This window comes from Mesorhizobium sp. M0615 (assembly GCF_040320805.1).
Taxonomy (GTDB): domain Bacteria; phylum Pseudomonadota; class Alphaproteobacteria; order Rhizobiales; family Rhizobiaceae; genus Mesorhizobium.
The window spans coordinates 1-111574 of the sequence record NZ_JAMYQI010000013.1; the positions used below are offsets into that span (position 1 = coordinate 1).

A 111574-nucleotide genomic window follows, 5' to 3' on the forward strand; every position below is an offset into this window, starting at 1 on the left:
CCAGGCTGGTGTTGTTCTGGGGCTTTCGCTGCCGGAGCTGCTGGGGGGGTTCGGGGCGCTCCTGGTGGGTGGGCGCGCCCTCCTCGCCGACCGTCGGCGCTCCCCCCACCCCGTCTCGCATCTCCGCTTCGCTCCGACCGCGAGCCGACCCTCCCCACAAGGGGGAGGGTGGCCGCCCAGCCGTCGGTTGTCGCAGATCAGCGGAATGTACTAAGTGTCGGTCCATGGACACCGGCCTGAAGAAATACATCGCCATACGCTACAACATCGCCGCTGGCTTCAAGCCAAGCCAGTGGGACGGAAAGGGCCGCGCCAATCTCGACCCGGTCTGGCTGGTCGAGCGCCTGGCGTTGTTCGACACCTATTGCGCGTCGTCGCTCGAAGGCCAGTCGCTGAAGGATTTTACCGTCCTTTTGGCGTTCGATGCCGATACGCACGAGAACTATATTCGCACCGTGTGCAGCTGCGTGGCCGGTGTCGACGTCAGGCCGATCCTTGTCGAGGCCGGCGAGGATTACAATGATCGCTTCAATGCCTTCGTCCAGGCCGATACCGATGCCGACTATGTTTCGCTCACGCGGCTCGACAGCGACGACGCGCTGGCGCCGACCTTCATGGAGCGCGTCGAGCACTACGCGCGCCGGGAGATCGAAAAGCGTGTGGTGGACCTGCAGCCGCTCTACATTGCCTTTCCGGACGGCCAGAATTTCGACACGGCAAGCGGACGCTACACGCACCACGACTATGTCACGTCGGCGTTCGGCACGCTGGTCGAAAGGAGATCGCCGGCGATGAGCGGCGTCTACAGCGAGCACCACGCAAAAATGGCGACGCGCTTCAACACCGTCGTGGCGGCATCGAAGGGCGCGCAATGGTGCATCGTCATCCATGACAACAACGCCGCCAACGTGTTGAGGGGGAAGCCGGTCTCGGGGCCCTCCTTCACGGTGGGCCGACCGGGTGTCGAACCCAAGGTGCCAGCGCGAAGGCAAAGCGCGCCACGACAGGCGACGCAGCCCCGCATGGCGCCGCGGACCGCAGGCAACTTCATCCGGTTTCTGCTCGGACGACCGATGGCTCTGCGGAAGTAGCGGGCGCTTTACCCTCCCCCTTGTGGGGAGGGTCGATCCGCGAAGCGGAGCGGGGTGGGGGTCCTCGCCGACCGTCGGCGCGCAGCCCCCCCCCCCGGGGGGGCGGGGCCGCCCGGGGGCGGGGGGGGGGGGGGGCCTCCTCGCCAACCGTCGGCGCGCACCCCCACCCCGGCTCGCCATCTCCGCTTCGCTCCGATCGCGAGCCGACCCTCCCCACAAGGGGGAGGGTGAAGTAGCTCAGCTTGCCAGCCGGCTCACCATCTCGTGCTGCGCATAAGCGCGCCCAAAACGGTTGGCGAGAAACGCATCCAGCGCGACGTCTTCCTGCTTGACGAAACCGGTCGCCGGCAAGGTGCCGTCGGCCAGCATGTCGAGCACGGCGCAGATGCCGGACGCGGTGGTGATCTGGATTGCGCTGCGCACCTGGTTGCCGATGCGCTGCGAATAGATCTTGTTGGCGTAGGTTTCCTGCAGCAGGCGGCCATTGCGGCGGCCCGAGACGGTGACGAAGACGATGACCACGTCCTGCAGCGTTGCCGGCAGGGCGCTCTCGAAGATATCCTTCAGCACGTCGCGGCGGTGGCGCAGGCCGAGATCGTTAAGCAGCGCCTTCATGATCGCGGCATGGCCGGGATAACGGATGGTGCGGTAGTTCAGCGTGCGCACCTTGCCCTTCAGCGTCTCTGCCAGGGTGCCGAGCCCGCCGGAGGTGTTGAAGGCCTCATAGGTGACGCCGTCGAGCGAGAACTCTTCGCGCTCCTCCAGCGGCGGCACCTCGATCAGCTCGCCCTCGACGATCGCCTCGCAGGGTTCGCAATATTCGTTGATGACGCCGTCGGTGCTCCAGGTCAGATTGTAGTTCAGCGCATTGGACGGGTATTGCGGCAGCGCGCCGACGCGCATGCGAACGCTTTCCAGCGTGTCGAAGCGGCTGGCGAGATCGTTGGCGACGATCGAGATGAAGCCCGGCGCAAGGCCGCATTGCGGAATGAAGGCGCTGTTGCCCGACTTGGCCAGCTCCTTGACGCGGCGGGTGGAGACGACGTCCTCGGTCAAATCGAGATAGTGTACGCCGGTGGCGGCCGCGGCCTCGGCGATGCGAGTGGTCAAATGGAAGGGGGCGGCGCTCAGCACGGCGAAGGCGCCGGCAAGGGCTGCCTCGAGTGCGCCCGGCGCTGCGATATCGAGCTCCAGCCCCTCGACGCCGGCGGGAAGTTCGGCCGCGGCAAGCTGCGCCGCCGCGCGGTCGACAACGGTGACGTGGTAGTCGCCGCTGTCGGCGAGCATGCCTGCAATGGTGGAGCCGATCTTGCCGGCGCCGACGACGATGATTTTCTTCATGACCTTGCCCCTCGTTAAAACTCTTTGGCCCAGACCGCCGCGCGGTGGACGCGATGCCTTCAAGAATCGCAGCTTGCCTGTCGAAAGGAAGCGTGGGATCGTTCGAAATGAACCCTGCAATTGAACGATACGCCGACGAGGTTCGTCGAAATGCTCAGTGACGCCGAACAAAAACTGCTTTCCCTGCTGCGCGCCAATGCCCGCGCGTCGACCACTGAGCTGGCGCGCCAGCTCGGCGTTTCGCGCACGACGGTGCAGAGCCGGATCGAGCGGCTGGAACAGCGCGGCATCATCACCGGCTATGGCGTGCGGATGGCGCCGGACTACGAGCAGGGGCTTGTGCGGGCGCATGTGCTGCTCACCGTCACGCCCAAGCTCGCCGACAAGGTGGTGCGGGCGCTGCAGGCGCTGCCGCCGGTACGGACGCTGCACTCGGTGAGCGGCAATTTCGACATGATCGTCATCGTCGACGCGCCGTCGATCAGGGATCTGGATGCGTTGCTGGACGAGATCGGGGCGATGGACGGGGTCGAGCGGACGTGGTCGTCGATTATTTTGTCGACACGGATCGATCGGTAGGTGGAACGCATGAGCCGCTAATCTCCCCGTACGGGGGAGATGGCCGGCAGGCCAGAGGGGGTCGGTTCGACTGGGCTCGGCCTACCTGCCGCTGCAGAAGGAGGTTAGCGCTCCACGCGAGGCGACCCCCTCTGTCGCCTTCGGCGACATCTCCCCCTCAAGGGGGGAGATTAGCTGCTAAGCCCGCCGCCTTTCCGGCCCGCTATCCAGCCACGCCACATCCTCCGCCGACAGCTTGATATCCAGCGCCTTCAAACTGTCCTCCAACTCGTCCAGCGTGCGCGGGCCGATCAACGGCACCGACGGAAAGGGCTGCGCCAGCACATAGGCGAGCGCGATGTGGATCGGGCTTTTGCCGAGCCGCTGCGCCAGCTCGATGGCACGGTCGCGCCGGCCAAAATTCTTCTCCGAATACCAGACCCGCACCAGCTCCTCATTGTCCTGCTTGTCGCGGCCGGCGCGGTCGGTGAAGAAGCCGCGGCCCTGGCTCGACCAGGCGAAGTTGGGCATCTGCCTTTTCGTCAGCCAGGATTTCCAGTCGTCGGTGGACGAGGTGATGCAGCCGGCCCAGATCGGCTCCAGCATCTCGGCCAGCGAGAAATTGTTGGAGAGCACGCCGGGCTTCTGCTTGCCGGTGCGCTCGGCATAAGCAATCGCCTCGTCCATGCGCGCCATCGTCCAGTTCGAGCCGCCGAACGGGCCACGGATGCGGCCGGCCTTGACCTCGGCGTCCATCGCATCGACGAATTCGCCGACCGGCACATCCGGGTTGTCGCGGTGCATGAAATAGAGGTCGACATGGTCGGTCTGCAGCCGGTCCAACGACTGGGCGAGCTGCTTGCTGATGACGTCGGGATAGCAGAGCGGCGAGTGGGCGCCCTTGGCGATGATCACCGACTGCTCGCGCACGCCGCGATTCCTGAGCCACTGGCCAAGCAGCGTTTCGGTGTAGCCGGCGCCGTAGACATAGCCGGTATCGAACAGATTGCCGCCGGTCTCGAAGAAGGCGTCGAGCAGGATTGCGCCCGACGAGAAGGTGCGGAAATCCTCGAAGCCGAGCGCCACCACGGAGGCCGGCTTCGACAGGCCCGGAATCTTGCGCTTGCCAATGGCCGTGCCGCCGGTGCGCAGCGGCCGGCCCGAAATGGTGTTGGTTCGCTTAGCCGGCTTTTCGATCTCATATTCGAGCCCGACGGCGGCGCGCCATCTGTCGAGGACGCGCAGCGTGCCGAGGCTGTCGGCCCAGCTCATGCCCGGCCAGGCGAACTCCTGTTTGCCGGCCAGGATCGCCTCGCCGGCGGCGTCGACCTCGAAGCAATAGAGATGGCGGGTTTCGTTGACGCTGATGGTATCGCGCGTGTCGTCGGCGAGGATTACATTGATCCGGCCAGGGCCGCCATCGCGGTTGCCGCCGCCGGCGAACCAGAAATCCGGCACTTCGATGCGGCCCTTGGTGCCGAGGATGCGCAGCACATTGTCCTGTTTGAGCGAGATGCTGCAGGATACCTCGGCGACGATGCCACCGGGAAAATGCAGCAGCGCCGAGGCCCATTCGTCGACGCCGGACTTGCCGAGATGGGCGGTGCCGACAACCTTGTCCGGCTCGGCGAAGGGTTTTCCAGTCGCAGCCCCGGCAATCAGCCGCACCATCGAGACGGGATAGCCGCCGACATCGAGGATGCCGCCGCCGGCGAGATCGTTGGCGTAGAGCCGGTGCTCGGGCATGAAGCCCGGCATGGCGAAGCCGAAGCTCGACTTCATCAGCCTGACATCGCCGATGACGCCCGACTTGATGAGTTCCACCAGCTTCGCCGTCTGCGGGTGCAGCCGGTACATGAACGCTTCGCCGAGGAAGGTGCCGGCCTTGCGCGCAGCATGGATCATGGCGTCGGCCTCGAAGGCGGTCAGCGCCAGCGGCTTTTCGCACAGCACATGCTTGCCGGCTTCCGCCGCCTTGATTGCCCATTCGGCATGGCCGGGATGCGGGATGGCGATATAGACGGCATCGACCTCGGGGTCGGCGAGCAGCGCGTCGTAACCGTCGAGGATGCGGGCGCCGGGAAACGTCTCGGCCAAGCCTGCCTTGCCGGGATTGCGGGCGCCGAGCGCCACGATCGTGCCGGTGCGCGAGCCTGCCACGCCGCGGGCGAACGCTTTGGCGATGTCGCCGGGCCCGAGTATCCCCCAGCGGATGGGCGCGGTTGAAGTCATGGTCATTCTCCTTGCAAGGCTGGAAGCGCTCAGCGCAGCCGCTGGCCATTTTCATCGAACAGATAGGATTTGCGGATGGACACGGTGATCTCCTGGGTGTCGGGGACCTTTGCCGCGTCGCGCTGGATCACCAGGTCTTCGCCATGGGCGGTCCTGGCATAGATGAAGCTGGTGCCGCCGAGATGCTCGACCACGTCGATGCCGACGGTGAGGTCGGCGTCGCCTTCGCCGCCATTGCCGAAATGTTCGGGCCGCACGCCGACAATGACCTTGGCTCCTGTTTGCGGCACGGCGCCGGTCAACGGTTGCATAATGCGGGTCTTTTCCTCGCCCACCAGCTCGACGGTGACGCTGCTCGTGTTGCGCCCGACGACGCGGCCCTTGATGAAATTCATCTTCGGCGAGCCGACAAAGCCGGCGACGAACTGGTTGTCGGGATTGTCGTAGAGATCGAGCGGCCGACCGATCTGCTCGACATGGCCGCCGCGCAGCACCACGATCCGGTCGGCGAGCGTCATCGCTTCGGTCTGGTCGTGGGTGACATAGATCATCGTCGTACCGAGCTCCTTGTGCAGGCGCGAGATCTCGACCCGCATCTGGACGCGCAGCTCGGCGTCGAGATTGCTCAGCGGCTCGTCGAACAGGAAGACTTGCGGTTCGCGCACGATGGCGCGGCCGATGGCGACGCGCTGGCGCTGACCGCCGGACAATTGCCTCGGCCGCCGCGCCATCAACTCTGTGATGCGCAGGATTTCGGAGGCCCGCTTCACCCGCCGCTCGGTGTCCTCCTTGGGGTTGCCGGTCATCCTGAGGCCAAAGCTCAGATTCTGCTCCACGCTCATGTGCGGGTAGAGCGCGTAGGACTGGAACACCATGGCGATGCCGCGCTCGGCCGGCTCGACATCGTTCATCACCTTGCCGCCAATGGCGATCTCGCCGCCGCTGATATCCTCCAGCCCGGCGATCATCCTGAGCAGCGTCGATTTTCCACAACCCGACGGGCCGACAAAGACGACGAACTCGCCATCGGCGATATCGATGTTGGCGCCATGGATGATCTCATAGACGCCGAAGCGTTTTACGACATTGGTGAGGGTGACTGCCGCCATATCGCTGTTGTCCCTACTTGACGGCACCGGCGGCGATGCCGGCGATGAAATGGCGCTGCAGCAAAACGAAGACGACCAGCATCGGCACGGTCAGCATGACGGCGCCGGCCATGATGCCGCCCCATGAGACCTTGGTCAGGCCGATCAGCGTGCCGAGCGCCACCGGTGCGGTCATCGCGCCGGGCTGGCTGTTGATCAAAAGCGGCCAGAGATAATTGTTCCACGAGGCTAAGAACAGGATGATGGCGAGTGCGGCCAGCATCGGCCGCGCCAGCGGCAAAGCGACGAACAGGAAGATGCGCCATTCCTTGACGCCTTCGACACGTGCCGCGTCGAAGAGGTCGGCCGGCATCATCGAGAAAGCCTGGCGCATGAACAGCACGCCCAGCGAATTGAACAAAGGCGGGACGATCAACGCAATCCAGGTGTTGGCGAGCTGGAAGTCGCGCGCCACCATGATGAATTGCGGGATCAGCACCACCGCATAGGGCAGCGTGATGGTGCCGAGGATGATCGCCACCACCGCGCCCTTGCCGAAGAACTGATAGCGGGCGAGCGCCCAGCCGGCCATCGAGGTCAGCAGCACCGAGAAGAAGGTGTAGGTCACCGCAACCGCCACCGAAATGCCGATGGCGCCGACGAAATTGGTGTCGCGCTGCAGGTTGTTGAAATTGTCGACGAAATTGCCGTGCGGCAGAAGCTCGATGCCGGGGCTGAAAATGCCGTTGTCGGGCATGGTCGAAAACACCACCATCATCCACAGCGGAAACAGCCAGATCACCGCCAGCGGCGTCAGGACCAGATGCAGCAGGACGCTGCGGCCGAGCCGTCGTTGCGACAGCGAACTCATTTCGGCTCTCTTGTCAGCCACAGCTGCACCAGCGTGATGGCGATGGCCAGCCCCGCCATGGTGTAGGCGACGGCCGAGGCGTAGCCGAAATTGAGCGAACGGAAGCCCTGGCGGTAAAGCAAGAGGCCGAGCGTCTCGGTGCCGCCGCCGGGACCGCCGCGCTCGGTGATCAGGAACGGTTCGGTGAAAAGCTGCATGGTGCCGATGATCGACAGCACGGCGCAAAACACGATGACCGGCTTGAGCAGCGGCAGCGTTATGTAGAAGAACTGCTTGAGCTTGCTGACGCGGTCGAGCGTCGCTGCTTCATAGACGTCCTCGGGGATCGACTGCAGGCCGGCGAGCAGGATGATGGCGTTGTAGCCGGCCCAGCGCCAGGTTACCGCGATCATGATCAGCGCCATGGCCGGTGTGACGTTGGAGAACCAGTCGATCTTGGCCAGGCCGACGCCGGCGAGGAGCTTGTTGATGATGCCGAAATCCAGGTTGAACATCAGCCGGAACACGGCGGAATAGGCGACCTCGCCGACCACCACCGGAGCGAAGAAGGCAAAGCGGTAGAGGCCACGTGCTTTCAGCAGCGGCGAGTTCAGCAGCACCGCCATGATGATCGCCAGCGAGATCATCACCGGCACCTGGATGACGAGGATGAGCAGCGTGTTTTTCAGCGCGTTGAAGAAAGCGGGGTCGCCGATCAGGCGGCCCCAGTTGAACGTCGGCGCAAAGCGCCAGGGCACCGTGCGCGTCGCCTGGAAGGAAATCATGAACGAGGAGATGATCGGCCACACCCAGAAGATGGCAAAGATCAGAAGGTAGGGCGTAAGGAAGCGATAGGCCGTGGCGTTCTGGTAGCGCATGGTTTCCTCCTCCTTCCTCTTTCCCGGTTGATATCCGGCGTGTTGTTAGCCGGCGGACGCCGCCGGCAATTGGCGAACTGTTGGGCGAGAGCGTCCCTTTCCCCGCCACTATACGGGGAGAGGATGCCGGCAGGCAGGTGAGGGGCAGCGCCAACAGTCCGGCAAATTGCCCTATATCTGGCCCGCCAGCATCACCGCCTTGGTCACTTGATCGGCAGTCCCGTCGCCGAAGCGATCTGGCTGGCGGCGTCGTCGAGGGCGGCCTTGGCATCGGGATAGCCGCCGCCGAGATATTTGGTCTGCACGGCGCGCATGATGATTTCGGCGTCGCTCTGGAACGGCGTGCCGCGGCTCGGCACCACCTTGGGCAGCGTGGCGAGAATGTCCTTCCACACCGCCTGGCCGCCCCAATAGGGCAGGCCTTGCGAGACGTAGGGGTCGTCGAGGGCCGAGATCAGTGACGGCACCAGGCCGAAATCCCTGAGCATGGTAATCTGGCCTTCATTGGTCTCGAGCGTGTATTTCAGATAGGCGTAGGCGGCCTCCTTGTTCTTCGAGGCTGAGGTGATGGCGAGCGACGAGCCGCCGAGATTGGCCGCGCGGGGGCCGTCGGCGGTCAGGCTCGGCATTAGGTAGACACCCCATTTGCCGTTTTCGCCGGCGGATTCGGTGCGGATGGTGCCCTCATACCAGCCGCCATAGACCTGGGTGGCGACGGTGCCGGCGGTGTTGTTGGTGATCTTGGTGCCCCAGTCGGCCGACGAGATGATGCCGGCGTCCTTCATGTCCTTGATCTTGGCCAGCGTGTCGACGCATTTCGGCTGGTTGACGGTGATCGACTGCCCATCGGCGGCGAAATAGCCGCAGCCCTGTTCGTTGGAAATCATGCGGAAGAATTCGGTGTCGCCGTTGAAATCGGCATTGGTCATGGTGACGCCGGGATTGGCGGCCTGGACCTTCTTGCCGGCGGCGATGAAATCGTCCCAGGTCTTGATCGAGGCTGGATCGACGCCGGCCTTCTCGTAGAAGTCGCGGCGGTAGAAGGCGGCGACTGGGCCGGAATCCCACGGCATGGCATAGGCCTTGTCGCCGACCTCCAATTCGGTGCGCTTGAAATCCGGGAATTTCTTCTGGTCGTCGGCGGTGTAGCCCAGCGTGTGCAAATCGACGAAGCAATCGGGGAACTGGCTCCAGTAGTTCTCGGCCTCGCCGTTTTCGATCGAGACGATATCGGGCAGGCCGACGCCGCCGGCCGCACAGCCGGCGATCGACTTGTCATAGGTCGGCTGGTTGCCGAGATCCTGAACGGTGACCTTGACGTCGGGATACTGCTTGTTGAAGCCGGCCACCGTGGCCTTCAGCGACGAAGCCGCGATATTCCAGCTCCAGATCGTGATTTCGCCGGACTGCGCCAAAGCTGGGGCTGAGCCCAGGCCAAGCGCCAGCGCGGCACAGATCAGTGTCGTGCGCATTGAAATCCTCCCATTTCATTTGCTCTCTCTTCGCGAGCATGGCTAGACTAGGCGGCGCGGAAGGCTTGTCCCTGACAACGGGAATAAAAGATGGGCGGAAAGTAAGATGCCGGAACGGCCGTTTTACCAGCCTGGCGCCAGCAGCGTCGAAGGCCTGCCGATGGCTTTGCAGATGTTTCACAACCATCCGCTGGTGATGCTGAAGCCGCATTGGCATGCCCAGGTCGAGGTCAATTTCATCGTCCGCGGCAGCGTGCACTACCGCATGAACGAGCACGAGATCGCGCTCACGGCGGGCGACATGTGCCTGTTCTGGGGCGGGCTGCCGCACCAGATGGACGATCTCTCCGACGACGCCATCTATGCCGGCGCGCATCTGCCGCTGGTGCATTTCTTCCGCCTGCACCTGCCGACGGATGTCCGCCACCGGCTGATGACCGGCGCCACGCTGGTGACATCGGCGACCGACCAGGCCGACCATCACAATTTCGAACGCTGGAACCGCTATTTCCGCTCGGGCGATCCGGCGATAACCGAGCACGCCGTGAACGAGCTGCTGCTGCGGTTGGAGCGGGTGCGCTTCGAGCCCTACCGGCTGGTGCCGGAAACCGCCATCGGCCAGGAACCCGGCGGCCCGTTCGACCAGCAATCGCTGCGCAATGTCGGGCGCATGTGCGACTTCATCGCCGAGAATTTCCTCTACGACATAGACTGCGTCGACATTGCCGCTGCCGCCGACATCCACCCCAAATACGCCATGAGCATTTTCAAGAAATCGACAGGCATGACGCTCAACGAATATATGAATCTGCTGCGGCTGAGCTACGCGCAGGCGCTGCTGATGCATGAAGACGCCAATGTGCTGCGCGTCGCCATGGATTCAGGCTTTGGCTCGCTCAGCGCCTTCAACAAATCCTTCCGCAAGCTGGCAGGGATGTCGCCCTCGGATTTTCGCCGGGGTGCGGTGGGCCGATAGGTTCGACGGTCATCTTGATCAACCCGCAGCCGTTCCGGGTTGAAACATGTGCAAGGCTAATCGCGACCGCCTTTGTCGGATGCGATCATCAACTTGGAGAAAGTTGTCAGCGACTTCGCGTTTCATGAGCGCCTTCCCCCACTCCGTCGCTGCTTCGCAGCGCCACCTCTCCCCCGTCGATCGGGGGAGAGGTGTCGAGCGAAGCTCGACGGAGTGGGGTCGACCTGGCTCTGGCGTTGTCATTTCAAGCCGGGACCGGTGCCCTCCGCCCGAGGAAACCCGACAATTACCGCCAGCCCAGGCCGGCGATCCTCCAGCGCAATCGTTGCACCATGCAGGTCGGCGATGGCCCGCACCAGGCTGAGGCCAAGGCCGCTGCCGGGCGTGGTGCGGCTGGAGTCGAGCCGGTAGAGCCGCTGGAACACTTTTTCGCGCTCCTGCGCCGGGATGCCGGGGCCATTGTCGGCGACCTCAGCCAGAATGCGGTCGCCTTGCCGCCGCACCGATAGAAGGATCGCCGTGCCATCGGGGCAATGCCGCAGCGCGTTCTCAACCAGATTGGCAAACAATTGCGTCAGCAGGTCGCGATCGCCGTGAACCAGGCATGGCGTGCCGTGAACGATCGTGGCCGACAGCGACTTGCCGTCATCCTCGGCGACACCGGCATAAATTTCGGCAATGGCATCGATGACGCCGTTGAGGTCGAGATCGACAAAGCGCGCCTTGCGGGCGCCGGCCTCGATCTGGGCAATACGCAACAGCGCATCGAAAGTCTCGTTGATCTGCAGGCTTTCCCCTCGTGCCTCCGCCAGCTCATTGGCAACTGCCTCACCCCGCGCCGTCCTGTCGGCGGCAGCCTCCAAAATCATCTGCAGCCGGTTGAGCGGCGTCTTCAGATCATGCGCGATGTCGGCGCTGACCTGGCGCATGCCGTCGACCAGGGCCGCCAGCCGCTCCAGCGCGGCGTTGACCTGGCGCGAGACGCCGTCAATGTCGTCGCCATTGCCGAGCAGTGGAATGCGGGCGTCGAGCCGGCCGTTGGAGACATCGTCCATGGTGGCGGCTATGCCGTCGAGGCGGCGCTGCACGCGCGACGCCAGCAGGGCGCCGCCGGCCACCCCAAGGCCGGAAATGATCAGGGTGGCCCAACCGAAGCTCATCAGCACGATGTTTTCCAACTCCCTTATCTCAGACAGCGAGAAGGCGACGGTCAGGCTGTTCGGCCCGACCGAACCGGACCAGGCGCGGTACATGGTACCGGGCGTCACATCGGGCAGGGACGCTGCAAAATCGGAAAAGCCATCCGGAAGGTCGGCGGCAGTGAAATTCCCGGCCAGATGATTGCCGGCGGGATCGGTGAGCGAGAACAGCTGTTCCTTGCTCGGGCTGAGCGCGGCGTGGCTGTCGACTGCCGAAACCAGATCCTCCCGGTCGTTTCCGGCATAGGTCACCGCCACGACCGAATAGGTCTCCTTGACCGACTGGTCGAGCTGCTCGGCAAGATCCGCGCTCATCAGCTGGTAGACGATGGCGCCTGACAGGATGAAGGCGAGCACGAACAGCAAGGCGAAGGTCAGGGCCAGCCGAAACGGCGTGCTGCGCAGCAGGCGAGAGCCTGTCTCAGTCATAGTGCGTTTCAGTCATGGCAAGCTTCAGTCATGGCAAGTTTCTGTCATGCCGCGCCTCAGTCGTGAACACTGTAGCCAGTGTTGCGCACGGTGTGGATCAACGTGGTTTCGAACGGCCTGTCGATCTTGGCGCGCAGCCGGCTGATATGGGTTTCGACGACGCTGGTCTTGGGGTCGAAGTGAAAATCCCAGACGCGTTCCAGAAGCATGGTGCGGGTGATGACGCGGCCCTCGCCGCGCATCAGCACTTCGAGCAGGCTGAATTCGCGCGGCTGCAGGTCGATCGCCTGGCCCTGCCTGGTGACGCGGCGCTGGATCAGGTCCATTTCGAGGTCTGCGATGCGCAGCGTCGTCTTCAGCTCCTGCACCGCAGGGCGACGGCCGAGCGCGTTGATGCGGGCGAGCAGTTCGGAAAAGGCGAATGGCTTGACGAGATAGTCGTCGCCGCCGGCCTCAAGCCCTTCAACCCTGTCGTCGACGCCGCCGACCGAGGTCAGAAAGATCGCCGGCGTGCGCACGCCCGCCGCCCGCACCGCCTTGATCATCGACAGGCCGTCGAGGCCGGGCAGCATGCGGTCGACGACGATCACGTCATAGGCGTCGCGTGTCGCGGCAAACAGCGCGTCATGCCCGTCGCGCAGCAGATCGCAGACATGCCCGGCTTCGCTCAGGCCCTTGACGACATAGTCTGCGGTCCTGGGGTCATCCTCAACAAGGAGAAGTCGCATCTCTGTTCCGGTCTGTTGCCGAGGCTTTGCCAGAGCGGCATGCTAGCACCGGCGGCGGTCCGTTCCTAGAATATCCGCCGGCGCCTGGTCGCTCGTGGTCGTTGCACATGTCCATAAGTGTCATCCGACCGGATCGCGCGCAGGGACAAGCATCCTGCGCAGCACGGCGTCTTTCAGAATAAAATGATGGAAGAGTGCCGCACCGGCATGAATGCAGATCAGAACGATGAATACCGGCTTTGCCCAAGTATGGACATCGCCCATCCAGCTCCAAACATAAAAGGCCAGAAGCCCGGAAACAGGAGCGGCAACGAGAAGGCCATAGAACAGCGCATGCGTTGTGCGTGAGGCGAAAGCCATCCATTTCGGCATTGTGGATTGCGGCTTGGGCGCACCGATGAAGAGGCGGACGGCCAGTCGCACGAACACCAGCAACAGGATCGCCAGGCCTACCCAGTAATGGGCGGACCCCATGGTCTGCCCGTAGGACGACAGTTGGCGTCTGTCCGCTGCCGCATCGACATAGATTGTCATGTTTTCGCCGAACAGGAGCTGGAACAGGACAAGCGCCGCTATCATCCAATGCAGGCTAATTTGGAGGCCGCTATAACCGGATTTCCTGGAGTTCATTCTTCCGTCCATGAGGTGAGCGCGATAGCTGCCCAGGGCGACCCACGGCAGGGATCCATTGACGTTTTGGCGCGTTCTCGTCGCGTCAAGCGGGCGTGCAGGTGCTTGCATCTACTCCGATTCAAGCAGGATTTTGTCGGCCTCGCCGGTGCCCTTCTTCAGACTCATATAGAGAACGAGGGCGACGATGCAGCCCAGGAAGATCATGCTGGTGAAGGTGGTGCCGAAGCCGAGGCCGCCATATTCGACCGGCTGCGACAGCAGGTCGCCGAACGAGGCGCCAAGCGGCCGCGTCAGGATGTAGGCCAGCCAGAAGGCGAGGATGGCGTCGAGGCCGAAGGCGAAATAGCCGAGGGCGATGAAGACGATGACCGCGCCGAACAAGAAGCCAGTCGTGAGATAGCCAATGTCGAACGTCTCGGCGACAAGGTCGCCGGCCGCGGTGCCGAGCGAAAAGGTGAACAGGATCGCCAGCCAGTAGAAGATCTCGCGCCTGGTGGTGACGATCGTATGGATGGAGAGCGTTCTTTCGCTGGCGTACCAGACCGCGAATGTCGCGGCGAGCAAGACCGTGAAGGCGATCGTGGTGGTTTGCAGACGGACGCCCAAATTGTCGACCAGATTGTCGGTGATCAGGGTGCCGACGACGCTGATCAGCACCACCGCCAGCCAATAGGCCCATGGCACATAACGCTTCTGCGCGAATTGCAGCGCCAGCGCGACGACAAGGATGCCGGTCATGATCAGCGAGGTGACGGTCAGTCCGAAGCCAAGATTGACGGCCAGATAGTCGGCCGCCGTCTCGCCCATGGTGACCGCCAAAAGCTTGATTAGCCAGAATTCGACGGTGACATCGGGGACCCTGTTGGGTGATGCCAGTGCGGCGGGTGCAGTGCTTGCAGACAAGAGCATGATGGGATCCTTGTCGTTTCGGCGGGGACGGGCCTATTCCCCGGTACGTGCGGCGAGGCTTGGCCTTACTTCCCCATGATCTTCATGGCCTGAGCGAAGAAGTCGTCGGCGCGCTTGTCGTCGTCGGCATTGCAGCGCTCGACGCCTTTGGCCTCGAGATCGGATACTTTGGTCTTGTCCGCGGCGCTCAGCGCCGCCAAGGCTTCCGCCGCGCGCAGGTCCTTCAGAGCGTCTTCGCAAAGCGTCGCAGCGGAAGCGGCTGAAAAAACCGGGTTGGCGATGGCAATGGCGCAGAGCGAGAAAGCGAGGGCTAGCTTTTTCATGCTGGTGTTCCTGTCTTGCGCCGGTATCCAGGCGGTGATGAAACGATGTCCGGCAGGTCGGCCGGCACAAGGACTATGGGCAGGCGACCTCGCCGCAATCTGTCCGCCCGCTTACAAATTCGTAAGAATGGCTGAAATTCCTGCCGGTTGCCTCGCCATCGCCGCACGGAAGCGCTAGTGGGTGGCGAGACACCGGCGCTATGAGCCCTGCCGGGGTGCAGGAACTATGATGAGCTACGCTCCCCCCAAGCCGGCAGCTAAGGCGTTCGACCAGCACAAGCGCCTGCTCGTCATACAAGTGGCGGCAGCCCTCACCGTCATGCTGTTGCTGTTCACCAAGCCCTTTCTCGTCGAAGGCTCGGACGGGCACGAATACATTGAGGCGCTGGGCATCGGCTTCGTGCTGGTCTGCTTCCTTGGCCGTCTGTGGAGCATTCTCTATGTCGGCGGCAGGAAGAACGACGAGCTGGTCACCATCGGCCCGTTCTCGATGAGCCGGAACCCGCTCTACTTCTTTTCCACGGTCGGCGCGGCGGGCGTCGGGTTGATGTACGGCTCGGTGCTGGTGGCGGCGGCGCTGGCTCTGGTGAGCTACCTGGTGTTCCGGGTGACGGCGCGCAAGGAAGCCGAGTTCCTGTTTGGAAAGTTCGGCCCCGCCTACAGCGTCTATGCCGAACGCACGCCGCCTTTCTGGCCGAACCCGCTGCTGTTTCACGATCAAGCCGAACGCCGGTTCTCGACAAAGGCGTTGCGGCGGACATTCACGGACGGGCTCTATTTCCTGGCGCTGTTCCCGGCCATCGAGACGATTGAGCAGTTGCGGATCAGCGGCATGCTGCCGGTGTTTTTCACCCTCTACTGACCGGAGCGCCGTGCCGCGCGGCGCACGCTGTAGAGCAGGATGACGAGGCAGCCGGGCAGAAGCAGGACGCCGCCGGCAAGCGGCGGCAACGCCAGCAGCTTCACTGCCGCGGCAATCGCTACGATCAACAGCAGCGCCAGCGTCGCAAGGCTGCCGTCGTCGATGAACATCCCGACGAGCTCCTTTAGAATGAGGCGGACGACGTTCATCGAGCAACTCCTTGTGCAGCCTTGGGGTAGCTGGCGCGCAACCAGCGCACCATGGCGAAGCACGCGACGGCGATGATTGCGAAGATGGCCAGCAGCGCCAGATCGGCGCCCGGCCAGTCGGTACCCAGGCCTTCGCCGGTCCAGAAAATGCCGAAGCTTGTCAACATCAGGCCGACGGCGAATTTGAGCGCGTTTTCCGGCACCCGCGCCAGCGGCCTGTGCACCGCAAGGCCGATGATCGTTACCAGGACGAAAGCCGCCAACGCGCCAAGGCTGGCATAGAAGGTCTGTGCATGCGCGGCGCCGACGGCAATGACGATGAACACCACCTCGACACCTTCGAGCAGCACCGCCTTGAAGGCCGCGAGCCCGGCCAGATAATCGGCGCGGCGGTCATTGGCCTGCTGCTGCAAAGCGGCGGTTTCCTTTGAAAAGGCCGCGTCCTCCTCATGCAGGGCGATGACGCCGACACTGCGCAAAATGGCCTTTCTCAACCAGCGCATGCCAAACAGGACCAGGAGCACGCCGACGACGAACTGCAGCACCGCAATGGGAATCAGCGCCAGCAGCGGTCCGAAGGCCAGCACCAGAGCCGCCAGCACCGCCAGCGCCAGCGCCGCGCCTGTCAGCGCTGGCCGCCAGCTGCGGGTGACGCCTACCGCCAGCACGATGGTGAAGGCCTCGACCACTTCGACGAAGGAGGCAAGGAACGAGGCGGTCACGGTGGAAAGTATGGGCGTCAGGCCGTTCATGAAGGTTTCCTGTCTGCGGGAATCACTAGCCTGAGAAGGATACAGCGCTCCGGCGGAAGGGAGAACGCGCCGGCATCGTCGCCATGGTCTATCTGTTGCGTCAACATCGGTGGCCCGGTCGCCGGCGTCGCTACGAGCTGCTCGGCGTCGGCGACAATTTCAAGCCGATCGTGCTAGGCCTTGTCATTGTGCTCGCCGTCATTCTGGATGCCTATCGGGAAAAGCTGTTGAGGGTGATCCGATAAAGCGCGTCGCGCTTTTTGGTTTTTGTTTTATGGATGTCATTTTCCCAGATCCGCCGGACACTCCGGGCGACATGCACTAGGGGACAAGAAATGACGACGATTGCCGATGTCGCGCGCCATGCCGGAGTGTCGGTCGCAACCGTCTCGCATGTGATGAACCGCACGCGCCATGTCGAGCCTGAGACGGCCGAGCGCGTCCATTCGGCCATCGCCGCCTTGCGCTACAGTCCGAACACGCTGGCGCGCAGCCTGAGGCGCGGCGAGACCAAGACCATCGGCCTGCTGCTGCCGGACAATTCCAACCCGTTCTTCGCCGGCGTGGCGCGCCAGATCGAGGATGCCGGCTTCCTTGCCGGCTATACGGTGATCCTGTGCAACTCCGACGGCAGCGCCGAGAAGGAGGAGCGCTATCTCCAGGTGCTGATGGCCAAGCAGATCGACGGGCTGATCTTCGCCGGCTCGTCGGATCATGCGCGGGTGTTCTCCAGCCTTCTGCCCGGCGTCCCGGCGGTGCTAATCGACCGCGAGATCCATTCGGTCAATGTCGATTCCGTGCTGGTCGATCACGATTATGGCGGCTATCTCGCCGGCCGCTATCTGGCCGGGCTCGGCCACGAGAAGATCGGCGTCATCGGCGGCCCGAGCGATTCCAGCTCCAGCCCCGCCCGCCTGCGCGGCTTCGCCAGGGCGCTGCAGGAAGCCGGCCTCGACCTGCCGCCGGCCTCGGTGGTGGATTCCGACTATCACTTCGCCGGCGGCCGCACGGCGATGGAGCGGCTGATGGCGCAGGCGCCGGGGATCACGGCGCTGTTTGCCTGTAACGATCTGATGGCCATGGGGGCGCTGACAGTGCTGCGCGGGCGCGGATTGCGGGTCCCCGGCGACATGTCGATGATCGGCTTCGACGACATACCCTATGCCGTCACCACCTGGCCGCCACTGACGACGATCGCACAGCCGGTCGAGAAGATCGGCACGCGGGCGGTCAGCCTGCTGCTCGAGCGGGTTGCCGAGCCGGCGGCGCATTCGCGCCGCGAAGTGCTCACCCCGGTGCTCGTCGAACGGGAGAGCTGCGCGCCGTTGCGCGGCTGAAGCCCCTCAGGCGGCTGCCGGCTGCAGCGCTGCCCTGAGCAGCATGCCGAAGAGGTCGCGCGGCTCGTCGGGATCGGCGAGCAGGTCGAGCTCCTCGTAGAGGCCGGTGGCCTGAAGCTGGTCTCTGATATAGCGCAGTGCGGAAAAATCCTCGGTGGCGAAGCCGACGGAATCGAACAAGGTGATCTGTTCCGCCGTCTTGCGGCCTTCCGCCTTGCCGGTCATCACCTGCCACAACTCGGTCACCGGATGGTCGGCGTGGAGCTGCTGGATTTCGCCCTCGATGCGCGTCTGCGGCGAGAACTCGACGAAGATGTCGGAGCGCAAAAGGATGTCGCGGTGCAGTTCCGTCTTGCCGGGGCAGTCGCCGCCGACCGCGTTGATGTGCACGCCGGAACCGACCATGTTGTCGGTCAGAATGGTGGCGGACAGCTTGTCGGCGGTCACCGTGGTGATGATGTCGACTCCTTCCACAGCATCCTGGCCGGTGGCGCAGATGGTGATGTCAAAGCCTTTGCCGGCGAGGTTGCGGGCGCATTTTTCCGAAGCGGAACGGTCGATGTCATAGAGCCGCAACCGGTCGATGCCGAGCAGCGCTTTGAAGGCGACAGCCTGGAATTCGGACTGGGCGCCATTGCCGATGATGGCCATTGAGCGCGCGCCCCTGGGCGCCAGATATTTGGCGGCGACGGCGGAGGTGGCCGCGGTGCGCAGCGCCGTCAGGATCGTCATTTCGGTGAGCAGCATCGGATAGCCGGAACCGACATCGGCGAGCACGCCGAAGGCGGTGACGGTCTGGCGCCCCTCGCGCATGTTCTTGGGATGGCCGTTGACATATTTGAAGCCGTATAGCCGGCCGTCGCTGGTCGGCATCAGTTCGATGACGCCGTCATGGCTGTGCGAGGCGATGCGCGGCGTCTTGTCGAACAGCTCCCAGCGGCGAAAATCCTCCTCGATATAGGCGGCGAGTTCGGTGAGGAACCGCTCGACGCCGATGGTCAGCACCAGCTTCATCATGCGGTCGACGCTGACGAAAGGGACGATGGCAAGGCGGGAAGGCTGGGTCATGCAATGCTTCCGGAATGGCTGCGGGTCGGGCGGTCCATGATCCGGCGGCCCATCAGGCTGGCGGCGAGGTCGACCATCAGCGTGGCGGTGCGGCCGCGCTCGTCGAGGAACGGGTTGAGCTCGACCAGATCAAGGCTGGAGACCAGGCCGCTGTCGGACAGCATCTCCATCACCAGGTGCGCCTCGCGGAAGGTGGCGCCGCCGGGCACGGTGGTGCCGACGGCCGGCGCGATGGAGGGGTCGAGGAAGTCGACGTCGAGGCTGACATGCAGCAGGCCGTTTTCCTTTTCGACGATGGCCAGGAAGGCGCGCAGCAAAGGTGCGACGCCGTGCTCGTCAATGGTGCGCATGTCGTGCACGGTAACCCCCGCTTCGCTCAGCGCCCGGCGCTCCGCCGGATCGACGCTGCGCAGGCCCATGACGCAGATGTGGGCAGGGTCGACGGCGACAGGCAGGTCCGGGAAATAACCGTTGAAGCCCGGCCGGCCGCTGGCATAGGCGAGCGGCACGCCGTGCAGATTGCCGCTGACGGTGGTATCGAGCGTGTGGAAATCGGGATGTGCGTCGAGCCACAGCACGAAGAGCGGCCGGCCGCGTTCCGCGGCGCGGAGGGCTATGCCCGACACCGTGCCGGCCGATATCGCGTGGTCGCCGCCAAGGAAGATCGGCATGGCGTTCCGCGAAGCCGCATAGGCGGTCTCGGCTATCGCCGCCGTCCAGGCGGAAATCTCCGGTAGGGCCTTCAGCGCGAGATTGCCATGGACGATTGCGCGCACGGCGGCCGGTTGCACCGCGCCCCAGTCCTCGACCTCGTGGCCAAGTTCCGACAGCACCGAGACAAGCCCGGCCGTGCGCAGCGCGCTTGGCCCCATCTCGCATCCCATCCTGCCGGCGCCGTCCTGCACCGGCGCGCCAACGATCCTGCAGCGCATGGTTCTTGTTGTCCTTGTAAATTGATTGGGCGGTTGATGCGTGGAATGAACCATCCCGGCCCGGCAGTATGAACAGGCGAAATTGGCATTTCGAGAAGAATGATTTATCATTCCGAGAAGTCAGCTTGATCAAAACGGACAATAGTCATGGACGCACTCGACGAAAGGCTGGTCACGCTGCTCAGGCATGATGCCCGGCGCAGCATCTCCGATCTCGCGGTCGATCTCGGGGTGTCGCGCGCCACGGTCAGGGCGCGCATGGAGCGGCTGGAAAAAACGGGCGAGATCATCGGCTACACGGTGGTGCTGCGCGCCGACGCGGTCGACCAGCGGATGCGCGGCGTGATGATGATCGAGATCGAGGGCCATGCCGCCGACCGCGTGGTCCGGGCGCTCGGCGGCCTCGCCGAGGTTTCGACCATTCACACCACCAATGGCCGCTGGGACCTGGTGGTCGAACTCGGAACGGCGTCGCTCACCGATTTCGACGCGGTGCTTAGGCGGATACGGCTCATCCCGGGGATAACCGGCAGCGAGACAAGTCTGCTGCTGGCGACGCCGCGCACCACAAGGGCAAGGTTGGCGTAGCCGTCGTTCCGGCCGGCGTGTTCACGCAAAGCTTTGTGACGGATCTGGCGAATGGGTCGCCTGCCTGCGAAATCTCATTGAGGGCGGAGCTATCCTCCACGTGACGGAGGAAGTCGGCATGACGCGAGATTGCACCAGCTTCAACGGTGCAAGGACCGGATGCTTGCCACAGGCCAAGGCTGATGGCAGGATAAAAGGCCGCAACGTGCGGCCTCTGGCGGCCGTTGTGTTTCGATGGATTATGAAGCATTTTCCCAAGGTGCGGGTTCTCCTCACAATGTGCGGCAGCCTCGTTTCGCCTTGGTCGCCCTTGATTTTTCGCAATGTGCGCTTTGCCTGCCTCAGGCCGCAGGGCATTTAATTCCACGGGGTCAAGCCTCATGACAGAGATTTGTGCTCGGGCCGTCTATCGTCGGCGAAGACAAGGCATGGCGCCACAATCAGCGCCCCTGGCATTCGTGACCTGGTGAAGAATGCCGTTGCGTACCTCTCGCCCCCATGTTTCAAAACAGGTCGATAGACCCGCGAGAATAGTTTCGAAGCCTGCGGGGTTGCCCACGGTCCGGCGAGAATTCTAAAAGACGTTCACAATGACACAGCACGCAAAAGACGCACGAATTCTCATGTACAGCCACGACACGTTCGGGCTCGGCCATTTGCAGCGTTGCCGAACGATCGCGCATTCGCTGGTCGGGGATTTCCGCGGACTTCAGGTGCTAATCATTTCGGGCGCCACCATCGCGGGCGCCTTCGACTACCGCGCCCGCGTCGACTTCGTGAAGATCCCCAGCGTCATCAAGCTGCGCAACGGCGAATACACCTCGCTGGAAAAGGACATCGATCTGCATGAGACGCTAAGGATGCGGCAGTCGATCATCCGCCACACGGCCGAGAGCTTCCGGCCGGATATCTTCATCGTCGACAAGGAACCGCTGGGGCTGCGCGGTGAGATCGAGGATACGCTGTCCTACCTCAAGACGCGGGGCACCACGCTCGTGCTTGGCCTGCGCGAGGTGATGGACGCGCCGCATTTGCTCGAAGCGGAGTGGGCACGCAGGGATGTGATGCGCAAGATTGGCCTGTTCTACGACAAGGTCTGGGTCTATGGCCCGCCGGATTTCTACGATCCGTTGACCGGCCTGGACGTGCCGCCGGCGGTCAGGGCAAAGATGAAGTTCGTCGGTTTCCTGCAACGGAGCCTGCAGCAGAACCAATTGCCCGGCCACCGGCCCGAGGGCGACTATATCCTGGTTACCACCGGTGGCGGTGGTGACGGCGCCGACCTGATCCACAACGTCATCGAGGCCTATCAGCAGGATCCGCGATTGCAGCACAGGGCGCTGATCGTGCTTGGGCCCTACATGCCGGCGCGCAAGCGCAACAAGCTGGTCAGGAAAGGGGCCAAGATCCCCTATGTCAAGATCATCGAATTCGACAACCGCATGGAAGAGCTGATTGCCGGCGCCAAGGCGGTGGTGGCGATGGGCGGTTACAACACCTATTGCGAGATATTGTCTTTCGACAAGCCGGCGCTGATCGTGCCGCGCGTCACGCCGCGCGAGGAACAGCTGATCCGGGCACGGCGCGCAGCCGAACTCGGCCTCATCGAGATGCTTTTGCCTGAGGAAGCCGAGGATGCCCAGCGGTTTGCCGATGCGCTGCAGGTTTTGCCGGGCCGGCCCCGCCCATCGCAGAGCAATGCGCATCTGACTCTGGAAGGGCTGCCTCATATTTCCGAAATCGTCGCGGAACTGCTCGACCGGCGGGCCGGCCATCACCTTTCGGTCATTGAAGGCATGAACTGAGTTGCAACACCGCAAGATCGTCGTGGTTCTGAAGGGCTACCCGCGGCTGTCGGAAACCTTCATCGCGCAGGAGCTGCTCGGTCTGGAGCGTGCGGGGTTCGACCTGATACTTTTCGCGCTCAGGCGGCCGACCGACGCAAAACGTCATCCCGTGCACGATGAGATCAAGGCCCCCGTCCACTATCTACCGGAATATCTGCACAGAGAGCCGCTGCGCGTGCTTCGGTCGCTGTTTGCCTGTCTGCCGCGGCCTGGCTTCTGGCGCGCGCTCAAATCGCTGGCTGCCGATATCCGCCGCGACTTTACCCGCAATCGCGCGCGCCGCTTCGGGCAAGCGCTCGTGTTGGCCGCCGAATGGCCGCAAGACGCGGGATGGCTGCATGCCCATTTCGCGCACACGCCGGCATCTGTGACGCGCTATGCCAGCCAGCTTCGTGGCTTGCCCTGGAGCTGCTCAGCCCATGCCAAGGACATCTGGACGTCGGCGGACTGGGATCTGGCCGGCAAGCTTTCCTCGGCTCGCTGGACGGTCACGTGCACGAAAACCGGCTTCGACCATCTGAAAAAACTCGCCAACGGCAGTTCGTCCGTGCATCTGAGCTATCATGGGCTCGACCTTGACCGCTTCGGCAGTTTCGGCGAGGCGCGAAAACAGCATGACGGCTCGGCGCCGGCCGAACCGGTCATGATCTTGAGCGTCGGACGCGCCGTTGAAAAGAAGGGCTATGATACGTTGCTCGAGGCTCTTGCCCTCTTGCCTGGCGATCTGGCGTGGCGTTTCGAGCATATCGGTGGCGGCGAGGAACTGAAACGGCTGAAAGCGCTGGCGCAAAGGCTCGGACTGGATGGCCGCGTCTCCTGGAAAGGCGCGCTGGCGCAGGAGGAGGTGCTCGAGCACTACCGCAGCGCCGACATCTTCGCTTTGGCCTGCAGGATCACCGCGGATGGCGACAGGGACGGCCTGCCGAATGTTCTGGTGGAGGCGGCCAGCCAGCGGCTTGCCTGCGTGTCGACCGATATTTCCGGCGTGCCGGAGCTTTTATCGTCGGATGAAACCGGGCTGCTGATTCCCTCGGAAAACCCGACTGCCCTGGCACAGGCGCTGGAGCGCCTGATCCGCGATCCCGTCCTGCGCGCCCGCCTCGGCGACGCCGCGGAGCGGCGCGTGCGAAGCAATTTCGACCATGTGGCAGGCATTGGACAGCTCAAGGAACTGTTCGAGCGGGAGTGGCGGGCCGCCGAATGAAGCGGCTGCGCGCTTTCTTCTATGTTCAGCACCTGCTCGGCATCGGCCATCTCGCGCGCGCCAGCCGCATTGCGGCGGCTCTGCTCGATGACGGGTTCGACGTCACCGTCGTGACCGGCGGAGCGCCGATCGCGGGATTTCCGGGATCGGGTGTAAAATCCGTGACCCTGCCGCCTGTCACCTCCGGTGACGAAGGATTTTCCGGACTTGTCGACCTGCAGGGCAAAGCCATCGACGATGATTTCAAGAGGCGGCGCTCAGAGATGCTGCTGCAGGCTTTCCGGGATTACAGGCCCGACATCGTCATTATCGAGGCGTTTCCCTTTGGACGCCGGCAGATGCGTTTCGAACTCCTGCCGCTGATCGAGGCCATCGAAACGACATCGCCCAGACCGCTGCTGGCGACGTCCGTCCGCGACATCCTTCAGGAGCGCGTCAAGCCGAGCCGAAACGAGGAAACCGTCGATCTCGTCAACAGGCATTTCGATCTTGTCATGGTCCATGGCGATCCGGCTTTCGCAACCATCGATAAGACATTTCCGCTGGCTGGGGCGATCAGGGCCGAGGTCGCCTACACCGGGCTCGTTGCGGCGCCGCCGGCGCCCGCGGCCTCCGAGCGCTTCGACGTTCTGGTGTCGGTTGGCGGCGGGGCGGCCGGAAAGAGCCTTGTCAGATCCACCATCGCGGCGGCGCGCAATCCCGACAACGCCTGGACATGGTGTTTGATCACCGGCCCAAACCTGCCGAAGGACGAGTTTGACGCGATCACACGCGATGCCACCCCACGCCTGTCCATCTTCCGGTTCCGCGAGGATTTCGCCAGCCTGCTGACCGGCGCCCGCCTGTCGGTCTCGCAGGCGGGTTACAACACGGTCTGCGATGTCATGCGCGCGGGGTGTCGCTCGCTGCTCGTTCCATTTGCAGCCGGCGGGGAAACCGAGCAGACGCGTCGCGCGCTGATGCTCGAAGAGCTCGGTCTTGCAACGGTGCTGACGGAAGAGGAGCTGACGCCTGAAGGTCTGGCGCAAGCGATCGAACAGGCGCTTGCGGGACGGCCGCCAGCCGCGCATCGCCTCGATCTGGAAGGGGCGCGGCGCTCGGCGCAAATCCTGCGCGAGCGCTTCAAACAGTTCCAATCAGCATGAAGCGCGTATATTTTTTTGTCGGCAGTTCACCGGAGAACCTGATCTGCCGCAGCGCCGCCATGGCTTCGAAGGCTGCAAGTGACGCCACGCAGTTGATGTGCGTCGGCTCGCTGAAATAATCGTTCGATTGCAGCAGGACATTCGTGCCCTGCGGAAGCAGGGCAAGCCAGGCGCTTAGGTCGGCTATGTGTTCGCAGCTCGTATTGACCACCAGGTCGGGCCCGCCGGCGGCATAGTCGAGTGCGTACATATCTGCCGTCAGCGCTTGAAACCGGTCGCCGGCTTGCCGGTTGAGTGTCCGGGCGACCGCGCCGACTTCGGGATCGATGTCGATGCTGTCGATCGCCGCGATGTCGAAGCGGGCGTCGTTGAAAAGCATCGCCGGCAATACGCCGTACCATCCACCCAGAACCCATATGCGCTCGAACCGGCCGCCGCAGCTTTCGAACAGCCTGTCGAGCGCCCACATCTTGCAGGCGACCTGCTTGTGGTTGAAGGCATTGGCGATATCGGCCTGCGGATGCTTGGCGATGACGCGCGCCAGCCCGGTCACGAGAGGGTGGTCGAGATAGGCGGCAATTCCCCGCGTGAGGTCCAGGGCTTGCTCATGCCCATCCATGCCGGCATTGCGTGGTTGCGTGACATCCATCATATTCGTCTTCTATGTTGGGATTTCGGGCGACACAACGCAATCTTGCCTCATGCAAGGCTGTTCGACTTGCGGACGCGATTGTGCCGCAAGCCGTTTCGCCATTGCCCCGAGGAGGCCGATTGCATTTGTCCGGACCATCGGCCTCCATCCGGCTGGCGCGCAGCTGTCGCTTCGAGGTCTTCGGTGGCGGCGAAGACATGGCCGATACACCATTCGCCAGCAGGTGCCTTTACATTCCGCATCCTTCAAACTGACAATCGCATATGGAAACCAGCCTAGCCCGCTATATCTGGACGCACACCAGGAAGCAGCAGCTCTGGATATTGATGATCGTCGTGCTTTCGATGGTCCCGTATTTCATGTCGTTCGACCTGCCGAAGCTGATCGTCAACGGCCCGATCCAGGGCAAGGGGTTCGAGCAACCGGGCGCGACCCTGCCATTCATGAGGTTGCACTATAACCTGCCGTTCATCGGCGAGGTGCAGTTCTTCTCCGGTTTTCAGCTCGACCGCACGTCGACGCTGCTTGCGCTCAGCCTTGTTTTCCTCTTGCTGGTCGTCATCAACGGCTTGTTCAAGCTCTATATCAACACTTACAAGGGGCGGCTCGGCGAACGCATGCTGCGGCGTATCCGCTTCGACCTGGTCGATCGTGTGCTGCGGTTTCCGCCGATTTACTTCAAGCGGGTGAAATCCGCCGAAGTGGCGACCATGGTGAAGGACGAGGTGGAGCCGCTGGGCGGCTTCATCGGCGATGCCTTCCTGCAGCCGGTGCTGCTCGGCGGCCAGGCGCTGACGGCCATGCTGTTCATCATGGTGCAGAACGTCTGGCTCGGAATGATAGCGGTCGTGATCGTCGCAATCCAGATCGTGCTTATCCCGCGGATGCGGCGGCGGCTGCTCGTCCTCGGGCGCCAGCGGCAGTTGACGGCGCGCGCGCTTTCAGGCCGGGTTGGCGAAATCGTCGACGGCATCGGCGCGGTTCACGTCCACGATACGTCGAACTACGAGCGCGCCGACATAGCAGCCCGGCTCGGGCTCATCTTCAAAATCCGCTTCGATCTTTACCAATGGAAATTCATGGTAAAGTTCCTCAACAATTTTCTCGCGCAGCTCACGCCCTTTCTGTTTTACATGATCGGTGGCTATCTGGTCATTCAGGGGCGGTTGGATGTCGGCCAGCTCGTGGCCGTGATCGGCGCTTACAAGGACTTGCCCGGACCGATGAAGGAACTGATCGACTGGGATCAGGACCGGCAGGATGTCCAGGTCAAATATCAGCAGGTCGTCGAACAGTTCACCGTCGAGAATATCATCGCGCCGGAAATCGGAGCACTGACGATCGACGATCCCGATCCGATGACCAAGCCGCTGTCGGCGATCAGCCTGTCCATAGCAGACGATGGCGGCGCAATGCTCCTCAATCGCATCTCGCTCGAGGTCAAGCCGGGTGAGACGGTGGCGCTGGTCAGCACCGCAACAGGGGGAGCGGAGGCGCTTGCGGAAGCCTTTGCGCGGCTGACCTGGCCGGATAGCGGAAGGATCGTTTCGGGCTCCGATGACTTGCTCGATCTCCCCGAAGCCGTGACCGGCCGGCGCATATCCTACGCTTCGTCGGATGTTTTCCTGTTCCAGGCAAGCCTGCGCGACAATTTGCTCTACGGGTTGAAGCATGCGCCGCTGACATCGGTGACATATGACGGCGCCGCGGCGGACCAGCACCGTTGGAACATCGACGAGGCGCGCCGGTCGGGCAATCCGGATCTCGATATCCGCAGCGACTGGATCAACTATGCCTCCGCCGGCGCCACCGGCCCGCACGACCTCTTCGAAGCCGTGCGCCGGGTGCTCGACGCGGTTCTTCTGTCGCGCGACATTCTGGATCTTGGCTTGCGCTCTTCGGCCGACCTCAAGCGCCACACGAAGCTTGCCGGGCGGATCGTCGAATTGCGTGCGGCGCTGCGAACCCGGTTGGAGGAAGAAGGCCTGAGCGCGCTGGTGGTTCCTTTCGAACCGGGCGCCTACAACAAGGAAGCGACGATCGGCCAGAACCTGCTCTTCGGCGCCGCGGCCGGCCCCGAACTGGCTCACAAGGCACTGGCGTCCAATCCCTATTTTGCTTCCGTGCTGAAGCAAGCCGGCCTCGATCGCACGCTCTACGAAATGGGTATGGAGATCGCCGAACAGGCGATCGAGCTGTTTGCCGACCTCCCGCCCGAACACCAGTTCTTCCAGCAGCTCGCCTTCATGAGCGCCGAGGAGATACCCGCCTACGAAACCTTGCTGCAACGGCTCAAGAATCGCCCCTACGATGCGGTTTCGGAGAACGACCGCGCCATGATGGTCACGTTGAGCTTTGCCTATATCGAGCCCCGGCATCGCTTCGGCCTGCTGACCGACGAGTTGATGAGCAAGATCATCGCTGCACGCAACCAGTTCTATGAAAACCTGCCGGCCGAGCTGCAGAAAGCTGTCGAACGGTTTGACCCGGCCAAATATATCGCCGCAGCCACCGTCATGGACAATGTCCTGTTCGGGCGTGTCGGCAACAACCATCCCGACGCGCCGGACCGCATTCGCTCCATCGTCTATGATATTCTTGACGAACTGGGGCTTTATGCCGAGCTTCTGGATGTCGGCCTGGACTTCAACGTCGGCGCCGCCGGCAGGCGGCTGACCGGCGGACAGCGACAGAAGCTCGATGTTGCCCGCGCCTTGCTCAAGCGTCCCGATTTCCTCATTCTCAATCGGCCGCTGTCGGCGCTCGACCAGCGCGTGCAGGACAAAGTGTTGCGGAATGTGCTCGACGAAGCCAGACGCGACGGCCATTCGCCGGCAATTGTGTGGGTGGTGACGAATCCGGCAATGGCGGCGATGTTCGATCGGGTTGTGGTCTTTGACTCAGGCCAATTGGTGGAAGACGGAACACACGAGACACTCTTGGCGGGAAACGGTATCTTCAAGGAACTTGTGTCATAGTCTGGCAAACGCGAATTCAGGAAGGTTTGCGACAATGCTGCTCAAGGATGAAGTTGGAATGCTGCAACGCGTTCCCTTGTTCTCTGGCATCGAGCCGACAAAGCTCAAGCTGCTCGCGTTCACGTCCGATCGCGTGAACTACAGTGCCGGCCAGATTCTTTTCCGGCAGGGCGACGAGGCAGACGCCGCCTATGTCATCCTTTCGGGCAGCGCGGATATTCTGGTCGATTCCGACAATGGGCCGATCAAAGTTGCCGAATTGCTGCCAAATTCGATCGTTGGCGAGATTGCCATATTGTGCAACAGCTCCCGTACTGCCACCGTCAAAGCGGCAAGTGAGCTGGAGGCCTTGAGAATCCGCAAGGACCATTTCCTGAGGCTTATGAAGGAGTTTCCCGAAATGACCATCGAGATATTGCGGGTTCTTGCCGATAGGCTAAGCAGTACGACCGCGGACCTGATCGACGCACGAACGGCCGAGAGCGATTCACAGTTGCACTGAAGCGGCGAGCCGCTCTGTTTCTTTGTTTTGATGCAGTTTCCGGAACCGTGTCACACCTTTCCTGGAACGACTCTGGCAGCAGTTGGTTGGCTACGATGGGCGAAAGGGTGCATGGACGACGATTTCTTCCTTGTCAGGTTTTGGGGCGTGCGCGGCAGCATTGCGGTGTCGGGGCCAGAATTTGCTCGCTATGGCGGCAACACGATCTGCATCGAGATGCAATGCGGCAAGCATACGCTTCTGTTCGACGCGGGCTCCGGCCTGCGGCCTGCCGGCAGGACGCTTCGAGCGTCGGGCGTCACCGATTTCGACCTGTTTTTTACCCATTGCCATTACGATCACATCATCGGGCTGCCGGCTTTCAAGCCTATTTATGAACGAGGCATCAAAGTTACGCTTTGGTCCGGGCATCTCGCTGGACGCATGACGACGCGGCAGATGGTCGATGAATTCATTCGGCCGCCATGGTTTCCGGTGACACTCGGTGTCTGCAAGGCGAGCCTCGACTGCCGCGATTTCGCATCCGGAGACCTGCTTCGGCCACGCGAAGGAGTTGTTGTACGAACCGGTAGTCTTACCCATCCGGGCGGCTGCATCGGCTACCGGGTCGAATGGGGGGGCCGCGTCGTGGCGGTCATCACAGACACCGAGCACGAGCCGGGCAAACTCGACCAGGCGGTGCTCGGCCTGATCAGAGATGCCGACCTCGTCATTTACGACTGCACCTACACCGAGGAGGAAATGGAGCGCTACCGCGGCAACGGGCACTCGACATGGCAACAGGGCGTCAAGCTCTGCGAGGCGGCCGGCGCGCGCGGGCTTGCGCTGTTTCACCACGATCCGGCACGCACCGACGATGAGCTGGACGAGATGGAGAAACTGGCCAAGGACAGGTTTGCCGGCGCTTTTGCGGCGCGGGATGGCCAGACGCTCACATTCCCAACTTCAGTGAACAAAAAGCGCTGAGCTATTTTCCGGCGCTGCGTTCGGTCAATGTGCTGATCGGAAGCCATGCGCAGGCTTCGGTCCGCGCGGTGATCGTGAACAGCCGTTCGAGGAAAAGCCATGCCGATTCATCATGGACGAGATGGTGGGTGAGCAGGCCGACCGGTTCGCCGCCGTCGAATGCACGCTGCAATTGCGCGACGATGGCCTGAACCAACAGACCAGGATCGCGGCAGCCGCGCGTGCCATGCCAATCCATGATGTCGACATTGCTGTTGATGACCGCCAGGGAAGCCGGCCTTGGCGGCCCGAACACCGACAATGCCGCAAATCCTATCGATCCGAGGTCGGGTACCAGGCCGGCGTCGATCCGGTTCCAGGGCGGCACCAGCATCGGAACCGCACGTGCGCCGTGCAGGCCGGTTACACGCGACAGCCCGCCGGCCAGCTCATCCAGCACCACCTCGCGTGGCCGATGCGCGCCGAGCTCCTGCTTTTTTTGACCCTCGGGCGCATGATTTCGGTGCGCCCAGCCATGAATGGCAACCGTGGCATGCGGCGCGGCGTCAAGCCGGACGACAAGCTTCCCGTCGGTCTGGGCCGGAATGACGGCCAGAGTGACCGGAACCGCGAAGTCACCGGTGAGGTCGAGCAACCGATCGAGCGCCGGCGTCGGATCCACGGCGTCGTCGTCGCGCAGCCAGAACTCTGCCTTGCGGCCCCACCGTTGCCGATGCGCCAGCTCGTCCACCAGAGGCTGCCAAATCGGGTCGGACGTCATGACAACGGGATCATCTTGAGAAGTTCCGCCAGACGGGCCTTTGCAGCACCGAGAGAGCGTTCTTCGAGAACGAAACGTCTGGCCTCTGCAGCCATGATGGTTCTTTCGTCATTATTGGCCAGAAGCCTTGCGATGGCCGAAGCGAACGCCCCCACATCGCCCGGCGGGGTGAGAAACCCGGTCTGGCCATGCCGCACGACCTCCGGCACGCCGGCAATGTCCTGAGCCACCACCGGAAGGCCGGCGGCCTGTGCTTCAAGATAGGCAATGCCATAGGCCTCGCCGTAACCCGGCCAGACGTAGATTCCCCCGCGATAAAGGACATCCGGCACGGCGGCAGGCTCGATGGCGCCAAGCCATTCGATACGGTCGGCGGGCAAGCCGGCGAATTGCGCCTTTACCTCGTCACGGGCAGGTCCGTCCCCGACGACCGATAGCGTCCAGGGGAGATGGCCGATCAACCCGAGCGCCTGCGCCAGCATGCGATAGCTCAAGACCTTGTCGCCCGGGCGCATCATGGCGACGGTCACGAGGCGCGTCGGATAATCCAGTACCGGCATTTCGTGGAATGCCGATGTGTCGATGAAGGGTGAAAGCATACCGAGAGCGGCGTGGGGGACAGCATCCGCCAGCCCCTGGCGATCCCTTTGCGTGAAGCAGATGTTCAGCGCCGCCTGTTCGATGGCTCGCGCGACCAATGCCTGGCTATCGGCCCACGAACCGGCGTTGCGCCGTTCGGAATAGGAGGCTTCGGCCGTCACATAGGGGACGGCAAAGGCCAACGCCAGCTCGGGCCCGATCAGGTCGGGCGCCTTGTAGTAGGGATGATAGGAGAACCAGAGATCGGGCTTGCCGTCACGGTCCCAAAGCCTTGTCAGTCGCGCGGCTTCGTCCCGGGCCTCGATCATGAGCGCATCGAAACTTTTCGGTTCCGGCTGGCGTAGATAGAAGCGCAACTCCGATGCCAGTTCGACGCTATGCCCGCCATGCTGCAGCGCCTGGACCAGCATCCGTGCCATCTGGCGGTCGCCGGAGACAACGGGATGATTGGGCGACTTCAGCGGGGCGTAGAAGGCAATTCGCATCGCGCGATCCTATCATCGCAAAGCCTGCCCAAGTCAATTTCGAGGCGTGATCGACTTCACCTTCAAGCGCTGGAATGTGCTATCTGATGCTTATGGAAACAGCTGTCGCGTCCGACCCGTTCGTCGCTTCTTTGCCGGTCTTCGCAAAGTTCGAAAGCGTTGCCGATATCGACAACTATCGGCCTCTCCCCGATGGCTGGGCGCTGGCCACCGCCGACATCGTCGGCTCGACCAAGGCGATCGAGGCCGGGCGCTACAAAACCGTCAATATGGCCGGCGCCAGCGTCATTTCGGCGCTGCTCAACGCGCTGGGACGGCAAGATCTTCCCTTCGTCTTCGGCGGCGACGGCGCGCTCGTGGCGTTTCCCGGCTCGGCGCTGGAGATCGCCCGTAACGCGCTGGCTTCTGTCCAGAGATGGGTGGCGGACGAACTGGACCTGACCTTGCGTGCCGCAATCGTGCCGATAAAGGACATAAGAGGGCAAGGCCTCGACGTTCGCGTGGCGAGGTTCCAGGCCTCCGAAGCAGCCTTCTATGCCATGTTCGCCGGCGGCGGCGGCAGTTGGGCGGAAGCCGAAATGAAAGCCGGGCGCTACCGCGTCGACCCCGCCCCGGCCGGCGCGCGGCCGGATCTGACCGGCCTCTCCTGCCGCTGGAACCCGATCGAAGCCCGGCATGGCGAAATTGTCTCGATCATAGCCGTGCCGGGGGCATCGCGCGACTTGCGTGGTTTCCAGTTTCTGGCTTCCGACATCATCGCCCTTGCCGGCAGGCAGGAGCGCGATGGCCACCCGGTGCCGGTGGACGGTCCGGCCTATAGTCTCTTGCCCGCCGGTCTCGATGTCGAGGCACGGGCCACGGCGCCGCCGGGGCGGCGGTGGCTGGCCAAGCTGTGGGTGATCTTCCTGATGACGCTTACGGCCTTCACCGACAAATTGGGCTGGACGATCGGCGGTTTCGACCCGAAGGTCTACAAACGCCAGGTGGCCAGCAATTCGGATTTCCGCAAGTTCGACGACGGCTTGAAAATGACCATCGACGTCGACGCGGATGTGTTGCAGCGGATCGATAACCGGCTGAAACAAGCGGAAGAGGCCGGCATCTGCAACTATGGCCTGCACCGCCAGAAGTCGGCCTTGATGACATGCCTCGTCATCTCGCCGCTGCAGCGCGATCATGTTCACTTCATCGATGGCGCCGCCGGCGGCTATGCAATGGCTGCCGCAAGCCTGAAGGCGAAGGCGCCGGTCTGATACGGCTTGGGGAATCGATTTTCCGCAATTCGCCGGGGCCATGGTTCTTGAGACCCGGCGAGCCCAACGGTGCCTGAGCCGACCAATTATTTGCGCGATGTCAGGATCGGGATTGCACTTCGCCGGCAGCCTCGCCACATAGTGTTGCAGGTGATTTGTGCGGTCGACGTCTGCTTGCTTCCTGCAAGGACAGTCATTCGGGATATTCTTCGCCGGCTTCTGCCCCCGAAGCCGGCTTCATTGACTTCGAGAATTTTGCGGATCAAAGGAGATGGCTCGTCTTCGACGGGTTTCGAGATAGCATGAGCACAGCGCAAGCAGAAATTTCCAACATTCTCATGGATAAGGTTGCCGATTGGCTGACCCAGTCGGCGCTGGCGGGCGACGACCTGGAAACATTGGTCAAGGGTTTTTGTGAACGGCTGGCTGCTGCCGGCCTGCCGCTGAAGCGGGTGCATTTGAGCTTTTCGATGCTGCATCCGCTTTATGACGCGCTCGGTTTCACCTGGATTCGCGGCCAAGGCCTGGAAGTGGAAGGCTTCCGGAGTGAGGACGGCGTCCATTCCGACAGATTCCTGACCAGCCCATACTACCATCTGCTCAGCAACAAGCTCGATCATCTGCGGCGCCGGCTCGACCCGTCGGTGCGGTCGGAGTTTCCTGTTTTCGATGAGCTCAGGCTTATGGGCGTCACCGATTACATGGCTTTCGTCCATCCCTTCAACGGCGATACAAGTCAGGGCATGTTGGGGTCCTGGTCCACCGACAGTGCTTCAGGCTTCAGCGACAGCATGATTTCGGCGCTGCTGCGGATCCAGAACCATCTCGCTATAGCAAGCAAGATGGCGGTGCTCACCAAGCTCGCCGACAACATGATGACCACGTATCTCGGCGGTGACGCCGGCAGGCGCGTGCTGGACGGCCAGATCAAGCGCGGCGAGGGCGACACAATCCGGGCCGCGCTGGTGATGGGCGATATGCGCGGGTCGACAAGGCTCGCCGAAACCTCCGGCCGCGAAGTCTATATCGATACGCTGAACCAGTTTTTCGATGCCATCGCAGCACCTTTCAATCGCAAAGGCGGGCAGATCATGAGTTTCCTGGGGGATGGATTCATTGCCGTCTACCCCTGCGAAAGGCACCGGGCGCAGTCAGAGATCGCCTGCCAGGCTGCTCTTGCGGCTGCGCACAAGGCCAGCATGCGCATGATGGAGCTCAATCTGCGCAGAAAAGAGCAAGGACTGGGCGATATAAAATTTGGTATCGGCCTGCATGTCGGCAATGTGATGTTCGGCAATGTCGGGCTTACCGACCGACTCACATTCTCGGTCTTCGGCTCGGCTGTAAACGAGGTCCAGCGTCTCCAGACCCTGACCAAGAAATATCCGCACAGCGTTCTCGCCAGCAAGGACTTCGCCGGTTATTGCGGGGCCAACAGCTGGCTGACGCTCGGCGAGGAGGAACTGGCGGGCAGCAAGCAGAAGCTGACGGTGCTTTCACCCGATCTGTCGGGTGCTCTCGCACTCGATGAAGACGCTGCGCTGCAGCCGTTTCACGATCGGATATCGGACGCCGAGCAGGTCATGCTACTTCATCGCGATGCCGCGCGGCTGTCGGCGGGCGACCGGAGGAAGCTCCAGTAGTCACCACCATCCGATCTGGACGCCCTGGTATGCTGTCCGGCCGCCGGTCGCCGGGGAATTCGTTTCGAATCCAAGTTGCTCTGCGCTGACAATGCGCTAGTCTTGCTTTTTGGGGCCGGTCGGGAGGCGCCAGATTGGGGCTGGTGTGGGAATGGATGCAGGCGTTGATCTGCTGCGGATCGAGGATGTTGGCATCTCTTTTGCCATTGTCGGGGGACCGTTGCATGCCGTCAGGCGGGCAAATCTTCGCGTCCTGCCCGGCAAGGTCACCGCGCTTGTCGGTGAGTCCGGTTCCGGAAAATCGGTTCTCAGCCAGGCCGTGATGGGCATCTTGCCGAACACGGCCCATGTTCGCGGCCGTATCCTGTTTTCCGATCCCAAAAAGCCCGGCACGACGCAGGATATCCTGCAGATGCCGCGAGACGGACCCGAAATCCGGGCGTTGAGAGGCAGCCGCATCGGCAAGATCTTTCAGGAGCCGATGACATCGCTGTCGCCGCTGCACACGATCGGCAACCAGGTCAGCGAATCCCTGCAGATTCATACGCACATGGACCGGACGGAGCGCAAGGCACGGACCGAGGAAATGCTCGGCCTCGTCGGGTTTCCCAATCCCAAGCGCGCCTACGACATGTATCCGTTCGAACTTTCGGGAGGATTGCGGCAACGCGCCATGATCGCCATGGCGCTTATCTGCCGGCCCGCTCTGTTGATCGCCGATGAGCCGACAACGGCGTTGGACGTCACCATCCAGGCGCAAATCCTGCAATTGCTTCGTGGACTCCAGACCAAGCTCAACATGGCAATGCTGCTGATCACACACGACCTCGGCGTGGTTGCCAATGTCGCCGACGAGGTGGTGGTCATGTACCATGGCGAGATCATGGAAGCGGGCCCTGTGGAGGCAATATTCCGCCGGCCAGGCCACCCTTACCTGAAGGGCCTGATGGCAGCCGTCCCGCATTTCGACCTGAAACCTGGCGAAAGGCTGAAGGCGCTCCGCGAGGTGCCGGTGAATGTCGGGACCCTGCTGGGCAAGCAGACAGCGCCGGAAGCGAAGGGGCCGGACGACATTCTGCTGTCGGTCAGGGATCTGAAAAAGGTCTACACCATCCGCAACTCCGGATGGTTCGGCGGGAGCCATCAGACCTCAGTTCGCGCCGTGGACGGCGTCAGCTTCGACATCAGGCGAGGTGAGTGCCTGGGCCTGGTTGGCGAAAGCGGCTGCGGCAAAACCACCGTCAGCAAGATCCTGATGCGGGCCGTCACCCCTACCGGCGGCTCCGTGATCTTCAACGGCCGCGACGGACCGATCGACGTCCTGGAAGCCGAGGGAGACGCCCTGCGCTTGCTGCGGGCGAAACTCCAGATGGTTTTCCAGGATCCGGTCTCGTCGCTCTCGCCTCGCATGACCGTGGAAAACATCTTGAGCGAGCCGCTGGAAATCCATCAACGTGGCAATGCCGCGTCCCGGCTAGCCACAGTCAAGAGCCTGATGCAGGCAATCGGGCTCGATCCGCGCTTCATCCAGCGTTATCCCCACAGCTTCTCCGGCGGGCAGCGTCAGCGTATCGGCATTGCGCGCGCCTTGGCGCTGGGGCCTGAACTGCTGATCTGCGACGAGCCGGTTTCGGCGCTCGATGTCTCCGTGCAGGCGCAGATCCTGAACCTTCTGAAGGACCTGCAGAAGGAACTGGGCCTGACCTACCTGTTCATATCCCACAATCTGGCGGTGGTGGACTACATGGCGGACCGCATCGCGGTGATGTGCGGCGGGCGTATCGTCGAGCTTGCACCGCGCGAAATTCTGCTCAGGAAACCGATCCACCCCTACACGCGCTCGCTGCTCGCCGCAGTCCCCTTCCCCGATCTCGACCGGCCGATGGATTTCAAGACGCTGAAGCTCGGCGGCGCTTCCGACACCAGCGCATGGGGCCCGCAATTCCGCGACGAGGGCGAAGAGGATATGCTGTCGCCGCTCGATCTCGGCGGCGGCCATCTCGTGCTGGCCCGACGTTCGGCCGATGTCAGCGAGTTACGCCATTGATCAGCCGCCGCACTGTCCTTGGTCTCATGGCTTCGGCATTTCTGCCGGGCACGGCGCGCGCCGGCGATCTGGAGCCGGATTTTCTTCAGCCGCAGCTGAAAGCCAGGGCTCTGCCGCCACTCGCGGAGCGCCTGCCCAAAAGCCCGCGCGCGTTGAACCTCGCGGCGATGGGCCGGCAGCCCGGCCAGTATGGCGGCACGCTGCGTACGATCATCGGCAGCCAGAAAGATATCCGGATGATGACGATCTACGGGTATTCCCGGCTGGTCGGCTATGACGAAAAGCTTAACTTTCAGGCCGACATTCTCGAAAGTTTCGACGTAAAGGATGATCGCGTCTTCACGTTCAAGATTCGTGAAGGCCATAAATGGTCAGACGGCAGCCTGCTGACGCCGGAGGATTTTCGTTATTGCTGGGAAGATGTCTGGCTGAACGATGAGCTTTCGCAAGGGGGGCTCGCCCCTGCCCTGCTGGCGGACGGCAAGCCGCCACGTTTCGAGATCGTCGATCCGTTGACGGTGCGCTACAGTTGGGACGCGCCCAATCCCGACTTCCTGCCCAAACTTGCCGCTGCTTCGCCGACACCGCTTGTTTTGCCAGCCGCCTATCTCAAGCAGTTCCACAAGAAATATCAGGATCCATTCCGGCTCGCCGGCCTGATGAAGGAGAACCGGACCGCAAAATGGACGCTGCTGCACATCCGCATGTCGCGGCAGTATCGCCCGGAGAACCCGGATCTGCCGACACTCGACCCCTGGCAGAACCGGACCAAGCCGCCGGCCGAGCAGTTCATCTTCGAGCGCAACCCGTTCTTTCATCGAACAGACGAGAACGGCCGGCAACTGCCCTATGTCGACCGGATCATCATGAATGTCAGCTCGTCGGCGATCATCTCCGCCAAGACCGGTGCGGGCGAGAGCGACCTGCAATGCATGGGAATCGACTTCAGCGATTACTCCTTCCTGAAGGACGCGGAGAAGCGCTACCCGGTGAAGATGCATCTGTGGAAACGCACACAGGGTTCGCGGCTGGCGCTCATGCCCAATCTGAATTGTGCCGACCCGGTGTGGCGTGGCCTTTTGCGTGACGTGCGCGTGCGCCGCGCACTTTCGCTCGCTGTGGACCGGCGCGAGATCAACATGGCCGTCTTCTACGGATTGGCGCAGGAAAGCGCCGATACGGTCTTGCCGGAGAGCCCGCTCTACCGGCCGGAATTCGCGAAAGCCTGGGTCGCCCACGATCCCGACCAGGCCAATGCACTGCTTGACGAGGTCGGGCTTCAGGCCCGTGACGATGACGGCCTGCGGCTACTTCCCGATGGACGCCCGGCGCAGATCATCGTGGAAACGGCCGGCGAAAGCACGCTGGAAACCGATGCGCTCGAACTCATCACCGATCACTGGCGCAAGATCGGCATCGCTTTGTTCATCCGGACTTCGCAGCGCGACATCTTCCGCAGCCGCGCGCTGGGCGGCCAGATCCTGATGTCGATGTCGTCGGGCATCGACAATGGCGTGCCGACCGCCGACATGAATCCATACCAGTTGGCCCCCACCATCGACGACCAGCTGCAATGGCCGCTCTGGGGCGCTTACTATCTGTCGCATGGCAAGATGGGTGAGGCGCCCGATGTTCCTGAAGTGGTCGAGTTGATGGCTTTGCTCAAGCGCTGGAACGGATCGACCCAATCCAGCGAGCGCGCCGAAATCTGGAACTCGATGCTGTCGATCTACACCGATCAGGTGTTCTCTATCGGTACGGTGAACGAAACACTTCAGCCGATTCTGGTATCCTCGCGGCTGCGCAACCTGCCTGACAAAGCACTCTACGGCTACGACCCGACCTCCTATTTCGGTGTCTACATGCCGGACACATTCTGGCTTGGAGGCTCCTGAGCGTGCTTCGATATCTTGTCTGGCGCATCGCCGTGATGGTTCCAACGCTGCTGGTCATATCGGCGCTGGTGTTCACCATCATCGAACTTCCGCCGGGGGACTATTTCGACAGCTATGTCGCTGAGCTTCGGGCCCAGGGCGAAGCGGTGGATTCCGACCGCATCCGGATGATGCGCAAGGAATATGGTTTCGACCAGCCGCCGGTCATTCGCTACTTCTACTGGGTGGGCGGGATGCTGCACGGCGATTTCGGCTATTCCTTCGAATATGAGCTGCCGGTTCGCGACGTCGTCGGCGACCGAATGTGGCTGACCGTGCTGGTTTCCTTCGTCACGATCATCTTCACCTGGCTCATCGCCTTTCCGATCGGCATGTACTCCGCCACGCATCAATACAGCTGGGGCGACTACGGCCTGACTTTCTTCGGCCTTCTCGGCCTTGCCATTCCGAATTTCATGCTGGCGCTGATCCTGATGTATTTCGCCAACATCTGGTTCGGCACCTCCATCGGCCATCTCATGGACCAGCAATATCTCGGCGAGCCGATGAGCTGGGCCAAGGCGAAGTCGATCCTCGCCCATCTCTGGATCCCGGTCCTGATCATCGGCACCGGAGGCACGGCGAGCATGATCCGGCGGCTGCGCGCCAATCTGCTCGATGAGCTGCACAAGCAATATGTCGTGACCGCGCGCGCCAAGGGCCTGCATCCGTTCAAGGCGCTGGTCAAATATCCGCTGCGCATGGCGCTCAATTTCTTCATTTCCGACATCGGCTCGATCCTGCCTGCCATCATTTCCGGCGCCGAAATCACGGCTATCGTTCTGTCATTGGAAACGACCGGGCCGATGCTGATCAAGGCGCTGCAAAGCCAGGATATGTATCTGGCAGGGTCATTCCTGATGTTCCTTGCCTTCCTGACGGTTATCGGCGTGCTGATTTCCGACCTGGCGCTGGCGCTGCTTGATCCACGAATTCGTTTGCAGGGTGGCAGCACCAAATGAAGCAGGACTCGCCGCTGCCCGCTCCGGGTGCTCCACTGCAACACTACATTTCCGGCGCGCCCTTCGACCTGCAGTCGGTCGAGGCGATGACGCCGGAGCAATCGAAGGTCTTTCAGGCATCGCAGTTGCGGCTGATGTGGTGGAAATTCCGCAAACACCGGCTTGCGCTTATATCCGGCATATTCCTGGCAGTGCTGTATTCCGGGATACTGATCTGCGAGTTCCTGGCGCCCTACAATCTGCACTCGCGCAACATGGACTACATCTATGCGCCGCCGCAGCACGTGCACCTGTTCCACAATGGCGAGTTCGTCGGGCCGTTCGTCTATGGCCGCCAGATGACGCTGGATATGGACACGCTCAAGCGGAACTACATCGAGAACCACGACGATGTTCAGCGGCTCCGTTTCTTCTGCAAGGGCGACACTTATCGGTTCTGGGGCCTGATCGAAGGTGACAGGCATTTTGTCTGTCCTGCCGAGAACGGCCAACTCTTTCTGGCCGGCACCGACAGGCTGGGGCGCGACGTGCTCTCGCGCATGATCTATGGCGCACGCATTTCACTGACTATCGGCCTCGTCGGCATCAGTTTCAGCTTCCTGCTCGGCATCGTCATCGGCGGACTGGCCGGCTATCACGGCGGTATCTTCGACCTGATCGTTCAACGAATAATCGAAGTCCTGCAATCGATTCCCAGCATTCCGCTATGGCTGGCCCTGGCGGCGATCATGCCGATAACCTGGAGTCCGATCCTGATCTATTTCGGCATCACCGTCATCCTCGGGCTGCTCGACTGGACCGGACTGGCGCGGGCCGTGCGTTCAAAGCTTCTGGCCTTGCGCGAGGAGGATTACGTTCTGGCGGCGCAGTTGATGGGCGCCGGAAGCAGCCGCATCATCAGGCGGCATCTCATTCCCGGCTTCATGTCGCATCTGATCGCGACGGCGACGCTCTCCATCCCTGGCATGATCCTGGGCGAAACGGCGCTGAGCTTCCTCGGGCTCGGCCTGAGGGCGCCGATAACCAGCTGGGGCATCCTGCTCACCGAGGCGCGCAGCGTCAGCGTGATCGCGTTCTATCCATGGCTGCTTTTGCCGATGCTGCCGGTCATCCTCGTTATCATGGCGTTCAACTTCCTCGGCGACGGCTTGCGGGACGCCGCAGACCCCTACAAGTGATATCGCTGTTCCACCGCGCGGCCTGCCGAACACTCCACCCGGTATGACGCTTGTCGGCGGCCGGTTGCGTTATTGCAGGGTTCGTCGTTCGCCTTTATATGCAGCAAGCCTCGATCGGGGCTGCTGGTTCAGGACACACAATCGCATATGAGTCGCCTCGATAATTTCATCAGCAGGATGACCGCGCAGCGCGACATTCTCAATCGAATCTGCCCCGAGGTGGCGAAGATGGAGGGGCTTGTGCTTGAGCTCGGCCTCGGCAATGGCCGGACATTCCACCATCTGCGCGAGCTTCTGCCCGGGCGCCGGATCGTGGTGTTCGACCGCGAAGTTGGCGCGCACACTAGCTCAATTCCCGAAGCTGAAAACCTCGTGCTCGGCGAAATACGCGAGACGGGCCGCAAGTTCATTGGCATCGAAGCCGCCCTTGTTCATGCCGACATTGGCACCGGCTATGACGATCGCGATGCAGTGACCGCTACCTGGCTTCCCGATCTGATTGCGAGCCTGCTTCGCGTCGGTGGCTTCGCGGTCAGTGGCACGCCGCTCGATCACCCGCTGCTGCAACACCTCCCGGCGCCCACTTCGGAGCCCGCCGACCGTTATTTCCTCTGCAAGCGCGTGTGAGCGGTAGAGAACTCTTCAGGGGATCGTATAAACCGCAATCTCCCGCTCGATGCCGCGCAGCGAGACCTCGTGCGGCACGGGCGTCAGCGCGTTCCTGTGCAACAGATCGGCGGTGAGATTATCGTCGACCACCGCACGCGTGGCGAAGATCGCCTGTGCGTTGGCGAGGTTCTGGACCCGCGAAGCAATGTTGACCGTCTGGCCGAAATAATCCTGCCGCTCGTTCATGGACACGGCTATGCAGGGGCCGGCATGAACACCGATCTTGAGCAGAAGGTCCTCGCGCCCGCTTTTGTCATTGAGCGCCCGCATGGCGTCGCGCATCCGCAGCGCCGCGGCAATCGCACGGTCAGGCGTCGCGAAGGTCGCCATCACCGCATCGCCGATCGTCTTCACAACCGCCCCTGCCTCCGCCGCGACGATCTCGTGCAGAACCTGGAAGTGCTCGCGTACGAGATCGAAGGCTGAAAGATCGCCCACCCGCTCGTAAAGCTCGGTCGATCCGCGCAGATCGGTGAACAGGAAGGTCAGGCTGGTGATCTTCAGGCGCTGGTTGATGTCGAGCGTATCCGTGCGATAGAGATCCCGGAACGTCTGGTTGGTGAGCAGGCGCTTGGCGGTCACGAAGGGCCGGCGCTTGCCCAGGAAATCATGCAATACCGGGCAGGCGATGAAGACCGTCGGCAGCACGCGCGTGTCGGTCCTGTTTTCCAGCGAAATGCGCAATGGGCCGGGTTGCATCTCCAGCGTCTGGCTCTGGACATGGTCGCGGTCGAACGCCAGAGAGAGGTTTCGCCGCTCTTTTGCCGGTTCGCCCTTCGCGTCGATGAACTGGGCCGAATGCGTGACCGGCTCGAAGACGATGATGAATTGGGGCGGAAGCTGGATGTGCAGAACCGCCTTTTCACCGGGCGCAAGCTCGATATCTTCCAGCGAGAACGCTTCCATCTTTTCCGCCAGATCCTCGTCCGGCAGATCGGCCCCGGACGCCCAGTAGATCTGGCGGTAATATTCCACCAACGGCAGTTCGTGTGGATTGTGGGCGGCAATCCTGCGCACGCGGGGACTGACGGTGAATGTCACCTCGACCATCTCGTCGAGGGTCGGCGAATAGCCCTGGGAGCACAGCGCGCAGGTGTATTCGTCCTTCTGCATGGTTTTCAGCGTGGCGTTGGTGTCGAGCACGCCGCCACAGCCGGGGCACAGAACATTCCAGGAAATGTCGAAGATGCCTACCCGCGCCGCATGGAGAAAGGCGCTTATGGTGCGTTCCTCGTCGAGGCCATGCTTGCTGGCGAAGGCCAGCGCATTGATGCGGCAAAGTTCGCGGTCCTTGCCCTCGGCGATGGTTTGCCGGATTGCGTCGATTGCCTGCGGATCGACATCGGTCGATTGCCGCAGAAGCGAGAACAGATCCTGAGCTTCGGTCATCGTGCAGGCTCCGGAAATTGCGCCGCTAGAGCATGATGCCGAAAAGTGTGAAGCGGTTTTCGGACGACATCATCCTCTATTTCCTGATTTAGAGGCGGATTCAGATTTCAGGTCGGACAGACCTGAAATCATCCGGCTCTAGGCGTGTTGGCCGGACCGATCTTCGACCCGAACGCTCCATCATACTGCGAAATGGACCGTACGGCCATTCGAATGGACAAGCCTTGTGACAGGTCAATTTCCATTTGTTGAATTCCAAACTATGATAGCCCATGGGGCATTCATCTCTGGGGTTTTCTCCATGCCGATACGCGACAACCCGCCGTTTCCGGCGGCCCTGCGCCTTTTCTCGGCGGGGGTCATCATCGTCCTGATCGTCGGGGCCGGCCTGTTTTTCGCGCCCGCGCTGGTCAAGCCGCGCTGGCCCTGGGCCGTCACGCCGTTCAATGCCCGCTTCCTCGGCGGCTTCTACACCGCCGAAATGGCAGTGATGGCGGCGCTGCTGGTCTGGAATCGCTGGTCGCCCGGCAGGCTTGTGCTGGTCATGGCCTTCATCTTCACCGTCATCGTGTCGGCGGCTTCGTTCATCAACCTTGGCTATTTCAACTTCGAGCGCAAAGCCCCCTGGCTATGGTTTCTGGTCTATCTTGCGTCGGCCGCTGTATCCGCGCTGTTCCTGTGGCGGGCAAGGGCCCGCCCTTCTGCAAAAGGCGTGATCTTGAACCCCGCATGGCGCGCCTACCTACCGGTGGAAATGGCGATCCTCGGGGTCTACGGCGTCGGCCTGTTGCTGTTTCCCCTGACATTCGGTGGCTTCTGGCCATGGCCGATCGATGCCTTCCACGCCCAGGTCTACAGCGCCATCTTCCTCGCGGGTGCAGGCGGCACCTATCTCGTCTGGAGAAGTGCGCCGGGTGAGGAATTGCTGGTGCTCGGCCTGGCGCAGTTTCTGGTTGGCCTGCTTGCCGTCCTTGGCCTCGTCATCACCGACGCCGCCGTGCACCGGCTCGACTGGACGGCGGCCGGGACATTGTGCTGGCTTGCCCTTTTCGGCTGGATCGGCATCAGCGGTATCCTCAAGCTCTGCGCCGCCCCCCGGCATTTTGCCGCGCAATCGGCCTAGGTCGCAGAGACGGCTGGATTTTCAGGTGACGTCCGGTGCATCGTGCCGGGCATATTGCCTCTGTCACTTTGTTCTGACGCAATTCCGGACGGAAAACCGCTCACACTTTTCCTGGAATTGTTGTAGCCGGAAAAGCCATGACCAGCACGCCACCCCTAGAGAAAATCCAGCCGCAGCTCCGGGCCGTCCGGCCAAGCGATGCCGAGGCGCTTTGCGCTATCTTCAATATGCCGGGCTTCCGCTGGGGCACGCTCAGGATGCCGTTCGAGATGGTGGAGCAGGTGGAGCGGCGCATCGCCAAGTCCGGCCCGGAAACCACCTGGATCGTTGCCGAGCTGGACGGCAAGGTTGTCGGCCATGGCAGCCTGATCGCACAGGGTTCGCCGCGCCGCTCGCATATCGGCGAGATCAATATCGGCCTCGATGATGGCTTTGTCGGCAGGGGCATCGGCTCTGCCATCCTTGGCGCGCTGCTTGACGTGGCCGACAATTGGCGCGCCCTGAAGCGGGTCGAATTAAGCGTCTATGCCGACAACGAACCGGCCATCCGTCTCTACACAAGCCACGGCTTCGAGGTCGAGGGACGGCATGTGAAGGCCGGTTTTACCGACGGGCAGTACCACGACCTCCTGAGCATGGCCCGGCTGCGGTTCTGATGACCACCGTCCCTGCCCTTGCCCCTCCGGTGGACATTTTGGCCGTGCTGTCGCTGCTCTGCCCGGAGGTCGTGCGTGACATCGAGCAGAACTGGAATGCGCCGGTTTCCGATTATGCCCGCCATCTGTGGCGGCCGGTGGCAAGGCCTGCATCGGCCCTGTCGATCGCTGCCCGCTCGATCCTGCGCGACGTCCTGCAGCAGCGCCTCGGTGCGATCATGCAGCCCGAAGCGATCGGCAAGGCCCTCGACGAATTCGACCACAGACCGGTTGTCCAGTCCGGCCTGCACTGCCTGCTTCTGATGGATCGCATCACCTTCGATGCCCTGCTGCTTGCCTGGCTCGGCGCGGTCGAAAACAGGCTGTCGGCTTTTTTCGGCTTCATGGGAACGACCATGACCATGGAGACAACCGGCCGGGAGGGGCCGGGATGGCTCGATGTCGGCGACGACAAGGTCAATTTGTTTGGCATGGGGCGCCACAAACTGTGCCGCAAAAGCGCCTGCGCGGCCGGTCCCGTCGCCCTCAACGGGCGCGCGCTCGAAACGGTGGGCAATGAGACGGATGCCAGAAGCTGGCTGGGCACGCTGCTTGCCAGCCAGGACAAGGTATTTGCAACAGCCGCCGATGCGCTGACAGAACTCAACGAGCATCTGGTCGCCGATTGGGATCGTTCCGGCATGGCTCGGCCGGTTTTCGTCGATGATAGGCTGGCCGCGACTGTCGTTTCGCGGCATCTGGAAGATGAAGGCAGCCTTCTTTCCAGGCTGCTCCTCGAGCCCGCAAGGCGCCGGCGTCTCGACCATGCCTTGCAAGAAGCCGCATCGGGCCTATTTGGCAGGTTCCTGCCCAATGCCACGGCCTATTTCTGGGGCATCCGCGAGCAGCGCGTGCGCAAGCTCGTCCTCGAGAACGGGCGGCTGATCGAGCCTGACAGGCCGCATGGTCTTTCCATCCCGTTCGAGCGGCCGCATCTTCAGCAGGCACTGCTGGACGGCATGCTTTTGCCGGACTTGTTCCTGATGTTCCTCGCCCTTGCCATATTGCCGCGCGTGCGGGTCGTGGGCGGCCTGAGACAGATTGGCTATGTCGCGCTTTTCCACTCGATCCTGCTGGCTGCGCTGGATGAAAACGCGCCAGAAGAGCGCGATCTGGCCGCCGAGTTGCAGGTTCGGGAAAATGCCTGGGGCATGCGGGTCATCGATGAAAAGATCTCGGTCCGCGAGCAGCTTGCCGGCCTGCCGGAAGGGGCGCTCTTCCCGGACCTGCTGCGGCAATACCGGTTGCGGACATTTGCCGAGACGACCGACGACCTGAAACCGGTTCGCGAAAACGCCCGATGGCGCAAGATCGGCCGGGCCTCAGGCCTCTGATCCGGCCGGGCTTTAGCCTGTCATTGCACCACGCCGGCCTTGCGGAGCCCCTCGACCATCAGTTCGAAATCGGCAGGGTTCTTGTAAGGCAAGACCTTGCGACGATGTTCCAGCGAATAGGCGGGATTAACGCGAAGCAGGTCCTGCCATGCCGCATGGGCCTGCTCCAAACGGCCCAGATGGCCGTAGGTGGCGGCCAGAAGCGCACGCGAGAGGTCGGTGACAGCGTTGCGAGCCAGCCGTTGCAGCAAGAGGTCGACGGCCTCTTCGTACCTTCCCAGTTGAAACGATGCCAAAGCCTGGAAGTGCAGAAGCACATCCGGGAAGTATGGATTCAAGGTCTTTCCCCGGGCGAAACTCTCTAGCGCCTCCGCGGATCTACCCGAATAATACAGCGCCTCGCCGCGGGCGACGTGCGCTTCGGCGAAGTTCGGATTGAGAGCTATCGCGCGCTCGACCTCGCCGATGGCTTCATCGTGCCGCCGTGTGTAAAGCTTGGCCGATGCCAGCGCCCAGTGCGCCCAGGGATCGCTGTCATCCAGCGTTACCGCTCGCGTTGCTGCCTCTTCCGCTTGCGCCATCGAGTCCGACGCACCCCACCTGTTGAGGTAATCGAGCCCGTGCGTGAGGGCTAGGAAAGCGTGGGCAGAGGCAAATTTCGGGTCCAGTTCGATGGCCCGCTGCAAGAGCTCGCGGGCCGCGACGTTCGTGTCCTTGGTCAGCCGGTGCCACAGCTCCCGGCCCCGCAGGAAACAGTCATACGCCTCCGGATTGCGCTGGTGTTCGGGCGCCAGCCGCAGACGGTCATCGTCGGTCAGATTGAGCGCCAGCGCACCGACGATGTGCTGCGTCACGTCATCCTGCACGGCGAATATGTCGGTCAGATCGCGATCGAACCGCTCCGCCCAAAGATGGCCGCCTGAAATTGCATCGATGAGCTGCGCGGTGATGCGTACCTTGTTCCCCGACTTGCGTACGCTGCCTTCAAGGACATAGCGCACGCCGAGCTTCGTGCCGACATCCTGCACATGGACGTTCTGGCCCTTGAAGATGAAGGACGAATTGCGAGCGATGACGAAGAGCTGTGACAGTTTGGACAGCGCCGTGATGATGTCTTCGGAGATGCCGTCGGCGAAGTAGTCCTGTTCGGCATCACCGCTCATATTGGCGAACGGCAGCACGGCGATCGACAGTTTCGGCGGCGCTGCCGCAGCCGGAGGGCTCGTCGGGGTTTGCGAGGTCGCGGCCACCTTGGCCCCGGCGCCGACTTGCAGCGAATACACCCGGATCGGCTCGGCGATGTTCTTGAGCTGTGTGCTGCCGAGATCGCTGACCGAGAGGTCAAGCCTGGCCTTGACCTGGCGATAGGCATCCTCGGACAGGCAGATGGCGCCGGGCGCCGCAACGCCCTCCAGACGCGAGGCGATGTTGACGCCGTCACCCATCAGGTCGCCATCGCTCTCTTCGACCACGTCGCCCAGATGGATGCCTATCCTGAACTCGATGCGGCGCTCCTGCGGTACGCCGGCATTGCGCTCAACCATACCGTTTTGAATCTCAACGGCGCAGCGCACGGCATCGACCACACTGCGAAACTCAACCAGCGCCCCATCTCCGGTACGCTTGATAACCCGCCCGTGGTGCACTGCAATGATCGGATCGATCAGGTCGCTGCGCAGTGCCCGCAACCGCGCCAAGGTACGATCTTCGTCCGCGCTCGCGAGCCGGCTGTATCCGACCACATCTGCAGCCAGGATTGCGGCCAGCTTACGGTTCTCGCTCATGGGTCGCCTCCTCATCTCCATCATAGCAGGAAGACGGCGGGACGAGGGAATTTTCGCAAATCACGGCCACGCAGCCGCCCGTATCGGCAGTGCTCCACCGCCAACCCAGACCGATGCCCATTTGTGCTGCCGCTTGCCGGTTGACGACTATCGGTTCATCCTTGTGAATACCCCGGCCGTGACGAGCGTGGCGAGATCACGGGTCATGGCCCAAGGTCAAAGAGATAGAGCATGATGTCGTCCGAAAACCGCTTCACACTCTTCGGCATCATGCTCTGGTGAGGTGTCCATGAACTGCTCGGGCTGCGGTTTCGAGATCGAGGGCGGTTACGCCTTCTGTCCGAAGTGTGGCCGCCGCCAGCCCGTGCCATGCGCCAGTTGCGGCTACGCCTGCGCACCTGATTTCGAGTTCTGTCCTAAATGTGGGGCAAGCGTCGGTGCGTCCGCAAAAGCTGCCGAACGGCCTGCTCCGACACCAAGCCGCACCATTGCGCAGCCCTCTCGAGCTCCGTCGCCGAACATCGAAAGCGAAGAGGGGCCGCATTCCGTCTCCGACGCCGATCGACGAACGGTAACGGTGCTGTTCGCCGATCTCTGCGGCTTCACGACACTCAGCGAGCAGCTCGACCCCGAGGTCATGCAGGCGCTGCAGAACGAACTGTTCAAGGAATTGACGGCGGCCGTGCAAGGCTTTGGTGGTTTCGTCGACAAATTCATCGGCGACGCTCTGCTCGCCTTGTTCGGTGCGCCGGTCGCGCATGAGGACGATCCGGAACGTGCGCTTCGAGCCGCTCTCGACATGATCGCCCGGACGGCGCGGCTCGGTGAAAGCACCCGCCACTCCGGCTCGCCGCTGCTGCTCCACATAGGCATAAACACGGGTCCGGTCGTTACTGGCGGATTGGGCATCGGCACCGCCAAATCTTATTCGGTGACCGGCGACACGGTGAATACGGCGCAACGCCTGCAATCGCTGGCTGCACCGGGTGAGGTGCTGGTGGGCGAACTCACGCACAGGCTGACCCGGCATGCCTTCTCGTACGAGTCGCTGGGCGATGTCGTGTTTCGCGGCAAGGCTGGCAGTGTGCTCGTCCACCGACTGGATGCACCGCTTGCGGCGCCGCGTGCAGCGCGCGGGCTCGAGGCGCTCGGCCTCAGTGCGCCCATAATAGGTCGTGATGCGGAGCTCAACAGAATGCTGGCGAGCCTTGACTTGGCGTGCGGCGGCTCGGCCCAGCTTGTCCGCATCGTCGGCGAAGCCGGTATCGGGAAGTCGCGGTTGGTGAAGGAGTTCGTCGCCCGCGTCGGCGACGAGGATCGTTTTCGCAACGTCGCCGTGCGGCAGGCCACGTGCTCACCGCTGGGTGAACAATCATTTGGCGCCCTGGGTGCAGTGGTGCGCAGCGCTGCCGGGATGATGCAAAACGACAATGGGGACGAAATGCGGGGCAAGCTCGCAGCCTTGCTTGCCGATCTCGGCCTGCAGGGCGAGGAGGCGAAGCGGCTGATGCCTTTGCTCTACCATGTGCTTGGCCTCGGCGACCCCGATGCCACCTTGCAGCATGTCGAGCCCGAGCAGCTGCGGCGGCAAATTCTCTACGCGGTCCGCACAATCATGGAATGGCGGCTTGCGTTGTCGCCGCTGTTGATTGTCGTCGAAGACCTGCACTGGGCCGACTCCGTCTCGCTCGAGGCACTGCGTTTCGTGATGGACAGACTGGAACGCACGCGGCTGATGTTGCTGGTCACGAATCGTCCGGCGTCGGACAACGACCAACTCGACTCAAGTCGGGTCAGCCACACAGCGCTCAGGCTTTCGCCGCTCGACAGCGATGACGGACGCCGCCTGGTGGCGGCGCTTTTCGGCGAGAGCTGGGTAAACGCCGCAGGAGGGCTTCTCGACCAGATCCTCGAGCGCGCGGGCGGCAACCCGCTTTTCTTGGAGGAGATCGTTCGCGGCCTTATCGATCGCGGTGTATTGGTGCGCGATGGCCAGCAATGGCGGACCGTGGCAGGCGAAGTCGCAACCGGCATCCCCGCCACGATCCAGGCAATGTTGCTTGCTCGCGTCGACCGGCTGCCGCAAGAGGTGCGCCGGTTGGCCCAGGAAGCCGCGGTAATCGGCCCGCGCTTCGATGCCACGCTTCTGAAAGCCGTGGCAGCCGACCCCGGCCGACTGGAAGCGGGCTGCGAACTGCTTTGCGATGCGGAAATCATCGAGGAAGTTGCCGGATCAGGCTCGGTCTCGTCGCAAAGCTACCGCTTTACGCAAACATTGCTGCAGGACGTGATCTACCAGAATCTGCTCCTGCAACGCCGGACCGACATCCACCGCCGGGTAGGTGCCGCCCTGGAGCAACTGTGCGGCGACAAGCCGGAACGGTTCGAGGATCTGGCCGTGCTCGGTCATCATTTCGCTCAGAGCGCCGAGCGGGAGAGGGGCGCGCATTACCTGCAGGCGGCGGGAGATCGCGCTCGCATGATATACGCCAATGACGACGCCCTTCGTTTCTACGAGCGAGCACTGACTGCGTTGGGCGCGATCGGGCAAACACCGCTCAAACTGGCAATTGCAGAGCGCATTGCCGATTTGAGCGGCCCGGCAGGCCGCCGCGAGATTGCACACCGCCACTACGAGGCGGTGCTGCAGGCCTATCGCGAGTCAGCCGATCGTGTCGCGGCGGCGCGCGTTTTGCGCAAGATCGGTCGGCTGTTTTGGGACGTGGGCAAGCGGGACGACGCGGAATCGCGCTACGCTGAAGCGGCAGCGCTCCTCGATGGAGCGGATGCCCCGATCGAGCAGGCGCATCTCTGGCAAGAACGTGGCCGACAGGCGTTCCGCAGCGGAGATCACACTCTCGCGGCAAAATGGGCAGACGCGGCGCTGGATTGCGTACGCTCTCTGACAACGGAACATGTCTCCGATGATGCCACCCTCGTGACCGCCGAGGCACTTAATACCAAGGCTGTTGCGCTGGCTCGCCTTGGGCGAAACCATGAAGCCGTGCGTGAGGTTGAGCGCAGCATTGAATTGGCCGAAGCCGCCGGTCTGCTGGGCGCGGCCTGCCGCGGCTACACCAATCTCGGGGTGCTCTACACGACCATCGATCCGGCGAAGGCGATGGAGGTCTGTCGGCGCGGTCTTGAAGTGGCGCGCCGTATTGGCGATTTGGGTTTCCAGGCGCGCCTCCTCGCCAATCTGGCGGTAGCTTGTTGTACTTTCACGGATCGCTGTCCAACGGAGGGCGTGCCTGCTGCCGAGAAGGCCATCGAGATTGACCGGGCGCTCGACCAGCGCGAGCACCTGCCAGTGCCGTTGATCGTGCTTGGGCAGATCCACCAGTGCAACGGCCATCCGGAACTGGCGATCGGCTTGTTCCACGAAGCACTGGAGGTAGCCCGCGAAACGGGCGAGCCCCAACTTCTGTTTCCGTGCTATGATGGACTCGCAACGCTTAATCTCGACCTCGACAATCTGGCCGAGGCCGAACGCTACTTTTCCCTGGCGCAGGGTATATGCGCCCAGCACGGGCTCGACCCGGAAGCGCTTGTGGTGCTGCCTTTTCTCGACTAGCCGGGATAGGGGGTTGGACATGTCCGCGCCTAGTGGATTGATACCGCTTCAACCGGGCGACCGGGCGCCGAACCTGATACTCGACGCCATTACCCAGGAAGGCAAGATTGCGCTTGACGACTTTCGCGGGCAAAAACCGGTGCTGGTCGGCCTGTTTCGAGGTCTGCATTGTGCGTTTTGCCGGCGCCACATCGCCGCTCAGGCGCGTCTCGATCCGGAGCTGCGCGAAAAGGGCGTGGAGAGCCTGACGGTGGTCAACACGCCGATCGAACGGGCGCGGCTCTATTTCCGCTACCATCCAATGCCGAACCTGCTTGCGGCGTCGGACCCGGAACGCGCTTCACATCGTGCTTTTGGACTGCCCAATCTCGAATTCACCGAGAACGAGACGAACTGGCCGTACAAGGTCGCGATGGCAGCGGCACAGGACATGCGGGTCGACATACCTGGCGAATTGCCCGGTCCCATGGATCCGATGACAGCCGCCGCAATCCTCGACAAGAAGGACCACTACGAACTGACCGAAGCCGACGAGCAGATGATGGCCACGGGACACGGACAACTGGTTGGTCAGTTCCTGCTGGACCGGCAGGGGATCGTCCGCTGGAGCTTCACGGAGGTCCCGGAGGGTGGGCGATACATGTTTGGCGCCCCAAACCCGAAGGAGCTGATGTCAGCCGTGTCGCAAGTCGCCCAATAATGAACTGACAAGTTCACCGTTTATCCGAGCACGGCCTCGACAGTGGCGACAAAGTCATCGAGCGAGCGGTCGCCGCGAATCTCGATGCGCGGAAGGTCGATGAGATCGCTATGGAGGTCCGCCGGCCCGTGCCTGCGGCCGAAGCCTACTCGATAGCCGCACTCCCTAGCCAGCCGGCCAAGCCGTCGGTCGGTGACGGAGAAGGGGGCCGCGAACGCCCTGGTTGGCCGGCCGGTCCAGCGTTCGATGAACAGACGAGAGCGCAGGAGCTCGGCGGCCAGGTCAGCGCTCGACAGACCATCTATGGCGCGATGCGTCGCCATGTGGCTGCCGAAGAAGGCGCCTTCGGCAGCGAGGCGTCGCACCGTCCCGGCGCCCATAAGCGGCGTCGGCGGACCGATGTCGGTGTCCCACTTTGCACTTTCGCCCACCAGGTCCGTCACCAGGAACACTTCCGCGTTCAGGTCGTTGGCGCGCAAGATCGGCCAGGCATGGTCGGCGAAGTTCTGGAAGCCGTCATCGAAGGTGATGAGCACCGGGCGGCCGACGAAAGGCTGACGGTTGGCGATGGATGCTTCCAGCTGCTCGGAGCCAATGGCGTGAAAGCCATTGGCGCGCAGCCATCCCATCTGGCTGGCGAATGCGGCGGGCGTGAGCCGAAAGCGAGCGAGCGCGGCCGGACCTTCATCGGCAACGCCGTGATACATGAGGACAGGGATATGCTGGCGCTGCTCGTTACGTGCGACGTCGCGGCGCAAGGCTCGCGCCCCACCCCAGACGATATTTCGCGCGACGCCGATTTCGATGGGCGCGCGGATCGGCACATGATCGATCACCGGGTCCGTCGCCACATCGCCCGGCGATAGGCGGCGGAAGCGGTCTATGCGGTAGAGCTCGGTCTGGATCGATTGCTCGAGCACCAGGCCTTCGGTCGCTGCCAGCGTCTCGGAGATCGCCTGGGCACCGAATGTGTTCCAGTCGAAGCCCGTCTTTTCGACATTGTCACGCAGCACGAATGCGTGTGCGCTGATGAAACTACCGCCAGGCGCCAACGCCTCGGCAAATTTCTTGGCGATGCGCCGCAACTCGGCGAGATCGTCCAGATAGTAGAGCACCTCCGAACAGAAGATCAGATCCATCTCACCCGGCAGCGTGTCGGCAGCGAAATCGAGTACGCCGAACTCGACATTCGCCTGATTGTTGCATCGGGCGCGGGCTCGCTCGATGGCTATGGCGGAGATGTCGGTTGCGGTCAGATGGCCCACGCGCGGCGCCAGCTGCCGCGTGAAATGGCCCTCCGCACAGGCCAGCTCAAGCGCCCGGCCGATGGGACCGGCAGGCAGGATCTCGATCTGCCGCTCATATTTTTCCTGCTCATAGAGCGAGCTGTAGTTCCAGGGATCCTCGGTCGCGAAATAGCTGTTCCAGAACGCCGTGCGATCCTCGTCGTGCTTGTCCGCGACCCGTGCGCGGCGCGGCGTAACAGGCTCTGACGGTTCAGCGCTCGACCGAACCAGGTCATGCGCCTGTGCGGCCAATTGCGCGAGTTTGCCGAAGTGGCTGTCCTGATCGGGCTCGCTTCCCGCCATGGCAAACGATACCTCGGCTGCAGGCGTGTTTGACGTGGTCGCGCCGGCGCCCTTTTGCGGTCCAGGCGATCCTCCCGCAAGCCGCTCAGCAGGCACTACATCCAGGATCAATTCAATCCAATGATCGCTCGTCACCGTCCCGAGTGCACCGAACTGCACGACAGCCTCGATCCGCCCATCCAGCATCAGATGGGCATAGATCTGATCGATGCCTTCCGGCAGTTCGGTCGCGGTCGGATTGCGAGCGTCGACGCGAATTCCGAGCGTTCGCGCCAGCCTGCGCGGCGTGGCAAGATCGTCGGGTTCGAGAAGCATTTGCTCAAGCTGGTACTGGACGCGGCGAGCCGCTGCGGGATTGTCCCAGATCTTGCCGAGTTCGATGATCAACGCGGTGGTTGCGCTGCCGAACCTCGCCCATCCGGCAGCCAATTGCGCCGGCACCGACAGGCTTCCTGCCATGAGGCCATCGAAGATTACCTTGGCAATCTCATGCGCCCACTTGCGTCCCGCCGGGAGTGCGCGCAGGGGCTGCGGGTCGATCAAGCGCGAGCCTGAGCCGCATTCGGACGCGGCGTTCCGCAACGCCAGCCAAGCAAGCGCTTCAGATGCGGTGCCGCCTTTCGCCGAAATTGAACCCGAGGGATTGTGCGCCACGCCGTCTTACCTGCGCCTGGTTCTGAGGGAGAACAAGTGTTCCGCAACGCGCTTACATCGCCGGTCTGGAAAAAGCAAAAGGCGCCCCGAAAGGCGCCTCTTCATCGCTTGATTCCCCTAGAGGAAACTGGAGCGGGTGAAGCGATTCGAACGCTCGACCCCAACCTTGGCAAGGTTGTGCTCTACCCCTGAGCTACACCCGCTCACACGGCCCTTTGGCCGCAAGCCGGGCCTATATGGCTGAAGAGCGCGGCGATTGCAACAGGGAAATGACGGGCTTTTTGGTCGCGCCAAATCGCTTGGCGGAACCTTGTCGGCCACGCGGGTGGTTCATCGACTTCCCGCATGACGGTCTTGTCTCGGCGGCATCATTGGCCGTAAACGGCTTTGCCGCGCGCCGATACAGGGAAAGACCACCAATGCCGAAGACCGAAGCCGAGCTTTTCGCCTTTCTTGCCGATCTCGGCATATCAGTGTCGACCGTGCGCCATCCGCCGCTCTATACGGTGGCCGATTCGCAGTCGCTGCGCGGCGAGATACCGGGCGGGCACACGAAAAATCTGTTTCTCAAGGACAAGAAGGACAATTTCTTCCTGGTCAGCGTCGGCGAGGAGGCGGTCGTCGACCTGAAGCAGATCCACACGATGATCGGCGCCGCCGGCCGGGTGTCGTTCGGCAAGCCGGAGATGCTGATGGAGCTGCTCGGTGTCATTCCGGGCGCGGTCACCGTGTTCGGGCTGATCAACGACACCGAAAGACGGGTCAAGGTGGTGCTCGACCAGGATTTGATAGCACATGCGACAGTCAACGCGCATCCGCTGACCAATGAGGCGACGACGTCGATCGCGTCCGCCGACCTCATCAGATTCGTCGAGGCAACCGGACATGATGCTGCTATCTTGAAAGTCTCGGCTTGATCGCCACATGGATGGCGAAAACTGACCTCTAGTTAAGGACGTCGCGCTGCTCCGCTGGGCGCGATCGGAAGGGCGACGACATGAGCGACAACAACAATCCGTTTGGCGGCCAATTCGGCGGCAATTCTGGCCAGTACACCACGTCCGTGCAATATGGCGGCGCCGAGCCGGCCAAGTCGGCACTTGGCCCGACACCCGGCGCAGCACCTGCCGCTGGCGAGCTGATCAAGGACACCACGACCGCCACTTTCGCCGCCGACGTCATCCAGGAATCGCGCAAACAGCCGGTACTGGTCGATTTCTGGGCGCCGTGGTGCGGGCCCTGCAAGCAGCTCACGCCGCTTCTGGAAAAGGCGGTCAAGGCCGCCGGCGGCAAGGTCAAGCTGGTCAAAATGAACATTGACGATCATCCCTCGATCGCCGGCCAGCTCGGCATCCAGTCGATCCCGGCGGTCATCGCCTTCAAGGACGGCCAGCCTGTCGACGGCTTCATGGGCGCCATCCCCGAGAGCCAGATCGCCGAGTTCATCACCAAGGTCGGCGGCAAGGGCAATGGCGCGCCGCCGGTGGCCGAAGCACTGGCCGCGGCGGCGGAAGCGCATGCGGCGGGCGATGCGCAGACCGCAGCCGACATTTACGACGCCATCCTGGCGCAAGCGCCGGAGACGATCGAGGCGATTGCCGGGCTGGGCGAGCTTCTGTTCGAGGCTGGCGACAGCGACGGCGCCGAGGCGCTGCTGGCAACGGCGCCGGAGGCCAAGAAAAATGCGCCGGCACTTGCCGCGCTGCGTGCCAAGATGACGCTGGCTGCGGAAGCGGCAGCACTTGGCAATCCAGCTGAATTCGAGCAGCGACTGGCCGCCAATCCCGGCGACCACCAGGCGCGTTTCGACCTCGCCATGATCCAGAACGCCAGGGGCGAGCGCCATGCGGCGGCCGACAATCTTCTGGCGATTATAAAAGCCGACCGGACGTGGAACGAGGACGGCGCCAGGGCGCAGCTGCTGAAACTGTTCGAGGCCTGGGGCATGACCGACGAGGCGACGCTGGCGGCACGGCGCAAATTGTCGTCGCTGCTGTTTTCCTGAGCCGTTTGCCGGCCAAATTGCCGGGGCGTGGCTGTCGGGCCTTGCGGTCGGCGGCCGCCGCGCCAGATTAGGCCGATAACATCGCGCCCGAAGCGGGTCGGAGGAGTGAAGGTGCAGGTCGGAAACGCATTTTACCGGGTCGGCAAGGATCTGCCGGCAACCATTCCGGTGTTTCCGCTTGCCGGCGCGCTGCTGCTGCCGGGCGGGCGCATGCCGCTCAACATCTTCGAGCCGCGCTACCTGCAGATGGTGGATGAGGCGATCGCCGGCGCGCGGCTGATCGGCATCGTCCAGCCCAGCCTCAATGGCGCGTTGCGCGCCGACGGGGAGCCGGAACTGTGCAATGTCGGCTGCGCCGGGCGCATCATCTCGATGGCCGAGAGCGGCGACGGCCGCTATCTGGTTTCGCTGCAGGGCGTCTGCCGTTTCCGCATCACCAGCGAATTGCCGGTGAAGACGCCTTTCCGGCAATGCAAGCTGGCGCCGTTCCTCACCGATCTTGCCGAAGACCAGGCGGCAAGCGAGGTCGACCGGCCGGCGCTGTTGAAAGCGTTTCGCGCTTATCTGCAGGCCAACGATCTCGAAGCCGATTGGGAAAGCGTCAGCCGCGCCGAGAACACCATGCTGGTCAATGCGCTGTCGATGATGGCGCCCTACGGACCGGCCGAGAAACAGGCGCTGCTGGAGGCGCCCGACCTGAAAGCCCGCGCGGAGACGCTGATCGCCATCACCGAAATGGCGCTGGCGCGCGAGAATGAGGACTTTGGCTCCAGCCTGCAATAAGGGCTGAGCCGATGGCTGAAGGGGGATCCAATGGCTGCGGATGGGCGTGACGGCAAGTCGGTCAATGTCGATCCAAAATTGCTGGAGCTGCTGGCCTGCCCGCTGACCAAGGGGCCGCTGGCCTGGGACCCGGTGCGCGGCGAGTTGATCTCGCGGATCGCCAAGCTCGCTTATCCCGTGCGCGACGGCATCCCGATCATGCTGCCCTCGGAGGCGCGGACTATTTCGGCGGAAGACGTGCTGTCGCCGCCGCGATTGGGTGGGCCGGGCTGAATCAGAGCGTCGCTGAAGTTTGCTGAAGGCTGGCGGGACAGCGCCCTGAAGTCCTGCCGGACATCTCCCCCACAAGGAGGGAGATTGCTTGTCGCTCCCGCTTCGCCAGTCTTTATTGTTGAAAAATTGGCTGGATGGCGAAGCCGCCGATCTCCCCCAAGTGTGGGGAGATGCCCGGCAGGGCAGAGCAGGGCGCGAAGGATCATCGTCGCTTCGCATTCGATGAATAAGCTGCGCCTACTGAAAATTCCGCCCCTTGGGCATGACCCTTTCAGCTTTGTCCGAGAGGGTGGCAATGTCGGGCCGGGCAGCCGGCGTCATCTCTTCCAGCAGCACCGTCAGCCACGGCGTCAAATCCTCGATCTTTTCGGCGACGATGTGGATGACGTCGGATTCCGACTGCAGCTTGCCGGTGACCTTGACGAAGCGCGCGCCCATGACGATGGGCCGGAAACGGGTAAAGGTCCGCTCCCAGAAAATGACGTTGGCGACGGCCTTGTCGTCTTCCAGCGTCAGGAAGATCGCATTGCCCTTGCCGGGCCGCTGCCGCACCAGCACCAGGCCGGCGACCGAGACCCGCCTGCCGTCGCGCACCGAGCCGAGATTGGCATTGGGAATGACGCCGGCGCGGTCGAGCCGCTCGCGCAGGAAGGCGACCGGATGCGCCTTCAGCGACAGGCCGAGCGCGCGGTAGTCGTGGATGACGTGCTCGCCGAGCGGCATTGTCGGCAGTTTTGTCTCGGGCTCGAGTTCGCGCAGCCGGATCGCCGGCTGGTCGAACAGCGGCAGCCGTTCGGCGGCGCTCTTGCCATCCAGCGCGCGCACCGCCCACAAGGCTTCACGACGATCGAGGCCGAGCGAGCGGAAGGCGTCAGCCTGCGCCAGTCTTTCGATTTCGCCGACATTGAGGCCCGAGCGCAGCCACACATCCCTGACGCTTGTATAGCCGGCGCCGCGCCGCGCGGTGAAAGCTTCCATACGCTTCTCGGCCAAGCCCTTGATCTGACGGAAGCCAAGCCGGACGGCGTACCGGGTCTTGATGACACCGCGCATTTCGGCATGGCGCCCCAGGATGCGGCCCGGATCGAATTGGGCTTTCTCCAGGGTGCAGTCCCAGTCGGAAAAATTGACGTCGACGTCGCGGATATCGACGCCATGGTCGCGCGCGTCGCGCACCAGCTGGGCCGGCTGGTAAAACCCCATCGGCTGCGAATTCAGGATCGCGGCGCAGAACACGTCGGGATAAAAGGTCTTGAACCAGCAGGAGGCATAGACGAGCAAAGCGAAGGAGGCGGCGTGGCTTTCGGGAAAGCCGTATTCGCCGAAGCCTTCGATCTGCTTGAAGCAGCGCTCGGCGAAGTCCTTGGTGTATCCCTTGCCGACCATGCCGTCGATCATGCGCTGGCGGTAATTGCCGATGGTGCCGGTGCGCTTGAAGGTGGCCATGGCGCGGCGTAGTTCGTCGGCTTCGCCGGGTTTGAAACCACCGGCGACGATTGCAATATTCATCGCCTGTTCCTGAAACAGCGGCACGCCGAGTGTCTTCTTGAGAATAGCCTCCAGCTCTGGCTTTTGATATTCAGCCGCTTCCTTGCCCTGCCGACGGCGCAGATAGGGGTGCACCATGTCGCCCTGGATCGGGCCGGGCCGCACGATCGCCACCTCGATGACCAGGTCGTAGAATTCGCGCGGGCGTAGACGCGGCAGCATCGACATCTGCGCGCGCGATTCGATCTGGAAGACGCCGAGCGTGTCGGCGCGGCAGATCATGTCGTACACGTCGTTCTCTTCCGGCGGCAGGGTGGCCAGCACATAGGGTCGGCCGTAATCATCCCGGGCCTTCGGATAATGGTCGGTGAGCAAGGTGAAGGCGCGCTTCAGGCAGGTCAGCATGCCAAGCGCTAGAATATCCACCTTCAGGATCTTCACCGCGTCGAGATCGTCCTTATCCCACTCGACCATCTTGCGCGCCTCCATCGCCGTCTTGACGATGGGGACGATCTCGTCGAGCCGGTCGCGGGTAATGACGAAGCCGCCGACATGCTGCGACAGATGCCGGGGAAAGCCCATGATCTCGTTGGCGTGGGCGATCACGTGACGGGTCGAGGTCTCGTTGCGGTCGAGGCCGCCGGCATGCGCCTCCTTCTCGCCGAGCTCCGAGGTCGACCAGCCCCAGATCGAACTGGAGAGCGCAATGCGGACATCGTCCGACAGGCCCATGGCCTTGGCCACCTCACGCAGCGCCGAGCGGCCGCGATAGCTGATGACGGCGGCAGCCAGCGCGGTGCGCTTGGCGCTGTATTTGGAGTAGATGTACTGGATCACCTCCTCACGCCGCTCATGCTCGAAATCGACGTCGATGTCGGGCGGCTCGTTGCGCTCCTCGGAAATGAAGCGCTCGAACAACGTGTCGATGCGCTCGGGGCCGACCTCGGTGATGCCGATGCAGTAGCAGACGATCGAGTTGGCGGCCGAGCCTCTGCCCTGGCACAGAATGCCCTCATTGCGGGCGAACTGGACGATGTCGTAAACGGTCAGGAAATAGCGCGCATAATTCAGACGCTCGATCAGAGCGAGCTCCTCACTGATGCGCTGCAAGACGGAAGCGGGGACGCCCGCCGGATAGCGCGTGGCGGCCCCCTCCCTGGCCAGACGCTCTAGCTCGGCCTGCGGCCCAAGCCCTGATTGCGTCGGCTCGTCGGGATAATTGTACTGGAGGTCGCTGAGCGAGAAGGTCAGTTCGCCGGCAAAGCGCAGCGTCTCGGCCAGCGCCCGTGGATGGCGGCGGAAGAGACGGGCCATTTCCAGCGGCGGCTTCAGATGGCGCTCGGCGTTGGCCGTCAGCTCCAGCCCGACCTCGGCGACCGGCAAATTGAGGCGGATGGCGGTGAGCACATCTTGCAGCGAGCGGCGCTCGGCGCTGTGATAAAGCACGTCGTTGGTCGCCATCAGCGGCACGCCGGCGATGTCCGCCATGCCCGCCGCCTGCTCGATGCGGAAACGGTCATTGCCGCGATAATCCGGCGCCATGCCTAGCCGCAAATTAGCGCCGAAACGGTCTTTCAGTTGACGGACCAATGCCAGGGGATCGTCGGCATTCGCCGAGAGATCCGGCAGCACCGCCAGCGACAGCAGGTCGCCCCATTCGAGCAGGTCGCTGCGCTGGAGAAGGGTCGCGCCCTTCTCGTTTTCATCGCGCAAATTGGCTTGCGTCAGCATGCGGCAGAGATGGCCCCAGCCCTTGCGGTTCTGCGGATAGGCGAGAATGTCCGGCGTGCCGTCGCCGAACACCAGGCGGCAACCGGGGTGATAGGCGAGCTTCTCGACCTTGGCCTGCTGCCAGGCGCGCACGACGCCGGCCACCGTGTTGCGGTCTGCCAGTCCGATCGAGGAAAAGCCGAGGAATTTGGCCGCCACCACCAGCTCCTCCGGCTTGGAGGCGCCGCGCAGGAAGGAGAAGTTCGACTGGATGCCGAATTCCGCATAGGGGATGACGGTCAGCGCGTTCATGCGAAGACCCCATGCATGAACCAGCGCGGCGGCACCTGCGGGTTGCCATAGAGGCCTTGCCGGTAGAGCCAGTAGCGGCGGCCGTCGGCATCCTCGATCCGGAAATAGTCACGCGTCGATGTGAGCGGATCGCTTGACGTTTCACGCCACCATTCCGGCGCGATGCGTTCCGGCCCCTCGGCGCGCGCGACCCGGTAGAGCGCGCGGCGCCAGCGGAAATTCATCGGCGGACCCTCAGGCATTTCGGTGGCCGGCACCTCGATCGGCTCGGGCGAACGGAACAGCCGGATCGGCCGTTCCGGCGGGAAGATGGTTGCGCGCGGCGCGTCTTTCGAGCCCGGCTTCCTGAGCGGTGTTTTGCGTTGTGGCGCTTCCGAGAACGGGATGGTGGCGATGGCGCGCTCCGGCAGATGGCTCTCGAGGGCGACCGGTTTCAGCACCGCACTGTCGCCGAGCCTGGCGCGGATGCGGTCGGCAAAGAGTGCCATGTCGGCGCCGTCATCCTCGGCCTCGCCGGTCAAATCGGCCTGCTGCATGTCGAAGCCGGCGGCCGCCAGCACCGAAAGCCGAACCAGGTCGAAGCCGTAGCCGGCATCGATGTCCTGTTCGAGCGCGGCCAGCCGCTCATGGAACAGGCGCTGGATCAGCTTCGGTTCGCGCAGCGGACGCGAGGTGCCGACAGCGATGCGGCTGACGGCGCCGTCGACGCGAAACAACAGCAGCGCCAGCATCCTTGCGCCCTCGCCGCGGCGTTCGAGATCGGCCTTCAGCGTCACCGCCAGCAAGAGCACCAGCCGTTCGATCTCGGCGGTCAGCACGACCGGCTCGGCCAGGTGGCGTTCGACCGAAAGCGAGGCCACCGGCAGGCGCGGCGATACCGCCTCGTCGAGGCGGCCGAGCGCCTGGTCAAGACGCAACAGCAAGGTCGCGCCGAAACGGCGGGCGAGCGGCGCTCGCGGCGCTGCCATGACCGCGCCGGCGGTGCGCAGACCGACGCTTTCCAGGCTGGCGCGGATATCGGCCTCGATGCGCAGTGCGGCCAGCGGCAAGGGGGCGAGCAGCGCTTCCTCCTCGCCGGAGACAACGATGCGGTCGCCGCAAAAGCGCGCTGCCGCCCAGGCTGCACCCGGCGTCGCGGCCAACCCGGCGCGGACATCGAAACCCTGCTGGAAAAACCGCGCAAGGATGTCGTCCAGCATGGCGCGCTCGCCGCCGAACAGGTGGGTACAGCCGGTGACGTCGAGATAAAGCCCGTCGACGCCGTCAAGCGCCACCAGCGGCGTATAGCGGTCGCACCAGTCGGCGAGGCCTTCGAGCAGCCGGCGGTCGGCCTCCGGATCGGCCTCGACAATGTCGATCGAGGGATGCATGGCACGGGCGTCGGCAATGCCCATGCCAGGCTTCAGATGCAGCGCCTCAGCCCGCTCGTCGAGGGCCGATATGCGCTGGGCGTTGCGGTCGCGATGGCTGATCACGAGCGGGAAATGATCCGAAGGCCGGGAACGCCACGACCGTCCCAGGCGCTGGCGCAGGATCCGTTCGGCCGCCAGATGCGGGAACCACAGCGACAGAATTCTCTGGCCGTTTTTCGCGGGGCTTTCTTTCTTCGAATGCGTGTTCATCGGGGTTCCACTCCAGTGTGAATTGTCCAGGCAGAGCGGTGCGGCTCTTGCCGATGCTGACGGTGAAGGCAGGGTGGCCGATCGACCCGGCAAGCGGCCCGGCGATCGTCCGGCGCGATGTCGCTGGTGCAGCCGACACGATGAGGCGCACCGGGGCGGCGGTCGGCTCGGCTTCGCCGGCCTGGCGCAGCAGGAATACCGGCCGGCCGGCGTTTTGGGCGCGCGCGTGCAGCCGGCGCGTCGCGGTGAGGTCGAGCCGCTGCGGGCTGCCACGGATTTCGAGGATGATTGCGGCGAGCGCCGTCATCTTGGCGGCCTCCTCGGCTACCCACAGCGCATCGGTGAGTTTCGGCGCCTCGGAAAACAGCAACTGCTCCGGTGCGATACCGAACATGCCCTGCAATCCCCTGGCATAGGGAAAGCCGGCCTCGCGAAAAATCTCCGACGTGCCGATCCACAGCACGGGCAAGGGCTGGCCCTTGAGGATCAGGCTGACAAGCGACAGCACAAAGCCTGCGACGGCCCCGGCATTGCGGGTCTCAAGGCCATGGATTTCGCTCAAGGCAGCTTTCGGAAGGCCGCCGCTGAGGGCCGCATCGAGGCGTTCGATGCCGGTGGCCAGGAAAGCATCCGGCGAAGCTGCGGCAAGCCCGCGCCGGATGATGGTAACATCGGAATCGGGTTCAGGCGCGGCGTGGAGACAGCCCTCAGCACGCGCACGAGGTCGCTCGCCGGCCGGCACGGCCAGGCGCTCGGGCAGCGTTCCCTCGATCTTCGCGATCTGGCGGCGCAGGGCAAAAACAGTCTCCCGCGCCACGGCTGATGTCGCCATGACGGTCAATTTCTCTCATAATTGTTCCTGTTATGTTCCTATAGATTCCAGAGGGTGCCGAAAGAGTCAAGCGGAGTCAGAAGGAATTTATTCCTTGATCAAAGGTGGCGAGGCCAACCTTGGACTTTGGTCGCAGCCATTCGGCGCAAAGAAACAGTCATCGGCCAGGTACCCGTCCATTTGCCGAGTCCGGAGGGAAAGCCTATATGCCGGGATCAAAGGACAAAGCATGGCCCGCATCTACAAGACCCGCACCTGGCACGATGAACTCTCGCCCTCGATCGAGGAGATGGAGTTTCTGGCGCTGGAGGCGTACGCGCATCTGCCCGACGATTTCCGCAAGCTGACCGGCGAGATCGTCATCATGATCGCCGAATTCCCGACCGACGAGATCATGGACGATCTGTCGCTGGAGACGCCGTTCGATCTGCTTGGCCTGTTCGAGGGCCGCGGCATCGCCGAGCGCTGGAACCCGCAGACCGGCGAAGGCCCGAACCGCATCACCCTCTACCGCCGCGCCATCCTCGACTACTGGGCCGAGAACGAAGAGACGCTGGGCGACATCGTCACCCACGTGCTGATCCACGAGATCGGCCACCATTTCGGCCTGTCGGATGATGATATGGAGAAAATCGAAGAGGCGGCGGAGTGAGGCTGCGCCGATATTCAGGTGAAGCCGGCCTGCGAACGGCAGCTTCCTGCGCTTCCGGTGCTCGCGTACTTTAAGTACGCTCCGCTCCGGTTCTCGGAAACCACTGTTCTCGGCTCGGCCTGACCTGAATCTCGACACAGCCTGCGTCCGTGCCTGGCAAAGCCTACCAGTCGCTCAGCTTGGTATCCGGCCCGTATTCCTGGCCGTCGATATCCTTCACCACCGCCTGGCCGCAGCGCATCGATTTGGTCTTCTTGTCATAGGCGTAGGTCGGCGAGCCGTACAAATGCCAGCCCTTGTTCAGCGCCGCGGTTACCTTGTGACAGAAGGTGGAATCATCGGGGGCGGACAGAAAGCGGTAGAGTCTCATGGGTCAGGTCCTGTCGTAAGTTCTGTCTTGTAGGGCGGGGTATTCCGAAGCCGGCTTAGGCAATCATGCGCCGATGGCGGCGGCCTTCGCCAGCAATTTCTCGGCCTGCGCCAGATGCAGCCGCTCGACCATCCTGCCGTTCAGAGCAATCACGCCCTTGCCGGCATTTTCCGGCAAGGCGAAGGCATCCTTCACCGCATGCGCCTCGGCGAGAGCTTCGGGCGCGGGCGCAAAGGCGCGGTTGGTGGTTTCGATCTGGGCGGGGTGGATCAGCGTCTTGCCATCGAACCCCATGGCAGCGGCTTCCGTGCATTCGCGCGCAAACGCGTCGAGGTCGCGAAAATCGTTGGAGACGCCGTCGAGCATGTCGATGCTGCCGGCCCGCGCCGCCAGCACCATCTGCATCAGCCAGGGCACAAGATAGCGGCGGTCGGGCGTCGCCAGAATGCCGGTTTCCTTGACCAGATCGTTCGTTCCGGCAACGAAACAAACTAAGCGCGAGGCCGGGTCGCGGCCGAGTTCGGCGATGGCGCCGATGTTGAGCATCGCCTTGGGCGTCTCGATCATCGCCCAGAGCTTGACGCTGTCGGGGGCAAAATTATCGTCGAGCACGTCGCCGACTTCCAGAATGTCGCGCGGCGTGGCGACTTTGGACAACAGGATGCCGTCGGGCTCCAATTTTGCCGCGGCGAGCAGGTCTTCAGTGCCCCATTCGCTGGACAGCGCGTTGACGCGCACGATCATCTCGCAACGCCGCCCATGGTGATTGGCAACTGGCCGGCTGGCGAAGATGCCGGCCAGTTTGTCCCGCGCCGCAATCTTGTCGGCGGGCGCGACGGCGTCTTCGAGGTCGATGATCACGGCGTCGCAGGCCAGCGTCGCGATCTTGGCCAGCGCCTTGTCGTTGGAGGCCGGGACGTAAAGCACCGAGCGGCGCGGGCAGTAGAGTTCGCTTGTCATCGCCGATCTATGCCGCGTGGGGGCGGGTGAGGCAAGAGTGCGGACGACCGGTTCCTGATATCGAGCCAACCGCGAAAGCTTGCGCTTGCCCCGCCCGTCCCGCAGCAGTTGCGGAAGGGGGCCTTTCCTCTCCCCCGTCGATCGGGGGAGAGGTGTCGAGCAAAGCTGGACGGGGGTCGACCCTTGGGCGCAAGGCGAGCAATGCGCTCAGTGCCCTTCCGATGTCCGTTCGCGGCGATTGCCAGGTGGTTCCCCCACTCCGTCTCGGCTTCGCCGAGCCACCTCTCCCCCTCCGGAGGGAGAGGAAAGGAGCCTGGCTGGGACAGCGCCAACGTCCGGAAAGATGGCGGGCAGCGCCCCGGCCGTAAGCGCAGGTCCTGCACGAAAACTGCACATCCCTGCGGAAAACCTCCTCCGCTCCGCCCCGCCGTTTCCATGCGAGCCCGCGACAAGGCGGCATGCAACAGCGAAACCGTTGGTCCTTGCCCTATCGCCTGCGCAGCGAAAGCTGGTGGTTGGTGGATCCGCCCCGGACGGAGGCCCGCCCTTACCTGGAAGCGAGCCTGCTCCCTTTTATCCGCCCACCGGCCGAGCGGACCAGGCCCGTCAGGAAAATCCGCGCATGACATCGTTTGCAAGCTTTTCCAGCCGCTTCGGCATCGCCGTCCTGCTCGTCGCCCTGGCGGATTTTTTCTTCTATGGCCAGCCCGCCGGGATCACTGTCCTGCTGTTTGCCATCCTGATCGCCGGCGCGGTGGTCGCTGTGCATCCTGCCGCGCTGAATTCCACCCGACCCTGGCTCAAGCTGGCCGCTTTGTTCGTCGCGCTGCTGCCGCTGGCCGAGAACGTCAGCCCGCTGTCGGTGGCGATAGCTGTCGTGGCGCTGGTGGTGTTTGCGCTGTCCCTGTCCGGGCGGCTGCGGCACGGCATCGCCCGCATTGCCGGCCAGGTCGCGCTGTTCCTGCTGGCGGCGCCGCTGCGCCTTATCCGTGACTTTTTCCAATGGCGCCGCACGGTGCGCCGGCTTGGCGGCCGCCGCATCCGCCTGGCGTCCATCATCGTCTGGGTGATGCCGGTGACGCTGGGCGCGGTGTTCCTGCTTTTGTTCGGCACCGCCAACCCGGTTATCGAATACTGGCTGTCGCTGATCGACCTGATGAAGCTGCTCGATCTCATCCAGCTGGCGCGGATCGTCTTCTGGCTGCTCGTGCTCGCCGGCGTCTGGGCTTTCCTGCGGCCTCGCCTGCCGCGTTTCCTGCGCCGCCTTCCACCTTTGACGCCGCCTGCAGCCGTGGCCGCACCGGCCGCGACTAAACCAGCGACAACGATCGAGGCCGTCGTCTTCGGCAAGGCCGCGATCCTGCGCGCGCTGATCGTCTTCAACGCCTTGTTTGCGCTGCAGACCGGGCTCGACGCAGCCTATCTCTGGGGTGGGGTCGCCCTGCCGGACGGGTTGAGCTATGCCGCCTATGCCCATCGCGGCGCCTATCCGCTGATCGCCACGGCGCTGCTGGCCGCCGGCTTCGTGCTGGCGGCGCTGCGGCCGGGCAGCGAAACCTCAGGCGATCCGCTGATCCGCCGGCTGGTCTATGCCTGGGTGGCGCAGAACATCGTGCTGGTCATCTCGTCGATTCTCAGGCTCGATCTCTATATCGGCGTCTATGCACTGACCTACTGGCGCATCGCCGCCTTCGTCTGGATGGGGTTGGTGGCGTCAGGGCTTGCACTGATCATTGCCCGCATCGCGCTTGGAAAATCCAACGAATGGCTGCTCTCCGCCAATCTTCTGACGCTATCGGCGACGCTTTATGCCTGCTGCTTCATCAACTTCGCCGCAACGATCGCCAATTTCAATATCGACCATTCCCTTGAAATGACCGGCGACGGCACGCCTATCGATACCGAATATCTGCGCTCGCTCGGCGCTGCCGCCATGCCGGCGCTGGACCGCCTCTACATGCACCAATTCGGAAACCAAACCACCTATCTGGCCGACCAAATGATGATCGACGACACTATCGCCGAGCAGAAGCAGTGGCGCGCCTGGAGCTTTCGCGGCTGGAGGCTCGTGCAGGTTCTCGACAAGAGAGGTCCGCTCGTGCTTCCTCCACCTACCCAGCCCTCGCAACCTTCAGTGCCGGACCGTTAGATCCATGCCGCATCAGATCCTGGTCGCCGACGACGATCCGCACATACGCGAGATCATCTGCTTTGCGCTGGAAAAGGCCGGGATGAAGACGCAGGCCGTGTCCGACGGCGCCGCGGCCCTGCAGGCGATCGAGCGCCGCGTGCCCGATCTCGTCGTGCTCGACATCGGCATGCCGGAGATGGACGGGCTGGAAGTCTGCCGGCGGCTGAGGCAGCGCTCCGACGTGCCGGTTCTGTTCCTGTCCGCGCGCGACGAGGAAATCGACCGCATCCTCGGGCTCGAAATGGGCGGCGACGACTACGTGACGAAACCGTTCAGCCCGCGCGAACTGGTGGCGCGCGTCAACGTCATCCTGCGCCGCGCCCGCCCGGTGGCGCCCGACCCCGCCGACGACAAGAACTTCGCGCATGGCAAGCTCAGCCTGGCGCCGGCCAGCCACGGCGCCAGTTTCGACGGCAAGGCGCTGGCGCTGACGGCGATCGAATTCTCGATCCTCAGGGGATTTCTGGCGCGGCCGGCGCATGTGCTGGGGCGCGATCTGGTGGTGGCCAGCGCCTATGCCGCCAACATCCATGTCGCCGACCGTACCGTCGATAGCCACATCCGCAACATCCGCGCCAAGCTGGCGGCGGCAGGCTGTCTCGACGCCATTGAAACCGTGCATGGCGTCGGTTTCCGGCTTGGCCGATGCGGCGCCTGAGCGACGCCAAATGGATCGGCACCAAATGGCGGCCAAGGCTGGCCACGGTGGTCCTCGCCATCCTCATCATGGTGCTGGCGCTGCCGCTGGTCGGCTTGTTCTTCTTCCGGCTTTATGAAAACCAGCTGATCCGCCAGACCGAGGGCGAGTTGATCGCGCAAGGCGCCGTCATCGCCGCCATCTATGCGCAGAATATCAGTGACGCCGCCATTGCCCCGGAGAAGCTTGGGGTGCCGATGCAGGCTGACAGCGGCGAAGCCAGCCGCGGCGACGACACGCCTTACCAGCCGATCGAGCCTACCCTCGATCTCGCCTCCGACTATTTGCTGCCGACCCGGCCCGCCGGCGTCGCTGCCGCCACCGATCCGGCCTTTGCAGCGATCGGCGCGCGGCTGTCGGGCATTCTCGACACCACGCAGAAAACCACCCTGGCCGGCTTCCGGCTGCTTGACCCGCATGGCGTCGTCATTGCCGGGCGCGACGAGGTCGGCCTGTCGCTGGCCCTTGTAGAGGAGGTGCGCACCGCCCTTACCGGCCACTATGCCAGCGCGCTCAGGCAACGAATTCCCGACCAGCCGCCACCGCCGCTCTATTCGGTCAGCCGCGGCACGAAAGTTCGCGTCTTTGTCGCCATGCCGATCGCGGTCGACGGCCATATCGCCGGCGTGATCTATCTGTCTCGAACGCCGAACAACATCGTCAAGCATCTCTATGGCGAACGCGGCAAGGTGACGCTGGCGGCCATCGCCATGCTGTTCGGCACGCTGCTGATCGCGCTGGTCTTCCTGCGCACCGTGAGCCGGCCGATCTACGCGCTGATGAAGCGCACGAGGCGCATCGCCGCCGGCGACCGCGACGCGATCCGGCCGCTCGACCATCACGGCACGCGCGAAATGGCCGAGCTGTCCGCCGCCTTCCTCGACATGGCGGAAAAGCTGCAGGCGCGCTCCGACTCGATCCAGACCTTTGCCACCCATGTCTCGCACGAGCTCAAATCGCCGCTGACGGCGATCCAGGGCGCGGCCGAACTCTTGCGCGATTCCGGCGAGGCGATGGACGCGGCAGAGCGCAAGCGGTTTTCCGGCAACATCGTCAACGATGCCGGAAGGCTCAATCTGCTGGTACGGCGCCTGCTCGATCTGGCGCGCGCGGAAAACCTGGCGCCGAGCGGCGAAAGCACATCGCTCGATGCGGCGCTGGCATTGCTGCCGGTGGACGGCAGGCTGGCGGTTCGCGTCGAGACGGGCGGCGAAACCGGTCTGCGCATCTCGGCCGAGAATGCGGCGATCGTGCTTGCCAACCTGATCGACAATTCCGCCAGGCACGGCGCGACCCAGGTTTTGCTGGCGGCTGCCAGCGCCGACGGCAAAGTGACGATTGCGATCAGCGATGATGGCGCCGGCATTTCGCCGAGCAACAGGGCGCGCATTTTCGAGCCGTTTTTCACCACGCGGCGCGAGTCCGGCGGCACCGGCATGGGCCTCGGCATCGTGCTGGCCCTCCTGAAAGCGCATGATGGCACGGTCGCGCTGGTTGACTCCGGGCGCGGCACGCGCTTCGAGATTTCCTTGCCAGCCGCGTGAGGGCTGGTGGATCGGAGAACAAAGTGCGCTACGACATCGTCATCATCGGCGGAGCCATCGTCGGCTCCTCGGTCGCCTACTACCTTCGCGAGGAAGGCTTTTCCGGCTCCATCGCGCTGATCGAACGCGACCCGCAATTCGCTCATGCCGCAACGACGCTGTCCATGGCCTCGATCCGTCAGCAATTCTCGATTCCGGAAAATATCCGGCTGTCGCAGTTCACGCTCAACCTGTTCCGGCGGCTGAAGGAGACCTTCGGCACCGACGCCGATATCGGTTTTCGCGAAGGCGGCTATCTCATCCTGGCCGGCGACGCCGGGTTGCCGATCCTGAAAGCCAACCACGAGGCGCAGGTCGCCGAGGGCGCCGACATTCTGCTCGAGGACGCCGACCAGCTGGCAAAGCGCTTTTCATGGCTGTCGACCGAAGGCATCAGCGCCGGCGCCTTCGGCCGTACCGGCGAGGGCTGGTTCGACGCTCATGCCATGTTGACGCTGTTTCGCAAGGCATTGCGTGACAGACAAATAGATTTCATCGCCGCCGATGTCACCGGCATTGAGAGGCAGGGCAACCGCGCCACCGGAGTGGACCTCGACAATGGCGAAAGACTGCAAGCCGGCATCGTCGTCAATGCCGCCGGGCCGAATGCCGGCAGGGTGGCCGGCATGGCGGGACTCGTGCTGCCCGTCGAGCCGCGCAAGCGCAACGTTTTCGTCTTCGAGGCGCGGGAAAAATACGCCGACATGCCGCTGCTGGTCGACCCATCCGGCATCTATGTCCGGCCTGAAGGCTCGGTCTATCTCACCGGCGGCGCCGAGCCGGAGGAGGGCGATGGCCCCGCCGACCCCCGGGATTTCGACGTCGACTGGCCGCTGTTCGAAGAGGTGATCTGGCCCATGCTGGCAACCCGCATCCCCGCCTTCGAGGCGATCAAGCCGACCCGCGCCTGGGCAGGCCATTACGACTACAACACGCTCGACCAGAACGCCGTGGTCGGCCCGCATCCAGAGGTCGGCAATTTCATCTTCGCGAATGGGTTTTCAGGGCATGGGCTGCAGCAGGCGCCGGCCGTCGGCAAGGCGCTGGCGGAGCTGTTGGTGCATGGCGGGTATCGGACGGTGGATTGCTCGGCGTTTGGGTACGAACGGGTGGTCGAAGGGCGGGCGTTTCGGGAATTGAACGTGATTTGAGGCGGGCGGAATAGGATCGCTCTGTCGAGTTCCCGCCCACCCCCTCTGCCCTGCCGGGCATCTCCCCCGCAAGGGGGGAGATTGGCAGCTTCGGCGAAGGCGCCATTCTTGCAACGTCGGCGATTGGCGAAAGCGGTCGCGGCATCTGATCTCCCCCCTTGCGGGGGAGATGGCCGGCAGGCCAGAGGGGGTGCTGTCCCGCGAGAGTCTAAGCAACCATCGCACTGACAGCCATCGCGTTCCCCAGTGCATGCCCGGCGGCCGTGTTGTCGAAAATCCCCCAGACCTCGGCACCGGAAGCGGCCGTTGCTTCCACTTGCCGCGCAAACCGGTCGAGCGTTTCGGTATCGTAACCCGAATGGTAGATGCGCGGCGCGCCGTGCCAGCGGAAATAGGCAAGGCCGGGCCAGCCACCCGGCCCTGCTGCCTCCGGAACCGAAGCCGGGTCGGCGGCGACCCGGGCGACCTGGTGACCGGCCAGCAGTGCGTCCGTCTCGGCACTGAACCAGGTGGGATGGCGCGGCTCGCATGCCAGCCTTGCCCGGATACGCTTGCCCAACATGTCGAAGAAACCGCCGGCGACCTCCGGCTCGAAGGGCAAGCTCGGCGGCAGCTGCACCAGAAGCACGCTCAGCTTTTCGCCGAGACCTTCGACCTGCCCGAGAAAGTCCTCTGTCAGCCCCTCGCAATCGGCGAGGCGATGCTCATGGGTCATGCTCTTCGGTGCCTTGACCGCGAAGCGGAAGTGCTCCGGCACGGCGTGAGCCCAGCGCTCATAGGTCTCGCGGCGGTGCGGCTTGTAGAACGAGGTGTCGATCTCGACGACCGGAAAGCGTTTTCCGTAACGTTCGAGATGCGAACCGGACTGCGGAAACTCAGCCTTGTATCGAGACGGAATTCCCCAGCCGGCGGTGCCTATGAGAGATCGGCGATTTCCCATGCTGGGGATGTGGACCGGATGAAGCGCGGGTCAAGGGCGGCAAGGAGGCGTTGCTCAGCAGGGTCCTGAACACCGTTCCGCATTGCCCGATAACCTTGCCCGCCTTGACTGCCCAACCCGGTTGGCAATTGCGCCCGATGCGGCGTCAGCCCTCGCGGGAGAACCAGAACGCGTCGGCCATGCGCTTCATGCCGATACGCTCGTAGAAGCCGACGGCGTCGGGCATCGAGATCAGGCTGATGGCGACCGAAGGCCCAAGCTGCCGGCGGGCCTCGTCCATCAGGCCCTTGCCGATGCCGACGCCTTGCGCCGATTGCGACACGGCGAGCTCTGAGACGTAGCACACCCAGGAAAAATCGGTGATGGCCCTGATAACGCCGATCAGCGGCCTGCCTTCGATGTCGAGCCGCGCCGTGAGCACCAGGTTCGCGCCTGAAAGCATCGCTTGCAGCCGGGCGTCGTCATCGACGGGGCGTGTTTCGCCGAGCGTGGATTCGACCAGCACGCGGCGGAATTCAGCGACGTCGAGCTCAGGCTCACTGGCATAGATAATATTCGATTGTGTGGTCATGGGCGCAAGGTGCACCAGCGGCGGCCGGTTTTAAAGACGTTTGCCGCCGATCTTTCGATCGGGCCGCGCACCAACAGTTGCCTTTTATTTGCCGGCGGCTTTGTGTAAACCGGGCGCAGCAAACCCTGACGCAACGAATTCGATCAAGAACGGGCAAAAGCCATGGAAAAATTCACCAAGCTCACCGGCGTCGCCGCACCGATGCCGATCGTCAATGTCGACACCGACATGATCATCCCCAAGGATTATCTCAAGACGATCAAGCGCACCGGGCTCGGCAGCGGCCTGTTCGCCGAAATGCGCTACAAGGACGATCGCTCGGAAAACCCCGACTTCGTGCTCAACAAGCCAGCCTACCGCAAGGCGCAGATCCTGGTCGCCGGCGACAATTTCGGCTGCGGTTCGAGCCGCGAACACGCGCCGTGGGCGCTGCTCGATTTCGGCATTCGCTGCGTCATCTCGACGTCGTTCGCCGACATTTTCTACAACAACTGCTTCAAGAACGGAATCCTGCCGATCACCGTCAGCCCCGAAGACCTGGAGAAGCTGATGGACGACGCCTCGCGCGGCTCCAATGCGACGGTGTCGGTCGACCTCGAGGCCAAGGAAATCCGCGGCCCCGACGGCGGCGTGGTCACCTTCGACCTCGACGACTTCAAGCGCCACTGCCTGCTGAACGGTCTCGACGATATCGGCCTGACCATGGAGAAGGCCGGCGCCATCGCCTCGTTCGAGAAGAAGAACGCTGCCGAGCGTCCTTGGGCCTGAGTGGTACGAGATGGCCCGGCCGCCACAAAGCCGGGTTCGTGGCGGCTGAACGGAGGGGACAGTCATGACACGTTTTCTTCTTGCCGGCGCCTGCGCGCTGGCGTGGATGCTGATGCCGGTGGCCGGCGCGCAAGCACAGACCGACACGGTCCTCGTGCCGGCAGAAGATCCGTCCGCCGCCGATCTGGGCGCGTCGAACAATGCGGCCCTGGCGGACGATGACAGCCAGGGCCGGTCCCGTTCGAGGGCGGGCAGCTGACCATCACCCAGCCGGAGCAGGATGGCGAGAAGGTGCTGGCCTATGACGGCAAGCAGCTGGCCAGCAATTATGACGTGTTCTTCGACAGAACAGTCAAGGTCGGCGGCGTCGACGTGGCGCTGGTCGATGTCGGCGACGGCGCGCAACCAGTGCGGCCCGGCCAAGGTCATCGTCTGGAAGCCGGAAGGCGGCGAGATACAAAGCCTCAAGGTCGAACAGGACGAATGCGGGGCGCCGCCGGCGGCGGTGGCCGACAACGCCATCTATTTCGTGCCGTATCTGTTGCCGGGCGATACGAAGCAAGCGCTGCAATGGTCGCCCAGCGACGGGCTGACGATCTCGGGCGACCTGACCTACGCGCCGGAGCCGGGTACGGACTGGAAGGACGTCGATCCGGCCAAATACCAGAACATCATCGACGCCTTCCACAATGAGGCCGTCTACAACGCGGCGCAGACGCTGCTCGGCGACACCATGCCCGACATGGCAACCAGCCTGCTGGTCGGCGGCGGCACCGAAAAGATGGCGTCGGGCGCCTTCTACGCCACCGGCTGCGTGCCGCACGCATGCGGCAGCAATGACGGTTTCATGGCGGTCGACCCGGCCAAGCACACGCTCTACTTCGCCCGCCGCGGCAACAATGGCGGATGTGAAGGAAGCAATGGACAAGGCGCAGGAGTCGGGGAACTAGGGTTTGCGGCAGCGCGGCGAACACTCGGTGTTCATGCTTGTTCCGTCGCGATCCGTCACACCCCCTCTGCCCTGCCGGGCATCTCCCGCTCAAGGGGGGAGATCAGACGTCACTCTGGCTTTCGCCAATCGCAAATGTGGAAAGCGAGAAAGGCGTCCGAACTGCTAATCTCCCCCCTTGAGGGGGAGATGGCCGGCAGGCCAGAGGGGGGTGCTGTCCCGCCGACGACCAAGATTTGCACCTGACTTGGCCCATGGCCCGGCCGGCCCTTTTCCTGCAAAGTGTCCGAAACCACAGCGAGGCTCCATGCGCACGCTCATCTCCACCGGTTCGCCCTTCGAAAAAACCGCCGGCTATTCGCGCGCGGTGGTGCAGGGCGACTGGTGCTTCGTCTCGGGAACTACCGGCTATGACTATGCGACGATGGCCATGCCGGAAACGGTGGAGGCGCAGACGCGCAATTGCCTGGCGACCATCGCCGAGGCGCTGAGGGATGGCGGCTTCGACATGGCCGATGTGGTGCGGGCGCATTACTACATCACCGACCAGGCCATCGCGGACGTCGTCTTCCCCATCCTCGGCGAGGCTTTCGGCGAGATCAGGCCGGCGGCGACGATGATCGTGTGCCAGCTCAACAAGCCGGAAATGAAGATCGAGATCGAAGTCACGGCGCTGCGGCGCACGGCTTGAGGAGGCCAAAGCCATGACGGTCCGGCGCATCGTAGCCAATATCGGGACGCAGGACGCGGCGGCGGCGAAACGCTTCTATCAGGACGTGCTTGGCCTCGATGTGCTGATGGATCAGGGCTGGATCGTCACCTACGGGTCCGACGAACGGATGCAGGTGCAGATCAGCTTCATGGCCCAGGGCGGCTCCGGCACGCCGGTGCCGGACCTCTCCATCGAGGTCGACGATGTCGATGCGGCGCTGCAAGGCATGAAGGCCGCCGGCTTTGCCGTCGAATACGGTCCGGCCGACGAGCCGTGGGGCGTACGGCGGTTTCATCTGCGCGATCCGTTCGGCCGGTTGGTGAATATTTTGTCGCATAAGTGATTTGTTCCTCTCCCCCTCCTCTGTCGAGGGCGAGGAACCCAGGTTCTGAGAGGCGGGCGCCGTCGTAGCGTTCTTCATCCCCTTGCGCCGCAAGCTCTTGGCGTTTAGCAAGGCCGCGGTTTCTCCAAACAGTGTTGGGACGGTTCTCCATGGCTTCGAAAAATCTTCTCCTGCTCGCCGGCGACGGCATCGGCCCCGAGGCGATGGCCGAGGTGAAGAAGCTGATCGCAGCCATGAACGTCAAGCTCGGCAGTGATTTCGTCACCGATGAGGGTCTGGTCGGCGGCTGCGCCTACGATGCGCATGGCGCGGCGATTTCGGATGCCGACATGGCAAAGGCGATGGCTGCGGACGCCGTGCTGTTCGGCGCCGTCGGCGGGCCGAAATGGGACAAGGTGCCTTACGAGGTGCGTCCCGAGGCCGGGTTGCTACGGCTGCGCAAGGATATGGAGCTGTTCGCCAATCTCCGGCCCGCCATCTGCTATCCGGCGCTGGCCGCGTCGTCCTCGCTGAAGCAGGAAGTCGTCGAGGGCCTCGACATATTGATCGTGCGCGAGCTTACCGGCGGCGTCTATTTCGGCGAGCCGAAGCAGATCATCGATCTCGGCAACGGCCAGAAGCGCGGCATCGACACGCAGGTCTACGACACGTTCGAGATCGAGCGCATTTCCGGCGTCGCCTTCGAGCTGGCGCGCACGCGCAAGAACCACGTGACATCGATGGAAAAGCGCAACGTCATGAAATCCGGGGTGCTGTGGAACGAGGTTGTCACCCAGACCCAGAAGACTCGCTATGCCGACGTCAAGCTCGACCACATGCTGGCCGATGCCGGCGGCATGCAGCTGGTGCGCTGGCCAAAGCAGTTCGACGTCATCGTCACCGACAATCTGTTCGGCGACATGCTGTCCGACATCGCCGCCATGCTGACCGGATCGATCGGCATGCTGCCGTCGGCCTCGCTCGGCGCGCCCGATGTGAAGACCAAGAAGCGCAAGGCGCTGTACGAGCCGGTGCATGGCTCGGCGCCCGACATTGCGGGACAGGGCATCGCCAACCCGATCGCCATGATCGCGTCGTTTGCCATGTGCATGCGATATTCGTTCGGGATGGTCGATGAGGCCGACAAGCTCGAAGGCGCCATAGCCGCCGTGCTCGACGACGGGCTCCGGACGAAGGATATTTTGTCCGACGGCATGACCGAAGTCGGCACTGTCGAGATGGGTGACGCCATCATCGCCAAATTCCTGGCTTAGCGGCCAAACTCAGCGGATCTCGCCGGCTAGCCGTCTCAGCAGGCCGACGAGTTGCGCCTCGTCCACGGTTGAAAAAAAAGCAGCGTCGGCGGCTTCGACGGCGACGATAGCGCGCTGGACTGCGGCCGTCCCCGTCGTGGAGACGCGGATCACCTTGGCGCGGGAATCCCGCGGGTTGGTGTCCCGCACAATCAGTCCCTTTGCCTCGAGCCGGGCGACGACGTCCGATGTCATCTTCACCTCGGTGCCGGCCTGGGCGGCGAGCTGCACCTGGTTGGGCGGCTCGCCATAGCGGCCGAGCCACATCGCCGAAGCCAGCAGCACGAACTGGACATGGGTAAGGTCAAGCGGGGCCAGCGCCGCCGTCATGACGCGCTGCCAGCGCATGGTGGTTCGCCAGAGCAGCAAGCCGGGGCTCTCGGATGGTCCGCTGAAGCGCGTGTTCAGATCCCCCCGATCAGCCACCGTTCGCCAACACCCTTGCCTGCTCGAACAGTTTGGCCATCGAAGTGTCGAAATCGCCGCTGATCTGCGGCCCGAGCTCTGGTCCGACCTCGGCGACCGATGGGCCGGAAATTTCGAGGCGATGAGTCACTTGAGTGCCACCCTCGACCGGCGTCAGCGTATGCCTGAACAGCAGTTTCGTGTCGCCGAACGAGGTCTCGTCGGCATAGGTTACAGCGTCGACGAGGTCGACGATCGTCGATTCGAAGGTGTCCTGCCCGACGGGCGTTACAGAGACGCGGGTGCCCTTGGCGAACGGGCCGTGCAGCACGAAGGTATCGGACCCTTCGTAGGTGAGGCGGCCTTCGTGCAGCGCCTTGAGCGCGTTCCAGATGGCCTGCGCCGAAAGGGGGGAAATTGCGGTGTACTCGTTGGTCCACATTTGTCTTGGCCCCATCATCCGTTTTCGATCGTCGATTTGATGATTGCACAGATTATCTGTGCACAGACTAAATGGCAAGAGAAATATTTCGTTCGTTCGGTCAAAACAGCAGCTGCCTTCCCGGCTGCGACCTAAGCCATTGTTATAGCACGGCTGTCCGCAAACAGCCGGCTGCTCATTTCTTGGTGCGGGTCTAGGCTCCGCCTCCTCTAGGCACCGGCCCCCACTGGTTTTCGTGGGCCTGGGTCGGGATCAATCCGAGTATCAGCGCGAGGATCAGCGTAGCCGGAGCGAACATGAAGGTGATTGCGAAGTAAGGTATTGCCAGCCAGCCGGTCAGGCCGATGTCGTGCAAGCGGCGCACGACGAGCCCGACCCAGGGCAGGAACGTCGCCAGCCAAAACAGCCCCCAGACGCCGATCATCACAATCGGCCAGTTGCCGGCATCGAAATTGCCGACGGCCTGGTCGGCGAGGGCGCCGGCAATTCCGACCAGGATGAAGCTGACGGTCCAGAACAGGCAGTAGCCCCAAAATTCCTTGCGGCGGGCGCGTTCGGCGAAGTTGATGTAGTTGCGCGTCACGCCTCGCCAGAAATAACCCGGCAGTCCGCTATCGCGAACCGCGCCGTCTTCCGCCAGGCGGCCGAAATGCTGTGGCGCGGCTGAAGCGGCAGCCGCCTTGGGCGGCGCGGCGCTTGCCGCTGGCGCAGCGGTGGCGGGACTGGCGGGCTGGGCGCGGATTGAAAAAACGTCGCGCGCCTGACCGCTTGCCGGCAGAAACTCGACCACTGCGCCGTTCGCGATCACGGTATCACGGCGCAGATCCTCGCGCGCGAAGGTGTAGCGGTTGCCGTCCGCCCCGGTGATGAAGCCGAAACCCTGGGCCTCGTCATAGTGAAGAACTTCGCCGCGCATTTAGCCTCGCCCCCGTGCAGGCACAGACTGTTCAAAGTTGCGGCGGACTGCAAGGGGGTGGACGAAATGGAGGGCAAACGGTTCAGGCATGAGTTGCTTTATTTTCCGGTGCGTTGGCGCTGCCCCTCACCTGCCTGCCGGCATCCTCTCCCGTATAGTGACGGGGAGAGGGGTCGCTGTTATCGACGATTCCGCCAATCACCAACGCTGCAAGAAGAGCGCCAAGGCTGCGGTCCGCCCTTTCTCCCGTCACTATACGGGGAGAAATGCCCGGCAGGGCAATGAGGGGCAGCGCCTGCATTTGTAATTGGCCGATAAGAGCCTCAAACCGGCCGCTTCTTCGGCTTCTTGTTCTTCGGCGGTCCCGCCTTGTCGAATTTCGGTTTCCCGGCCCAAGGCTTTGCATCGCCGGCGGGCCGTTCCCGCTTCTCGAATTTCGGCTTGTGTGCGCTTTGCGGCGCCTCGAACGGGCGCTTGCCGCGATGCGGCTTCTTGTCGGGCTTCGGCGCCTGGTAGCCGGCGCGCGACAGGTCGGGCGTGCCGTCCAGCCGCTTCACCACGATGTTGCCCTGCAGCTTCTTGTCGGGGCCGATGGCAGCGAGGAAGCGATCGGCCCAGTCGGCCGCGATCTGCACGTAGGTCTCATCCTGCTGCATCTTGATGGAGCCGATCTCGCGCTTGGAGATGTTGCCGGTGCGGCACAGCATCGGGATCAGCCAGCGCGGCTCGGCATTCTGCTTGCGCCCGATCGACAGCGAGAACCAGACACTGTCGCCGAAGTCGTCGCGCCGGCTTGGCGCTTCATCGCGGCGCTCGAATTTTTCGCCCGCCGGTTTGTCACGCGAAGGCGTGAACGGTGCGACATCCGTAAGCTCCTCGGGCGCCGAGCGGCTGGCGCGGCATTGGCGCACGAAGGCGGCCGCAATCTGTTCGGCGCCATGCCTGGCCAGAAGCGTGTCGACGAAACCGCGCTCGTCCTCGGCTACCGGCTCGTCGAAGGCTGGATCGGCAAGGATGCGCTCGTCGTCGCGCTTGATCACGTCGTCGGCCGAGGGCGGGCTCGCCCATGTCGCCTTGAGGCCGGCATTCTGCAGCAGGCGTTCGGTGCGCTTGCGGGCGCCGTTGGGCACGATCAGCGCGCTGACGCCCTTGCGGCCGGCGCGGCCGGTGCGGCCGCTGCGATGCAGCAGCGTTTCGGGATTGGTCGGCAGATCGGCGTGGATGACCAGTTCAAGATTGGGCAGGTCGATGCCGCGCGCCGCGACATCCGTGGCGATGCAGACCTTGGCGCGGCCGTCCCGCATCGCCTGCAGCGCGTGGGTGCGTTCGTTCTGGCTGAGCTCGCCCGACAGTGCGACGACGGAAAAATTGCGGTTGTTGAAGCGCGCCGTCAGGTGATTGACGGCGGCGCGGGTGTTGCAGAACACCAGCGCGTTCTTCGCTTCGTAAAACCGCAGCACATTGATGATGGCGTTCTCGCGGTCGGGATAGGCGACATTCAGCGCCCGGTACTCGATATCGAGATGCTGCTTTTCCTCGCCGCCGGCCGAGATGCGTACGGCGTCGCGCTGATAGCCTTGCGCCAGCGTGGCGATCGAGCGCGGCACGGTGGCCGAAAACATCAGCGTGCGGCGCTGAGCCGGTGCGGCATCGAGGATGAATTCGAGGTCCTCGCGAAAGCCGAGGTCGAGCATCTCGTCGGCCTCGTCCAGCACCACGGCTTTCAGCGCCGACATGTCGAGAGAGTTGCGGGTGATGTGGTCGCGCAGGCGGCCGGGCGTGCCGACGACGATGTGGGCGCCGCGCTCCAGCACGCGCCGTTCGGAACGCATGTCCATGCCGCCGACACAGGACGCGACGGTGGCGCCGGTCGGCGCGTAGAGCCATTGCAGTTCGCGCATCACCTGCAGAGCGAGCTCGCGCGTCGGCGCCACGGCCAGCGCCAGCGGTGCGCCAGCCTGGTCAAAACGTTCGGCGCTGCCCAGAAGGGTCGGCGCCAAAGCGAGGCCGAAGGCGACGGTCTTGCCTGAGCCGGTCTGCGCCGACACCAGAGCGTCGGACTCGCCGAGCTCCAGCACGGCCTTCTGCACTGGCGTCAGCTCGGTATAGCCGCGTTTTTCCAGCGCTTCTGCCAGCGCAGGAACAATAGCTTCGAAATTGGACATCTCACTCTTTCGGAATTCAGGGTCTGGGCTCATCATGGAGCACATGCCGGGGCTGACGCACGCCAGCCAAACACTATTTGGGCGTTCGTACTTCTTGCGGCCGCTATTGTACAGGGCAGGCGTGTGCCTGGCCGCAATTGACTCCTGACGCAAACCGCGTAAAAGCCGGCATCGAACGGGATCATTTTCGATGCGCGGCCTTCTGATGGCTCTTCTTGCCTTCGACTTCCCCGGCCACAATCATGGGGCCGGGCGCGTCGGCGCGTCTTACCGCTCCAGCAAAACCATGGCCAAAAAAACCACCACCACGGTGTGATTCCCTTGGCCTAACCACCCTCTCCCGGGTCCGGCCCGGGGGACGGAACCCGCATTGGCCGGCGGGTTTTCTCCAAAAACCAAGCGGAGAGGGACAGGAGATTTCTGATGAGTTTCAAGGTTGCGGTAGTCGGCGCCACGGGCAATGTGGGTCGCGAAATGCTCAACATACTGGAAGAGCGCGGCTTTCCGGTAAGCGAAGTCGTGGCGCTGGCCTCGCGGCGAAGCCAGGGCACCGAAGTGTCGTTCGGCGACCGTTCGCTGAAGGTCAAGACGCTCGACCAGTATGATTTTTCCGACACCGACATCTGCATCATGTCGGCCGGGGGCAACGTCTCGAAGGAGTGGTCGCCGAAGATCGGCAAGCAGGGCTGCGTCGTCATCGACAACTCCTCGGCCTTCCGCTACGACCAGGACGTGCCGCTGATCGTGCCGGAAGTGAACCCGGATGCGATCTCGCTGTTCACCCGCAAGAACATCATCGCCAATCCGAACTGCTCGACGGCGCAGCTGGTCGTGGCGCTGAAGCCGCTGCACGATGTCGCCACCATCAAGCGCGTCGTCGTCGCCACCTATCAATCGGTATCCGGCGCCGGCAAGGAAGGCATGGACGAACTCTTTACACAGACCCGCGCGGTGTTCGTCGCCGATGGCGTCGAGGTCAAGAAGTTCACCAAGCGCATCGCCTTCAACGTCATTCCGCATATCGACGTCTTCCTCGACGACGGCTCGACCAAGGAAGAGTGGAAGATGGTCGCCGAGACCAAGAAGATGCTCGACCCCAAGATCAAGCTGACGGCGACCTGTGTGCGCGTGCCGGTGTTCATCGGCCATTCCGAAGCCGTCAACATCGAGTTCGAAAAGCCGATCACCGCCGACGAGGCGCGCGACATCCTGCGCGAAGCGCCGGGCTGCCAGGTCTTGGACAAGCGCGAGGATGGCGGCTACATCACGCCGCTGGAATCGGCCGGCGAGGACGCCACCTTCATCTCGCGCATCCGCGAGGATTCGACCATCGACAACGGCCTGTCGATGTGGATTGTCTCCGACAATCTGCGCAAGGGCGCGGCGCTGAACGCGGTGCAGATCGCCGAGCTGCTGGTCGAGCGCGGCCTGATCCAGCCGAAGAAGAAGGCGGCATAGTTTATTCGCTCACGGGCCGTATCGCCGCTGCCGCGGCGGGCCCTCCGCGGGGGCGCCGGAAAGCCGGCGGCCCGCAGTCGCGGGCTCGGCCTTCGGCCGAAGCCTTCCTTCTCCCCGTTCACGGGGAGAAGGTCCCGGCAGGGGGATGAGGGCAGCGCTGACCTCTGTTGAGAAACGCCTTTGAACGATCCCACCAAAATCGTGCTGCGCCCCGCCACGGCTTTGGATGCCGCGACCATCGCCATTGTCATGCGGGCCGCACTTGGCTCGTTCTCCTGGATGCCGGTCATCCACACGCCGGATGAGGATCTTGCCTTCATCCGCGAGATCGTGCTGTCCCGGCAGCAGGTGACGGTCGCCGAGGCCGGCACGGCATTGTCGGCTTCATTGCCCTGAGCGGCGATTGGGTGGAACAGCTCTATCTCGACCCCGCCTGGATGGGGCAAGGCATCGGCAGCCGGCTGCTGGTGCAAGCGACCGCCGCGCTACGGATCGTTAAACTGCATTGCTTCCAGGCCAACACCGGCGCGCGTCGCTTCTACGAGCGCCATGGCTTTCGCCCCGAGGCGTTCGGCGCGGGCACCACCAACGAAGAAGGCCTGCCGGATATTCTCTACGTGCATCGAGCTTGATATTCAGCCGGCGTTATCCTTGGCCAGTTGGCGCAATAACTCCATCGCTTCCTCGGCCCGCTCAGCGGGCACGAACAGATGGTCATGATAGAAAGCAGAGACCGGATTGACGCCCATGCCGGCGGCGGCCAGCCGGGCGGTGATGGCGGCGAGGAAACCGACGGCTTCCAGCGAGGAGTGGACGTTCAGGGTGATCATGCGGCAGCGGAAGGCGGACTGCAGCCCGGCGGCCTGGTCTTCGGGCAAGATCAGCGTCGTGCCCTCCTTCTCGCGAAACAGCATCACCGGATTGAGCGTCTCGGGAACCGGTGCACCGGGGACCAGGGTGGCGAAGACATGGACGCCGGGAAGCAGTTCCGGCGTCATCGCCGCCAGCAGCTTTTTCAGATCAGTCTCGCCGGCCATTCGCTCGTCTCTCGCCCAGCCCTATCAATAGCCGTGACTGGTGGATGTCGATAGTCCGTCAAGGTCGAGGGACAGCACCCCCTCTGCCCTGCCGGGCATCTCCCCCGCAACGAGGGAGATCGGCGGTTTCGATGCTCCGCTCATTCATGGAACATTGCCGAAGCGGTCGAGCGTGTAATCTCCCCCCTTGCGGGGGAGATGGCCGGCGGGCCAGAGGGGGGTGTGAAGGATCGCCACGCAGCGGCTTTTGCTTGCTGCTACCCAAAAAGAATCCGCACCCTGTAGGATCGCCGCCCCATCGCTCGTCCTTGGTCCGAAGCCAGCAAACGGCTCGAACCGCTTAGGAGGGAACACCCGTGAGTATTTCTCAAACCATGCCCGTCTCATCGGGCGCCCTGTGGACCGGCCGCGTGCTCAGCGGCCTCATCATCCTGTTCATGATCTTCGACGGCGTCATCAAGCTGCCGCCGCTCGATGTCGTCACCCAGACCATGGTGCCGCTCGGCTGGCCGGCCGATGTCAATGTCGCGCGCACGCTCGGCATTATCGGGCTGATCTCGACCGCGCTCTATGCGCTGCCCCGCACCTCGGTGCTCGGCGCCATCCTGCTCACCGGCTATCTCGGCGGCGCCATCGCCACAAACATGCGCGTCGGCAGCCCGTTGTTTTCGCACACGCTGTTTAGCGTCTATCTCGGCATCATCCTGTGGGGCGGTCTCTATCTGCGCAACCCAAGCGTGCGCGCCCTGATCGCGTTCAGCCGTTAAGCGAGGAGAAAAACATGCTCAGCACCATTCTCATCATGCTGGTCGTCATCATCGCCGCCGTGCTCATCTATGCGGCGACGAGGTCGAATGATTTCGTCACCGCCCGCACCGCCAGCATCAAGGCCGCGCCGGAAGCGATCTTTCCGCTGATCAACAATTTCAAGCACTGGCCGGAGTGGTCACCCTACGAAAAGCTCGACCCCGAGATGAAGCGCACGCTGTCGGGCGCTGATGCCGGCAAGGGCGCCGCCTACGCCTGGGAAGGCAATGCCAAGGCCGGCAAGGGACGCATGGAGATCGTCAATTCCGTGCCATCCTCGCTGGTGTCGCTGAAGCTCGACTTCGAGAAGCCGTTCCGGGCCAACAACAGCGTCGACTTCACCCTGAAGCCCTCGGGCGACACCACCGCAGTCACCTGGGCAATGCGCGGCAGCCGGCCCTTCATTGCCAAGCTTTTGGGCCTCTTCATGAATTTCGATACGCTGATCGGCAAGGATTTCGAGGCTGGCCTCGCCAATCTGAAGAAGGCCACTGAAAGGTAAAACGTCCTGCATTTCAACAAGCTCGGTTACGAATGTGACAGGCGGGCGCACCGGGATCTCTCACGTCATCGGGATCAAATCAGCTGTCTGGGAGTTAGAGCCGTGGCGGCGAGGACGGCGATCCGCGTGAGAGAGGAACGACAATGAAAAAAGCGATGATCATTCTGGTACTGGCGACCGCACTGGGTGCGTGCTCGCAAACCGAAAAGGGTGCCGCGGTCGGCGGCCTCGGCGGCGCGGCGGTTGGCGCAGCTGTGGCAAATGATCCGGTTCAGGGCGCCGTCGTCGGCGGCGCCGTCGGCGCCGTAGCCGGCGCGCTGATCGGCCGTGCCAGCGAAAGCGGTCAATGTCGCTACCGCGGCCGCAACGGGCGCACCTATATCGCCAGCTGCCCCGACGGCTATTGAACACAGCCAGGTCCAACATCGGAAACCGGCGGCTATAGATCGCCGGTTTCGCTGTTGCCCAAGGCAGCTGGACCATGGCTGCCTGCGCTACAGCAATCCCCGGATATGCTCCCAAGCCAGGCGGCCCAGGCGCGTGTCGGCGTCGTCATTGCCGCCATGGGCATGCAGCCTCGAGCGCGGCGTGATTTCGCCCGGCAGCAGAATGCGGTGGCCGGCGTCGGGCACTGAGACGAGGCAGGTGGTCATTGCGGTGTCCTGGCGACGCCGAACGATCGACTGGGCAAAATCCAGCGATGGCCATAGCGCGTCGTCGCCGCCCGCAACCAGAACAATGTCGGCTGAAATAGCTTCGACGGGAATGGCAGCCTTGGCCGCTGCGTCCTTGAAGGTTTGCAAGGCACGCAGGAAGAGCCCCCGGTAGGACACCAGACCATCGACATACTCCGCGTTCCAAGCGGGATTGCTTGGGACAAACGGCAAAGGAATCCCCTCGAGCGTCCACGACGATCGTTCCGGCCAGCTGACGCCGTCGCGGCCCGGCCCGATATTGCCCCAGACCACCGATGTCGGGCTGATCGCAACCACGAGGCCGATGCGTGGATCGTGAGCCGCCGCAAGCAGGGAGGCCTCGGCGCCTTTCGAGGTCCCGACATAGACGATGCGCCGGCATCCCATCTGGACAAGATAGTCGGTCGCCGCGAAAAACGTTTCGAGCGGGATCTCGCAAATGCCGGGCACCTGACCTTCGCCGCCAAACCATTGCAGCGCGAGAGCGGATGCTCCTTCCTTGGCAAAGAGCCGGGCGCGGGTGACGTCGATGCGGCCGCTCGATCCGCTGAGCACGACGACGCCCTGTCGTGGCGCCGGCGCATCGCAACAGCGTCCCCGCTACGCCGCCGAAAAGGGCCTCTTCCGTGACGGTCCGCTCAGTCATCTTTCGTTCGAACGCATATGGCATCGCCGCACAATAGCAAAACGGCGGGCACAGGCCCGCCGTTTTGTCGATGCGATGACGCGGTTGCTTATTCGGCGGTGGCGGCTTCCGCTTCGGCCGGGGCTGCAGCAGCGGCGGCAACGGCGGCGGCGGCGTCTTCCTGGGCCTTCTTCAGTAGAGAGGCGCGTTCCTGTGCCTTCTTGCCGGGCTCGGCCTTCTTCGGGTTGGAGCGGGCTTCGCGCTTGAGGAGGCCGGCCTCATCGAGGAAGCGCAGCACGCGGTCGGTCGGCTGGGCGCCGTGCGACAGCCAATGCTTGACGCGGTCGGCGTCGACCTTGACGCGCTCGCCGTCCTTGGGCAGCAGCGGGTTCCACGAGCCGATCGACTCGATGAACCGGCCGTCGCGCGGCGAACGGGCGTCGGCAATGACGACGTGGTAGTAAGGGCGCTTCTTCGAGCCCGCACGGGCCAGTCTGATCTTCAAGGGCATTTCATTTCTCCTAAATTTCTGATTTCAGTGTTGGGTTAATGGCTTTGTCTGGTGCAGGTCGTTGTCCCAAAACCGCTGCGCACTTTTGGGCGACATGCACTTTGTTAGCCGGTTTTGCTTGCGCCGTTGGACGCGGCGATCTGCTCGTGATGGCGGATCACTTCGCGGACGACGAAGTTGAGGAATTTTTCCGCGAAATCGGGGTCGAGATGAGCGTCCTTCGCCAGCTGGCGAAGGCGGGTGATCTGCTCCTGCTCGCGCGCCGGGTCGGCGGGCGGCAGGCCATGCTCGGCCTTGAGCACGCCGACCGCCTTGGTGCAGCGGAAGCGCTCGGCCAGCATATGAATGAGGGCCGCGTCGATGTTGTCGATCGAGGCGCGATAGCCGGCCAGGATGGTGCGTGCGTCGGCCATGGCTTTTTCTTCGTTCATAGCGTCCTCACTTCTTCTTTCCGAGGCCGGGCAGACCACCGCCGCCAAGGCCGGGAAGCTTCATGCCGCCGGGCAGACCGGGCAGGCCACCGCCGCTCGGGGTGGGCGGGCCCTTCATGCCGCCAAGACCGGGCATCTGCTTCTGCAAGGCTTCGAGCTGCTTGGGATCCATCTTGGAGAGGTCGGGCATGCCGCCGCCCATCATGCCCCCGGGGCCGCCCGGCATCATGCCGCCGAGGCCCATCTTGGAGGCAAGGCCGCCCATCATGCCGCGCATCAGGCCGCCGCCTTTGCCCTTGCCGCCCATCGCCTTCATCATGTCGGCCATGCCGCGATGCATCTTCAAGAGCTTGTTGATCTCGGCCGCATCGGTGCCGGAGCCGGCGGCGATGCGCTTCTTGCGCGAATGTTTCAGCATGTCCGGATTGGCGCGCTCGGCCTTGGTCATCGACGAGATGATGGCGAGTTGGCGGCCGAACATCTTGTCGTCGAGGCCGGCGGCCGCCATCTGGTCCTTCATTTTGCCCATGCCGGGCATCATGCCCATGATGCCGCCCATGCCGCCCATTTTCGACATTTGCTGAAGCTGGCCGGCAAGGTCGTTCAGGTCGAACTTGCCCGACTGCATCTTTTTGGCCATCGCCGCCGCCTGCTCGGCGTCGATGTTTTCGGCGGCCTTTTCGACCAGCGAGACGATGTCGCCCATGCCGAGGATGCGGTCTGCAATACGCTTGGGGTGGAATTCCTCCAGCCCGTCCATCTTTTCGCCGGTGCCGATCAGCTTGATCGGCTTGCCGGTGACGGCGCGCATCGAAAGCGCGGCACCGCCACGGCCGTCGCCATCCATGCGGGTCAGCACCAGACCGGTGATGCCGACGCGCTCGTCGAAGCTTTTGGCGAGGTTGACGGCGTCCTGGCCGGTCAGCGAATCCGCGACCAGCAGGATTTCGTGCGGGCTCGACACCTTCTTGATGTCGGCCATCTCCACCATCAGCGGCTCGTCGATATGGGTGCGGCCGGCGGTGTCGAGGATGACCACGTCATGACCGCCGAGCTTGGCTGCCTGGACGGCGCGCCTGGCGATGTCGACCGGGTTCTGGCCCGCAATGACAGGCAGCGTCGCGACTTTGACCTGCTCGCCGAGCTGGCGCAGCTGCTCTTGCGCCGCGGGCCGCCGCGTGTCGAGCGAGGCCATCAGAACCTTCTTGTTCTGGCGCTCGGTCAGGCGCTTGGCGATCTTGGCCGAGCTCGTCGTCTTGCCGGAGCCCTGCAGGCCGACCATCATGATGACGACCGGCGCCGGCGCATTGAGGTCGATGGCGACGCCCTCGGCGCCGAGCATGTCGACCAACTCGTCATGGACGATCTTGACGACCATCTGCCCGGGCTTGATCGACTTTACGACAGCCGCGCCGACGGCCTTCTCGCGCACCTTGTCGGTGAAGGAACGCACCACTTCCAGCGCAACGTCGGCTTCGAGCAGCGCACGGCGCACCTCGCGCAACGCCGCCGAGACATCAGCCTCCGACAGCGCGCCGCGGCCGGTCAGGCCGTTCAGGATGGAGCCAAGGCGCTCCTGAAGTGATTCAAACATTGGTCAACCCGCCGCGCGAGAGCGCCTTGGATCCATGGTGATCCCTGTCGGGCCGATGGCCCTCCACGCCTCTTGTGCGCTCCTGCAGCGATTCAAACATTCCGTTTCCTTTTTCTCAGGCACCCCGATGGTGCCCGAGAGGTAGTGCGTTCGCGCCGCTCATCCAAGCAAAGCTCAAAACCAAAAAGCACCCGGGGGCGCTCAGCGCTGCCGGGTGTTGGCCTCCAGGATCTGTTTACAGCACCCACCTCAAAAGGTTTTGGCGTCCTGGTCGGCTTGCTCGGAGGGATACTCGTCGCGGATTTCGGGGCTGTAGACAGGAAATCGGCCGAAGAGTCAAGACAAGGGCGGCTTGCCGGTCTCTGGGTCGGTCCCTGTTTAGTTCACCCTGCATCCCGAGGGTCGGCCGTAACCTTCAGCGGCGAGCGCGGGTGCAGAAGCAGCAGCATCGTCAGCAAGGTGCAGACGATACCGATGCCGGCGATGATGACGGCATCCGTCGTCGTCCAGTCCGGACCTTCCAGCGGCTTGGCGTTGAACAGGGCGAAGGAATTGTAGTTCTCCTGATGCGAGATCAGCAGGAAGCCGGTGAGATTGTTGCCGAGATGGGCGCCGAAGGCGGCGCCGAGATTGCCGGTGACATAAACCACCAGCGTCAACAGCAAGGCGAACGCGGCGATCGAGGCCAGCACGCAGGCGTTGATGGCGGGGGTCGAGCTCGGGCTCCAATGCAAGGAGGTGAACAGCAAAGCGGGCAGTAGCGCCCACACGTAAGGGCTCTCGAAGCGCTTGGCCAGGCCGCGCAGCAGGTAGCCGCGAAACAGCATCTCCTCGGACGAGGTTTGCAGCAGGGTAAGCGCCACGATCGGGAGCAGGAACAGCAACCAGGTCGACAGGTTGATCGTGCCGCGGGCGATTTCGGGCTGTAGCCAGTAGAGCAGGATTTCGGAAAGCGCCGATGTGATCAGCACCGCGACCAGGCCCTTGAGGAAGCCCGACAAGGACACGCGGCGGCTGGCACCGAAAAGCGCCGAGAGCGGCTCGCCATGGACGAAACGCATGGCAAGCCAGAGGCCGAGCCAGATGCCGGCAAACGAGGTGAGTGCGGTGAGTATGCCGATGGGCGAGGCCAGAAAGCCCTGAAGCGGCCCGCGCGGATCGCCCGGCAATACATGCCAGAGGATGGCGACATAGGTGCCGCCAAGCACCACAACCAGGGTGATCGCCACCCAGAACAGGACGACGACCGCCGTTCCGATTATCAGCCGCGGCAGGTTCGTCTTTTCGGTGGCCGTGTTGCGATAGCGCTCGAAGGCGGTTGGATCTGATATCACGCGAGTTCCTCTGCCGAACGCATCGGGTCGCATGATCTAGGGGATCGTCGGCTCTCGCGCAATTGCTGCTGTTCAGCGACCCTTTTGCCGCCCTCAGCCTCGGCAGGAGGGCGGCACGAGTTCACTTGTCATTCTTTCCAGGCAAAATCAGCGCACGACGTACATGATGCGCCGTGTCTGCGGGTCGACCAGCGCCTGCTGGCCATTCACATAGACGTAGCGGTAGCGGTAGTCGGGGATTTCGCGCAGTTCGACCGTGTCGGGCAAGGTGGCACCGGTCACCACCTCGCCCTCGAGATAGACAGGATCGAGCCGGTGCGTGCTGACATAGGTGCCGACTTCCGCCGGTGGCCTGTCGATGGCGTCGACGGGGCCGTCGTCGGACAGAATCGCACCGGTATAGGTATCGGGATAATCATCCTGCGGCGGTGTAACCACGGTGATGGCGGCGTTGGCGGGGCGGCGTGTCAGAACGACCCGGTTGCCGCCGAAATCGGCCGTGACATAGTCGGAATAGACCCAGCCCTGGCCTCCGGCTTCGGCAATGGTGCACCATTTGCTGTTTTCGATGCAGCCATTGAGCGTCGCCGACTGGCCGGCGGCGAGCACGCCGATCACAGGATATTGCGGGCCGGGGCCGGCGCGCACATTAAGATCGGTGACGGCCGAGACGGCGGTATCGGCGAGTGCCGCACCCGACATCGCGACAAGCGCCCCGGCGACGGCCGGAAACAATATGCGTCTCATGGTTTCTCTCCCTTTCATGGTCCCTCGCGACACCAAACGAAACCAGAACGCATGCGTTCCGGCTAAAATACCGACGCCAGCTCACGATTTGTTCCGGTTTCTTTCGGCAAACCAGTCAAAAGCTCATGCACGAAGCTGAGTTTCTGCGCCGTCACGTCCGAAATGACGAAGGGATAAAGGTCGGGCAGGCCCATGCAGCGGTTGATCGAGTTGGAGGCTTCCGAGAGTACCAGCCAGCGGGCGAGAATCTTTTCGAACGGCTCGGGCACGGCGTCAGGTTCCGCGGGCGCCGCCTGCAACCGGCCGCCGGTGTCGCCTTGCGGCAGCACATTGGTCTCCATCGTCTCAAGCTGGCCGAGTGGAAAATTCAGCGCGTGCACCATCTCCAGCGTGTCGGTGATGTGGAGATGGTGCGCCCAGGTCTCGGCCCAGTCTTCCCATGGATGCGACGTCGCATAGGCGGAGATGTGGTTCTGCTGCCAGTCGGGCGCAGCGCCATTGGCGTAATAGGCCTTCAGCGCCTGCTCGTAGTCGGGGCGTTCGTCGCCGAACAGCGCCCGGAAGGCATCGAGCCGTTGCGGCTCGTCGCGGATCAGCCGGTCCCAGTAGTAATGGCCAAGCTCATGACGGAAATGACCGAGCAGCGTGCGGTAATTTTCGCCCATCTCGACGCGACGCCGCTCGCGCTCGGCCGAGTCCGCCTCGGCGACGTTGAGCGTGATCAGGCCGTTGTCGTGGCCGGTAAGGATGCGTTCGCCGCCGGGACCGCCGCCGATCGGATCGGCAATGAAGTCGAAGGCGAGGCCGATTTCGTCGCCGTGCTTGTGCTTGGGCGCGACCGGAAGGCCGAAGGCGAGCAGCGAATAGACGGCGCGCTTCTTGGCCGCCTCGACGCGAATCCAGCGGCGGCGGTTGCCGTCGACGGAGAGGTCGGGGATCAGCTGGTTCAGCACGCAGGCGCGGCAGTAGGTATGACCCGGTTCGGCCATCCAGTTGCAGGCGCATTCATCCGCATTGGTGCAGTGGAAGATGCCGTCGACGTCAGACAAGGCAAAGCGCGCATGCTCGGGATCGTAAAGCACGAGACTCCCGCAATTCAGGCACTGCGCATTCTCGAAGTAGAGGCGGTGGCCGCAATGCGGGCAGTCGAACAGTTTCATGTCGATCTCGATGCGTCAGGCGTTGGCGTATGGCGTCAGAGGGGGAATATGGTGCGGAGCGGCGCCTCGCCCAAACGCCCGCCACGGGCCGCCGTTCCATGCCCCCGTCACCTCTTTTTACCCGAGCAGCGAATTCGCCTGCCCGGCGCCCGGGCGTTTCGGCCACAATAAGCACTTGATCGTAAGCAAATTCCGCTGCATTGGCCAGGGTAGCGCCGGGGGTACGGTGACAATGGCGCGTTTCGCTGGCAAGTTCGCAACCGGGACGTGATTCAGGCAATCAGGAGAAAAAGCATGGCATTGCTTGCCAAGGGAAAGATTATTGCTGCCGCGGTGGTCGCGGTACTTGCGCTGGCGACGGGCGCGCAGGCGGCGGCCAGCTGCGGCAAGACCGGCGCGGGCTTCGAGGCGTGGAAGCAGGACTTTGCCGCGCAGGCCAGGTCCGAAGGTGTCGGCGGGAAGGGTCTGGCTGCTCTGGCCGGTGCCAGCTACGCGACAAAGACAATCTCCGTCGACCGCGCCATCCACAAGGCGTTCAGCGGTTCGGTGGACGCCTTCATGAAGCGTCGTGGCGGAGCTGCGATCATTTCCAGGGGCCGTGCGCTGAAGAAGTCGAATGCAGCGATGTTCGACAGGATCGAGAGCAATTACGGGGTGTCGCCGGGCGTGTTGCTGGCCATCTGGGGCATGGAAACCGGCTTCGGAGCCTCCCTGGGCAACCAGAACACGGTCTCCGCCATTCTGACGCTTGCCTATGATTGCCGTCGCCCGGGCTTCTTTTACCCGCATGCCATTGCGGCGCTGAAGCTGGTCGATCGCGGCGCGCTGAGCGCCTCGTCGGTCGGCGCTGCGCATGGCGAGATCGGCCATACGCAGTTCCTGCCCGGCAATGTCCTGAAGTACGGCGTCGGCAACGGAAATCTGCGCGACAAGGCAACGGCCTTGGCTTCGACGGCCAACTTCCTCAAGGCTCATGGCTGGCGGGCGGGTGCGAGCGCGAGTGCGAATATGGGCGCCATCGCCGGCTGGAATTCCGCCAGCGTCTACCAGCAGGCCATCGCCCAGATCGCCGACGCGATCGACGGCAGCTGAACGATAATCTTCATTCGACATGAAAGCCCGGCCAACGCCGGGCTTTTTTGTTGGTGCATGGCCATGCGAATAATCAAGAGCCCGGCGTTAGCCCCTCTTGGCAGTCTCCGCCGGGTTTTCCTGGAATAGTAGTTGGGCTCAACCCTTGCGGTTGCGCGCGGCCAGCGTCCTCAGCCGCAGCGCGTTGAGGCGGATGAAGCCGGCGGCGTCCTTCTGGTCGTAAGCGCCGCGGTCATCCTCGAAAGTGACCAGCGCGTCGGAATAGAGCGTCTTCTTCGACTTCCGGCCGGTGACCATGACATTGCCCTTGTAGAGTTTCAGGCGCACCGTGCCTTCGACGTCCTCCTGGCTCTTGTCGATCATCGCCTGCAGCATCAGCCGCTCGGGCGAGAACCAGAAGCCGTTGTAGATCAGCTCGGCGTAGCGCGGCATGAACTCGTCCTTGAGGTGGCCGGCGCCGCGGTCGAGCGTGATCGATTCGATGGCGCGGTGGGCGACGATCAGGATGGTGCCGCCGGGGGTCTCGTAGACGCCGCGCGATTTCATGCCGACGAAGCGGTTCTCGACCAGATCGAGCCGGCCGATGCCATTGTCGCGGCCAAGATCGTTAAGCGCCGTCAGCATCTCGGCCGGCGACAGTTTCTTGCCGTTCAGCGCGATCGGGTCGCCCTTCAAGAATTCGATTTCGATCTCGGTGACCGCGTCCGGCGCGTCCATCGGCGAGACTGTGCGCTGATGGACGAATTCCGGCGGCTCGTTCCACGGGTCTTCCAGCACCTTGCCCTCGGAGGACGAGTGCAGGAGGTTGGCGTCGACCGAGAAGGGTGCTTCGCCGCGCTTGTCCTTCGCTACCGGGATCTGGTGCTGCTCGGCGAAGTTGATCAGGTCGGTGCGCGACTTGAACGACCAGTCGCGCCACGGCGCGATGACCTTGATGTCGGGGTTCAGCGCATAGGCGGAAAGCTCGAAACGGACCTGGTCGTTGCCCTTGCCGGTGGCGCCATGCGCAATGGCATCGGCCCCGGTCTCCCTGGCGATCTCGACCAGGTGTTTGGAGATCAGCGGCCGGGCGATCGAGGTGCCGAGCAGGTAGGTGCCTTCATAGACGGCATTGGCGCGAAACATCGGGAAGACGAAGTCGGCGACGAATTCCTCGCGCACATCGACGACGCGGATATCCTTGATGCCCATCATCTCGGCCTTCTTGCGCGCCGGCTCCAACTCGCCACCCTGGCCGAGATCGGCGGTGAAGGTGACGACTTCGGCGCCGAGCTCGGTCTGCAGCCATTTCAGGATGATGGAGGTGTCGAGACCGCCGGAATAGGCGAGCACGACCTTCTTGACGTCTTTTGTCTTGGGCATTGCTGGGGACATTTTGGCGGTTCCGCGATGAGTTTCGCGGGCGAGGTATCACGGCATTTCCGGCCAGCGCAAGGGATGAACGGGCTCCGACCGCCGCAGCCGCTGGACCAGATGCCACGCCAGTCAGTTGCTGGCGTGAGCCGGGAGGCTGCGTTATAGACCGACGATCATTCGCCAGGGCCCACCGATGTCCTTCATTCCCGACACCACCACGCTGATCCAGTTCGCCATCGCCACCATGATCCTGGCGATCACGCCGGGGCCGGATATGACGCTGTTCGTCTCGCGCACACTGAGCCAGGGCCGCGCCGCCGGCTTTGCCTCGCTGGCGGGTGCTCTGTTCGGCACGCTGATCCACACAACTTTGGTGGCGGTCGGCATCTCGGCGCTGATCGTCGCCTCGCCAATGGCCTTCCTCGTGCTGAAAACGTTCGGCGCCGCCTATCTGGTGTTCCTGGCCTGGCAGGCAATCACCAAGGGCTCGGCGTTTTCACCGCAGAAGAAGAACGGGCCGCAGATTTCGCTGTTCCGCAGCTGGGCTGCCGGGCTTGGCGTCAATCTGCTCAACCCGAAGATCATCCTGTTCTTCATGACGTTTCTGCCGCAGTTCGTCTCCGCTCACGATCCGAACGCGCCGGGAAAACTGTTCTTCCTCGGCCTCATGTTCATCGTGCTGTCGGTCCCGGTGACAGCGCCGATGGTGTTTGCTGCGGAAAGGTTTTCGGCGGCGATGAAGGCCAGCCCGCGGGTGACGCGGGTGGTAGACTATCTCTTTGCCGGTGTGTTTTCGGCCTTCGCGCTCAAGATCCTGACAGCTCAGGCGAAGTAGCGGCCTGCCACCAGCTTCCGGCCCAGCGGCCGGCGCTTAGCCAGTAGAAGATGCCGCCGACCATGCCGCAGCCGATCACCGCGGCGATGGCGTGCGGTTTGGTGACGTCGACATCCACGTTCTGATGGACGAAGCCGAGGAAGGCCGCGGCCACGACGCCGCCCGCGAGTGCATAGAACAGCCAGTCGCGGCGGCTGAGGACCTCGGAGATCAGGATTGCGACCACCGCCGGTATGAAAGCGAAATAGGCGACAAGCAGCGCCACGAACGGAATCGAAAAATAGAGCGCCGTGGCCATCATCGGGTGCGCATCGTCCGGCTTATAACCGACGGAAGCCAGGAACAGCACGTTGAGAAAGGCGCTCGCCGCCAATGAGGCGACGACATAGCCGAACAGGATGACGGTGAAGCGGACGAGGTAGGCGAAGAGGCGGCTCACGCCTCGCCATGCCCCGCAATCATCATGGCTTCCAGCGCCAGGCGGTCGACCTTGCGCATGCGTTCGGAGTCGGATTTGAGCTGGCCGCAGGCGGCCAGGATGTCGCGGCCGCGCGGCGTGCGGATCGGCGAGGCATAGCCGGCATTGTTGATGTAGTCGGCAAACTTCTCGATCGTCTCCCAGTCCGAGCACTGATAGTTGGTGCCCGGCCACGGGTTGAACGGGATCAGATTGATCTTGGCTGGAATGCCTTTGAGCAGCTTGATCAGCCCCTTGGCGTCCTCGATGGAATCGTTGACGTCCTTCAGCATCACATATTCGAAGGTGATGCGCTTGGCGTTGGACAGGCCGGGATAGGCGCGGCAGGCCTCGATCAGTTCCTTCAGCGGATACTTCTTGTTGATCGGCACAAGCAGGTCGCGCAGATCGTCATTGGTGGCGTGCAGCGAGATCGCCAGCATGACCCCTATCTCCTCGCCGGTGCGGAAGATCTCGGGCACCACGCCGGAGGTCGAGAGCGTAATGCGGCGCTTCGACAGCGACAGTCCGTCGCCGTCGGAGGCAATCAGCAGCGCCTTCTTCACCGCCTCGAAATTGTAGAGCGGCTCGCCCATGCCCATCATGACGACGTTGGAGACTTTTCTGCCCTCGGCAGGGACGATGGCGCCGTCGGGTGTGTCGCGGTCGGGGAAATCGCCGAGCCGGTCGCGGGCGGTGAGCAATTGCGCCAGGATCTCTTCCGCCGTCAAATTGCGCACCAGCTTCTGCGTGCCGGTGTGGCAGAACGAACAGGTCAGCGTGCAGCCGACCTGCGAGGAGATGCAGAGCGTGCCGCGGCCTTCTTCGGGGATGTAGACGGTCTCGATCTCGACCGGACGGCCGGCGCCGCGCGGCGGAAAGCGGAACAGCCACTTGCGCGTGCCGTCGGAGGAAATCTGCTCCTCGACGATTTCGGGCCGGGCGACGGTAAAATGCTTGTCGAGTTCGGCGCGCAGATCCTTGGAGATGTTGAACATGCCGGCAAAATCGGAGACGCCGCGCACATACATCCAGTGCCAGAGCTGCTGGGCGCGCATTTTCGCCTGGCGCTCGGGCACGATGCCGGCACTGACAATGGCTTCACCGAGCTCGGCCCGGGTCAGGCCGATCAGCGACGGCTTCTCGGGCGTGGCGCGAGCGCGCAACGCGTCGGGTGCGCCCTCAGTGGTGAGATCGAAGGAAAGGGTCATATCAGCGCCAATATAAGCGAATTGCGGCCGATTTCATCCATCGTGCCGAAAAGAAGCGCGGCGCATAGCACAGGTTGCGGCGAGAGTCATGCGGCGGGAACCGCGCTAGCCTACTTGCACTTGGCGATCGACGTCAGCGCGGCCGAGATGCCTTTCAGCGAAAACACATAGGTCGTCGGATTGCCGCGGCCAGACTTCGCCGAGACCTTCATGTCGGTGCCGGTCTTCATGGCGGCGATCAGCACCGGCTCTTCGGCGGCGTTCTCGACCCAGGCCGACTTGCCGCGGGTGAACATCGAGAACGTCTTCTTGTCGATGGTGACGGTGGCCTTGGAGCCTTCCTGGAATGTGTAGCCGGCGATGAATTGCGGCTCGTAGGACACTTGCTGGCCCGGCCGCTGGCTGACGAAGAAGAACATGTCGCCGTGATCGAGCGTCGGCGGCTGCTTGTCGGTCGGCACGGTGAGCACATAGCAGACCTTGCCGCCCTGCGCCTGGTAGCTGTAGGTGCCCCAGGCATTGTGCTGGCCGATCTTGGTCGCCTGCTGCGCCAGCGCCGGCGCGGCAAAAGCCACCAGGACCAGGCTCGAGACTAGTGCAATCAATCCGCGCATCGCTTTTCCCGTATTCCAAATGGTGCGGGGCAGGCCGGCTTGGCGTCCTGCCCGTCGCTTCATTTTGATTTAATCTGGGTTACCAAACGGTGAATTTCCCTCGGAAAAGGACATTCACCCATGGAAACCACCGCCATTTCCGCGCCGCTTCTTGAAAAAACGGCTTTCGCAATGTCCCTGCGGCGACTTGGAGGCCACGAAAGCGGCAAGAGTTTGACTTTTCCAACGGCCGCAGCGGAACCCGAAGCCCAGCCGCTATCGTCCTGTTTGAGCGGAGGATTTCTTCTGAACCAAGTTGCCAACGCGACGCCGATTCAGCTCTTGTCGGCGATCGCCTCCTTGGCGGCCTTGCGGTGCGCAGGGGTGATATGGGCGCTTACCGTGGAGATCGCGGCGGTCAGCACGGCGATGTCGTCGGTGAAGCCGAGGCCGAAGACGAAATCGGGTATGACGTCGACCGGCAGCACGAAATAGCCAAGCGCTGCCAGCAATATGCCCTTGGCACGCAAAGGCGTCTTCCTGTCGAGCGCGCAATAATAGCCGGCGACGACCTCTTCCATGAACGGAATCTGCCGGGCGGCCTTCTTGGCCGTGCGCCAGAATTTGGCGCGCACTTCACTCTCGTCGCCGAGCTTGCTGCCGAAGCCGAAGAAATCAAAACCGGGCTGCTGCGCCATCAATCCTCTCCTTGCCGGCCGTCGCGCTACGCGTTGCGCGCGGCCGCCACGGAAAATGTGGTGAAAGTCCCGGTCCACTGCAAGAGGATGGCGCCGATTTGGCGTTGCCGCCCCAGCGTTCAGCCGCCAGCATACCCATTCATCTTCTTGGCCAGCGCGATGTCGAGCGCAGTGACACCACCGGCATCATGGGTGTTGAGCGTCACGTCGACAGTCTTGTAGACGTTCGACCAGTCGGGATGATGGTCCATCTTCTCGGCGGCCAGCGCGACGCGGGTCATGAAGGCGAAGGCTTCGGAAAAATTCTTGAAGTCGAAGCTGCGCTTGATGGAGGCGCCATCGGCTGCCTGCGACCAGCCGGCCAGTTCGGCCAGTGCGCCGGCGATGGCGTCCTTGCTGAGTTTCTCTCTCGTCATGATGATTTCCCGTGCTATCCCAGATATCGACCCTCACCATAATGCAAGTCGCCCAAAAGTCCTTTGCGTTTTGGGCTTCCAAATGCACGAACGGCGCATATCGAATGAGCGTAAAGCCGATAAATTCCATACTCTTCGTCTGCCTCGGCAACATCTGCCGCTCACCCCTGGCCGAAGGCGTGTTCGCGCCGTGCTGGCGGAACGCGGCCGCGACATGGTGCTGGACGACATCGTGCTGGACTCTGCGGCGACCGGCGGCTGGAACCTCGGCGAAGCGCCCGACCCGCGCTCGATCGCGATTGCGGCCCGCCACGGCCTCGACATATCAGGGCAGCGGGCACGCAAGGTCAGGCCGGGGGATTTTTCGCGCTTCGACCTGATCCTCGGCATGGATCGGCAAAATGTCCGCGACCTCAAGGCGTTGGCGCCGGCCGGTGCCCGCGAACGTATTCATCTCTTGGCAGAGTTTGCGCAGGGCAAAACCCGCGACGTGCCGGATCCCTATTATAACGGGGCCGAAGCGTTCGCTTCGGTCTACCGCATGATCCGCGAAGCGTCGGAGGCGCTGGCGACGAGATTGGTGGCGCGGGCGTCGACGCCGGAGAGCGGCCACGCCTCCTCGACAATGTAGGGACCGCCGCCGACCGAATCGCGCGACGACATCAGCACGAAGCGGCCGACGCGAAACGGCAGCGTCGAAAAATTGCCGCGCGCCGACAGGTACTGCGCGACGTCGAGCGGGCTCGAATTGCGCAAGCGTGCCAGCGTAACATGCGGGGTGAACTTGCGCGGGTCGGCAAGCAAGCCGAGCCGCTGGCAGATGCGGTCGATTTCGCTCTGCAGCGCCGAAAGGTCGGGCGAGGCGAAGACGCCGGCCCAGACGGCGTGCGGCTTCTTCTGGCCGAAAGCGCCAACTCCGGACAGGGTGAGCGAGAAGGATGGGCGGTGCACCCGGTCGAGCGCGTTGGCGATTTCGTCGGCGATATGGCCTTCGACGTCGCCGATGAAGCGCAGCGTCAGATGGTAGTTTTCGACATCGATCCAGCGGGCTCCGGGCAGGCCGCCCCTGAGCAGGGACAGCGAAAGAGCGGCGTCACGGGGTATTTCGAGGGCGGTGAAAAGACGCGGCATGGTGAGCCTCCCTTCCTCGAATCGAACTGTGCCCCTAGCGAATCATCGATAGTCAAACGGGGCAAGTGGTTTGTTGGTTGCAGGCATTTTTACGAACAGGCGACCCGGGCCCTCTGCAGCCCGGTCTTTTGTTTCAAAGTTCGCGCGAGGCGAACAGCGTCCTCTCTCTTGATGATAATGGCCATATGACCCTCCTTTTGGAGGCTATATGTCCTTTTTGGCCACACCGGTCAAAATGATCGCCGCGTGTTATTCTCGTCACGCCGGCGTTCAACCGCCACCCTGAACTGCCGCAATCGCGTTCTCCACGGCGGGCAGGATGCGCTTGACCATCGCTGCGACGCCCTTCGGATTGGGATGCAGGCCATCCTCCAACTGCAGGCCGGACTGCCCGGCGACGCCATCGAGAAAAAACGGATAGAGCGGCACATCGTATTTCGCGGCAAGCTTTGGATAGATCGCATCGAAGGCGTTCTGGTAGTCGGCGCCGAGATTGGGAGCGGCGCGCATGCCGGCCAAAAGCACCGCGATCTTGCGCGCTTTCAGCTTCGCCAGCATGTCGTCCAGGTTCTTTTCCGTAATGCTGGGCGAGACGCCGCGCAGCATGTCGTTGGCGCCGAGTTCGAGGATAACCAGCCTTGTCCCATCCGGTACCGACCAGTCAAGCCGTGCCAAGCCGCCGCTCGAGGTGTCGCCTGAAACGCCGGCGTTGGCTACGGTGACGTCATGGCCTTTGGCCCGCAGCGCAGCTTGCAATTTGTCGGTAAAGCCATCGCCAGGCCCGAGGCCGAAACCGGCCATCAGGCTGTCGCCGAACCCGACGATGGTGAACGTCTCGGCGCGTACCGACGAAATGGCGCCGCAAAGGGTGACGAAAAAGACGAGCCCTGCGGCATTCAAGCGTTTGAAAGATATCTTCCGTTTGAAAGACATGTGGCAGGCCCCATATACCCGAGGAATTCTTCCGGCGACGGCTTCCGGCAAGCAGAGCCTTCATCCTGATATAGGACGCTTTAATTGTGACAGAAGCCGTCATCGCGCTGAAAGACATATCCCTGACCCTGGGCCAAGGGGCTTCGTCTGTGCATGTGCTGAAAGGCGTCAGCCTTGACGTGACGCGCGGCGAGGCGACCGGCATTGTCGGCCCTTCGGGTTCCGGCAAGTCGACCTTGCTGATGGTGCTGGCCGGGCTGGAGCGGGTCGATTCGGGCACGGTGCGCATTGCCGGCGAATTGCTGAACGGCCAAAGCGAGGACCAGATCGCCTCGTTTCGGGGCCGAAACATAGGCATCGTCTTTCAGTCCTTCCATCTCATTCCCAACATGACGGCGCTCGAAAATGTCGCAGTGCCGCTGGAACTGGCCGGCCATGCCGATCCGTTCGGCGTCGCCGCGCGCGAGCTGGCAGCGGTGGGCTTGAGCGACCGCGTCACCCACTATCCGGGCGAGCTGTCCGGCGGCGAACAGCAGCGCGTGGCGATCGCCCGCGCGCTGGCGCCGTCGCCGCGCATTCTCATCGCCGACGAGCCGACCGGCAATCTCGACCAGGCGACGGGGCGGCAGGTTGCCGACCTTTTGTTCGCCAAGGCGGCCGAGCGCGGCATGACCTTGGTGCTGGTCACGCACGATCCGGCCCTTGCGGCGCGCTGCTCGCGCCAGGTGTCGATGCGCTCCGGCCGCATCGAGGATGCGCCGGTAGCGCAGGTCAAGGTGCCGGCCTGATGCCACTGTCGCAGACGCTGAAGCTCGCGTTCCGCTTTTCGCTGCGCGAGATGCGCGGCGGACTGTCCGGCTTCATGATCTTCCTTGCCTGCATCGCGCTCGGCGTCGCTGCAATCGGCGGGGTCAATTCGGTGGCGCAGGCGATCACCGCAGGCGTTGCCGACCAGGGCCAGACGCTGCTTGGCGGCGACTTGCGCTTCCAGCTCAACCAGCGCGATGCGACGCCAGCCGAAAGCACCTTCCTCGACCGCCTCGGCACTGTGTCGCACAGCGCCAATATGCGCTCGATGGCGCGGCTGGAAGACGGCTCCGACCAGGCGCTGGTCGAGGCCAAGGCCGTCGACGACGCCTATACGCTCTATGGCGCGATCGAGACCGCGCCGCAGCTTGGCAGAAAGGATTTGTTCGACGAGAAATCAGGCGTCTTTGGCGCCGCCGCGCCCGACCTGTTGTTCGACCGGCTGAATGTGAAGATCGGTGACCGGCTGAAGGTCGGCAGCGCGACATTCGAATTGCGGGCCAGGCTGGTGAGCGAACCGGATGCGGTGTCGGACGGTTTCGGCTTCGCGCCGCGGCTGATGGTCTCGACCGCGGGGCTTGCCGCGTCCGGCCTGATCCAGCCGGGCAGCCTGGTCGAGAATGCCTACAAGGTTCGGCTGCCGGCCGGCGCCAGCGAGGCCGATCTCAAGACCATCCAGGACCGGGCGGCGAGCGATTTCCCTGAAGCCGGCTGGTCGATCCGCACGCGTTCCAATGCGGCGCCGGCGCTGTCGGCCAACGTCGAGCGCTTCTCGCAATTCCTGACGCTGGTCGGGCTGACGGCGCTGGTGGTCGGCGGCGTCGGCGTTGCCAATGCGGTGCGCGCCTACCTCGACGGCAAGCGCGGCGTCATCGCCACCTTCAAGAGCCTTGGCGCCTCGGGCGGCTTCGTCTTCACCGTCTATCTCGTGCAAATCCTGATAATCGCCGGCCTCGGCATCGCGCTTGGCCTCATCCTCGGCGCCGCCATGCCGTTTGCAGCCAGCGCTGCGCTCCAGTCGTTCATTCCGGTGCCGGCTGAAGGCGGCTTCTATCCCGGTGCGCTGGCTCTTGCCGCGCTGTTCGGGCTGCTGGTGACGCTTGCCTTCGCGCTGTTGCCGCTCGGCCGCGCCCGCGATGTGCCGGCGACCGCGCTGTTTCGCGAAATGGGTTTTGAGGGCCGCGGCTTTCCACGCCTGCCCTATCTTGCCACGGCGGTCGGCATCGCGCTCGCTTTGGCGGCGCTCGCCATCCTGTTTTCCGGCGACCGGCGCATCGCCTTGATCTTCGTCGGCGCGACGATCTTTGCCTTTCTGGTGTTGCGCCTGGTCGGTGCGCTGGTGCAGTGGGTGGCGCGCAAAAGCCCGCGTGTGCGCTCGGTCGCGCTCAGGCTCGCCATCGGCAATATCCACCGGCCCGGCGCGCTGACGCCGTCCGTCGTGCTGTCGCTGGGCCTCGGGCTGACGCTTTTGGTGACGCTGGCGCTGATCGACGGCAATCTCAGGCAGCAGATCTCCGGCAGTCTGCCGGAACGGGCGCCGAATTTCTTCTTCGTCGACATCCAGAATAGCGAGGTCGATGCCTTCTCGACATTGATCGGCAATGAGGCGCCGAAGGGAACGCTGGTCAAGGTGCCGATGCTGCGCGGCCGGGTGATGGCGCTGAACGGCGTTAGTGTCGACAAGGCCGATGTGCCATCGGAAGGCGCCTGGGTGCTGCGCGGCGATCGCGGCCTGACCTACGACGCCAAACAGCCGGCCAATGCGACACTGACCGAAGGCATCTGGTGGCCGGAGAATTACAGCGGCGAACCGCTGGTTTCGTTCTCCAACGATGAAGGCAAGGCGCTCGGCCTGAAGCTTGGCGATACCGTCACCGTCAATGTGCTCGGACGCAATGTGACGGCCAGGATCGCCAATTTCCGAGAGGTGCAATGGGAGACGATGGGCATCAACTTCGTCATGGTGTTCTCGCCCAACACTTTTGCCGGCGCCCCGCATGGCTGGCTGGCGACGCTGACCGAAAAGGATGCCACGGCAGCAGAGGATGCCCGCCTGCTCAACGCCGTCACCCGCGCCTTCCCGGCGGTGACGACAGTTCGGGTCAAGGACGCGCTCGATGTCGTCAACCGGCTGGTCGGCCAGCTCGGCACGGCGATCCGGGCGGCGGCCGGCGTGGCGCTGATCGCTTCGGTGCTGGTGCTGGCCGGCGCGCTCGCCGCGGGAAATCGCGCCCGCATCCACGATGCCGTGGTGCTGAAGACGCTGGGCGCCACGAGGCGCACGCTGATCGCGGCGTTTTCGCTGGAATATATGCTGATCGGCCTGGCCACCGCGGTGTTTGCGTTGGCTGCCGGCGGCATCGCCGCCTGGTACATCGTTGCCCGCATCATGACGTTGCCGTCGCATTTCATGCCGGAGGTGGCAGTGGCGACCTTGGTGTTTGCGCTGGTGATCACGGTCGGCATCGGCCTTGCCGGCACCTGGCGGGTGCTCGGGCACAAGGCGGCGCCGGTGCTGCGCAACCTCTAGGCCCAAAACGGCAAGGTTGGCCGAATCTGCCGTTTCCGATTAAATCTTGGTAATGTGCAGTCATGGAAGCCCAAGAAAACCGGCTTCCTGCGATTCACCAAGCGTTGCAGCCTGTTACGGTCTTGTTCTTGACGTCAAGAACCATCATATTTCGCCACAGGCATGCTGGAGCCCCGCCAGCGGCGCCCAGGTCCGAAAGGGCCTGACACCGTACGGGGCAGAAGCAACAGAGGATTCCAATGGCTGAGCCCATTCGCAACTACCAGACTTCGGCCGTGCCGGGCGCGCGCGCCGACATCGACCAAGGCCTGCGCACTTACATGCTCAAGGTCTACAATTTGATGGGGCTTGGCCTCCTCATCACCGGCGTCGCCGCCTGGGGCGCTTTCCAGCTCGCCGTCACCGGCGACGGACAGCTGACCGCTTTCGGCACGCTGATCTATGCCAGCGCCTTCCGCTGGGTGGTCATCCTGGCTCCGCTCGCCGCCGTCTTCTTCCTGTCGTTCAGGATCCAGTCGATGAGCGTGGCCGCGGCGCAAACCACCTTCTGGGTCTATTCGGGCCTGGTCGGCCTGTCGCTGTCGACCATCTTCCTGGTCTACACCGGCGCCTCGATCACTCAGACCTTCTTTGCCACGGCGGCCGCCTTCGGCGCGCTGTCGCTCTACGGCTACACGACCAAGCGCGACCTTTCGGCGTTCGGCTCGTTCCTGGTCATGGGCGTGGTCGGCCTGGTGATCGCCATGCTGATCAACATCTTCCTGCAATCGTCGGCGCTCGGCTTCGCCATCTCGGCGATCGGCGTGCTGATCTTCGCCGGGCTCACCGCCTATGACACGCAGACCATCAAGGAAATGTACTACGAAGGCGATCAGGCCGACGTTGCCGGCCGCAAGGCGATCATGGGCGCGTTGAGGCTATATCTCGACTTCATCAACCTGTTCATGTTCCTGCTGCAGTTCATGGGCGATCGCCGCTAGGCGGTCTTCCCATCAGGCAACTGGACCAGCTGATATCAAGAGGGCGGCCAACGGCCGCCCTTTTCTTTTGTGCCGGCCTTTGCTGTCATGGAGGCAGATGAATCGTCTGCATAAATCATGAGCACTATTTCCATCCGCGCGGCCTTGGAAGGCGACCTCGGCCGAATCACCGAGATCTACGGCGATGCCGTGACGCATGGCACCGCGAGCTATGAGCTGGAGCCGCCCAGCCGCACTGAGATGGGTGGGCGCTTCGACAGCCTGACGGCGGGGGGCTTTCCCTATCTGGTGGCGGAACGAGATGGCGCGCTGCTCGGCTACGCCTATGCCGGCGCGTTCCGGCCGCGCCCGGCCTACCGCTTCATCGTAGAGGATTCCGTCTATGTCGCGCCTGATGCGAAGGGCCAGGGCGTCGGGCTGCTGCTGATGCAGGCGCTGATTGAAGCCTGCCGTATGGCGGGCTTTCGCCAGATCGTCGCGGTGATCGGCGACGGCCATGCAGACAGCGCCTCGGTGCGGCTGCATGAAAAGCTCGGCTTTCGCCATTCCGGTCGCCTGGAAGGCTCCGGCTACAAGCATGGGCGCTGGCTTGACACGGTGTTCATGCAGCTGTCGCTGAATGGCGGCGTAACGGTTCCGCCCGATCCGCATTCGCTGCCGGAGCGGAAGTTTCGTGAGAGCCTGAGGAGGGGAATTGAGGAGAACTGAAGAGAACTGAAGAATTGAGGATCTGAATAGCTGAGAACAAACCCGGCGGTATTTCGACCGTTACATCCTCTTTTTTCAATTCTTCAGCTCTTCAATTCCCCAATTTTCAATTAGGCCTGGACAATCTTCAGCTTAGCATCGAAGACGTTGAGCACGCGACCGAGTTCCTGGCCGCGCTTGAGGATTCGGCCGTCGGCGGCGATGACGGCGAAGGCGCCTTGCCGGCGTGCCAGTTTCGGATCCTTGACGATCTGGAACAGCGGCACTTCGCTGGCCCGGCGGAAGACTGAAAACACAGCCCGATCAGACAGATGATCGATGGCATAGTCGCGCCATTCGTTGGCGGCGACCATGCGTCCGTACAGCCTCAGGATCTCGTCGAGTTCACGCCGGTCGAAACGGACCGGCTGGTCGAGGCGTTCGCGTCGCGCCTCGTGCAGCGGGATCAATATTGCGGATGCGTCCCCATCCTCCGTCCCACCGCTGCGATCGGTCATCCCGCGATCCCTTTGAAAATGAATCTCGCTTGCAGAAGTTGGCGTGTTCGCCGTGGAATTGCAAGGCCCGGCCAACCATCCCGGGACCGCGCTGTTTTCGCAACGTCCAGTCACTTTTATAAAACGCGGTGTTTGAATTGGTGATGCCTCGCCACATTTCCGCCTTTTTTTATCCGCGCTCATGCCCCAATGTCCGACGAATTTACCGGCGTTGCCTGAGACGGTTCGGTCCGGCACCGGCTCGTAAACCCCAAGCCCCCCGCCCACGGGTCTGCGTCGGATCGAACCAACCTCGGACTTTCCTCAGGGAGAGACCGGGTGCGACGATCCCAAAGCCTAAATGACCGACGTCAGAAGCAAGCTGACGTCGGTTTTTTTGTTGGGCGGCGCCAGACACTTGTCGTCGTGATCCTTCACACCCCCCTCTGTCCTGCCGGACATCTCCCCGCAAGGGTGGAGATCAGATTTCGCGTTTGCTTTGCTTTCGCCAATCTCAAACGTGGGACAGGATGGCGGATGTGGCGAAGCTGCCAATCTCCCTCCTTGCGGGGGAGATGGCCGGCAGGCCAGAGGGGGGTGCTGTCCCGCCGATATCAAAAGATATGGACCAGCCTCTTAAGGCTTGTGAATAAACGCCGCGCCCAGAATAGGCCCCGGCAGGCCGTCCTTGCCGACCGATTGCAGCAGCACGGCGCAGCCGCCTTTCTTGGCGATCTCGGTCATCGGCAATTCGTAGCGCTGCGCCTTGCCGTGCCACATGCCGGCGGTCTGGATGCCGGTGACGGCGTTCCAGTAGGTCATGCTGCGGCCGGTGTTCTCGCCCTTGGCGATGGTCACCGTCTGCGGTGGTTCGAAATAGACGATGACGACATGGGCGTCGCTGGGGCCGCTACCGGCGTCGCCGGCATCGATCATGACGCGATCGCTGGTGCGGCTGACCTTGACGCTGACCCGCATGCCTTCACCGGATTTCTCCATGCGGGCAAGCGCGCCGTCGACCTCCTTGCGGCTGGCACCGTTGACATGGCTGCGACCATTGATGACGGCTTGCGGCGTGTAGACGGAGCGGGTGCCGAAGGCGCGCATATAGTCATATTGCCGGTCGGTATTGTCCTTGCTGCTCAGCGTGTCCTGCCAGCCGAGATAGTCCCAGTAATTGACGTGGTAGGCGAGCGCGACGACGTTGTCCTTGGCCGCCAGCTCGGCAAAGAAAGCGTCCGCCGGCGGGCAGGAATTGCAGCCCTGGCTGGTGAACAGCTCGACCACGCCCAAGGGCCTGTCAATCTGCGGTTTGTCGGTCTGGGTCGTTCCCGATTCCTCGGCGAACCCGGTCCCGGCAAGCGCCGAGAAGGCCAGCGCAAAAGCCGCAAGCCGGAGAGGGTGTCGAGGTGCCATGATCGTTCCGATTCCCGCCGGTGACGCCGGCCTTGTTCTGGTTGCCCAGATTTGTGGCAGAAGCGACAGTCAACGGGAAGTCACGTTGCGGTGAAATTTTTGCTGCCGCAACCATGGGCATGGCCATCACAGGGGGAGCACTTCACCGCCCGGTTCGATCGGGAGCATGGCATCAGGAGCGTGGGGCAGATCTTGCTGAGCCCAGCCGGTTTTTACTCCTGTCGTACAGGGCGGGGCTTCGATCGGGTCGGGCAATGCTTTGGAAAGACTGGGAGTAGGGAGTAGGGAGTAGGGAGTAGGGAGTAGGGAGTAGGGAGTAGGGAGTAGGGGATGTCGTTCCCCGCTACCGCCCAATCCCTACTGCCTAAGCCCTGGCCGCTACGCGGCCAGATCGCGCAGCACGTATTGCAAAATGCCGCCATTCTTGAAGTAGTCGAGTTCGTCCAGCGTATCGATGCGGCAGATGATCGGCACGTTCTTCACGGTGCCGTCGCCATAGGTCACCTTGGCGATCATCGTCTGGCGTGGCTTGATGGTGCTTATGCCGTCGATCTCGACCAGCTCGTCACCCTTGAGGTTGAGCGAGGCCCATGAGGTGCCTTCCTCGAAGACGAAGGGGATGACGCCCATGCCGACTAGGTTGGAGCGATGGATGCGCTCGAAGGACTGGGCGATGACGGCACGGACACCGAGGAGATTCGTTCCTTTAGCTGCCCAGTCGCGCGAGGAGCCGTTGCCGTATTCGACGCCGGCGAAGATGACCAGCGGCACGCCTTCCTTTTTGTACCTCATCGCCGCGTCGTAGATCGATTCCTCTTCCTTCGACGGGTAGTGGATGGTGTAGCCGCCCTCGCGGCCGTTCTCGCCCAGCATATGGTTGCGGATGCGGATGTTGGCGAAGGTGCCGCGCATCATCACCTCATGGTTGCCGCGCCTTGTGCCGTACTGGTTGAAGTCGGCAACGCCGACGCCATGGTCGGTGAGGTATTTGCCGGCCGGGGAAGCGGCCTTGATCGAACCCGCCGGTGAGATGTGATCGGTGGTGATCTTGTCGCCGAACAGGCCGAGCACGCGCGCGCCCTTGATGTCGCCGATCTTGCCGAAACCGGAGGTCATGCCGGCGAAATAGGGCGGGTTCTGCACATAGGTCGAGTTGTCGTCCCAGGCATAGGTCTGGCCTTCCGGCGCCTTGACGTTCTGCCAGTATTCGTCGCCCTTGAAGACGTCGGCATATTTGCGGGCGAACAGCTCACGTGTGACGTTCTTCTCGATGAACTCCTGGATCTCGGCCGAACTCGGCCAGATATCCCTGAGATAGACCGGCTTGCCGTCGCGGCCTTCGCCGAGTGGCTCGGTGGTCAGGTCCTTGGTGACGGTGCCGGCCAAAGCATGGGCTACCACCAGCGGCGGCGACGCCAGATAGTTCGCCTGCACGTCAGGCGAAACGCGGCCTTCGAAATTGCGGTTGCCGGAGAGCACCGCGGCGGCGATCAGGCCCTTATCGTTGATGGTCTTGGAGATCGGCGCTGGCAACGGGCCCGAATTGCCGATGCAGGTGGTGCAGCCGAAACCAACCAGGTTGAAGCCGATCTGGTCGAGCTCCTTCTGCAGGCCGGACTTTTCCAGATATTCGGCGACCACCTGGCTGCCCGGCGCCAGCGAGGTCTTCACCCACGGCTTCTGCTTGAGGCCGAGCCGGTTGGCGTTGCGCGCCAAGAGGCCGGCGCCGATCAGCACGCTCGGGTTGGAGGTGTTGGTGCAGGACGTGATGGCGGCAATGACGACATCGCCATGGCCGAGATCATGGTCGGTGCCTTCGACGGCATAGCGCTTGTGGATTTCGGCAGCCTTCTTGTACTCGGTCTCCATTGCCTTGGCGAAGCCGGCCGGAATGCCTTCGAGCGGAACGCGGCCTTCGGGACGCTTGGGACCTGCCATCGACGGCACGACGCTGTCGAGCTCGAGTTCGAGCAGGTCAGTGAAGACAGGGTCGGCCGAGCCGGCGTCACGCCACATGCCTTGCGCCTTGGAATAGGCCTCGACCAGGGCGATGCGGCTTTCCTCGCGGCCCGACATTGTGAGGTAGCGGATGGTCTCGCCGTCGACCGGGAAGAAGCCGCAGGTGGCGCCATATTCGGGCGCCATGTTGCCGATGGTGGCGCGGTCGGCCAGCGTCATGTTGGACAGGCCCGGGCCGAAGAACTCGACGAACTTGCCGACGACGCCCTTCTTGCGCAGCATCTGGGTGACGGTCAGTACGAGGTCGGTGGCGGTGATGCCCTCCCTGAGCTTGCCGGTAAGGCGGAAGCCGATGACTTCGGGCAACAGCATGGAAACCGGCTGGCCGAGCATCGCCGCCTCGGCCTCGATACCGCCGACGCCCCAGCCGAGGACGCCAAGGCCGTTGATCATAGTGGTGTGCGAATCGGTGCCGACGCAGGTGTCGGGATAGGCGGTCGTTTCGCCGTCTTCCGTGTTGGTCCAGACGACCTGACCGAGATATTCGAGGTTGACCTGATGGCAGATGCCGGTCCCGGGCGGCACGACGCGAAAATTGCGGAACGCCTGCTGGCCCCATTTCAGGAATTTATAGCGCTCTTCGTTGCGCTCATATTCGAGCTCGACATTCCTGGCAAAGGCCAGTGGCGTGCCGAATTCGTCGACGATGACGGAGTGGTCGATGACGAGGTCGACCGGCACCAGCGGATTGATCTTCTGCGGATCCCCGCCGAGCGCCTTGAGGCCGTCGCGCATGGCGGCAAGGTCGACCACCGCCGGGACGCCGGTGAAATCCTGCATCAGGACACGCGCCGGGCGATAGGCGATCTCGACGCCGGCGGTGCCCTTGTCGGTCAGCCAGCCGGCCACAGCCTGGATAGAGTCCTTGGTGACGGAGCGGCCGTCTTCATTGCGCAAAAGGTTTTCCAGCAGCACCTTCATCGAATAAGGCAGCTGGGCAATGCCGGTGAGGCCGTTCCTCTCGGCCTCGACCAGATTGTAATAGACATAGTCCGCGCCACCCACGGTGAGGGTGCGGCGGCAATTGAAACTGTCGAGGGATTTTGACACGTGCGGTCCGTCCTTGTCTGTTCAGCCTGAAAGGGAACGGACGCCGATGGGCATGCAATCACGCGCAAAGGTGCGGGTACGGCCATTTCCGCTGTCCGTTCCCAGCCAACCCGAGCCGTTCAAGGCGGCGCGTGCGCTGGTTCGGCGCAAATTCTGTTCCCGTGCCGACCGCTGGCACGGATGTCCCGCATATAGAGAATTTTCTGGAATAGTTCTAGACAGTTGCGGAGCAAATTTGTGCGATGCGGCAGCTATCGCGCGGTAAAGTTTTCGGGACGGGCAGGCATGCGGCTGATTGCCGAAAATCTGGGCGGCGAACGCGGCGGCGAGACGGTCTTTTCCGGCATCGGTTTTGCGCTCGACAAGGGCCAGGTGCTGGTCGTCACCGGGCCGAACGGTTCGGGCAAATCGACGCTGCTCAGGGTCATCGCCGGGCTGCTGCCGAAGGCGCAAGGCGACGTGCGCATCGAGGGCGGCGGCGAGACGTTTCCGACGATCGCTTCGGCGGTCCACTATCTCGGCCACCTCAATGCAATGAAGACGGCGCTCAGCGTGGCGGAGAATCTGCGCTTCTGGCGCGATTTCAACGGCGATGGGCAGTCGGGTGTGGGGGAGGCGCTGGAGACGGTTGGTCTCGGCGGCATCGGCCATCTGCCTTTCGGATATTTGTCGACCGGGCAAAGGCGGCGGGCGGCGATTGCGAAATTGCTGGTCAGTCATAAGCCGCTGTGGCTGCTGGATGAGCCGACGGCTGGGCTGGACAAGGCTTCGGAGGCGCGGTTTGCGGGGCTGATGACGAGGCATTGCGCGGAGGGCGGGATTATTGTCGCGGCGACGCACCTGCCGCTGGGATTGGATGGAGCACAGGCATTGAGGATGGGAGCAACAGGGTGATGCCGGCATTCCCGCCCACCCCCCTCTGCCCTGCCGGGCATCTCCCCCGCAGGGGGGGAGATCAGATGTCATGCCGGCTTTCGCCAATCACCGGCATTGAAAAAGAGGCGTCAGCAGTGGAGCTGCCAATCTCCCCCCTTGCGGGGGAGATGTCCGGGAGGACAGAGGGGGGTGTGAAGGAACGCCACCTTCGGCAAGATGGCGATCAAACCGCAGGCGCGGCTTGGCAATGCTAGCCCTCTTCCTGCGCGACATCCGCCTCTCCGTCCGCGCCGGCGGCGGAGCGCTCACCGGCGTCATCTTCTTCCTCGCCGTCATCGCCACCATCCCCTTCGGTGTCGGACCGGACCTGAAGCTGCTGGGCCGCATCGGTCCGGCGATCCTTTGGATCGGCGCTCTGCTCGCCTGCCTGCTCGGCCTCGACCGGCTGTTTCAGGCCGATCGCGAAGACGGTTCGCTCGATCTTCTGGTGCTGGGCAATGACCGCCACATGCTGGCGTTGACGGTGCTGGTGAAGTGCCTGGCGCATTGGGCGGGCAGCGTTCTGCCGCTGGTGGTTGCGGCACCTCTGCTGAGCCTGTTCATGAACATGGAGCCGCTCAGCATCGGCGCCACCGCGCTGACGCTGCTGGTCGGCACGCCGGCGATCACTTTCATCGGCGCGGTCGGGGCGGCGGTGGCGGTGGCGCTGCCACGTGGCGGGCTGCTGATCTCGGTGCTGGTGCTGCCGCTGACCATCCCGGTGCTGATCTTCGGGGTGTCGGCGAGCTACGGCGCGGTGGCCGACCCTGATCCGTTCCTGCTGCCCTTCCTCATT

At 63.3% G+C, this 111574-nt stretch carries 103 protein-coding genes, 1 tRNA gene and 3 pseudogenes (1 of these 107 cut by a window edge); 55 read left to right on the forward strand and 52 right to left on the reverse strand.

Translation table 11 applies throughout. From position 1 onward, the window contains the following. The first annotated feature begins 224 nt into the window (after positions 1-224). Positions 225-1091: a glycosyltransferase gene (locus NKI46_RS22735; RefSeq protein ID WP_023707473.1), complete on the forward strand. Its 867-nt coding sequence runs from the start codon at positions 225-227 to the stop codon at positions 1089-1091. A 237-nt stretch (positions 1092-1328) separates the two neighbouring features. On the opposite strand, the gene NKI46_RS22740 is transcribed toward NKI46_RS22735, so the two are convergent. Beyond that, on the reverse strand, positions 1329-2432 hold the full coding sequence (locus NKI46_RS22740) for a saccharopine dehydrogenase family protein (protein ID WP_352461229.1): 1104 nt from the start codon (positions 2430-2432) through the stop codon (positions 1329-1331). Positions 2433-2582: 150 nt separating this feature from the next. Between NKI46_RS22740 and NKI46_RS22745 the strand changes: the two genes are divergently transcribed. Continuing rightward, on the forward strand, positions 2583-3011 hold the full coding sequence (locus NKI46_RS22745; protein ID WP_352461230.1) for an Lrp/AsnC family transcriptional regulator: 429 nt from the start codon (positions 2583-2585) through the stop codon (positions 3009-3011). 177 nt (positions 3012-3188) lie between these two features. Here the strand turns inward: NKI46_RS22745 and NKI46_RS22750 are convergent, their stop codons facing one another. From NKI46_RS22750 to NKI46_RS22770, 5 genes are all read right to left on the reverse strand, one after another. Then, complete coding sequence (locus NKI46_RS22750) at positions 3189-5222, reverse strand: aldo/keto reductase (RefSeq protein ID WP_352748018.1); 2034 nt, start codon at positions 5220-5222, stop codon at positions 3189-3191. Between the two features lie 29 nt (positions 5223-5251). Then, positions 5252-6331: an ABC transporter ATP-binding protein gene (locus tag NKI46_RS22755; protein WP_023726711.1), complete on the reverse strand. Its 1080-nt coding sequence runs from the start codon at positions 6329-6331 to the stop codon at positions 5252-5254. A 13-nt stretch (positions 6332-6344) separates the two neighbouring features. Beyond that, positions 6345-7181, reverse strand: a complete 837-nt coding sequence (locus NKI46_RS22760; RefSeq protein WP_023672164.1) for a carbohydrate ABC transporter permease — start codon at positions 7179-7181, stop codon at positions 6345-6347. Next, complete coding sequence (locus tag NKI46_RS22765; protein WP_023672163.1) at positions 7178-8038, reverse strand: carbohydrate ABC transporter permease; 861 nt, start codon at positions 8036-8038, stop codon at positions 7178-7180. Before NKI46_RS22765 ends, NKI46_RS22760 begins: the two co-directional genes overlap by 4 nt. Positions 8039-8241: 203 nt before the next feature. Further along, positions 8242-9510 carry an ABC transporter substrate-binding protein gene (locus tag NKI46_RS22770; protein WP_023726709.1) on the reverse strand — a complete coding sequence of 423 codons (1269 nt, stop codon included), beginning with the start codon at positions 9508-9510 and terminating at the stop codon, positions 8242-8244. 106 nt (positions 9511-9616) lie between these two features. Here NKI46_RS22770 and NKI46_RS22775 point away from each other — a divergent pair, with 106 nt between their 5' ends. Then, a complete protein-coding gene (locus NKI46_RS22775; RefSeq protein ID WP_023706782.1) occupies positions 9617-10486 on the forward strand; it encodes a helix-turn-helix domain-containing protein in 870 nt (289 codons plus the stop codon). 239 nt (positions 10487-10725) lie between these two features. Here NKI46_RS22775 and NKI46_RS22780 read toward each other — a convergent pair whose 3' ends face one another. The 5 genes from NKI46_RS22780 to NKI46_RS22800 form a co-directional block, all read right to left on the reverse strand. Next, positions 10726-12114, reverse strand: coding sequence for a HAMP domain-containing sensor histidine kinase (locus NKI46_RS22780; RefSeq protein WP_352748021.1), 1389 nt, complete (start codon positions 12112-12114; stop codon positions 10726-10728). Positions 12115-12170: 56 nt separating this feature from the next. Next, complete coding sequence (locus NKI46_RS22785) at positions 12171-12842, reverse strand: winged helix-turn-helix domain-containing protein (protein WP_023740151.1); 672 nt, start codon at positions 12840-12842, stop codon at positions 12171-12173. Between the two features lie 120 nt (positions 12843-12962). After that, entirely contained in the window at positions 12963-13583 is a 621-nt protein-coding gene (locus tag NKI46_RS22790) for a cytochrome b (RefSeq protein WP_245261217.1), read from the reverse strand. After that, positions 13584-14384, reverse strand: a complete 801-nt coding sequence (locus tag NKI46_RS22795; RefSeq protein ID WP_031195614.1) for a COG4705 family protein — start codon at positions 14382-14384, stop codon at positions 13584-13586. A gap of 65 nt (positions 14385-14449) precedes the next feature. Further along, positions 14450-14707 (reverse strand): hypothetical protein, encoded by a 258-nt coding sequence (locus NKI46_RS22800; RefSeq protein ID WP_352460938.1) that lies wholly within the window; start codon positions 14705-14707, stop codon positions 14450-14452. Between the two features lie 229 nt (positions 14708-14936). Here NKI46_RS22800 and NKI46_RS22805 point away from each other — a divergent pair, with 229 nt between their 5' ends. After that, the gene (locus NKI46_RS22805; protein WP_352562759.1) at positions 14937-15569 is read left to right on the forward strand and encodes a methyltransferase family protein; all 633 of its coding nucleotides are present in this window, start codon (positions 14937-14939) and stop codon (positions 15567-15569) included. Here NKI46_RS22805 and NKI46_RS22810 read toward each other — a convergent pair. Both NKI46_RS22810 and NKI46_RS22815 read right to left on the reverse strand, forming a co-directional pair. Then, complete coding sequence (locus NKI46_RS22810; RefSeq protein ID WP_023672157.1) at positions 15563-15778, reverse strand: hypothetical protein; 216 nt, start codon at positions 15776-15778, stop codon at positions 15563-15565. The genes NKI46_RS22805 and NKI46_RS22810 overlap by 7 nt on opposite strands. Beyond that, the gene (locus NKI46_RS22815; RefSeq protein WP_352460934.1) at positions 15775-16530 is read right to left on the reverse strand and encodes a COG4280 domain-containing protein; all 756 of its coding nucleotides are present in this window, start codon (positions 16528-16530) and stop codon (positions 15775-15777) included. The genes NKI46_RS22810 and NKI46_RS22815 overlap by 4 nt, the downstream gene beginning before the upstream one ends. Positions 16531-16589: 59 nt before the next feature. On the opposite strand from NKI46_RS22815, the pseudogene NKI46_RS30970 reads away from it, so the two are divergent. After that, positions 16590-16775: pseudogene (locus tag NKI46_RS30970) on the forward strand (ABC transporter permease); the annotation flags it as partial. A gap of 90 nt (positions 16776-16865) precedes the next feature. After that, the gene (locus NKI46_RS22825; protein ID WP_352748025.1) at positions 16866-17867 is read left to right on the forward strand and encodes a LacI family DNA-binding transcriptional regulator; all 1002 of its coding nucleotides are present in this window, start codon (positions 16866-16868) and stop codon (positions 17865-17867) included. Positions 17868-17873: 6 nt separating this feature from the next. On the opposite strand, the gene ocd is transcribed toward NKI46_RS22825, so the two are convergent. Both ocd and rocF read right to left on the reverse strand, forming a co-directional pair. After that, entirely contained in the window at positions 17874-18935 is a 1062-nt protein-coding gene (ocd, locus tag NKI46_RS22830) for an ornithine cyclodeaminase (RefSeq protein ID WP_023730309.1), read from the reverse strand. After that, positions 18932-19867 carry an arginase gene (gene rocF / locus NKI46_RS22835; protein WP_352748028.1) on the reverse strand — a complete coding sequence of 312 codons (936 nt, stop codon included), beginning with the start codon at positions 19865-19867 and terminating at the stop codon, positions 18932-18934. Before rocF ends, ocd begins: the two co-directional genes overlap by 4 nt. Positions 19868-20014: 147 nt before the next feature. Between rocF and NKI46_RS22840 the strand changes: the two genes are divergently transcribed. The 4 genes from NKI46_RS22840 to NKI46_RS22855 all read left to right on the forward strand — a co-directional run bounded on the left by NKI46_RS22840 (position 20015) and on the right by NKI46_RS22855 (position 24651). Then, a complete protein-coding gene (locus NKI46_RS22840; RefSeq protein ID WP_352748031.1) occupies positions 20015-20455 on the forward strand; it encodes an Lrp/AsnC family transcriptional regulator in 441 nt (146 codons plus the stop codon). A gap of 590 nt (positions 20456-21045) precedes the next feature. Next, positions 21046-22260, forward strand: coding sequence for a glycosyltransferase family protein (locus NKI46_RS22845; protein ID WP_023752843.1), 1215 nt, complete (start codon positions 21046-21048; stop codon positions 22258-22260). Between the two features lies 1 nt (position 22261). Beyond that, a complete protein-coding gene (locus tag NKI46_RS22850; RefSeq protein WP_023685068.1) occupies positions 22262-23506 on the forward strand; it encodes a glycosyltransferase in 1245 nt (414 codons plus the stop codon). Then, entirely contained in the window at positions 23503-24651 is a 1149-nt protein-coding gene (locus NKI46_RS22855) for a glycosyltransferase family protein (protein ID WP_023818374.1), read from the forward strand. The genes NKI46_RS22850 and NKI46_RS22855 overlap by 4 nt, the downstream gene beginning before the upstream one ends. On the opposite strand, the gene NKI46_RS22860 is transcribed toward NKI46_RS22855, so the two are convergent. Continuing rightward, on the reverse strand, positions 24629-25300 hold the full coding sequence (locus NKI46_RS22860; RefSeq protein ID WP_352741859.1) for a class I SAM-dependent methyltransferase: 672 nt from the start codon (positions 25298-25300) through the stop codon (positions 24629-24631). The two genes, NKI46_RS22855 and NKI46_RS22860, sit on opposite strands and share 23 nt — an antisense overlap. Before the next feature lie 266 nt (positions 25301-25566). On the opposite strand from NKI46_RS22860, the gene NKI46_RS22865 reads away from it, so the two are divergent. From NKI46_RS22865 to NKI46_RS22875, 3 genes are all read left to right on the forward strand, one after another. Next, positions 25567-28281, forward strand: coding sequence for an ABC transporter transmembrane domain-containing protein (locus NKI46_RS22865; RefSeq protein WP_352748034.1), 2715 nt, complete (start codon positions 25567-25569; stop codon positions 28279-28281). Positions 28282-28315: 34 nt separating this feature from the next. Further along, entirely contained in the window at positions 28316-28783 is a 468-nt protein-coding gene (locus tag NKI46_RS22870) for a cyclic nucleotide-binding domain-containing protein (RefSeq protein ID WP_023672144.1), read from the forward strand. Between the two features lie 111 nt (positions 28784-28894). Further along, positions 28895-29749: an MBL fold metallo-hydrolase gene (locus NKI46_RS22875; RefSeq protein ID WP_023685072.1), complete on the forward strand. Its 855-nt coding sequence runs from the start codon at positions 28895-28897 to the stop codon at positions 29747-29749. 1 nt (position 29750) lies between these two features. Here NKI46_RS22875 and NKI46_RS22880 read toward each other — a convergent pair whose 3' ends face one another. After that, the gene (locus tag NKI46_RS22880; protein ID WP_352748037.1) at positions 29751-30509 is read right to left on the reverse strand and encodes a polysaccharide deacetylase family protein; all 759 of its coding nucleotides are present in this window, start codon (positions 30507-30509) and stop codon (positions 29751-29753) included. Continuing rightward, positions 30506-31594 carry a glycosyltransferase family 4 protein gene (locus NKI46_RS22885; RefSeq protein WP_023685074.1) on the reverse strand — a complete coding sequence of 363 codons (1089 nt, stop codon included), beginning with the start codon at positions 31592-31594 and terminating at the stop codon, positions 30506-30508. The genes NKI46_RS22880 and NKI46_RS22885 overlap by 4 nt, the downstream gene beginning before the upstream one ends. A gap of 74 nt (positions 31595-31668) precedes the next feature. Between NKI46_RS22885 and NKI46_RS22890 the strand changes: the two genes are divergently transcribed. The 7 genes from NKI46_RS22890 (at position 31669) to NKI46_RS22920 (ending at position 41238) form a co-directional block, all read left to right on the forward strand. Beyond that, positions 31669-32847, forward strand: coding sequence for a DUF3095 domain-containing protein (locus tag NKI46_RS22890; protein ID WP_031198422.1), 1179 nt, complete (start codon positions 31669-31671; stop codon positions 32845-32847). Positions 32848-33149: 302 nt separating this feature from the next. Beyond that, positions 33150-34490 carry an adenylate/guanylate cyclase domain-containing protein gene (locus tag NKI46_RS22895; RefSeq protein ID WP_352748040.1) on the forward strand — a complete coding sequence of 447 codons (1341 nt, stop codon included), beginning with the start codon at positions 33150-33152 and terminating at the stop codon, positions 34488-34490. A 151-nt stretch (positions 34491-34641) separates the two neighbouring features. Beyond that, complete coding sequence (locus NKI46_RS22900; RefSeq protein ID WP_023710305.1) at positions 34642-36537, forward strand: ABC transporter ATP-binding protein; 1896 nt, start codon at positions 34642-34644, stop codon at positions 36535-36537. Continuing rightward, positions 36534-38432, forward strand: a complete 1899-nt coding sequence (locus NKI46_RS22905) for an ABC transporter substrate-binding protein (protein WP_023692891.1) — start codon at positions 36534-36536, stop codon at positions 38430-38432. The genes NKI46_RS22900 and NKI46_RS22905 overlap by 4 nt, the downstream gene beginning before the upstream one ends. A 2-nt stretch (positions 38433-38434) precedes the next feature. Next, a complete protein-coding gene (locus tag NKI46_RS22910; RefSeq protein ID WP_352460926.1) occupies positions 38435-39433 on the forward strand; it encodes an ABC transporter permease in 999 nt (332 codons plus the stop codon). Continuing rightward, positions 39430-40611 carry an ABC transporter permease gene (locus tag NKI46_RS22915; protein ID WP_031198424.1) on the forward strand — a complete coding sequence of 394 codons (1182 nt, stop codon included), beginning with the start codon at positions 39430-39432 and terminating at the stop codon, positions 40609-40611. Before NKI46_RS22910 ends, NKI46_RS22915 begins: the two co-directional genes overlap by 4 nt. A 147-nt stretch (positions 40612-40758) precedes the next feature. Beyond that, positions 40759-41238 (forward strand): class I SAM-dependent methyltransferase, encoded by a 480-nt coding sequence (locus NKI46_RS22920; RefSeq protein WP_023672134.1) that lies wholly within the window; start codon positions 40759-40761, stop codon positions 41236-41238. A 15-nt stretch (positions 41239-41253) separates the two neighbouring features. Here the strand turns inward: NKI46_RS22920 and NKI46_RS22925 are convergent, their stop codons facing one another. Then, positions 41254-42669 (reverse strand): adenylate/guanylate cyclase domain-containing protein, encoded by a 1416-nt coding sequence (locus NKI46_RS22925; protein WP_023685078.1) that lies wholly within the window; start codon positions 42667-42669, stop codon positions 41254-41256. 301 nt (positions 42670-42970) lie between these two features. Between NKI46_RS22925 and NKI46_RS22930 the strand changes: the two genes are divergently transcribed. The 3 genes from NKI46_RS22930 (at position 42971) to NKI46_RS22940 (ending at position 45821) form a co-directional block, all read left to right on the forward strand. Next, positions 42971-43792 carry a hypothetical protein gene (locus NKI46_RS22930; protein WP_352748043.1) on the forward strand — a complete coding sequence of 274 codons (822 nt, stop codon included), beginning with the start codon at positions 42971-42973 and terminating at the stop codon, positions 43790-43792. 137 nt (positions 43793-43929) lie between these two features. Continuing rightward, on the forward strand, positions 43930-44448 hold the full coding sequence (locus NKI46_RS22935; RefSeq protein ID WP_023816106.1) for a GNAT family N-acetyltransferase: 519 nt from the start codon (positions 43930-43932) through the stop codon (positions 44446-44448). After that, positions 44448-45821 (forward strand): hypothetical protein, encoded by a 1374-nt coding sequence (locus NKI46_RS22940; RefSeq protein WP_352748046.1) that lies wholly within the window; start codon positions 44448-44450, stop codon positions 45819-45821. Before NKI46_RS22935 ends, NKI46_RS22940 begins: the two co-directional genes overlap by 1 nt. Positions 45822-45841: 20 nt before the next feature. Here NKI46_RS22940 and NKI46_RS22945 read toward each other — a convergent pair whose 3' ends face one another. Next, complete coding sequence (locus NKI46_RS22945; protein ID WP_023752850.1) at positions 45842-47605, reverse strand: adenylate/guanylate cyclase domain-containing protein; 1764 nt, start codon at positions 47603-47605, stop codon at positions 45842-45844. A gap of 289 nt (positions 47606-47894) precedes the next feature. Here NKI46_RS22945 and NKI46_RS22950 point away from each other — a divergent pair, with 289 nt between their 5' ends. After that, positions 47895-51179, forward strand: a complete 3285-nt coding sequence (locus NKI46_RS22950) for an adenylate/guanylate cyclase domain-containing protein (RefSeq protein WP_023685083.1) — start codon at positions 47895-47897, stop codon at positions 51177-51179. Positions 51180-51198: 19 nt separating this feature from the next. Next, complete coding sequence (locus NKI46_RS22955; RefSeq protein WP_023672127.1) at positions 51199-51879, forward strand: redoxin domain-containing protein; 681 nt, start codon at positions 51199-51201, stop codon at positions 51877-51879. Between the two features lie 20 nt (positions 51880-51899). Here NKI46_RS22955 and NKI46_RS22960 read toward each other — a convergent pair whose 3' ends face one another. Next, entirely contained in the window at positions 51900-53927 is a 2028-nt protein-coding gene (locus NKI46_RS22960; protein ID WP_245260494.1) for an SAM-dependent methyltransferase, read from the reverse strand. Between the two features lie 323 nt (positions 53928-54250). Then, a tRNA-Gly gene (locus NKI46_RS22965) sits at positions 54251-54325 on the reverse strand. Positions 54326-54541: 216 nt separating this feature from the next. Between NKI46_RS22965 and NKI46_RS22970 the strand changes: the two genes are divergently transcribed. The 4 genes from NKI46_RS22970 to NKI46_RS22985 all read left to right on the forward strand — a co-directional run bounded on the left by NKI46_RS22970 (position 54542) and on the right by NKI46_RS22985 (position 57183). After that, the gene (locus NKI46_RS22970; RefSeq protein WP_023672125.1) at positions 54542-55039 is read left to right on the forward strand and encodes a prolyl-tRNA synthetase associated domain-containing protein; all 498 of its coding nucleotides are present in this window, start codon (positions 54542-54544) and stop codon (positions 55037-55039) included. 80 nt (positions 55040-55119) lie between these two features. Beyond that, the gene (gene trxA, locus NKI46_RS22975) at positions 55120-56127 is read left to right on the forward strand and encodes a thioredoxin (RefSeq protein WP_023736734.1); all 1008 of its coding nucleotides are present in this window, start codon (positions 55120-55122) and stop codon (positions 56125-56127) included. A gap of 111 nt (positions 56128-56238) precedes the next feature. Further along, entirely contained in the window at positions 56239-56910 is a 672-nt protein-coding gene (locus NKI46_RS22980) for an LON peptidase substrate-binding domain-containing protein (RefSeq protein WP_023685086.1), read from the forward strand. A 30-nt stretch (positions 56911-56940) separates the two neighbouring features. Beyond that, the gene (locus NKI46_RS22985) at positions 56941-57183 is read left to right on the forward strand and encodes a Trm112 family protein (protein WP_023687636.1); all 243 of its coding nucleotides are present in this window, start codon (positions 56941-56943) and stop codon (positions 57181-57183) included. 237 nt (positions 57184-57420) lie between these two features. Here the strand turns inward: NKI46_RS22985 and NKI46_RS22990 are convergent, their stop codons facing one another. From NKI46_RS22990 to NKI46_RS23000, 3 genes are read right to left on the reverse strand one after another with little or no spacing between them, the layout of a single operon-like run. After that, complete coding sequence (locus NKI46_RS22990; protein ID WP_352748051.1) at positions 57421-60693, reverse strand: error-prone DNA polymerase; 3273 nt, start codon at positions 60691-60693, stop codon at positions 57421-57423. Then, positions 60690-62168: a DUF6504 family protein gene (locus tag NKI46_RS22995; protein WP_023740131.1), complete on the reverse strand. Its 1479-nt coding sequence runs from the start codon at positions 62166-62168 to the stop codon at positions 60690-60692. The genes NKI46_RS22990 and NKI46_RS22995 overlap by 4 nt, the downstream gene beginning before the upstream one ends. Beyond that, on the reverse strand, positions 62110-63147 hold the full coding sequence (locus tag NKI46_RS23000; RefSeq protein WP_023740130.1) for an ImuA family protein: 1038 nt from the start codon (positions 63145-63147) through the stop codon (positions 62110-62112). Before NKI46_RS23000 ends, NKI46_RS22995 begins: the two co-directional genes overlap by 59 nt. 229 nt (positions 63148-63376) lie before the next feature. On the opposite strand from NKI46_RS23000, the gene NKI46_RS23005 reads away from it, so the two are divergent. Next, positions 63377-63799: a metallopeptidase family protein gene (locus NKI46_RS23005; protein ID WP_023702572.1), complete on the forward strand. Its 423-nt coding sequence runs from the start codon at positions 63377-63379 to the stop codon at positions 63797-63799. A gap of 163 nt (positions 63800-63962) precedes the next feature. On the opposite strand, the gene NKI46_RS23010 is transcribed toward NKI46_RS23005, so the two are convergent. Together NKI46_RS23010 and NKI46_RS23015 are read right to left on the reverse strand one after the other, a co-directional pair. Then, a complete protein-coding gene (locus NKI46_RS23010; RefSeq protein ID WP_023673921.1) occupies positions 63963-64169 on the reverse strand; it encodes a DUF1737 domain-containing protein in 207 nt (68 codons plus the stop codon). 63 nt (positions 64170-64232) lie between these two features. Then, positions 64233-65129 (reverse strand): HpcH/HpaI aldolase/citrate lyase family protein, encoded by an 897-nt coding sequence (locus NKI46_RS23015; RefSeq protein ID WP_023740129.1) that lies wholly within the window; start codon positions 65127-65129, stop codon positions 64233-64235. A 622-nt stretch (positions 65130-65751) separates the two neighbouring features. Between NKI46_RS23015 and NKI46_RS23020 the strand changes: the two genes are divergently transcribed. Genes NKI46_RS23020 through NKI46_RS23035 form a run of 4 tightly spaced genes read left to right on the forward strand, consistent with a single transcriptional unit; the run spans position 65752 to position 70751 of the window. Then, positions 65752-67278: a DUF4153 domain-containing protein gene (locus tag NKI46_RS23020; protein ID WP_023740128.1), complete on the forward strand. Its 1527-nt coding sequence runs from the start codon at positions 65752-65754 to the stop codon at positions 67276-67278. Positions 67279-67282: 4 nt separating this feature from the next. Continuing rightward, a complete protein-coding gene (locus NKI46_RS23025) occupies positions 67283-67978 on the forward strand; it encodes a response regulator transcription factor (protein WP_023736741.1) in 696 nt (231 codons plus the stop codon). Then, on the forward strand, positions 67966-69561 hold the full coding sequence (locus tag NKI46_RS23030; RefSeq protein WP_023740127.1) for a sensor histidine kinase: 1596 nt from the start codon (positions 67966-67968) through the stop codon (positions 69559-69561). Before NKI46_RS23025 ends, NKI46_RS23030 begins: the two co-directional genes overlap by 13 nt. A gap of 23 nt (positions 69562-69584) precedes the next feature. Continuing rightward, the gene (locus NKI46_RS23035; RefSeq protein ID WP_352460674.1) at positions 69585-70751 is read left to right on the forward strand and encodes an NAD(P)/FAD-dependent oxidoreductase; all 1167 of its coding nucleotides are present in this window, start codon (positions 69585-69587) and stop codon (positions 70749-70751) included. A 208-nt stretch (positions 70752-70959) separates the two neighbouring features. Here NKI46_RS23035 and NKI46_RS23040 read toward each other — a convergent pair whose 3' ends face one another. Continuing rightward, the gene (locus NKI46_RS23040; protein WP_023742083.1) at positions 70960-71691 is read right to left on the reverse strand and encodes a DUF72 domain-containing protein; all 732 of its coding nucleotides are present in this window, start codon (positions 71689-71691) and stop codon (positions 70960-70962) included. A gap of 145 nt (positions 71692-71836) precedes the next feature. After that, positions 71837-72262 (reverse strand): GNAT family N-acetyltransferase, encoded by a 426-nt coding sequence (locus tag NKI46_RS23045; RefSeq protein ID WP_023694557.1) that lies wholly within the window; start codon positions 72260-72262, stop codon positions 71837-71839. Between the two features lie 162 nt (positions 72263-72424). Here NKI46_RS23045 and leuD point away from each other — a divergent pair, with 162 nt between their 5' ends. The 5 genes and pseudogenes from leuD (at position 72425) to leuB (ending at position 76287) form a co-directional block, all read left to right on the forward strand. After that, positions 72425-73030 carry a 3-isopropylmalate dehydratase small subunit gene (gene leuD, locus NKI46_RS23050; RefSeq protein ID WP_352460673.1) on the forward strand — a complete coding sequence of 202 codons (606 nt, stop codon included), beginning with the start codon at positions 72425-72427 and terminating at the stop codon, positions 73028-73030. A gap of 64 nt (positions 73031-73094) precedes the next feature. Beyond that, positions 73095-73980, forward strand: a pseudogene (locus tag NKI46_RS23055) (Ivy family c-type lysozyme inhibitor). A gap of 306 nt (positions 73981-74286) precedes the next feature. Then, positions 74287-74670, forward strand: coding sequence for a RidA family protein (locus NKI46_RS23060; protein WP_023699291.1), 384 nt, complete (start codon positions 74287-74289; stop codon positions 74668-74670). A 13-nt stretch (positions 74671-74683) separates the two neighbouring features. Next, a complete protein-coding gene (locus NKI46_RS23065; protein ID WP_352460985.1) occupies positions 74684-75034 on the forward strand; it encodes a VOC family protein in 351 nt (116 codons plus the stop codon). A gap of 149 nt (positions 75035-75183) precedes the next feature. Beyond that, positions 75184-76287 (forward strand): 3-isopropylmalate dehydrogenase, encoded by a 1104-nt coding sequence (gene leuB, locus NKI46_RS23070; RefSeq protein ID WP_352460986.1) that lies wholly within the window; start codon positions 75184-75186, stop codon positions 76285-76287. Between the two features lie 9 nt (positions 76288-76296). Here the strand turns inward: leuB and NKI46_RS23075 are convergent, their stop codons facing one another. From NKI46_RS23075 to NKI46_RS23090, 4 genes are all read right to left on the reverse strand, one after another. After that, positions 76297-76695 (reverse strand): MarR family winged helix-turn-helix transcriptional regulator, encoded by a 399-nt coding sequence (locus NKI46_RS23075; protein WP_352460988.1) that lies wholly within the window; start codon positions 76693-76695, stop codon positions 76297-76299. 49 nt (positions 76696-76744) lie between these two features. Then, positions 76745-77173 carry an SRPBCC family protein gene (locus NKI46_RS23080; RefSeq protein ID WP_352460989.1) on the reverse strand — a complete coding sequence of 143 codons (429 nt, stop codon included), beginning with the start codon at positions 77171-77173 and terminating at the stop codon, positions 76745-76747. A 193-nt stretch (positions 77174-77366) separates the two neighbouring features. Next, the gene (locus NKI46_RS23085) at positions 77367-78089 is read right to left on the reverse strand and encodes a DUF805 domain-containing protein (protein ID WP_023730273.1); all 723 of its coding nucleotides are present in this window, start codon (positions 78087-78089) and stop codon (positions 77367-77369) included. 323 nt (positions 78090-78412) lie between these two features. After that, entirely contained in the window at positions 78413-80254 is a 1842-nt protein-coding gene (locus NKI46_RS23090) for a DEAD/DEAH box helicase (RefSeq protein ID WP_023826859.1), read from the reverse strand. A gap of 190 nt (positions 80255-80444) precedes the next feature. Between NKI46_RS23090 and NKI46_RS23095 the strand changes: the two genes are divergently transcribed. From NKI46_RS23095 to NKI46_RS23110, 4 genes are all read left to right on the forward strand, one after another. Continuing rightward, the gene (locus NKI46_RS23095; protein ID WP_023671697.1) at positions 80445-80570 is read left to right on the forward strand and encodes a hypothetical protein; all 126 of its coding nucleotides are present in this window, start codon (positions 80445-80447) and stop codon (positions 80568-80570) included. Between the two features lie 107 nt (positions 80571-80677). Then, entirely contained in the window at positions 80678-81712 is a 1035-nt protein-coding gene (locus NKI46_RS23100) for an aspartate-semialdehyde dehydrogenase (protein ID WP_023671698.1), read from the forward strand. A gap of 180 nt (positions 81713-81892) precedes the next feature. Then, on the forward strand, positions 81893-82108 hold the full coding sequence (locus NKI46_RS23105) for a GNAT family N-acetyltransferase (protein ID WP_023706770.1): 216 nt from the start codon (positions 81893-81895) through the stop codon (positions 82106-82108). 11 nt (positions 82109-82119) lie between these two features. Continuing rightward, complete coding sequence (locus NKI46_RS23110; protein WP_352748060.1) at positions 82120-82344, forward strand: GNAT family N-acetyltransferase; 225 nt, start codon at positions 82120-82122, stop codon at positions 82342-82344. 3 nt (positions 82345-82347) lie between these two features. On the opposite strand, the gene NKI46_RS23115 is transcribed toward NKI46_RS23110, so the two are convergent. After that, the gene (locus tag NKI46_RS23115) at positions 82348-82749 is read right to left on the reverse strand and encodes an ACT domain-containing protein (RefSeq protein WP_023694551.1); all 402 of its coding nucleotides are present in this window, start codon (positions 82747-82749) and stop codon (positions 82348-82350) included. Between the two features lie 356 nt (positions 82750-83105). Between NKI46_RS23115 and NKI46_RS23120 the strand changes: the two genes are divergently transcribed. The 3 genes from NKI46_RS23120 to NKI46_RS23130 all read left to right on the forward strand — a co-directional run bounded on the left by NKI46_RS23120 (position 83106) and on the right by NKI46_RS23130 (position 84465). Further along, entirely contained in the window at positions 83106-83516 is a 411-nt protein-coding gene (locus NKI46_RS23120; RefSeq protein ID WP_352748063.1) for a DoxX family protein, read from the forward strand. Positions 83517-83530: 14 nt separating this feature from the next. Continuing rightward, entirely contained in the window at positions 83531-84058 is a 528-nt protein-coding gene (locus NKI46_RS23125) for an SRPBCC family protein (protein WP_352748065.1), read from the forward strand. Between the two features lie 143 nt (positions 84059-84201). Beyond that, positions 84202-84465, forward strand: a complete 264-nt coding sequence (locus NKI46_RS23130; RefSeq protein WP_023683830.1) for a YMGG-like glycine zipper-containing protein — start codon at positions 84202-84204, stop codon at positions 84463-84465. Between the two features lie 87 nt (positions 84466-84552). Here the strand turns inward: NKI46_RS23130 and NKI46_RS23135 are convergent, their stop codons facing one another. The 7 genes from NKI46_RS23135 to NKI46_RS23165 all read right to left on the reverse strand — a co-directional run bounded on the left by NKI46_RS23135 (position 84553) and on the right by NKI46_RS23165 (position 91155). Next, positions 84553-85308: an acyl-CoA thioester hydrolase/BAAT C-terminal domain-containing protein gene (locus NKI46_RS23135; protein WP_352748067.1), complete on the reverse strand. Its 756-nt coding sequence runs from the start codon at positions 85306-85308 to the stop codon at positions 84553-84555. Positions 85309-85487: 179 nt separating this feature from the next. After that, a complete protein-coding gene (rpsP, locus tag NKI46_RS23140; protein ID WP_023671705.1) occupies positions 85488-85889 on the reverse strand; it encodes a 30S ribosomal protein S16 in 402 nt (133 codons plus the stop codon). 104 nt (positions 85890-85993) lie between these two features. Continuing rightward, the gene (locus tag NKI46_RS23145) at positions 85994-86320 is read right to left on the reverse strand and encodes a chorismate mutase (RefSeq protein WP_352748069.1); all 327 of its coding nucleotides are present in this window, start codon (positions 86318-86320) and stop codon (positions 85994-85996) included. Positions 86321-86327: 7 nt separating this feature from the next. Further along, on the reverse strand, positions 86328-87914 hold the full coding sequence (ffh, locus tag NKI46_RS23150; protein WP_352748072.1) for a signal recognition particle protein: 1587 nt from the start codon (positions 87912-87914) through the stop codon (positions 86328-86330). A 383-nt stretch (positions 87915-88297) separates the two neighbouring features. Then, positions 88298-89248 (reverse strand): CPBP family intramembrane glutamic endopeptidase, encoded by a 951-nt coding sequence (locus NKI46_RS23155; RefSeq protein ID WP_352748074.1) that lies wholly within the window; start codon positions 89246-89248, stop codon positions 88298-88300. 147 nt (positions 89249-89395) lie between these two features. Further along, the gene (locus NKI46_RS23160) at positions 89396-89995 is read right to left on the reverse strand and encodes a DUF1236 domain-containing protein (RefSeq protein WP_023671709.1); all 600 of its coding nucleotides are present in this window, start codon (positions 89993-89995) and stop codon (positions 89396-89398) included. 62 nt (positions 89996-90057) lie between these two features. Then, the gene (locus tag NKI46_RS23165; RefSeq protein ID WP_023730269.1) at positions 90058-91155 is read right to left on the reverse strand and encodes a zinc-binding metallopeptidase family protein; all 1098 of its coding nucleotides are present in this window, start codon (positions 91153-91155) and stop codon (positions 90058-90060) included. 294 nt (positions 91156-91449) lie between these two features. On the opposite strand from NKI46_RS23165, the gene NKI46_RS23170 reads away from it, so the two are divergent. Next, positions 91450-92247, forward strand: coding sequence for a lytic murein transglycosylase (locus tag NKI46_RS23170; RefSeq protein WP_023694544.1), 798 nt, complete (start codon positions 91450-91452; stop codon positions 92245-92247). A gap of 138 nt (positions 92248-92385) precedes the next feature. On the opposite strand, the gene NKI46_RS23175 is transcribed toward NKI46_RS23170, so the two are convergent. Continuing rightward, a complete protein-coding gene (locus NKI46_RS23175) occupies positions 92386-93609 on the reverse strand; it encodes an argininosuccinate synthase (RefSeq protein ID WP_352748077.1) in 1224 nt (407 codons plus the stop codon). A gap of 187 nt (positions 93610-93796) precedes the next feature. Between NKI46_RS23175 and NKI46_RS23180 the strand changes: the two genes are divergently transcribed. Beyond that, entirely contained in the window at positions 93797-94438 is a 642-nt protein-coding gene (locus NKI46_RS23180; RefSeq protein WP_023694540.1) for a LysE family translocator, read from the forward strand. Here NKI46_RS23180 and NKI46_RS23185 read toward each other — a convergent pair. From NKI46_RS23185 to NKI46_RS23205, 5 genes are all read right to left on the reverse strand, one after another. Beyond that, on the reverse strand, positions 94410-94877 hold the full coding sequence (locus NKI46_RS23185; RefSeq protein ID WP_352748080.1) for a hypothetical protein: 468 nt from the start codon (positions 94875-94877) through the stop codon (positions 94410-94412). The two genes, NKI46_RS23180 and NKI46_RS23185, sit on opposite strands and share 29 nt — an antisense overlap. Beyond that, entirely contained in the window at positions 94874-96106 is a 1233-nt protein-coding gene (gene rlmN / locus NKI46_RS23190) for a dual-specificity RNA methyltransferase RlmN (RefSeq protein WP_352748083.1), read from the reverse strand. Before rlmN ends, NKI46_RS23185 begins: the two co-directional genes overlap by 4 nt. A 110-nt stretch (positions 96107-96216) precedes the next feature. Further along, on the reverse strand, positions 96217-96720 hold the full coding sequence (locus tag NKI46_RS23195; RefSeq protein ID WP_023671718.1) for an invasion associated locus B family protein: 504 nt from the start codon (positions 96718-96720) through the stop codon (positions 96217-96219). Positions 96721-97034: 314 nt separating this feature from the next. Next, entirely contained in the window at positions 97035-97397 is a 363-nt protein-coding gene (locus NKI46_RS23200) for a YkvA family protein (RefSeq protein WP_023671719.1), read from the reverse strand. A 119-nt stretch (positions 97398-97516) separates the two neighbouring features. After that, positions 97517-97813 (reverse strand): 4a-hydroxytetrahydrobiopterin dehydratase, encoded by a 297-nt coding sequence (locus tag NKI46_RS23205; protein WP_023738023.1) that lies wholly within the window; start codon positions 97811-97813, stop codon positions 97517-97519. A 104-nt stretch (positions 97814-97917) separates the two neighbouring features. Here NKI46_RS23205 and NKI46_RS23210 point away from each other — a divergent pair. After that, a pseudogene (locus NKI46_RS23210) lies at positions 97918-98444 on the forward strand (low molecular weight protein-tyrosine-phosphatase). Here the strand turns inward: NKI46_RS23210 and thpR are convergent. Together thpR and NKI46_RS23220 are read right to left on the reverse strand one after the other, a co-directional pair. Next, complete coding sequence (gene thpR, locus NKI46_RS23215) at positions 98348-98944, reverse strand: RNA 2',3'-cyclic phosphodiesterase (protein ID WP_023738021.1); 597 nt, start codon at positions 98942-98944, stop codon at positions 98348-98350. The pseudogene NKI46_RS23210 and the gene thpR sit on opposite strands and share 97 nt — an antisense overlap. A gap of 270 nt (positions 98945-99214) precedes the next feature. Further along, entirely contained in the window at positions 99215-99877 is a 663-nt protein-coding gene (locus NKI46_RS23220) for an arylesterase (protein WP_444849036.1), read from the reverse strand. 86 nt (positions 99878-99963) lie between these two features. On the opposite strand from NKI46_RS23220, the gene NKI46_RS23225 reads away from it, so the two are divergent. From NKI46_RS23225 to NKI46_RS23240, 4 genes are all read left to right on the forward strand, one after another. Further along, the gene (locus NKI46_RS23225) at positions 99964-100665 is read left to right on the forward strand and encodes an ABC transporter ATP-binding protein (RefSeq protein ID WP_023738019.1); all 702 of its coding nucleotides are present in this window, start codon (positions 99964-99966) and stop codon (positions 100663-100665) included. Next, complete coding sequence (locus NKI46_RS23230; protein ID WP_352748087.1) at positions 100665-103214, forward strand: ABC transporter permease; 2550 nt, start codon at positions 100665-100667, stop codon at positions 103212-103214. Before NKI46_RS23225 ends, NKI46_RS23230 begins: the two co-directional genes overlap by 1 nt. A gap of 239 nt (positions 103215-103453) precedes the next feature. Then, complete coding sequence (locus NKI46_RS23235; RefSeq protein ID WP_023671726.1) at positions 103454-104194, forward strand: Bax inhibitor-1/YccA family protein; 741 nt, start codon at positions 103454-103456, stop codon at positions 104192-104194. 117 nt (positions 104195-104311) lie between these two features. After that, positions 104312-104902, forward strand: coding sequence for a GNAT family N-acetyltransferase (locus NKI46_RS23240; RefSeq protein WP_023671727.1), 591 nt, complete (start codon positions 104312-104314; stop codon positions 104900-104902). Between the two features lie 110 nt (positions 104903-105012). On the opposite strand, the gene NKI46_RS23245 is transcribed toward NKI46_RS23240, so the two are convergent. From NKI46_RS23245 to acnA, 3 genes are all read right to left on the reverse strand, one after another. After that, the gene (locus NKI46_RS23245; RefSeq protein ID WP_023671728.1) at positions 105013-105399 is read right to left on the reverse strand and encodes a DUF2794 domain-containing protein; all 387 of its coding nucleotides are present in this window, start codon (positions 105397-105399) and stop codon (positions 105013-105015) included. A gap of 615 nt (positions 105400-106014) precedes the next feature. Continuing rightward, entirely contained in the window at positions 106015-106794 is a 780-nt protein-coding gene (locus tag NKI46_RS23250) for a DUF1223 domain-containing protein (RefSeq protein ID WP_023683845.1), read from the reverse strand. Between the two features lie 378 nt (positions 106795-107172). Beyond that, positions 107173-109863, reverse strand: a complete 2691-nt coding sequence (gene acnA, locus NKI46_RS23255; RefSeq protein WP_023715753.1) for an aconitate hydratase AcnA — start codon at positions 109861-109863, stop codon at positions 107173-107175. A 285-nt stretch (positions 109864-110148) separates the two neighbouring features. Between acnA and ccmA the strand changes: the two genes are divergently transcribed. Both ccmA and ccmB read left to right on the forward strand, forming a co-directional pair. Then, a complete protein-coding gene (ccmA, locus tag NKI46_RS23260) occupies positions 110149-110757 on the forward strand; it encodes a heme ABC exporter ATP-binding protein CcmA (protein ID WP_023747386.1) in 609 nt (202 codons plus the stop codon). Positions 110758-110986: 229 nt separating this feature from the next. Continuing rightward, positions 110987-111574, forward strand: partial view of a heme exporter protein CcmB gene (gene ccmB, locus NKI46_RS23265; protein ID WP_352748139.1) — the 5' portion only. 78 nt of this gene lie beyond the right edge of the window; the window shows 588 of its 666 coding nt (coding positions 1-588); its start codon is at positions 110987-110989; its stop codon lies off the right edge, out of view.

What these genes read in the sequence shown, in the direction of transcription:
- NKI46_RS22735 (WP_023707473.1), top strand. Translation starts at nt 225, where the DNA reads ATGGACACCGGCCTGAAGAAATACATCGCCATACGCTACAACATCGCC.
- NKI46_RS22740 (WP_352461229.1), bottom strand. Translation starts at nt 2,432, where the DNA reads ATGAAGAAAATCATCGTCGTCGGCGCCGGCAAGATCGGCTCCACCATT.
- NKI46_RS22745 (WP_352461230.1), top strand. Translation starts at nt 2,583, where the DNA reads ATGCTCAGTGACGCCGAACAAAAACTGCTTTCCCTGCTGCGCGCCAAT.
- NKI46_RS22750 (WP_352748018.1), bottom strand. Translation starts at nt 5,222, where the DNA reads ATGACTTCAACCGCGCCCATCCGCTGGGGGATACTCGGGCCCGGCGAC.
- NKI46_RS22755 (WP_023726711.1), bottom strand. Translation starts at nt 6,331, where the DNA reads ATGGCGGCAGTCACCCTCACCAATGTCGTAAAACGCTTCGGCGTCTAT.
- NKI46_RS22760 (WP_023672164.1), bottom strand. Translation starts at nt 7,181, where the DNA reads ATGAGTTCGCTGTCGCAACGACGGCTCGGCCGCAGCGTCCTGCTGCAT.
- NKI46_RS22765 (WP_023672163.1), bottom strand. Translation starts at nt 8,038, where the DNA reads ATGCGCTACCAGAACGCCACGGCCTATCGCTTCCTTACGCCCTACCTT.
- NKI46_RS22770 (WP_023726709.1), bottom strand. Translation starts at nt 9,510, where the DNA reads ATGCGCACGACACTGATCTGTGCCGCGCTGGCGCTTGGCCTGGGCTCA.
- NKI46_RS22775 (WP_023706782.1), top strand. Translation starts at nt 9,617, where the DNA reads ATGCCGGAACGGCCGTTTTACCAGCCTGGCGCCAGCAGCGTCGAAGGC.
- NKI46_RS22780 (WP_352748021.1), bottom strand. Translation starts at nt 12,114, where the DNA reads ATGACTGAGACAGGCTCTCGCCTGCTGCGCAGCACGCCGTTTCGGCTG.
- NKI46_RS22785 (WP_023740151.1), bottom strand. Translation starts at nt 12,842, where the DNA reads ATGCGACTTCTCCTTGTTGAGGATGACCCCAGGACCGCAGACTATGTC.
- NKI46_RS22790 (WP_245261217.1), bottom strand. Translation starts at nt 13,583, where the DNA reads ATGCAAGCACCTGCACGCCCGCTTGACGCGACGAGAACGCGCCAAAAC.
- NKI46_RS22795 (WP_031195614.1), bottom strand. Translation starts at nt 14,384, where the DNA reads ATGCTCTTGTCTGCAAGCACTGCACCCGCCGCACTGGCATCACCCAAC.
- NKI46_RS22800 (WP_352460938.1), bottom strand. Translation starts at nt 14,707, where the DNA reads ATGAAAAAGCTAGCCCTCGCTTTCTCGCTCTGCGCCATTGCCATCGCC.
- NKI46_RS22805 (WP_352562759.1), top strand. Translation starts at nt 14,937, where the DNA reads ATGAGCTACGCTCCCCCCAAGCCGGCAGCTAAGGCGTTCGACCAGCAC.
- NKI46_RS22810 (WP_023672157.1), bottom strand. Translation starts at nt 15,778, where the DNA reads ATGAACGTCGTCCGCCTCATTCTAAAGGAGCTCGTCGGGATGTTCATC.
- NKI46_RS22815 (WP_352460934.1), bottom strand. Translation starts at nt 16,530, where the DNA reads ATGAACGGCCTGACGCCCATACTTTCCACCGTGACCGCCTCGTTCCTT.
- NKI46_RS22825 (WP_352748025.1), top strand. Translation starts at nt 16,866, where the DNA reads ATGACGACGATTGCCGATGTCGCGCGCCATGCCGGAGTGTCGGTCGCA.
- ocd (WP_023730309.1), bottom strand. Translation starts at nt 18,935, where the DNA reads ATGACCCAGCCTTCCCGCCTTGCCATCGTCCCTTTCGTCAGCGTCGAC.
- rocF (WP_352748028.1), bottom strand. Translation starts at nt 19,867, where the DNA reads ATGCGCTGCAGGATCGTTGGCGCGCCGGTGCAGGACGGCGCCGGCAGG.
- NKI46_RS22840 (WP_352748031.1), top strand. Translation starts at nt 20,015, where the DNA reads ATGGACGCACTCGACGAAAGGCTGGTCACGCTGCTCAGGCATGATGCC.
- NKI46_RS22845 (WP_023752843.1), top strand. Translation starts at nt 21,046, where the DNA reads ATGACACAGCACGCAAAAGACGCACGAATTCTCATGTACAGCCACGAC.
- NKI46_RS22855 (WP_023818374.1), top strand. Translation starts at nt 23,503, where the DNA reads ATGAAGCGGCTGCGCGCTTTCTTCTATGTTCAGCACCTGCTCGGCATC.
- NKI46_RS22860 (WP_352741859.1), bottom strand. Translation starts at nt 25,300, where the DNA reads ATGGATGTCACGCAACCACGCAATGCCGGCATGGATGGGCATGAGCAA.
- NKI46_RS22865 (WP_352748034.1), top strand. Translation starts at nt 25,567, where the DNA reads ATGGAAACCAGCCTAGCCCGCTATATCTGGACGCACACCAGGAAGCAG.
- NKI46_RS22870 (WP_023672144.1), top strand. Translation starts at nt 28,316, where the DNA reads ATGCTGCTCAAGGATGAAGTTGGAATGCTGCAACGCGTTCCCTTGTTC.
- NKI46_RS22875 (WP_023685072.1), top strand. Translation starts at nt 28,895, where the DNA reads ATGGACGACGATTTCTTCCTTGTCAGGTTTTGGGGCGTGCGCGGCAGC.
- NKI46_RS22880 (WP_352748037.1), bottom strand. Translation starts at nt 30,509, where the DNA reads ATGACGTCCGACCCGATTTGGCAGCCTCTGGTGGACGAGCTGGCGCAT.
- NKI46_RS22885 (WP_023685074.1), bottom strand. Translation starts at nt 31,594, where the DNA reads ATGCGAATTGCCTTCTACGCCCCGCTGAAGTCGCCCAATCATCCCGTT.
- NKI46_RS22890 (WP_031198422.1), top strand. Translation starts at nt 31,669, where the DNA reads ATGTGCTATCTGATGCTTATGGAAACAGCTGTCGCGTCCGACCCGTTC.
- NKI46_RS22895 (WP_352748040.1), top strand. Translation starts at nt 33,150, where the DNA reads ATGAGCACAGCGCAAGCAGAAATTTCCAACATTCTCATGGATAAGGTT.
- NKI46_RS22900 (WP_023710305.1), top strand. Translation starts at nt 34,642, where the DNA reads ATGGATGCAGGCGTTGATCTGCTGCGGATCGAGGATGTTGGCATCTCT.
- NKI46_RS22915 (WP_031198424.1), top strand. Translation starts at nt 39,430, where the DNA reads ATGAAGCAGGACTCGCCGCTGCCCGCTCCGGGTGCTCCACTGCAACAC.
- NKI46_RS22920 (WP_023672134.1), top strand. Translation starts at nt 40,759, where the DNA reads ATGAGTCGCCTCGATAATTTCATCAGCAGGATGACCGCGCAGCGCGAC.
- NKI46_RS22925 (WP_023685078.1), bottom strand. Translation starts at nt 42,669, where the DNA reads ATGACCGAAGCTCAGGATCTGTTCTCGCTTCTGCGGCAATCGACCGAT.
- NKI46_RS22930 (WP_352748043.1), top strand. Translation starts at nt 42,971, where the DNA reads ATGCCGATACGCGACAACCCGCCGTTTCCGGCGGCCCTGCGCCTTTTC.
- NKI46_RS22935 (WP_023816106.1), top strand. Translation starts at nt 43,930, where the DNA reads ATGACCAGCACGCCACCCCTAGAGAAAATCCAGCCGCAGCTCCGGGCC.
- NKI46_RS22940 (WP_352748046.1), top strand. Translation starts at nt 44,448, where the DNA reads ATGACCACCGTCCCTGCCCTTGCCCCTCCGGTGGACATTTTGGCCGTG.
- NKI46_RS22945 (WP_023752850.1), bottom strand. Translation starts at nt 47,605, where the DNA reads ATGAGCGAGAACCGTAAGCTGGCCGCAATCCTGGCTGCAGATGTGGTC.
- NKI46_RS22950 (WP_023685083.1), top strand. Translation starts at nt 47,895, where the DNA reads ATGAACTGCTCGGGCTGCGGTTTCGAGATCGAGGGCGGTTACGCCTTC.
- NKI46_RS22955 (WP_023672127.1), top strand. Translation starts at nt 51,199, where the DNA reads ATGTCCGCGCCTAGTGGATTGATACCGCTTCAACCGGGCGACCGGGCG.
- NKI46_RS22960 (WP_245260494.1), bottom strand. Translation starts at nt 53,927, where the DNA reads ATGGCAGGAAGCCTGTCGGTGCCGGCGCAATTGGCTGCCGGATGGGCG.
- NKI46_RS22970 (WP_023672125.1), top strand. Translation starts at nt 54,542, where the DNA reads ATGCCGAAGACCGAAGCCGAGCTTTTCGCCTTTCTTGCCGATCTCGGC.
- trxA (WP_023736734.1), top strand. Translation starts at nt 55,120, where the DNA reads ATGAGCGACAACAACAATCCGTTTGGCGGCCAATTCGGCGGCAATTCT.
- NKI46_RS22985 (WP_023687636.1), top strand. Translation starts at nt 56,941, where the DNA reads ATGGCTGCGGATGGGCGTGACGGCAAGTCGGTCAATGTCGATCCAAAA.
- NKI46_RS22990 (WP_352748051.1), bottom strand. Translation starts at nt 60,693, where the DNA reads ATGAACGCGCTGACCGTCATCCCCTATGCGGAATTCGGCATCCAGTCG.
- NKI46_RS23000 (WP_023740130.1), bottom strand. Translation starts at nt 63,147, where the DNA reads ATGGCGACATCAGCCGTGGCGCGGGAGACTGTTTTTGCCCTGCGCCGC.
- NKI46_RS23005 (WP_023702572.1), top strand. Translation starts at nt 63,377, where the DNA reads ATGGCCCGCATCTACAAGACCCGCACCTGGCACGATGAACTCTCGCCC.
- NKI46_RS23010 (WP_023673921.1), bottom strand. Translation starts at nt 64,169, where the DNA reads ATGAGACTCTACCGCTTTCTGTCCGCCCCCGATGATTCCACCTTCTGT.
- NKI46_RS23015 (WP_023740129.1), bottom strand. Translation starts at nt 65,129, where the DNA reads ATGACAAGCGAACTCTACTGCCCGCGCCGCTCGGTGCTTTACGTCCCG.
- NKI46_RS23020 (WP_023740128.1), top strand. Translation starts at nt 65,752, where the DNA reads ATGACATCGTTTGCAAGCTTTTCCAGCCGCTTCGGCATCGCCGTCCTG.
- NKI46_RS23025 (WP_023736741.1), top strand. Translation starts at nt 67,283, where the DNA reads ATGCCGCATCAGATCCTGGTCGCCGACGACGATCCGCACATACGCGAG.
- NKI46_RS23030 (WP_023740127.1), top strand. Translation starts at nt 67,966, where the DNA reads ATGCGGCGCCTGAGCGACGCCAAATGGATCGGCACCAAATGGCGGCCA.
- NKI46_RS23040 (WP_023742083.1), bottom strand. Translation starts at nt 71,691, where the DNA reads ATGGGAAATCGCCGATCTCTCATAGGCACCGCCGGCTGGGGAATTCCG.
- NKI46_RS23045 (WP_023694557.1), bottom strand. Translation starts at nt 72,262, where the DNA reads ATGACCACACAATCGAATATTATCTATGCCAGTGAGCCTGAGCTCGAC.
- leuD (WP_352460673.1), top strand. Translation starts at nt 72,425, where the DNA reads ATGGAAAAATTCACCAAGCTCACCGGCGTCGCCGCACCGATGCCGATC.
- NKI46_RS23060 (WP_023699291.1), top strand. Translation starts at nt 74,287, where the DNA reads ATGCGCACGCTCATCTCCACCGGTTCGCCCTTCGAAAAAACCGCCGGC.
- NKI46_RS23065 (WP_352460985.1), top strand. Translation starts at nt 74,684, where the DNA reads ATGACGGTCCGGCGCATCGTAGCCAATATCGGGACGCAGGACGCGGCG.
- leuB (WP_352460986.1), top strand. Translation starts at nt 75,184, where the DNA reads ATGGCTTCGAAAAATCTTCTCCTGCTCGCCGGCGACGGCATCGGCCCC.
- NKI46_RS23080 (WP_352460989.1), bottom strand. Translation starts at nt 77,173, where the DNA reads ATGTGGACCAACGAGTACACCGCAATTTCCCCCCTTTCGGCGCAGGCC.
- NKI46_RS23085 (WP_023730273.1), bottom strand. Translation starts at nt 78,089, where the DNA reads ATGCGCGGCGAAGTTCTTCACTATGACGAGGCCCAGGGTTTCGGCTTC.
- NKI46_RS23090 (WP_023826859.1), bottom strand. Translation starts at nt 80,254, where the DNA reads ATGTCCAATTTCGAAGCTATTGTTCCTGCGCTGGCAGAAGCGCTGGAA.
- NKI46_RS23095 (WP_023671697.1), top strand. Translation starts at nt 80,445, where the DNA reads ATGCGCGGCCTTCTGATGGCTCTTCTTGCCTTCGACTTCCCCGGCCAC.
- NKI46_RS23100 (WP_023671698.1), top strand. Translation starts at nt 80,678, where the DNA reads ATGAGTTTCAAGGTTGCGGTAGTCGGCGCCACGGGCAATGTGGGTCGC.
- NKI46_RS23115 (WP_023694551.1), bottom strand. Translation starts at nt 82,749, where the DNA reads ATGGCCGGCGAGACTGATCTGAAAAAGCTGCTGGCGGCGATGACGCCG.
- NKI46_RS23125 (WP_352748065.1), top strand. Translation starts at nt 83,531, where the DNA reads ATGCTCAGCACCATTCTCATCATGCTGGTCGTCATCATCGCCGCCGTG.
- NKI46_RS23130 (WP_023683830.1), top strand. Translation starts at nt 84,202, where the DNA reads ATGAAAAAAGCGATGATCATTCTGGTACTGGCGACCGCACTGGGTGCG.
- rpsP (WP_023671705.1), bottom strand. Translation starts at nt 85,889, where the DNA reads ATGCCCTTGAAGATCAGACTGGCCCGTGCGGGCTCGAAGAAGCGCCCT.
- NKI46_RS23145 (WP_352748069.1), bottom strand. Translation starts at nt 86,320, where the DNA reads ATGAACGAAGAAAAAGCCATGGCCGACGCACGCACCATCCTGGCCGGC.
- ffh (WP_352748072.1), bottom strand. Translation starts at nt 87,914, where the DNA reads ATGTTTGAATCACTTCAGGAGCGCCTTGGCTCCATCCTGAACGGCCTG.
- NKI46_RS23160 (WP_023671709.1), bottom strand. Translation starts at nt 89,995, where the DNA reads ATGAGACGCATATTGTTTCCGGCCGTCGCCGGGGCGCTTGTCGCGATG.
- NKI46_RS23165 (WP_023730269.1), bottom strand. Translation starts at nt 91,155, where the DNA reads ATGAAACTGTTCGACTGCCCGCATTGCGGCCACCGCCTCTACTTCGAG.
- NKI46_RS23170 (WP_023694544.1), top strand. Translation starts at nt 91,450, where the DNA reads ATGGCATTGCTTGCCAAGGGAAAGATTATTGCTGCCGCGGTGGTCGCG.
- NKI46_RS23175 (WP_352748077.1), bottom strand. Translation starts at nt 93,609, where the DNA reads ATGCCCAAGACAAAAGACGTCAAGAAGGTCGTGCTCGCCTATTCCGGC.
- NKI46_RS23180 (WP_023694540.1), top strand. Translation starts at nt 93,797, where the DNA reads ATGTCCTTCATTCCCGACACCACCACGCTGATCCAGTTCGCCATCGCC.
- rlmN (WP_352748083.1), bottom strand. Translation starts at nt 96,106, where the DNA reads ATGACCCTTTCCTTCGATCTCACCACTGAGGGCGCACCCGACGCGTTG.
- NKI46_RS23195 (WP_023671718.1), bottom strand. Translation starts at nt 96,720, where the DNA reads ATGCGCGGATTGATTGCACTAGTCTCGAGCCTGGTCCTGGTGGCTTTT.
- NKI46_RS23200 (WP_023671719.1), bottom strand. Translation starts at nt 97,397, where the DNA reads ATGGCGCAGCAGCCCGGTTTTGATTTCTTCGGCTTCGGCAGCAAGCTC.
- NKI46_RS23205 (WP_023738023.1), bottom strand. Translation starts at nt 97,813, where the DNA reads ATGACGAGAGAGAAACTCAGCAAGGACGCCATCGCCGGCGCACTGGCC.
- thpR (WP_023738021.1), bottom strand. Translation starts at nt 98,944, where the DNA reads ATGCCGCGTCTTTTCACCGCCCTCGAAATACCCCGTGACGCCGCTCTT.
- NKI46_RS23220 (WP_444849036.1), bottom strand. Translation starts at nt 99,877, where the DNA reads ATGTCTTTCAAACGGAAGATATCTTTCAAACGCTTGAATGCCGCAGGG.
- NKI46_RS23230 (WP_352748087.1), top strand. Translation starts at nt 100,665, where the DNA reads ATGCCACTGTCGCAGACGCTGAAGCTCGCGTTCCGCTTTTCGCTGCGC.
- NKI46_RS23235 (WP_023671726.1), top strand. Translation starts at nt 103,454, where the DNA reads ATGGCTGAGCCCATTCGCAACTACCAGACTTCGGCCGTGCCGGGCGCG.
- NKI46_RS23240 (WP_023671727.1), top strand. Translation starts at nt 104,312, where the DNA reads ATGAGCACTATTTCCATCCGCGCGGCCTTGGAAGGCGACCTCGGCCGA.
- NKI46_RS23245 (WP_023671728.1), bottom strand. Translation starts at nt 105,399, where the DNA reads ATGACCGATCGCAGCGGTGGGACGGAGGATGGGGACGCATCCGCAATA.
- NKI46_RS23250 (WP_023683845.1), bottom strand. Translation starts at nt 106,794, where the DNA reads ATGGCACCTCGACACCCTCTCCGGCTTGCGGCTTTTGCGCTGGCCTTC.
- ccmA (WP_023747386.1), top strand. Translation starts at nt 110,149, where the DNA reads ATGCGGCTGATTGCCGAAAATCTGGGCGGCGAACGCGGCGGCGAGACG.